This window comes from Chryseobacterium sp. UYP7 (assembly GCF_056279225.1).
Window position 1 is genome coordinate 1 of the sequence record NZ_JBWBQW010000007.1, and the last position, 115,343, is coordinate 115,343.

The 115,343-nt window shown below is 35.9% G+C and carries 103 protein-coding genes and 1 tRNA gene (1 of these 104 running past the window's edge); 52 read left to right on the forward strand and 52 right to left on the reverse strand.

Features of this window, described 5'->3' with window-relative positions; all coding sequences use genetic code 11:
- The coding region (gene tssD, locus ACZ9HT_RS13460; RefSeq protein ID WP_476041007.1) for a type VI secretion system tube protein TssD at positions 1–398 on the forward strand (398 nt) is incomplete at its 5' end.
- Positions 399–784: 386 nt separating this feature from the next.
- Here the strand turns inward: tssD and ACZ9HT_RS13465 are convergent.
- Positions 785–1,909, reverse strand: coding sequence for a PAS domain-containing sensor histidine kinase (locus ACZ9HT_RS13465; RefSeq protein WP_476041008.1), 1,125 nt, complete (start codon positions 1,907–1,909; stop codon positions 785–787).
- Entirely contained in the window at positions 1,906–2,697 is a 792-nt protein-coding gene (locus tag ACZ9HT_RS13470; protein WP_476041009.1) for an alpha/beta fold hydrolase, read from the reverse strand. Before ACZ9HT_RS13470 ends, ACZ9HT_RS13465 begins: the two co-directional genes overlap by 4 nt.
- 801 nt (positions 2,698–3,498) lie before the next feature.
- Between ACZ9HT_RS13470 and ACZ9HT_RS13475 the strand changes: the two genes are divergently transcribed.
- The 4 genes from ACZ9HT_RS13475 to ACZ9HT_RS13490 all read left to right on the forward strand — a co-directional run bounded on the left by ACZ9HT_RS13475 (position 3,499) and on the right by ACZ9HT_RS13490 (position 5,985).
- Positions 3,499–3,942, forward strand: coding sequence for a hypothetical protein (locus tag ACZ9HT_RS13475; RefSeq protein ID WP_476041010.1), 444 nt, complete (start codon positions 3,499–3,501; stop codon positions 3,940–3,942).
- 7 nt (positions 3,943–3,949) lie between these two features.
- Positions 3,950–4,585, forward strand: a complete 636-nt coding sequence (locus tag ACZ9HT_RS13480) for a hypothetical protein (protein WP_476041011.1) — start codon at positions 3,950–3,952, stop codon at positions 4,583–4,585.
- A 235-nt stretch (positions 4,586–4,820) separates the two neighbouring features.
- On the forward strand, positions 4,821–5,447 hold the full coding sequence (locus tag ACZ9HT_RS13485) for a hypothetical protein (protein ID WP_476041012.1): 627 nt from the start codon (positions 4,821–4,823) through the stop codon (positions 5,445–5,447).
- A 25-nt stretch (positions 5,448–5,472) separates the two neighbouring features.
- Entirely contained in the window at positions 5,473–5,985 is a 513-nt protein-coding gene (locus ACZ9HT_RS13490; protein ID WP_476041013.1) for a hypothetical protein, read from the forward strand.
- A gap of 397 nt (positions 5,986–6,382) precedes the next feature.
- On the opposite strand, the gene ACZ9HT_RS13495 is transcribed toward ACZ9HT_RS13490, so the two are convergent.
- On the reverse strand, positions 6,383–8,383 hold the full coding sequence (locus ACZ9HT_RS13495) for a BCCT family transporter (protein ID WP_476041014.1): 2,001 nt from the start codon (positions 8,381–8,383) through the stop codon (positions 6,383–6,385).
- Between the two features lie 491 nt (positions 8,384–8,874).
- Here ACZ9HT_RS13495 and ACZ9HT_RS13500 point away from each other — a divergent pair, with 491 nt between their 5' ends.
- The 3 genes from ACZ9HT_RS13500 to ACZ9HT_RS13510 all read left to right on the forward strand — a co-directional run bounded on the left by ACZ9HT_RS13500 (position 8,875) and on the right by ACZ9HT_RS13510 (position 11,109).
- On the forward strand, positions 8,875–9,177 hold the full coding sequence (locus ACZ9HT_RS13500; protein ID WP_476041015.1) for a hypothetical protein: 303 nt from the start codon (positions 8,875–8,877) through the stop codon (positions 9,175–9,177).
- Positions 9,178–9,289: 112 nt separating this feature from the next.
- Entirely contained in the window at positions 9,290–9,877 is a 588-nt protein-coding gene (locus ACZ9HT_RS13505; protein WP_476041016.1) for an SOUL family heme-binding protein, read from the forward strand.
- A 248-nt stretch (positions 9,878–10,125) separates the two neighbouring features.
- Positions 10,126–11,109: an aldo/keto reductase gene (locus ACZ9HT_RS13510; protein ID WP_476041017.1), complete on the forward strand. Its 984-nt coding sequence runs from the start codon at positions 10,126–10,128 to the stop codon at positions 11,107–11,109.
- A gap of 137 nt (positions 11,110–11,246) precedes the next feature.
- On the opposite strand, the gene ACZ9HT_RS13515 is transcribed toward ACZ9HT_RS13510, so the two are convergent.
- Positions 11,247–11,681 (reverse strand): cold-shock protein, encoded by a 435-nt coding sequence (locus ACZ9HT_RS13515; protein ID WP_476041018.1) that lies wholly within the window; start codon positions 11,679–11,681, stop codon positions 11,247–11,249.
- Positions 11,682–11,913: 232 nt separating this feature from the next.
- On the reverse strand, positions 11,914–12,981 hold the full coding sequence (locus tag ACZ9HT_RS13520; protein ID WP_476041019.1) for an App1 family protein: 1,068 nt from the start codon (positions 12,979–12,981) through the stop codon (positions 11,914–11,916).
- 30 nt (positions 12,982–13,011) lie between these two features.
- Here ACZ9HT_RS13520 and ACZ9HT_RS13525 point away from each other — a divergent pair, with 30 nt between their 5' ends.
- Entirely contained in the window at positions 13,012–13,902 is an 891-nt protein-coding gene (locus tag ACZ9HT_RS13525) for a diacylglycerol/lipid kinase family protein (RefSeq protein ID WP_476041020.1), read from the forward strand.
- A gap of 148 nt (positions 13,903–14,050) precedes the next feature.
- Here the strand turns inward: ACZ9HT_RS13525 and ACZ9HT_RS13530 are convergent, their stop codons facing one another.
- Complete coding sequence (locus tag ACZ9HT_RS13530; RefSeq protein ID WP_476041021.1) at positions 14,051–14,602, reverse strand: hypothetical protein; 552 nt, start codon at positions 14,600–14,602, stop codon at positions 14,051–14,053.
- 398 nt (positions 14,603–15,000) lie between these two features.
- Here ACZ9HT_RS13530 and ACZ9HT_RS13535 point away from each other — a divergent pair, with 398 nt between their 5' ends.
- The 8 genes from ACZ9HT_RS13535 to ACZ9HT_RS13570 all read left to right on the forward strand — a co-directional run bounded on the left by ACZ9HT_RS13535 (position 15,001) and on the right by ACZ9HT_RS13570 (position 24,316).
- A complete protein-coding gene (locus tag ACZ9HT_RS13535) occupies positions 15,001–15,516 on the forward strand; it encodes a pyridoxamine 5'-phosphate oxidase family protein (RefSeq protein WP_476041022.1) in 516 nt (171 codons plus the stop codon).
- A 97-nt stretch (positions 15,517–15,613) separates the two neighbouring features.
- Complete coding sequence (locus ACZ9HT_RS13540) at positions 15,614–16,873, forward strand: putative DNA modification/repair radical SAM protein (RefSeq protein ID WP_476041023.1); 1,260 nt, start codon at positions 15,614–15,616, stop codon at positions 16,871–16,873.
- Positions 16,873–17,637, forward strand: a complete 765-nt coding sequence (locus ACZ9HT_RS13545) for a TIGR03915 family putative DNA repair protein (RefSeq protein WP_476041024.1) — start codon at positions 16,873–16,875, stop codon at positions 17,635–17,637. Before ACZ9HT_RS13540 ends, ACZ9HT_RS13545 begins: the two co-directional genes overlap by 1 nt.
- 150 nt (positions 17,638–17,787) lie before the next feature.
- Positions 17,788–18,834 carry a ligase-associated DNA damage response exonuclease gene (locus ACZ9HT_RS13550; RefSeq protein WP_476041025.1) on the forward strand — a complete coding sequence of 349 codons (1,047 nt, stop codon included), beginning with the start codon at positions 17,788–17,790 and terminating at the stop codon, positions 18,832–18,834.
- 52 nt (positions 18,835–18,886) lie between these two features.
- On the forward strand, positions 18,887–20,467 hold the full coding sequence (locus ACZ9HT_RS13555) for an ATP-dependent DNA ligase (protein WP_476041026.1): 1,581 nt from the start codon (positions 18,887–18,889) through the stop codon (positions 20,465–20,467).
- 135 nt (positions 20,468–20,602) lie between these two features.
- Positions 20,603–23,077, forward strand: coding sequence for a ligase-associated DNA damage response DEXH box helicase (locus ACZ9HT_RS13560; RefSeq protein ID WP_476041027.1), 2,475 nt, complete (start codon positions 20,603–20,605; stop codon positions 23,075–23,077).
- A gap of 38 nt (positions 23,078–23,115) precedes the next feature.
- Positions 23,116–23,757: a ligase-associated DNA damage response endonuclease PdeM gene (gene pdeM, locus ACZ9HT_RS13565; protein WP_476041028.1), complete on the forward strand. Its 642-nt coding sequence runs from the start codon at positions 23,116–23,118 to the stop codon at positions 23,755–23,757.
- 19 nt (positions 23,758–23,776) lie between these two features.
- On the forward strand, positions 23,777–24,316 hold the full coding sequence (locus tag ACZ9HT_RS13570) for a lipocalin family protein (protein WP_476041029.1): 540 nt from the start codon (positions 23,777–23,779) through the stop codon (positions 24,314–24,316).
- 92 nt (positions 24,317–24,408) lie between these two features.
- Here the strand turns inward: ACZ9HT_RS13570 and ACZ9HT_RS13575 are convergent, their stop codons facing one another.
- From ACZ9HT_RS13575 to ku, 6 genes are all read right to left on the reverse strand, one after another.
- A complete protein-coding gene (locus tag ACZ9HT_RS13575; RefSeq protein ID WP_476041030.1) occupies positions 24,409–26,793 on the reverse strand; it encodes a TonB-dependent receptor in 2,385 nt (794 codons plus the stop codon).
- Between the two features lie 676 nt (positions 26,794–27,469).
- Positions 27,470–28,579 (reverse strand): DNA topoisomerase IB, encoded by a 1,110-nt coding sequence (locus ACZ9HT_RS13580; RefSeq protein ID WP_476041031.1) that lies wholly within the window; start codon positions 28,577–28,579, stop codon positions 27,470–27,472.
- A gap of 210 nt (positions 28,580–28,789) precedes the next feature.
- Entirely contained in the window at positions 28,790–28,957 is a 168-nt protein-coding gene (locus tag ACZ9HT_RS13585; protein WP_476041032.1) for a phosphatidate cytidylyltransferase, read from the reverse strand.
- 41 nt (positions 28,958–28,998) lie between these two features.
- Entirely contained in the window at positions 28,999–29,436 is a 438-nt protein-coding gene (locus ACZ9HT_RS13590) for a DUF6526 family protein (protein WP_476041033.1), read from the reverse strand.
- 77 nt (positions 29,437–29,513) lie between these two features.
- Complete coding sequence (gene ligD, locus ACZ9HT_RS13595; RefSeq protein ID WP_476041034.1) at positions 29,514–32,051, reverse strand: DNA ligase D; 2,538 nt, start codon at positions 32,049–32,051, stop codon at positions 29,514–29,516.
- A 58-nt stretch (positions 32,052–32,109) separates the two neighbouring features.
- Positions 32,110–32,889 carry a non-homologous end joining protein Ku gene (gene ku / locus ACZ9HT_RS13600; RefSeq protein WP_476041035.1) on the reverse strand — a complete coding sequence of 260 codons (780 nt, stop codon included), beginning with the start codon at positions 32,887–32,889 and terminating at the stop codon, positions 32,110–32,112.
- A 94-nt stretch (positions 32,890–32,983) separates the two neighbouring features.
- Here ku and xth point away from each other — a divergent pair, with 94 nt between their 5' ends.
- From xth to ACZ9HT_RS13635, 7 genes are all read left to right on the forward strand, one after another.
- Positions 32,984–33,757, forward strand: coding sequence for an exodeoxyribonuclease III (xth, locus tag ACZ9HT_RS13605; protein ID WP_476041036.1), 774 nt, complete (start codon positions 32,984–32,986; stop codon positions 33,755–33,757).
- 187 nt (positions 33,758–33,944) lie between these two features.
- A complete protein-coding gene (locus tag ACZ9HT_RS13610) occupies positions 33,945–34,391 on the forward strand; it encodes a DUF2147 domain-containing protein (protein ID WP_476041037.1) in 447 nt (148 codons plus the stop codon).
- Between the two features lie 17 nt (positions 34,392–34,408).
- On the forward strand, positions 34,409–34,753 hold the full coding sequence (locus ACZ9HT_RS13615; RefSeq protein ID WP_476041038.1) for a phage holin family protein: 345 nt from the start codon (positions 34,409–34,411) through the stop codon (positions 34,751–34,753).
- 113 nt (positions 34,754–34,866) lie between these two features.
- On the forward strand, positions 34,867–36,729 hold the full coding sequence (locus tag ACZ9HT_RS13620; protein WP_476041039.1) for a M1 family metallopeptidase: 1,863 nt from the start codon (positions 34,867–34,869) through the stop codon (positions 36,727–36,729).
- A gap of 143 nt (positions 36,730–36,872) precedes the next feature.
- Positions 36,873–38,870, forward strand: a complete 1,998-nt coding sequence (locus ACZ9HT_RS13625) for a S9 family peptidase (RefSeq protein WP_476041040.1) — start codon at positions 36,873–36,875, stop codon at positions 38,868–38,870.
- A 138-nt stretch (positions 38,871–39,008) separates the two neighbouring features.
- Positions 39,009–39,554: a hypothetical protein gene (locus tag ACZ9HT_RS13630; protein WP_476041041.1), complete on the forward strand. Its 546-nt coding sequence runs from the start codon at positions 39,009–39,011 to the stop codon at positions 39,552–39,554.
- Positions 39,554–40,042 (forward strand): DNA-deoxyinosine glycosylase, encoded by a 489-nt coding sequence (locus tag ACZ9HT_RS13635; RefSeq protein ID WP_476041042.1) that lies wholly within the window; start codon positions 39,554–39,556, stop codon positions 40,040–40,042. The genes ACZ9HT_RS13630 and ACZ9HT_RS13635 overlap by 1 nt, the downstream gene beginning before the upstream one ends.
- 97 nt (positions 40,043–40,139) lie before the next feature.
- Here the strand turns inward: ACZ9HT_RS13635 and ACZ9HT_RS13640 are convergent, their stop codons facing one another.
- Entirely contained in the window at positions 40,140–40,688 is a 549-nt protein-coding gene (locus ACZ9HT_RS13640; protein WP_476041043.1) for a hypothetical protein, read from the reverse strand.
- 171 nt (positions 40,689–40,859) lie between these two features.
- Here ACZ9HT_RS13640 and queA point away from each other — a divergent pair, with 171 nt between their 5' ends.
- The 5 genes from queA to ACZ9HT_RS13665 all read left to right on the forward strand — a co-directional run bounded on the left by queA (position 40,860) and on the right by ACZ9HT_RS13665 (position 45,850).
- Complete coding sequence (gene queA / locus ACZ9HT_RS13645) at positions 40,860–41,909, forward strand: tRNA preQ1(34) S-adenosylmethionine ribosyltransferase-isomerase QueA (protein WP_476041044.1); 1,050 nt, start codon at positions 40,860–40,862, stop codon at positions 41,907–41,909.
- Between the two features lie 89 nt (positions 41,910–41,998).
- Positions 41,999–43,033 carry a dual-specificity RNA methyltransferase RlmN gene (gene rlmN / locus ACZ9HT_RS13650; protein ID WP_476041045.1) on the forward strand — a complete coding sequence of 345 codons (1,035 nt, stop codon included), beginning with the start codon at positions 41,999–42,001 and terminating at the stop codon, positions 43,031–43,033.
- Positions 43,033–43,758 (forward strand): YoaK family protein, encoded by a 726-nt coding sequence (locus ACZ9HT_RS13655; protein ID WP_476041046.1) that lies wholly within the window; start codon positions 43,033–43,035, stop codon positions 43,756–43,758. The genes rlmN and ACZ9HT_RS13655 overlap by 1 nt, the downstream gene beginning before the upstream one ends.
- 141 nt (positions 43,759–43,899) lie before the next feature.
- Positions 43,900–44,784 (forward strand): hypothetical protein, encoded by an 885-nt coding sequence (locus ACZ9HT_RS13660; RefSeq protein WP_476041047.1) that lies wholly within the window; start codon positions 43,900–43,902, stop codon positions 44,782–44,784.
- 88 nt (positions 44,785–44,872) lie between these two features.
- Entirely contained in the window at positions 44,873–45,850 is a 978-nt protein-coding gene (locus tag ACZ9HT_RS13665; RefSeq protein WP_476041048.1) for a polyprenyl synthetase family protein, read from the forward strand.
- 4 nt (positions 45,851–45,854) lie between these two features.
- On the opposite strand, the gene ACZ9HT_RS13670 is transcribed toward ACZ9HT_RS13665, so the two are convergent.
- From ACZ9HT_RS13670 to ACZ9HT_RS13780, 23 genes are all read right to left on the reverse strand, one after another.
- On the reverse strand, positions 45,855–46,580 hold the full coding sequence (locus tag ACZ9HT_RS13670; protein WP_476041049.1) for a DUF72 domain-containing protein: 726 nt from the start codon (positions 46,578–46,580) through the stop codon (positions 45,855–45,857).
- Positions 46,570–47,175 carry a hypothetical protein gene (locus tag ACZ9HT_RS13675; RefSeq protein ID WP_476041050.1) on the reverse strand — a complete coding sequence of 202 codons (606 nt, stop codon included), beginning with the start codon at positions 47,173–47,175 and terminating at the stop codon, positions 46,570–46,572. The genes ACZ9HT_RS13670 and ACZ9HT_RS13675 overlap by 11 nt, the downstream gene beginning before the upstream one ends.
- Positions 47,176–47,187: 12 nt before the next feature.
- Positions 47,188–47,724 carry a type 1 glutamine amidotransferase domain-containing protein gene (locus ACZ9HT_RS13680; protein ID WP_476041051.1) on the reverse strand — a complete coding sequence of 179 codons (537 nt, stop codon included), beginning with the start codon at positions 47,722–47,724 and terminating at the stop codon, positions 47,188–47,190.
- 136 nt (positions 47,725–47,860) lie between these two features.
- On the reverse strand, positions 47,861–48,394 hold the full coding sequence (locus ACZ9HT_RS13685; protein WP_476041052.1) for a YciE/YciF ferroxidase family protein: 534 nt from the start codon (positions 48,392–48,394) through the stop codon (positions 47,861–47,863).
- Between the two features lie 265 nt (positions 48,395–48,659).
- Positions 48,660–49,058 (reverse strand): acyl-CoA thioesterase, encoded by a 399-nt coding sequence (locus tag ACZ9HT_RS13690; RefSeq protein WP_476041053.1) that lies wholly within the window; start codon positions 49,056–49,058, stop codon positions 48,660–48,662.
- A gap of 15 nt (positions 49,059–49,073) precedes the next feature.
- Positions 49,074–49,832 carry a peroxide stress protein YaaA gene (yaaA, locus tag ACZ9HT_RS13695; protein ID WP_476041054.1) on the reverse strand — a complete coding sequence of 253 codons (759 nt, stop codon included), beginning with the start codon at positions 49,830–49,832 and terminating at the stop codon, positions 49,074–49,076.
- A gap of 138 nt (positions 49,833–49,970) precedes the next feature.
- Positions 49,971–50,582 carry an L-threonylcarbamoyladenylate synthase gene (locus tag ACZ9HT_RS13700; protein WP_476041055.1) on the reverse strand — a complete coding sequence of 204 codons (612 nt, stop codon included), beginning with the start codon at positions 50,580–50,582 and terminating at the stop codon, positions 49,971–49,973.
- A 141-nt stretch (positions 50,583–50,723) separates the two neighbouring features.
- Positions 50,724–50,796, reverse strand: a tRNA-Met gene (locus ACZ9HT_RS13705).
- 184 nt (positions 50,797–50,980) lie between these two features.
- A complete protein-coding gene (locus tag ACZ9HT_RS13710; RefSeq protein WP_476041056.1) occupies positions 50,981–51,349 on the reverse strand; it encodes a glyoxalase in 369 nt (122 codons plus the stop codon).
- 450 nt (positions 51,350–51,799) lie between these two features.
- Positions 51,800–53,959: a prolyl oligopeptidase family serine peptidase gene (locus ACZ9HT_RS13715; protein ID WP_476041057.1), complete on the reverse strand. Its 2,160-nt coding sequence runs from the start codon at positions 53,957–53,959 to the stop codon at positions 51,800–51,802.
- Between the two features lie 215 nt (positions 53,960–54,174).
- Positions 54,175–54,624 carry a hypothetical protein gene (locus ACZ9HT_RS13720; protein ID WP_476041058.1) on the reverse strand — a complete coding sequence of 150 codons (450 nt, stop codon included), beginning with the start codon at positions 54,622–54,624 and terminating at the stop codon, positions 54,175–54,177.
- A gap of 238 nt (positions 54,625–54,862) precedes the next feature.
- Positions 54,863–56,425, reverse strand: coding sequence for a glycoside hydrolase family 10-like protein (locus tag ACZ9HT_RS13725; protein ID WP_476041059.1), 1,563 nt, complete (start codon positions 56,423–56,425; stop codon positions 54,863–54,865).
- A gap of 176 nt (positions 56,426–56,601) precedes the next feature.
- Positions 56,602–57,759: a peptidoglycan DD-metalloendopeptidase family protein gene (locus ACZ9HT_RS13730; RefSeq protein WP_476041060.1), complete on the reverse strand. Its 1,158-nt coding sequence runs from the start codon at positions 57,757–57,759 to the stop codon at positions 56,602–56,604.
- Positions 57,760–57,842: 83 nt separating this feature from the next.
- A complete protein-coding gene (locus ACZ9HT_RS13735; RefSeq protein ID WP_476041061.1) occupies positions 57,843–58,586 on the reverse strand; it encodes an ATPase in 744 nt (247 codons plus the stop codon).
- Positions 58,579–58,830 (reverse strand): hypothetical protein, encoded by a 252-nt coding sequence (locus ACZ9HT_RS13740; protein ID WP_476041062.1) that lies wholly within the window; start codon positions 58,828–58,830, stop codon positions 58,579–58,581. Before ACZ9HT_RS13740 ends, ACZ9HT_RS13735 begins: the two co-directional genes overlap by 8 nt.
- A 395-nt stretch (positions 58,831–59,225) precedes the next feature.
- Complete coding sequence (gene typA / locus ACZ9HT_RS13745) at positions 59,226–61,034, reverse strand: translational GTPase TypA (RefSeq protein WP_476041063.1); 1,809 nt, start codon at positions 61,032–61,034, stop codon at positions 59,226–59,228.
- Positions 61,035–61,377: 343 nt separating this feature from the next.
- Entirely contained in the window at positions 61,378–62,970 is a 1,593-nt protein-coding gene (locus ACZ9HT_RS13750) for an MFS transporter (protein WP_476041064.1), read from the reverse strand.
- Positions 62,971–63,000: 30 nt separating this feature from the next.
- Positions 63,001–64,164 (reverse strand): HlyD family secretion protein, encoded by a 1,164-nt coding sequence (locus ACZ9HT_RS13755; RefSeq protein ID WP_476041065.1) that lies wholly within the window; start codon positions 64,162–64,164, stop codon positions 63,001–63,003.
- Between the two features lie 31 nt (positions 64,165–64,195).
- Positions 64,196–65,503: a TolC family protein gene (locus ACZ9HT_RS13760; RefSeq protein WP_476041066.1), complete on the reverse strand. Its 1,308-nt coding sequence runs from the start codon at positions 65,501–65,503 to the stop codon at positions 64,196–64,198.
- Positions 65,504–65,592: 89 nt separating this feature from the next.
- The gene (locus tag ACZ9HT_RS13765) at positions 65,593–66,444 is read right to left on the reverse strand and encodes a helix-turn-helix domain-containing protein (protein ID WP_476041067.1); all 852 of its coding nucleotides are present in this window, start codon (positions 66,442–66,444) and stop codon (positions 65,593–65,595) included.
- Positions 66,445–66,616: 172 nt separating this feature from the next.
- Complete coding sequence (locus ACZ9HT_RS13770) at positions 66,617–66,850, reverse strand: HP1242/YdcH family protein (RefSeq protein WP_476041068.1); 234 nt, start codon at positions 66,848–66,850, stop codon at positions 66,617–66,619.
- 127 nt (positions 66,851–66,977) lie between these two features.
- Positions 66,978–68,783, reverse strand: a complete 1,806-nt coding sequence (locus ACZ9HT_RS13775) for a M56 family metallopeptidase (protein ID WP_476041069.1) — start codon at positions 68,781–68,783, stop codon at positions 66,978–66,980.
- The gene (locus ACZ9HT_RS13780) at positions 68,783–69,148 is read right to left on the reverse strand and encodes a BlaI/MecI/CopY family transcriptional regulator (protein ID WP_476041070.1); all 366 of its coding nucleotides are present in this window, start codon (positions 69,146–69,148) and stop codon (positions 68,783–68,785) included. The genes ACZ9HT_RS13775 and ACZ9HT_RS13780 overlap by 1 nt, the downstream gene beginning before the upstream one ends.
- A gap of 227 nt (positions 69,149–69,375) precedes the next feature.
- Between ACZ9HT_RS13780 and ACZ9HT_RS13785 the strand changes: the two genes are divergently transcribed.
- The 7 genes from ACZ9HT_RS13785 to ACZ9HT_RS13815 all read left to right on the forward strand — a co-directional run bounded on the left by ACZ9HT_RS13785 (position 69,376) and on the right by ACZ9HT_RS13815 (position 78,374).
- Entirely contained in the window at positions 69,376–69,927 is a 552-nt protein-coding gene (locus tag ACZ9HT_RS13785; RefSeq protein WP_476041071.1) for a ferritin, read from the forward strand.
- Positions 69,928–70,091: 164 nt separating this feature from the next.
- The gene (gene ychF, locus ACZ9HT_RS13790; protein WP_476041072.1) at positions 70,092–71,183 is read left to right on the forward strand and encodes a redox-regulated ATPase YchF; all 1,092 of its coding nucleotides are present in this window, start codon (positions 70,092–70,094) and stop codon (positions 71,181–71,183) included.
- Positions 71,184–71,306: 123 nt separating this feature from the next.
- Positions 71,307–71,861 (forward strand): NADPH-dependent FMN reductase, encoded by a 555-nt coding sequence (locus tag ACZ9HT_RS13795; RefSeq protein ID WP_476041073.1) that lies wholly within the window; start codon positions 71,307–71,309, stop codon positions 71,859–71,861.
- 126 nt (positions 71,862–71,987) lie between these two features.
- The gene (locus ACZ9HT_RS13800; RefSeq protein ID WP_476041074.1) at positions 71,988–73,871 is read left to right on the forward strand and encodes a DNA topoisomerase IV subunit B; all 1,884 of its coding nucleotides are present in this window, start codon (positions 71,988–71,990) and stop codon (positions 73,869–73,871) included.
- A gap of 35 nt (positions 73,872–73,906) precedes the next feature.
- Complete coding sequence (locus tag ACZ9HT_RS13805; protein ID WP_476041075.1) at positions 73,907–74,395, forward strand: hypothetical protein; 489 nt, start codon at positions 73,907–73,909, stop codon at positions 74,393–74,395.
- Complete coding sequence (locus ACZ9HT_RS13810; RefSeq protein WP_476041076.1) at positions 74,395–77,007, forward strand: DNA gyrase/topoisomerase IV subunit A; 2,613 nt, start codon at positions 74,395–74,397, stop codon at positions 77,005–77,007. Before ACZ9HT_RS13805 ends, ACZ9HT_RS13810 begins: the two co-directional genes overlap by 1 nt.
- 242 nt (positions 77,008–77,249) lie before the next feature.
- The gene (locus tag ACZ9HT_RS13815; RefSeq protein WP_476041077.1) at positions 77,250–78,374 is read left to right on the forward strand and encodes a prolyl oligopeptidase family serine peptidase; all 1,125 of its coding nucleotides are present in this window, start codon (positions 77,250–77,252) and stop codon (positions 78,372–78,374) included.
- A 139-nt stretch (positions 78,375–78,513) separates the two neighbouring features.
- On the opposite strand, the gene ACZ9HT_RS13820 is transcribed toward ACZ9HT_RS13815, so the two are convergent.
- From ACZ9HT_RS13820 to tamL, 3 genes are all read right to left on the reverse strand, one after another.
- Positions 78,514–80,586: a M20/M25/M40 family metallo-hydrolase gene (locus ACZ9HT_RS13820; RefSeq protein WP_476041078.1), complete on the reverse strand. Its 2,073-nt coding sequence runs from the start codon at positions 80,584–80,586 to the stop codon at positions 78,514–78,516.
- Between the two features lie 2 nt (positions 80,587–80,588).
- Positions 80,589–80,738 (reverse strand): hypothetical protein, encoded by a 150-nt coding sequence (locus tag ACZ9HT_RS13825; protein WP_476041079.1) that lies wholly within the window; start codon positions 80,736–80,738, stop codon positions 80,589–80,591.
- 68 nt (positions 80,739–80,806) lie between these two features.
- Positions 80,807–83,374, reverse strand: a complete 2,568-nt coding sequence (gene tamL, locus ACZ9HT_RS13830) for a translocation and assembly module lipoprotein TamL (RefSeq protein ID WP_476041080.1) — start codon at positions 83,372–83,374, stop codon at positions 80,807–80,809.
- On the opposite strand from tamL, the gene ACZ9HT_RS13835 reads away from it, so the two are divergent.
- Positions 83,360–84,088, forward strand: a complete 729-nt coding sequence (locus tag ACZ9HT_RS13835) for a TrmH family RNA methyltransferase (protein ID WP_476041081.1) — start codon at positions 83,360–83,362, stop codon at positions 84,086–84,088. The genes tamL and ACZ9HT_RS13835 overlap by 15 nt on opposite strands.
- Positions 84,089–84,122: 34 nt before the next feature.
- Here the strand turns inward: ACZ9HT_RS13835 and ACZ9HT_RS13840 are convergent, their stop codons facing one another.
- The 5 genes from ACZ9HT_RS13840 to porQ form a co-directional block, all read right to left on the reverse strand.
- The gene (locus tag ACZ9HT_RS13840) at positions 84,123–84,620 is read right to left on the reverse strand and encodes a phosphoribosyl-ATP pyrophosphatase (RefSeq protein ID WP_476041082.1); all 498 of its coding nucleotides are present in this window, start codon (positions 84,618–84,620) and stop codon (positions 84,123–84,125) included.
- 4 nt (positions 84,621–84,624) lie between these two features.
- The gene (locus tag ACZ9HT_RS13845) at positions 84,625–84,933 is read right to left on the reverse strand and encodes a phage holin family protein (RefSeq protein WP_476041083.1); all 309 of its coding nucleotides are present in this window, start codon (positions 84,931–84,933) and stop codon (positions 84,625–84,627) included.
- An 81-nt stretch (positions 84,934–85,014) separates the two neighbouring features.
- Positions 85,015–85,398 carry a YtxH domain-containing protein gene (locus tag ACZ9HT_RS13850; RefSeq protein WP_476041084.1) on the reverse strand — a complete coding sequence of 128 codons (384 nt, stop codon included), beginning with the start codon at positions 85,396–85,398 and terminating at the stop codon, positions 85,015–85,017.
- Between the two features lie 102 nt (positions 85,399–85,500).
- Positions 85,501–86,175: a (d)CMP kinase gene (cmk, locus tag ACZ9HT_RS13855; protein WP_476041085.1), complete on the reverse strand. Its 675-nt coding sequence runs from the start codon at positions 86,173–86,175 to the stop codon at positions 85,501–85,503.
- 262 nt (positions 86,176–86,437) lie between these two features.
- Positions 86,438–87,436: a type IX secretion system protein PorQ gene (porQ, locus tag ACZ9HT_RS13860; RefSeq protein ID WP_476041086.1), complete on the reverse strand. Its 999-nt coding sequence runs from the start codon at positions 87,434–87,436 to the stop codon at positions 86,438–86,440.
- A 135-nt stretch (positions 87,437–87,571) separates the two neighbouring features.
- Between porQ and pyrH the strand changes: the two genes are divergently transcribed.
- Both pyrH and frr read left to right on the forward strand, forming a co-directional pair.
- Complete coding sequence (gene pyrH, locus ACZ9HT_RS13865; RefSeq protein ID WP_476041087.1) at positions 87,572–88,279, forward strand: UMP kinase; 708 nt, start codon at positions 87,572–87,574, stop codon at positions 88,277–88,279.
- 60 nt (positions 88,280–88,339) lie between these two features.
- Positions 88,340–88,894 (forward strand): ribosome recycling factor, encoded by a 555-nt coding sequence (gene frr, locus ACZ9HT_RS13870; protein WP_476041088.1) that lies wholly within the window; start codon positions 88,340–88,342, stop codon positions 88,892–88,894.
- Between the two features lie 144 nt (positions 88,895–89,038).
- Here frr and ACZ9HT_RS13875 read toward each other — a convergent pair whose 3' ends face one another.
- Positions 89,039–89,695: an NAD(P)H-binding protein gene (locus ACZ9HT_RS13875; protein WP_476041089.1), complete on the reverse strand. Its 657-nt coding sequence runs from the start codon at positions 89,693–89,695 to the stop codon at positions 89,039–89,041.
- 90 nt (positions 89,696–89,785) lie between these two features.
- On the opposite strand from ACZ9HT_RS13875, the gene ACZ9HT_RS13880 reads away from it, so the two are divergent.
- Positions 89,786–90,139: an MmcQ/YjbR family DNA-binding protein gene (locus ACZ9HT_RS13880; RefSeq protein WP_476041200.1), complete on the forward strand. Its 354-nt coding sequence runs from the start codon at positions 89,786–89,788 to the stop codon at positions 90,137–90,139.
- Here ACZ9HT_RS13880 and ACZ9HT_RS13885 read toward each other — a convergent pair.
- The gene (locus ACZ9HT_RS13885) at positions 90,136–91,056 is read right to left on the reverse strand and encodes a bifunctional riboflavin kinase/FAD synthetase (RefSeq protein ID WP_476041090.1); all 921 of its coding nucleotides are present in this window, start codon (positions 91,054–91,056) and stop codon (positions 90,136–90,138) included. The two genes, ACZ9HT_RS13880 and ACZ9HT_RS13885, sit on opposite strands and share 4 nt — an antisense overlap.
- A gap of 101 nt (positions 91,057–91,157) precedes the next feature.
- Between ACZ9HT_RS13885 and atpD the strand changes: the two genes are divergently transcribed.
- From atpD to ACZ9HT_RS13910, 5 genes are all read left to right on the forward strand, one after another.
- Positions 91,158–92,666, forward strand: a complete 1,509-nt coding sequence (gene atpD / locus ACZ9HT_RS13890) for a F0F1 ATP synthase subunit beta (RefSeq protein WP_476041091.1) — start codon at positions 91,158–91,160, stop codon at positions 92,664–92,666.
- Between the two features lie 93 nt (positions 92,667–92,759).
- Positions 92,760–93,041 (forward strand): FoF1 ATP synthase subunit delta/epsilon, encoded by a 282-nt coding sequence (locus tag ACZ9HT_RS13895; protein WP_476041092.1) that lies wholly within the window; start codon positions 92,760–92,762, stop codon positions 93,039–93,041.
- A gap of 327 nt (positions 93,042–93,368) precedes the next feature.
- Complete coding sequence (locus ACZ9HT_RS13900; RefSeq protein WP_476041093.1) at positions 93,369–94,178, forward strand: glucose 1-dehydrogenase; 810 nt, start codon at positions 93,369–93,371, stop codon at positions 94,176–94,178.
- Positions 94,179–94,245: 67 nt separating this feature from the next.
- Positions 94,246–94,737: a transposase gene (locus tag ACZ9HT_RS13905; protein ID WP_476041094.1), complete on the forward strand. Its 492-nt coding sequence runs from the start codon at positions 94,246–94,248 to the stop codon at positions 94,735–94,737.
- Between the two features lie 45 nt (positions 94,738–94,782).
- A complete protein-coding gene (locus ACZ9HT_RS13910; RefSeq protein ID WP_476041095.1) occupies positions 94,783–97,431 on the forward strand; it encodes an MGH1-like glycoside hydrolase domain-containing protein in 2,649 nt (882 codons plus the stop codon).
- A gap of 6 nt (positions 97,432–97,437) precedes the next feature.
- Here ACZ9HT_RS13910 and ACZ9HT_RS13915 read toward each other — a convergent pair whose 3' ends face one another.
- The 5 genes from ACZ9HT_RS13915 to ACZ9HT_RS13935 form a co-directional block, all read right to left on the reverse strand.
- Positions 97,438–98,199 carry a COG4705 family protein gene (locus ACZ9HT_RS13915; protein ID WP_476041096.1) on the reverse strand — a complete coding sequence of 254 codons (762 nt, stop codon included), beginning with the start codon at positions 98,197–98,199 and terminating at the stop codon, positions 97,438–97,440.
- A gap of 58 nt (positions 98,200–98,257) precedes the next feature.
- On the reverse strand, positions 98,258–100,453 hold the full coding sequence (locus ACZ9HT_RS13920; RefSeq protein WP_476041097.1) for a B12-binding domain-containing radical SAM protein: 2,196 nt from the start codon (positions 100,451–100,453) through the stop codon (positions 98,258–98,260).
- A 167-nt stretch (positions 100,454–100,620) separates the two neighbouring features.
- Entirely contained in the window at positions 100,621–101,031 is a 411-nt protein-coding gene (rnk, locus tag ACZ9HT_RS13925; protein ID WP_476041098.1) for a nucleoside diphosphate kinase regulator, read from the reverse strand.
- 77 nt (positions 101,032–101,108) lie between these two features.
- A complete protein-coding gene (locus tag ACZ9HT_RS13930) occupies positions 101,109–102,383 on the reverse strand; it encodes an aminotransferase class I/II-fold pyridoxal phosphate-dependent enzyme (RefSeq protein WP_476041099.1) in 1,275 nt (424 codons plus the stop codon).
- Between the two features lie 110 nt (positions 102,384–102,493).
- Positions 102,494–103,531 carry a PLP-dependent cysteine synthase family protein gene (locus ACZ9HT_RS13935; protein ID WP_476041100.1) on the reverse strand — a complete coding sequence of 346 codons (1,038 nt, stop codon included), beginning with the start codon at positions 103,529–103,531 and terminating at the stop codon, positions 102,494–102,496.
- 221 nt (positions 103,532–103,752) lie between these two features.
- Between ACZ9HT_RS13935 and ACZ9HT_RS13940 the strand changes: the two genes are divergently transcribed.
- The 7 genes from ACZ9HT_RS13940 (at position 103,753) to ACZ9HT_RS13970 (ending at position 113,809) form a co-directional block, all read left to right on the forward strand.
- Positions 103,753–107,238, forward strand: coding sequence for a glycosyltransferase family 117 protein (locus ACZ9HT_RS13940; RefSeq protein ID WP_476041101.1), 3,486 nt, complete (start codon positions 103,753–103,755; stop codon positions 107,236–107,238).
- A gap of 21 nt (positions 107,239–107,259) precedes the next feature.
- Positions 107,260–108,249, forward strand: a complete 990-nt coding sequence (locus ACZ9HT_RS13945) for an adenosine deaminase (RefSeq protein WP_476041102.1) — start codon at positions 107,260–107,262, stop codon at positions 108,247–108,249.
- A gap of 4 nt (positions 108,250–108,253) precedes the next feature.
- Positions 108,254–108,781 carry a DUF1697 domain-containing protein gene (locus tag ACZ9HT_RS13950; RefSeq protein ID WP_476041103.1) on the forward strand — a complete coding sequence of 176 codons (528 nt, stop codon included), beginning with the start codon at positions 108,254–108,256 and terminating at the stop codon, positions 108,779–108,781.
- A 6-nt stretch (positions 108,782–108,787) separates the two neighbouring features.
- Positions 108,788–109,639, forward strand: coding sequence for a hypothetical protein (locus tag ACZ9HT_RS13955; RefSeq protein WP_476041104.1), 852 nt, complete (start codon positions 108,788–108,790; stop codon positions 109,637–109,639).
- A gap of 163 nt (positions 109,640–109,802) precedes the next feature.
- A complete protein-coding gene (gene kdsA, locus ACZ9HT_RS13960; RefSeq protein ID WP_476041105.1) occupies positions 109,803–110,612 on the forward strand; it encodes a 3-deoxy-8-phosphooctulonate synthase in 810 nt (269 codons plus the stop codon).
- 34 nt (positions 110,613–110,646) lie between these two features.
- Entirely contained in the window at positions 110,647–113,076 is a 2,430-nt protein-coding gene (locus ACZ9HT_RS13965) for a TonB-dependent receptor plug domain-containing protein (protein ID WP_476041106.1), read from the forward strand.
- Positions 113,077–113,269: 193 nt separating this feature from the next.
- Positions 113,270–113,809, forward strand: a complete 540-nt coding sequence (locus ACZ9HT_RS13970; protein WP_476041107.1) for a hypothetical protein — start codon at positions 113,270–113,272, stop codon at positions 113,807–113,809.
- A 58-nt stretch (positions 113,810–113,867) separates the two neighbouring features.
- Here ACZ9HT_RS13970 and ACZ9HT_RS13975 read toward each other — a convergent pair whose 3' ends face one another.
- Positions 113,868–115,343: the 3' portion of a nitrilase-related carbon-nitrogen hydrolase gene (locus tag ACZ9HT_RS13975; RefSeq protein WP_476041108.1), read on the reverse strand. It continues 42 nt past the right edge of the window; 1,476 of the gene's 1,518 nt are visible here — the last part of the coding sequence; its start codon lies beyond the right edge, outside the window; the stop codon is at positions 113,868–113,870.

Below are 115,343 nucleotides of genomic sequence, written 5' to 3' on the forward strand. Positions count from 1 at the left end.
ACAATTCAAGAGCAGTCTTAAAATTCAACAACGGCGAGGAATCCAAAGTATTAAAACTGAACTACAGCGTAGCGAGATCTACCGATGTTTCAGGAAGAGTAGCTTCTGATCCGAGCAACGCGATCATTAAAGTAACCATTGAAGCGACTGAAAAATCAGACATCATCGAATCTTTATTGAACGGAAAATACAAACCAACCGTTGGCGAAGTAACTTTCAATAAATCCCACGAAGAAGGAACTTTGATCAAACTGAACTGGGAAAACGGTTACGTAATTCAGCATGAAGTGGATTTTGATGCGATCGACAGCAACAGTATGCTCATCTCATTTGTTATCAGCGCTGAGAAGATCAACTATGGTGGCGGTGCTTACGAAGGTGTTTGGCCGGGAATGTAATTAAGACAGAATCAATTATTTTAAAAAGCCCTGAATATCAATCGATATTCAGGGCTTTTAATTTAAGAATTTGGAAAAAAACCGAAGAACAGTCACTAATTTTGTGCTGTTATTATTTAAACAATTAATTTCACACAGCTAAATACAGCTTATACACACCATAAAACGATTTTCGATTAGGGTGCTGAACAGGAATAAAAAATATTCACGAGAGTAAAGACAGCTTTACTCATTATATTTTTCAAGGACGAGATTCGGTATAAAATTTATATTTAAAAAATGTTGGGGCAATTTAAAACTGTACTTCTTTGTACAGTTAGACTCTCGTAAACAATCATCTCTACTGACTTTTAAATTTTATTTGGGCGTAATCCAATAACTAATTCCTATTTATTACACTCCATCACAAAAATAAATCGGGTCTCCCCTCTATTAGAAGTAAACGATAAGATCGCATCATGCGCCTTTGCAATTTGGTCCGCAATATAAAGCCCTAAACCTAGACCATTATTACTTGGACGGTCGCTCTCCCTTTTGAAAGGCGTAAATAGAATAGCCTGCAGCGATTCTGGGATAGGTTCTCCCTTATTGGCTACAGAAATTTTAAGTTTGTTGGATGTATTGCTTGCCGCAAAATAAACAGGAGATTGTGGATTACCGTGAGTCAATGCGTTTGCCAGAAGATTTGATACGAGTTGTGCAATGCGGTCAGCATCGCACAGGATTGGGTCTTTCAGAGAAAGATCGACAGCAATCTCCCGGTTTGGAAATAAGAATTTGAGTTCTTCCACCACGTGCTCAAGAACGGGTTTCAGATCAACCTCCCGAGGTGAGATCACGATTCCTTCTCCCAGACGCGTGCGTGCAAAATCCATTACATTCCCGATCAGCTCATTCATTCGGTAGCTGCTTCGCTTTAAAATTCCCACCAGATTTTTCTGCTGATCATCTTTAATGGAACGCTCCAAAAGACCGACGGTCATACTGATCGCACCAAGTGGATTCCGCAGGTCATGTCCCAAAACGGCAATTAGTTGCTCTCTTAAGATCACATTTTTTCGTTCGTCTTCCAATTCCTTTTCCGCCATGCTTTTTCCATGCTGCAAATTCTGCTCATATTGAATCCGGTCCGAAGCTTCTGTTAGCGTATAATAAATTAATTTTAATCCGTCTTCTCTTGGAGTTGATTCTTTCGCATTGATCAAAATCTTGCGTTTTTTACCCGCTACACCAATTAATTCGACAAGGATCTCCTCAAAGTAGCCCTGCATTTTTAGTAGGGGAGAAAGATGGGTTTCAAAGTAAATCTTACTACCAATGGAGAGAAGATCGGAAAACTTCTTTCCTTTTATTTCCTCAGATGAAAATCCTAACCAATCAGACACGCTTTTATTGTTGCGAATAATTTTATTCTTCTCATCAGTGATCAGGAAACCGGAGAATGATTCTTCAAAAAACTGATTGGCTTCCTGCTGTTGAATATCAATATTTTGATCTGGATTCGGGATCATGAGAGAAATGCTTTCATGGCTGCAATCGTTTCCTCGGGTGCACTGAGATTGGGGCAATGTCCGGTTGCTTCCATGAGCACCAGTTGACTGTTCTTAATTTTTTCATGCATATAAATGCCCACTTCTTCGGGTGCGATCACATCCTCCGAACACTGTAAAATCAGGGTAGGAATATTAACTTGAGGAAGAAGGTCTCTTTTGTCAGAATAGAAGGTGGTTCGTGCGAACTCTTTCGCAATATCGGGATTGCTACGGCAAAAACTAGTCGATAATTCTTCCGCAAGTTCTCCGCGTTCCGGGTTTGCCATGATTACCGAAGCCATCGTCATCGACCAGCCCAAATGATTATTATCCAGGGAATCCATTAACTCAGTGATCTGTTCCCGCGTAAATCCCCCCACATAATCACCATCGTTAATATAAGAAGGCGATGGACTAGCCATAATTAACGATTTAAAAAGATCTGGTGATTGTAAGGAGGCGATCATTCCCATAATGGAACTTACCGAATGGCCTACAAAAATGACGTCTGTCAACTTCAATTCTTCACAAATATTGACAATATCCGCGGCATATCCTTCCAGTTCTGAATATTTTTCCGACGAATAAGCCGACAGATCAGAATTTCCGGCGCCGACATGATCGAATAAAATAATTTTATAATCTTCCTCGAAAGCCGGGGTTACAAAACGCCACATGTTTTGATCACAGCCAAATCCATGCGCAAACAGCATCACTTGCGTTCCCTTTCCTTTGATGGTTACATTATTTCGTTGAATCACATTCATAATAGGTAATTGCTTCAGAAAATTAAATTTTAAAGACTGCAATATAATTAATTAATGGATAATAAATGATTTTTTTCCATGATCGCAATTAGAGAAGATTGCTCATAAAATTGAGCTAGATAAACTGCGTTTTGCAGAAGAAGTTCTTATATGGTATTGAATTACTGATCAATGATTTTTCAGAATTGTATTTTGAGAATTGGCTTGCTAAATTGTACTTCGGTGCTTGAACTGGAATTGAAGTCTGAAAACTTTCTTAAGCACACTATTAACAAACTTATAAATCAGTAAGTAAAATGATCATTGCAAATCAAAGTCGTAATGATGACATACGAAAATTGCTGTAATACGTCTTTCAATTTGAGTAAGCGGTGAATTGGAATTCTCACCAAACTGTCGGCGCATTGCTTAACAGATGCTTTGGGAAATTCGGGGAAGGTTTATAGAAAATTTCTGAAACATTAAATTTACTGGAATATATTTTCTAAGTTTTTATCAGAAGAAAATTTCTTTTTTAACTTCTAATTTATTTTATAATAGTTAAAAATGATTATTCTATTGAATATTCACTAAAAACAGTCATTTAAATAATTTATTTCGCATAAAAGACTACTAATTTTGCAATTATTTATTATATTTACAATTAGGTATCCCGGAAAATTTCTTGCTTACAGAAAATCCTAATAGGTAAGAATATATTAATTCAAGTTTATGATTCAAGATCAATTTCTAAAAATTATAAAAAACTCGTTTTCATTTTTTACTTGTTTCTCGTTTACTTTATTTGCTATTTATTTACAATTGTCACTTTCTTCCTGTGCAAAAAAAGAAGTACAGCCAGTTAAAATTTCTCCGGTTGAAAAAGTTGAAATTATTGATCAAGATAAAGTAAAACCAGACGAAAACCCTCCAGCTTCTTACGTAGAGGATCTCATAAAAACTTCCGAATATATTCTATTGGTAAATGTGACAGATGTTGATTCTGTTTTTCAAGCCGAGAAAGTTAATCATGCAGTCGTACTAAAATCCTTCAAAGGGAATTTAAAAAAACGTGTAAAAATATCCTACTTTTTGATGAGCGACATGCCTTACATTAAAAATCCGAATGACACTCTTTTAATTTTTCTTGATAAAAATAAAGAACCTTCCTTAGGACTTGCCGGCGAAAAAATATATTTTGGTGCGTCGGAAAATTCAAGTTTTAAGTATACGAAATTTATTGATTCTATACTAAACAAAAAATAAAAACATAGTGAACACTGCAAACAAAATCCTTTTAATTACTTCAACAGTTATTTTAACTATTACCACATCCTGTCAACCTACCGAGAAGAAAATCTCCGTTAAAAAAGAGGTTGCTGGGGAAAAACTATCTTATCCTCAATCCACAACTTTTGATAATACATATCTACAGTCAAATTTCTGGCGATTGTCTTACGATACTGCTGGTTCTGAATTAGCCTACAAAATTGTTTTGCCAAAAACGATGAAACCGACGAATTTAGATCCAACTCCCTTAAATGACTTGGGTCTAACATTAATCGGTCAATATCAGATGATCGACGAAAATATACCATATATGGAAATTGAGGTGGCGTATGAAAAAGCCTCTGATGAATATCCATCAATAAAAAATTGGTATGAAAGTAAATTGAAAAAATTAAAAGCTACGGCGATAGAATCTTCTCCAGTTAAAATAAAGGATGAAGAGGGATATGATATTCTTTTTACAAGAACTTTGCAAAGCGGAGAGCAGTACATAAGCAGATCCAGTATGTTAAAAAGTGGAGACAATTACGTAGTGGTAACGGTAATGTCTTCTAAGGCAGAGTATGAAAAAAACGCGGAAACTATTTATCATATTTTAACGAATTGGGAAATGCAGTAAAGTCTTCTAAAACATTTTATCAGACTTCTATTTATGTAGGTTTTTAAATCATTTATGTAATGGGCTAATTATCATTAAGAGAAAGTGCAAACTAAAAAAATCGGAGCAATTCCTCCAAATCTTAAATTTGATCGGTTATTTTTAGAATCATCTTCAAAAATTTTTTAGTTAATGATTAGTCAAACTAAATTAAATCGGATGAAATTGTTTTACTACTAAATTTTACAATTATTTTATGCACTATAAAGTCTATCTTATTTGCGCTTTTTTATTTCCACTTGGAGTGTTTTTCTTTATCGGTTCTCAGGTTTATGAAATTCAAAAAAATCTAGTTGAAATTTCCGGAACCATTTCGGTTTCTAAAAAAATCAGTCGAGGAGCACGCAGCGATACGAAGTACTACCAGAAAATGGACGATTACAAAGCTGCTTTTGTTAATGATTTTTTTGGATTAGGCAGAACAATAATCCCAAACAAATTAGCAAAAATATATCAGGATCCAGAAGTGGGCGAAATCCCTATTGTATACTGGTCAAATCCACGCCTGAAAGAAGCGGCTCAAAGAAGAGGTAGTCTCTTCATTTTTAAACACGATCTCCCAAATCTAAAAAAAGATACAGAATTAAATTATTTTTATGTTCGCTTAAACGGTGAAAAATTCTCCTTTTATACTTTTTACAATGGAATTCTGCAATATGTTATTAATGAGCAGATCGGGGCAGTTTTACTATTTTTACTAATTTTCATCAATCTCGGCCTTTTCATTTCCGCAGCACCTGGTTATGAGAAACCAGAAGATAAATGGGTGTTTAAATGGTGCCTGAGAATTACGGCTTTTTATGTTTTAATATTTCTTTATTAGATCTAATTTCAAAAATAATCAATTTATGCAAGATACAAATCCCGTCCTTCGTATTCGTCTCCCAATGTCTCAGGTAAAAGTATTGCTTGTCTGTTTCGGAGTTCTTTTAACCTATTTGATTATGGTTATCTTAAGCTTTGTTTTTCAGGAGGAAATCGATAATTTAATTGGTATTAATCCGGCCAAGGTTAATATTGCTAACTTGATGGTGGTAATATTCATTCCTTTCGGAATTTTCGCGTGGTGGTTATTCAAAAAGGGGAGTCGATATGGTCGGTTAACTTTAAAAAAAGATGCTCTTCTAATAAATTCCATTCCCGACCAAAAATTAATAAAACGTTATGATGCGAAAGATATAAAATTCGTGAAATTACAGCAGAACTCTTTCCATATCACCTTTAACGATGGGTATCGCTTTAATGTTCTTAATATTGGAATGGGTGATGGATTTATAGAGGAGATGGTTAATTTTATGCCGGTTTTCAAAATATTTTTGGAAGAAAATAAGATTGAAATAAAAGTGGGGAAAATATTATAGAAGATTTTAAAAGTAAAGAATATCTTAAAAAAATGTTTAGAAAACAGTCAAGAGAAGTAATCATTGGTTGGAAAAAAGAAATGAATTATAAAATAAATTTGACGAACGACTCTTTACCAAAAGAATTTAACCACTTTGAAATTGAAATTACTTAGGATTATTGCGATGAATTGTTTAAAATTTATGCGAAAAATCAAACAGGAATTCAGATGGTGAAAATTTTTCTACTCGAATATATTTCAACGGTGCTGTGAAATTTTTAACGAGTTTATAAACGCTGAAGTATTCAGCATATCATCTCTAAGTTTTTAGTAGGAAATAATCACCAAATTAATTTACAAGAAACCTCCAAAATTTAATGTTCTGGAGGTTTTTTTTAAGAAAATTTTTCTATTTGTTAGTTACTTTTATCGTGTGAATCGCTGCTGATAAACATTTCATTTCGTTCTTCAGACACGATATCTAAAAATCGATCGTAATGTTTCAGAACATCAGAGATCAATTCATTTTTGGTGAAATACTGAACATCGTAACTTTCCCGCGTATCTCCAAAATAAGCTTTTGGATAAAAGGCACCTTTTTCCTGAACTTCGGGTAAATTATCTTCATCCACCATAAAACCAGATACCTTTTTCGAAGTTGTTTCCACTCCATAAACGAAATTATTGATCATGTCATATTTGATCTCTATTTCAATTTTTGTGGGATTGGAATGGTTATTAATATTTGCTGAAATTCCATTCTCTGCAAATTCTGCCTGAAGTTCCGTAAAGGCTTCTTTCACGACAGTGTCGATAAAATGATCGATCGATTTCCGGTCTTTGGTTGCCACGATCTGTTTCAGTCGGTCTTTCCACAATCTTCCAGACCAGGGAACAGTTGCTTTCGAAAATGTACGGTCGTAATAAGCCTGGTCAATAGTCAGCGCTTTAATTAAACTAACAATAAACAGGATCAAAATTATAGAAAATGGCAAAGCGGTGATGAGGGTCATGCTTTGAAGGGCTTTTAAACCCCCAGCATTCAGCAGCAGTAAAGACAATCCTCCAAGTAAGGTTCCCCACAAAATGGTTTGCCATTTCGGAGATTTCACTGCATTTTTTGTGGCGATATTATTCATCACAAAAATGCCAGAATCCGCTGATGTCACAAAAAAGATAATCACAATAAGAATGGTCATGAAACTCGCTATGGTAGAGAAAGGCAAGTACTCTAAAAACCGAAACATCAACGCATCCGGATCTCCCGCAACTGCACTGAGAGCGCCATTGCCTACATTCTCATCAAACCATATCGCACTGTTTCCAAAAACTGTCATCCAGATAAAATTGAATAAAGATGGAATCAGCAACACTGCGACAATAAACTCTCTGATCGTTCTGCCTTTCGATATTTTTGCAATAAAAAGTCCAACATAAGGTGACCAGGAGATCCACCAGGCCCAGTATAGGATCGTCCAGTCATAAAACCAGGGCAACTGTTCTTTGTTGTACACGTGAGTACCGAAAGTCAGATTAAAAAAGTTGTTGATGTAATTACCCAAACCTTCAGTAAAACTACCAATAAGAAATACGGTAGGACCTAATATAAGAACGAACAAAAGCAGTGCAACAACCATCGTTACATTAATATTGCTTAATATTTTGATTCCTTTATCAACACCTGTGAGTGCGGAAATTACCGCCAGTGAAACTAAAACTCCGACAATCAGGATTTGATAAAAAAAGCTTGTGTCAGGAACAATATTTAAAAATTGTAATCCTGAATTAATTTGAACGACCCCAAAACCTAACGTCGTGGTAATACCAAAAAAGGTACTACAAAGTGCAAAAACATCGATCGCGTTTCCCCACTTTCCGTCTGTTTTGTTTTTTAATAATGGATAAAAGCAACTTCTAAGTGATAACGGCAGTTTAAGACGATAAGTGAAGTAGGAGAGGGACAAACCTACGAGTCCGTAAATGGCCCACGCATGAATTCCCCAGTGAAAAAAAGTATAGAGCTGCGCGTTTTTTTCTTTATTTACGTATTCCTGCAAGCCAAAAACTTCGGAAGTATAATGTTGCATCGGCTCGGCGACCCCAAAATACATCAATCCAATTCCCATTCCCGCAGAAAATAACATGGCGACCCAGGAAAAAAACGAGTGTTCCGGTCTGCTGTCGTTATCTCCCAGCCGAATATTTCCGTATTTGCTGAATAAAAGATAGAACAGGAAGATGACAAATATCGTTACAGACCAAACATAAACCCAGTTCAGGTTTACAAAAATGAAATTTTTAATGACGTTTAATATCGAATCGGTCATATCCGGATAGAGTACAGAAACGACAGAAACTAGTAATATAAAAATGATACTCGGCAAAAATATCCCTTTATTAAGCGTAGATTTAAACATAGGAAATGGTTTTTTTTTGTTTGAAATTGAGACTGGAAACCAGACTTATATTTCAAGTTTGTGAAAAGGATTTACTATTTATGATAATTATTTTAAATCTGAAACACCTTTGACATTAATAAAAGAAGCAGCGAAGTAATCTACAAATTTATCCCAATAAATTGCTAAAATAATGTGGTAACTTAAATTTTTTATTTTGAAGCTTTGTTTGATCTTCAATTGCGTAAATTAAAAGTGATCACCTGAATTATTAAAAGCAGCAGCATGTATATTCGCTTTTAGAAAAAATCGACAAAGGTTTGCTGTTTTAAAAGAAGAACTGATTACCAACATCTCAAAAAAAAATTTCTTTCAAGAAAGACTAGCGTACATTTTGCTTGAAAAAAAAAGAAAATCCGTTTTGATATTTTTTAGAAAATCACATGATAACAATTCAAAATAGGTTATTAATTCCAAATTAAAAACCACAAATTTATTTACCTTTAATCAAAATGGAAAATAATGCAATAATTTCAGTTTTAAATAAGCTTCAGCTTGAAGAGGGAAACTCCGTTGAAAAATCCAGTAAGGAGCAGTTCGAAATTTTGGTCAACTTTATTGATGATCTTATTCGAAATGATTTCAACCGTCTGCTCAGTATTCTTTATCGCGTCGATATTTCCGAAGATAAACTAAAAAAAAAGCTGGCAGAAAATAAAGATAGTAAGGCACGGTCCGCAGAAATGATCGCTCAACTTTTTATAGCGAGGGAAGAAGAGAAAATTTTATCCCGTGCAAAATACCGACAGGATTAAAGATTTGCGAGAACTGGTTTTAACATCACCATCAATTTCTCTTTAATTCTATTGAAAACCGATAAATCGCGTATTGATCGTTTAGAATTTAACAAGGTAAAAATTCTTCATCATGAAAATTGTTTTAGTATTAACCACAGTCGTAATCGTACTATTGATTATTAGTCAAATTTATTTTATCATGGCAAAAACTGAAACGCAACCTTATAAAGTCATCAAAAAAGAAAAAGATTTTGAGATTCGATTATATCCTGCCGCTACAATGGCAACCGTCTCTATGGATGCAAAATCCTACAAAGAATTATCTTCCACCGGATTTAAAAAATTAGCCTCTTTTATATTTGGCGGCAACGAGTCGAATAAGAGTATTGCCATGACTTCGCCGGTTCATATGGATATTAATAATGCCGAATCATCTATGAGTTTCGTGATGCCATCAGAATATTCCAGAGATAATTTGCCCAAACCGAACAATTCCGAAGTATATATTGAAACTACCGCGGAAGAGTACGTTGCAGCGATTGAATTCAGTGGCTTTGCGAATGACGAGCAGATTAAAAAATACGCAGCCCAACTGGAAAATGAACTAAAGCAAAATGGCATCGAATATTTCGGCAACTTTCGCTTTCTAGGTTATAATGCTCCTTATCAACTCGTAGATCGGAAGAATGAAATTATTGTCAGCGTGCGTTGGGAATAATATTTTCGGAAAAACTACAATTTTAATACTGCATCATTTGATCTCAAGAAAAATTTCATTTCCAATTATCAATTTTACCGAGAATTTATAATAAAGTGTAATCAGTAATTGGATGACATTATCTGAAAAATTTAATAGATTATTACTTTTCTTTAAATTGATAGTTATCGATCACTATCAAATTGCCTTGGTCAAATTATTGTTGGTCAAACCAGAAGAATAAATATCAATCTCACAAAAAATTAAAAATGGAATATAGAAAATTAGGGAACAGCGACTTAGAATTATCGGCCATCACTTTCGGAGCTTGGGCTGCCGGCGGCTGGATGTGGGGAAGTACCGACAGAAATGATGCGATTGAAGCCATAAAAACTTCCTACGATTTAGGCGTCACTTCTATAGACACAGCGCCAGTTTACGGTCAGGGAACCAGTGAAGAAATTGTGGGTGAAGCAATTAAAGGAATATCCAGAGATAAAGTACAGGTTTTGACTAAGTTTGGGATGCGTTGGGATTTAAATAAAGGAAGTCTTGCAATGCATTCAAAAGATAACGACGGAAAGAAAATCGACATTTATAAATATGCCGGAAAAGATAGCGTGATCTACGAATGTGAGCAAAGTTTAAAAAGATTGGAAACCGATTATATTGATCTGTACCAAATTCACTGGCCAGATGTTACTACGCCGATTGATGAAACTTTCGAAGCAGTTTCCAGATTAATTGAACAGGGAAAAGTCCGGTTTGCAGGAGTTTGTAATTATAGCGCAGAACAAATGGCAGAAACTGGAGAAACGATTGATCTGGTTTCGAACCAAATTCCCTTCAGTATGGTAACTAGAGAGATTGAAAAAGAAACAGTTCCATACTGCATCAAAAATAACAAGTCGATCTTGGCCTACAGTCCTATGGAAAGAGGTTTGTTAACTGGGAAAATTCATCCAGGATATGAATTTGAAGAAGGCGATCACCGCGCAGGTTTACCTCATTTTCAACCAGATTTTGTTAAAAAAACCAATGAACTTCTACATAAAATAAAACCCATCGCTGATGAACACAACGCAAGTTTAAGTCAACTCGTTTTAAGATGGACGATCGAGCGGGAAGGAATTACAATCGCATTAGCAGGTGCAAGAAATGCAAAACAGGCGACACAAAATGCAAAAGCTATCAATATTAAATTGAGTACAGAAGAGTTGAAAACAATTGACGATTACGTTAATAACTTCTAATAAAATCACCTCAAAACAGAAATAATTCTAACAGATCAATCTGGAAGAATTATTTTTGAGATCACTGTAAAATAGGATTTTAGCCGATAGTTAAATACATAAAAAAAGCTTCGAAAGAAGCTTTTTTTTTTAATAATCTATCTGACTACTTTAATGTCCATCGCAGAAAGTCCTTTTGCAGACTTTTCTATTTCAAAGGATACTTTATTGCCTTTCTTAATCATTTCTTCGCAATTATTGCTGTGGAAGAAAATATTTTCTTTTGATTTTTCCTCGGTAATAAAACCATAACCTTTTTCACTGAAAAAAGTAACAATCCCCGTTTTTACAACTTCTTCGGCTTCTCTTGGAGCGGCGCCCAGCTGAATACTATCCAGATCAATAACAGGTTTATCGCTTTTGTCTGGTTTTGTACTTGTAAACTGACCGTTGTGGTCAACATACATGATCATGTCATCCAGGCTTTTCCCTTTGTCATTGCTGTCTTTGCGCTCTTCACGACGCATCGCCTTTTCTTTTTGCTTTTGAAGTTTTTTCTTAAAATTTTCTTTTTTGGAGAAAGAATCCGCCATATATTTTGTTTGTTTTTAAATTATTTGATAAGGTACAAAATTATTCAATTCAATGCAATAAAAGAAGAGAATTTTGATTTTATTTTAGCCTAAATAAATGATAATCCTTTAATAGAAAAATATGAAGTATTCAAAGAAGTTCAGTTTTTAACATCAACTATTACATTATATATATTATTTTCGAGCTATTTTCTTAGAATTAAAAACGCTTTAACGATAATTTCTTAATTTTCTACACAAGAAGTCCAATTGATCTTGAATGCTCTTTTGCTTCATTCGTGTGCTTATACTGAAAAGTATAAATTGATTTGTGCCGCAACGATTCCAGGATCTGTTTTGTAAGATGCTCTTTCTTACTATTTATATTTCTGATGTAAATTGCGAAAATTTGATCAGGATATTTATCAGCGATCTGCTTGTAAATGTCCGGATCACTTTGCGAATTATCACCCAATAATACGAACTGCTGTTTCGGAAAAACTTGCAGAACTCTTTCAATTCTATTGAATTTTCCCTGGTGTTTCGTATTTCCAACTTTTAGTAATTGATGTAATTTTTTGATTTCATTCAGGAGAAAAGCCCCTTTTGGCAATTGATTAAATTTGAAAAATTCATTCAGGTAATCATACAGATTCCACTCACTGCTCGAAACATAAAAGAAAGGGTTCGGAATATTTGCTTCTGTATGAGCGGCACTTAATAGTTGATAGTAATTCACCACATCTGCAAAAGTTTTTCGACTCCGCGGATTTTTAGTCAGCATGGACCACAATTTTTTTCCTGTAGTTCCTGAATGGGAAATTAGCACGGTATCATCAATATCCGATATAAAACCATATTGTGTGCTGTGCGGGACGAATATTTTTCCTTCGCCACTTGCTGTAATTTTCTCTTCAGTATTCACCAGATCCACTTTTAAATCGTGCCATCCTGCCATCACTTCGTTCTTCGACTGCCATTCAAATTTATAAAAACCATCAGTTTCTGTCGTCGTGTAGAATGATTGATCTTGCCATTGAAGTTTAACCCGCGCTTCCGGAAGTGGCGTAATAAAAAAAAGCTTGATCAGGTTAAAGAAATTGACTATCGCATTGTTCGTATAATGACTTTGAGGAGAAAATTTCCCTTTCAAAACATGTCCATAAACGACCAGATTCTTAGTATGTCCGTATCCGTGATACACTTTAACAACCGCTTTCGGGTCTTTTATATTTTGGATCATAAATTTTTTGAAATTAAACTTCGTGAGTAATAATGCTTCAATATAATAATTAAAGTAAACATTCTTATCTTGGTGCATCAAAACTCAGTTTACAAATATACAATACCTATGGAATTGAAGGAACGTGATAAAATACTTTTTATAATAAATCCTGGCTCCGGTAATCACTCCATCAACTGGTCCGCCGAAATAAAAAATTTCTTTGCGCCTCTAAATTATTTGATCGAATTGTATTTTTTGGAACGGGAATGCAATATTCACCAGATCAAAGATAAGGTTGCACTGTTTAATCCCGATAGAGTAGTTGCGGTTGGCGGTGATGGCACCGTTGGTCTTGTGGCGCAATGTGTATTAAAGAAAAATATTCCATTTGGAATTTTACCCGCTGGTTCCGCAAACGGTATGGCCAAAGAGCTAAAGATCAGTGAATTTCCTGCCAATGCATTGCAAACAATTATTTCTGGCAACGTATTGACAATTCATGCAACGGTGGTTAATGAAAATTTGTGCATCCATTTGAGTGATATTGGCGTTAATGCAAAAATGATCAAACAGTTTCAGAAGGAAAACATTCGTGGTTTCTGGGGTTATTTTCTAGCCAATATTAATGTAGCCTGGAATACGTTATTTGTAAGTCCGAGATTTAAAGTTCAGTTGAATATCGACGGTAAAACGATCGAAAGAAATGCTGTAACCATCATTATAGCGAATGCGACAACTTACGGAAGTGGCGCGGTTATAAATCCAGTGGGCAGTTTAGAAGACGAATTGTTTGAAGTCATTATCATCAGAAAAATCTCTGTAATAGAAGTATTTAAAATGTTGATCAGCCACGATCCTTTCAATCCCCAAAAGACGGAAGTTTTTAGCACAAAATCGCTCCAAATTAAAACTTTAAGAAAAATTCATTTTCAGGTTGATGGCGAATATCTCGGAAAGGTTGATGAAATTGAGGCGCATTTAATTCCCGCTGCGTTGCAAATAATTGTACCCAAATAATGACAGACGAGTTTAAGAATATTTTACGATATTAATTAATTATTCGACTTTTTTACACCAGACTTTTCAATTTTACTATATGTAATTTAGTGTCAGAATTTTCTTCCTTACATCCCAATCTCTTCTAAAAATGAAAATATTTTATTTATTATTTTATCTTTTCGAAGAGATAAAGTTTGCCGCCAGAGAATGCATAATTCTGCATTAAATTACCTTCTAAAACCATCGTTTTACTGGTAACATCAATAATGGAAATATAGTTACTGGAATTGTATTTCAGATAATTTTCTTTATTTTTAGTCTGAGGATTTTTTCCGAAATCAAATTTATATTTGATCCAGTCTTCCTCTGCGTTCTGGCAATGTACAGGTTGAAATTTTCTTCTGTTTGATTTAAATTCGATGACCTCAAAGCCTTCAGCACATTCGCTTTTAAAGTTATTTTCTGGATTGCTGTCCTGTGCAAATTGCTCATAAGTCCCGTTGTAAACGCCCACGACTTTCCACGTGCCATCCAAACGGTCTTCATCAATTTTCCCTTCTGCTTTTTTCACCGCCCAGCTTACTCCTTTTACCGTTCCTTTAACTACAGAATAACCCAGTTTAGCGGTTGTTGTAACTATTTTTGCCGCTGTAGAAACGATGCAGGAAGTCAGTATAAAACTCATCAAGACAAAAAGGGCAATTTTAAAAATTTTCATAATTTGGATATTAATTTGAACTGCAATTTACGCTAAATTTCAGTGAGGAAAGAAGTTATGAATTCTAAATACCACAGAGAAATTAGAGAAAAAATTTTCTTCATATTATTTTGTTATAACGATTACCTGATTAACGCGTCAACCATTAAAAATAAATTTTATTTAAATCTCTAAAAAGGTCATTCTGTTCACGCAAAATTCTTATTCACTTTGATTTATCGTAGCCGATCGTAAAACGTAATTCTTCAAAATAAATAGTATTAAAATTTCATAAAAGCAAAAATTTAGTATGTTTTTGGACTAAAATTTGATATTAATTTTCAAGCTTTTTTACGATAGTATTGAGAAAAATCAAAAGTAAAATTGAACGATAACATTATTAATTAAACTTTAAAATTATGGGACAGGCACAATCACCACAGCAAGATTTAAGCGGCAAAGAAGCCGTAGAAACGATTAAAAAATTAACCGAAAAAGCCGGAGTTTGCTTTTTCGTAACGAACATTGGTAAAAATTCACACAGCATTCCAATGTCTCTACAGGAAGTTGACGAGAATGGAACTTTATGGTTCATCAGTTCTTCGGAAAGTACGCACAACCACAACTTAATGCAGGATTCAAGCGTTCAGCTTTATTTTCTGAACAATGGTTCTTACGAATATGTATTCCTGCAAGGTAAGGGAGAAATCTCTAAAGACAAAGCCTTGATCGACAAATATTACAGTCACTTCGCAGATGCCTGGTTCGATGGGAAAGACGATCCAAGAGTAACAGTCATCGGGGTAAAGCCAGATGATGGCTACTATTACGAAACCAAAGACAACAAAGTTTTCGCCATGGCAAAGATGGTTTTCGCAGCCGTAACCGGAGCTAAAACCGAAGATGGTGGAGTAGAAGGTGGACTAAAAGTTTAACAACAGGTATTTTAACTTTGCTACAAAAAAGAGCAACGATCGATCTGTTTTGATATAAATTAGAACTATTTTTGATCGTTGCTTTTTAACATAATATATGAATTTCGAAAGAATAAAAGAGAAATTAGAAATACTAGCAGATGCTGCGAAGTACGACGTTTCCTGCTCCTCGAGTGGTGGAAATCGTAAGAATAAAAATGGCGGTTTAGGCAATAGTCACGCTTCCGGAATCTGCCATTCCTACACGGAAGATGGCCGATGCGTTTCGCTTCTAAAAGTATTATTGACCAATCATTGCATTTATGACTGCGCTTATTGCGTATCGCGAAAATCAAATGATATTAAACGTGCCGCTTTTACAGTGGAGGAAGTCGTAGATCTAACCATCAACTTTTACCGCAGAAATTATATCGAAGGTCTTTTTCTTAGTTCCGGCATTTTTACAGACGCTGATACGACGATGGAACGTTTGGTCCGGGTTGCAAAAAAATTACGCACGGAACATAAGTTCAATGGTTACATTCATTTAAAATCGATTCCCGGTGCGAGTGATGAAATAATGAAAGAAGCAGGTTTATACGCCGACAGACTTTCTATTAATATTGAAATTCCAACCGAAAAAGGGTTGAAACTTTTAGCTCCCGAAAAATCGCACGATCAGATGATCAAGCCAATGGGTTTTATTAAAAATGAACTCATTCTTTATAAAGAGGAAAAAAAGATTTTTAAAAAAGTTCCAAAATTTGCGCCCGCCGGACAATCTACGCAGATGATCGTCGGCGCGACAGATGAAACCGATTTAAAGATCATTAAAGTTGCGGATCATTTTTACCAGAATTTTAATCTCAAAAGAGTTTACTATTCCGGTTACGTTCCGATGTTGGAAGACGCGCGATTGCCTTCCATCCATTCTCAGGTTCCTATGTTGCGCGAAAACCGGTTATATCAGGCAGATTGGCTGATGCGTTTTTATGGTTTTAAAGCCGATGAAATTGTAGAACGATCGAATCCTTTTCTTGATCTTGAAGTTGATCCAAAACTCGCCTGGGCTTTAAGAAATCGGGAAAGATTTCCGGTGAATATCAATACGGCGACCAAAGAAATGATCTTAAGAATTCCGGGAGTTGGCACAAAATCTACCCATAAAATTTTGATGGCAAGACGATTTCAAAATTTAAATTTGGACCATTTGAAGAAAATGGGTGTTGCAGTGAATCGTGCGAAATATTTCGTAGAATTCGAAACGCATAATATTTTTACAAGATATATTGATGATCAAAATTTCCGCAAAATCATTTTGACTGGAATGAAATCTAAATTTCAAAATCCATTTTCCGAACAACTCAGTTTATTTTGATGACGACCTTAATTTATGACGGTAGTTTTGATGGCTTACTGACTTCAATATTTGAAGTTTTTGAGTATAAATATGAGGCAGTTGAAATTATCAGTGAACAAAATTATCATCAGGAAAATATCTTTGCAGAACTTCATCAAGTCATTACCAATATAGAAAAGTCCGAAAGGGTTTTAACAAAGATCAAAGCGAATCTTGGCAGCGAGGGAATTTCAAGATTGCTCATGGTTTATTTCTCGGAGAAAGTAGAATTGGAGAAATTAATTTTAAGCGCTGTCCGCCATTCGGTAAAAAATCCTGATAAGAATATTTTACAGGATTTTGGAAACGATGATATTCTGGATATTGCAAAGATTTGTAAATCTGTAGGTCGGGAAATTCATCGCATGAATGCTTTCGTTCGTTTTGAGAAATTGCAGGATGATGTTTATTTTTCTAAAGTTGAGCCTGATTTTAATGTTCTTCCGCTCATTTTAAAACATTTCAAATATCGGTATCAGGATCAAAAATGGATGATCTTTGATCTGAAAAGGAATTACGGAATCTTTTATGATCTAAAAGAGGTTGATTTTTTTTATCCGGAAGAATCTCAAACTAAAGATCTCAGAAAGACGGAGAATCTCCTTCACGAAGAGGAAGTACGGTATCAAAAATTATGGCAGCGGTATTTTTTCAAAACCAATATTCCGGAACGGAAAAATTTAAAACTGCATCATAAATCGCTGCCAAAGAGATACTGGAAATATTTAACTGAAAAATATTGATGTAGAAAGTTATCCTGCATTTTCTAAATTATTTCTTATCGATCCCGCTAAATTTCAGCTGACTGGTATGGAAATGGTTGCAACCATTAAGCAAAATATTAACTAGCACTTATTAATTATTTTAAATTCTGACTTTAAAATTTATCTATTTTGAAACTCGTAAAATTTACCAACAAAGGCATTTATTGTATTCCCGGAAAATTCTATCTGGATCCTTGGCGACCCGTAGATCTGGCCATAATTTCTCACGGACATGGTGATCATGCGAAGTGGGGAATGAAGAAATATTTGTGTCATCATTTTACAAAACCAATTTTGAAGATCAGGATTGGCGCAGATATCGAGGTTCAAAGCTTAGGATATAATGAACCCATAATGATCAACGGTGTAAAAGTAAGCTTTCATCCCGCCGGTCATATTGTGGGGTCCTGTCAGATCCGCATGGAATATAAAGGATATGTTACCGTTTTTTCCGGCGACTATAAAGTTCAGGACGATGGGATTTCTACCCCTTTTGAAGTGGTGAAATGCAATGAATTTATTACTGAAAGTACTTTTGGACTACCTATCTATAATTGGTTAACGCCACAGCAATATTCCGATCAAATGAAAACCTGGGTTGAAAGCAATCGCGAACAGGGAAAAACTTCGGTTTTTATTGGATATTCCTTGGGAAAAGCACAGCGGATTATGAAGTCCGTCGAAGGAATGGGAAAAATATTTGTGCACAGTTCCATCGGCCGGTTAAATGAAGCCATCGAAAGTGTGGGTGTTGAATTACCGGATTATGAAACGGTTTTATTTAATGAGGATTTAAAAATGGTAAAAAATGAGATCGTTATTGTTCCGCCGGCTTTATTAGACAGCAATATGATCCGAAAAATCCCAAATCGTGCCACTGGATTATGTTCCGGCTGGATGCAGGTTCGCGGGTCCCGAAGATGGCGTTCTGCCGATGCAGGTTTCGCAATTTCCGACCACGCAGACTGGAATGGTTTGCTTGAAACGGTTAAAGCAACTGGTGCCGAACAGGTTCACGTCACGCATGGTCAAATCGCTGTTTTTTCTAAATATTTGAATGAGATCGGCATCAAATCTGATGAAGTTACCACCAAATTTGGAGACGAGGAAGAATCCTCCGAAGAGGAAAAAGTTATGGAAAACATAACACAAGATGACCTGGAAAGTAAAAATTAATAAACGCAATAATTAGAAACTCGAATCTCGAAACCCGAAACCCGCAATTCCAATGAAACATTTCGCCGAGCTCATATTATCTTTAGAAAGCAGTAATAAAACGACCGCTAAGGTTGATGCGATGGTTCACTATCTGAATACTGCAGATGAAAAAGATAAGCTTTGGTTCCTCGCGCTTTTCACCGGTAAACGACCGAAACGTCCTATCAACAGCAATTTTTTAAAGATGTGGGCCCTCGAAATTATTCAGCTTCCGGAATGGCTTTTTTTAGAAAGTTACAGTTCCGTCGGTGATCTGGGCGAAACATTATCACTCATTTTACCAGCGCCAGAAAATCTGATCGATAAGTCTTTAACGCAGTGGATCACAGAATTGATTGATTTAAAAGATAAGTCAGAAGAAGAAAAAAAAGCCTACGTTCTCGAAAGCTGGAACGGTTTGGATTATACCGAGCGTTTTATCTTTAATAAATTAATTGGTGGAAGTTTTCGTGTTGGAGTGTCGAAAAAATTATTGATCAACGCGCTTTCAAAATACTCCGGGATCGAAACCAGCCAGCTCATGCACAGCATTATGGGAAAATGGACGGTTGATGATGTTGATTTTGAAGATCTTATTCAGGGAACCAACATTAATCCCGATAATTCCAAACCATATCCTTTTTGCCTCGCTTATCCTTTAGAAAAAACGCCCGAAGATCTGGGCGATCATGAAGAGTGGCAGGTTGAATATAAATGGGATGGAATCCGCGGCCAGTTTATCAAAAGAAATGACGAAGTTTTTATCTGGTCACGTGGTGAAGAGTTGGTGAATGCGCAGTTTCCGGAATTGGTTGAAGCTTTCCAGAAAGTAGATGGAAATTTTGTTTTAGATGGCGAAATCTTAGCCGTAAAAGAAGGAGAAGTTCTCAATTTTAATGAACTGCAAAAACGACTGAATCGTAAAACCATTTCCGCAAAAATGATGAAAGATATTCCAATAAATACTTTCGTTTATGATATTTTAGAACTCGAAGGTGAAGATCTGCGGGAAAAACCTTTGGTCGAAAGACGTTTACTTTTGGAAGAGATCATTGAAAATTCCGACGTCGATAATATAAAGATCTCCGAAATAATCATTGCAAAATCCTGGGAAGAATTGGCGGAAGTTCGGGAGAAATCCAGGGAAAATAACTCCGAAGGTTTAATGTTGAAACAGAAAAATTCCCATTATCATTCCGGCAGAAAGAAAGGCGACTGGTGGAAATGGAAAGTCGATGCTTTAACCATTGATGCTGTTTTAATTTACGCCCAAAAGGGAAGTGGTCGAAGAAGTGGATTTTATACCGATTATACTTTTGCCGTAAAAAAAGAAGATCAACTGGTTACGATCGCAAAAGCCTATTCGGGCTTGACTGACAAAGAAATTATGGAAGTCAGTCGGTTTGTAACGAAAAATTCGCTGGAAAAATTTGGTCCTGTTCGAACGGTAAAAGCAGAACTGGTTTTTGAGATCGCCTTTGAAGGAATTGGATTTAGCAACCGTCATAAAAGTGGAGTAGCCTTACGTTTTCCGAGAATTTTGAGATGGAGAAGAGATAAAACCGTAAAAGATATTGATGATATTGAAGAAGTGAAAAAATTAATATCATAAAATAGAAGATTTAAAATTTGAATTAAATTTAGCTAAGTGAAAATCCTTCGTGTTCTTACTAATTTAATAAAAAAGAAAAACTTCGCGTCTTTGCGTGAAAAAAAGCATTATAATAAATAATTCAATAAAAATAATTTGGAAAATTTCCAGGAAACAGAAGGTTTAAAGATCATTAAAAATTGGATGGCGGAAAAAGATTTTGCGCCATTTAATTTTCAGCTGGAAACCTGGGAAAAATATTACAGAAATTATAGCGGAATGGTTGTCGCGCCCACAGGTTTTGGAAAGACCTATTCTGTTTTTTTAGCCGTTATCGTGGATTTTCTAAACTTTCCGGAGAAATACGGGGATGGATTAAAATTGCTTTGGATCACACCGCTTCGTGCCTTGGCAAAAGATATTGCAAAAGCAATGAAAGAAGCCATCGACGAAATTGGTCTCGACTGGACGGTTGGCGTTCGAAATGGCGACACTCCCGTTTCCGAACGCGCTTCTCAAACCAAAAAAATGCCCGACATTCTTCTCGTGACTCCTGAAAGCATGCATTTGCTTTTAGCTCAAAAAAATAATCAAAGATTTTTTAAAAATTTAAAATGTGTCGCGGTAGATGAGTGGCACGAACTGCTCGGCGGGAAACGCGGCGTCCTTACAGAACTGGCCTTATCCCGCTTGTCTTCCTACCAAAAGAAAATTCGTATCTGGGGAATTACCGCCACCATCGGAAATTTAGACGAAGCTTTGGAAGTTTTAATTCCTTCCAACATTAAAAAAACAAAGGTAGTAGCGAAGGAAAAAAAGAAGATCGATATTATTGCCGTTCTTCCCGATGAAGTCGAGATTCTTCCCTGGGCGGGGCATTTAGGAAATAAACTGGCCAATAAAGTAATTCCCATTATTTTAGAAAGCAAGACCACTTTAGTCTTTACAAATACCAGAAGTCAGGCAGAAATGTGGTACCAGATTCTGTTGCAGCAACATCCAGATTTTGCGGGACAGATCGCCATTCACCACAGTTCTATTGATAAGGATCTGCGGATCTGGATCGAAGAAAATTTAAGTTCCGGTTATTTAAAAGCGGTCGTTTCAACCTCTTCTCTGGATTTAGGGGTGGATTTTAAACCTGTTGATACCGTTATTCAGATCGGTTCTGCAAAAGGCGTAGCGCGATTTTTACAACGCGCCGGAAGAAGTGGACATTCTCCTTTCGAAACTTCCAAAATATATTTCGTTCCTACGCATTCTTTAGAACTCATTGAAGTTGCAGCCCTAAAAGAAGCAGTCAAACAAAAAGTGATCGAACCGCGCGTTCCAATGGTTATGACTTTTGACGTTTTGGTACAATATCTGATTTCGCTTGCAGTTGGAGAAGGTTTCAAAGCAGAAGAAACTTACAATCAAGTTAAAAATACTTTCGCTTTCCAGGAAATGACGCCCGAAGAATGGACTTCGATTTTGCAGTTCATTACCGTTGGAGGTGGCGCTTTTAAAAATTATGAAGAGTTTCATAAAGTTGTTATTGGAGAGGGAATTTATAAAGTAACGAGTCGTAGAATTGCAATGCTTCACCGCATGAATATTGGCGTGATCGTAAGCGATGCAATGCTGAAAGTAAAAGTTTTAGGTGGCGGATATGTTGGAATGATCGAGGAATATTTTATCACCCGAATGAAAAAAGAAGATAAATTTATTCTCGCCGGACGAGTTTTAGAAGTGGCGCATATTAAAGAGATGACGGTTTACGTCCGCAATTCAAAAGGAAAAGCCATGGTTCCGAGCTATTTGGGCGGTAGATTACCATTGAGCTCTTACCTGGGACAATTTCTTCGCATGAAACTCTCCGAGTCTCTGGATGCTAAATCCTCCGAAAAAGAATTGAAATTTTTACATCCGCTTCTGGCAAGTCAGGAAGGGATCTCCCACATTCCGAAAGAGGATGAATTTTTAGTAGAAGTTATTAAAACCCGAGATGGTTATCATCTTTTTATGTATCCTTTTGAAGGCCGATTGATCCATGAAGTCATGTCTGCATTAATTGCGTTCCGGATTTCTAAGATCACACCGATCTCTTTTTCGATGGCGATGAATGATTATGGTTTTGAACTTTTGAGTTCTCAGGAAATTCCCTTGAATGAAGATAATTTGAAGCAGATCCTTTCGCGAGAAAATTTAATTCAGGACGTTTTAAGCAGCATTAATGCAACAGAAATGGCAAGACGTAAGTTTCGGGATATTGCGGTGATTTCCGGATTGGTCATTCAAACTTATCCGGGACAACAGAAAAATAATAAAAGTTTGCAGTCTTCTGCAGGATTAATTTTTAATGTTTTAGAGGATTATGATTCTCAGAATATATTACTGAAACAGGCTTACACGGAGGTTTTTAATCAACAGATCGACGAAGCCAGACTCGTGGATGCATTTGACAGGATAGAAAAGTCGAAAATAATTCTGAAATTTGCGAACTCTTTTACACCATTAAGTTTCCCCATCAAAGTGGACAGTTTGCGCCAGTCTTTAAGCAGTGAAGATTTGGGTGAAAGAATTAAAAGAATGCAGGCGGAAGCGATGAAAAAAGGCAAAACTGTCGTGCAGATCGCCCGTGGAAAGTAAGATCGTGCTATGCGGTCATAAAAAATTTTAAAATATAAATGCTCAAAACTTTAGATAAGGAAATTCAAAACTTCAACTTAACATTTACAAATCAGCGTGCTTTGTTTTGGGAAGCGGAAAAAATCTTAATCGTTAGCGATCTGCACGTCGGTAAATCGGCGCACTTTCGCAAACACGGAATAGCAATCTCTTCCGAGGTTTTATTACACGATTTAGAAAAACTGGAATATCTGATCCATCATTTTCAGCCTGAAAAAATTATTGTTGTAGGAGATCTCTTTCACGCAGGTTACAATTCCGACTTAGAGCTGTTCAAGGAATGGCGCTTTCGGTTTCCGCAGGAATTTATTTTGATAAGAGGCAATCACGATAAAATGAAATGTGAGATCTACGATGATCTGGGGATTGAATGTATTGATGATTTTCTCGAGATTGGTCCCTTCACTTTTATTCATCACCCAGAAATTATAGCGGAAAACAAGTTTTATATTTCTGGTCATATTCATCCTGGATTTGTGCTTCAGGGCAAGAATGAACGTTTAAAATTACCGTGTTTTGCGTTTTCTCCAAGGCAGATCGTTCTCCCTGCTTTTAGTAGATTTACAGGTTTAGACACCAAAACTTTAAAGAAAGATTTTAAAAATATTGTTTTCACGGGAGGCACTATTTTTGAAGTCTAGATGTCACAAAAAATAGATAATGAAAAATTTAAAAAAGATAGCAATCCCAATTTCACTGGGAATTATTGGAGCTGTTTTCCTAAGTTCCTGTGCAGTCGGAATCCCGAAAGGAGCAACCGCAGTTCAAAACTTTAATTCTGATAAATATTTAGGGAAATGGTATGAAATTGCGCGTTTCGATTTCCGCTTTGAGAAAAACATGAATAACACAACGGCTGAATATTCCAATAAATCCAACGGAAATATTGAAGTGAAAAACCGCGGCTACGATTACGTTAAAAACAAATGGAAAGAATCGGTAGGTGAAGCAAAATTCGTAAATGAACCAACCGAAGCCAGATTAAAAGTTTCGTTCTTTAAACCAATTTGGGCAGGGTACAATGTGATCGATATCGATGAAGATTACAAATATGCTTTGGTCGCAGGAAATAACTTAGATTATCTCTGGATCCTTTCCCGCGAAAAAACAATCCCGGAAAGTTACAAACAAAGATTTCTGCAAAAAGCAAGATCTTTAGGTTATAAAACAGAAGATCTTATTTGGGTCGAGCAGGATTAAGTTGCTCCAAAATTTAGATTACACTCAAAAAATACCCAGTGAAAATTTCGTTGGGTATTTTTTATCTTGAGTTCGACCGGAATATATTTTCTTTAAAATTCAAAAATAAATCCAAAATAAGGAAGCGGCGTGTTATTATCATTTTCTCCCTTATCCAGTAAATAATATTGCTGATCCTGCGGAGCTGAAGGGTTTGCCACAATTCCATTGCCCTGTTCATCGCGCTGAAGGTTTACAACTGGCAAACCACTTGCACTTTTTGATCCGTATATATTAATGATATCTAAATATGCGGTAAACTGCCATTTTTTGAAGATCCATTTTTTTTCTGCCCGAAGATCTAATTGATGAGCCACATTTCCCCGCAAAGTATTCAGCTTCGAAAAATCCTGTATTGGTCCATTCGCAATATTCCAGATGTTAACAAGAGAACTACGGTTTAAGTCGTAAGGCGTTTCCGGTAAACCTGATTGAAGTCTAAATCTGGCGCCTAAATTCCAGTTTCTTTTAAAATATTTCCCGGTACTTAACGATACGATATGTCGGGAATCCCAGCTGGACGGAAGTAGATCACCTGCAGCATTGCTGAATTTGGAGTATCCAAAAGTGTAGGCTACAATACCGTAATAATTATTGACTGTTCTTTTCTGGGCTAAAAATTCTACGCCATATGTTTCACCAAAGCCTCTGGAGTCAACAGGTTCGCTCCCAACAACGCCGAAATCAGCCCCAATGTTGGCCAGTGAAATTTGGTTACGCAGAGAAAATGGATAGTTTTTATATTTCTTGTAATATCCTTCCATCGTAAAACGCAGATTATTCGCTCCGTTATATTCTAAACCACCAACGATCTGGGAATTACTCACATATTTTAATGTGCTTTTATTCAGTAAAACATCATTCAACTGATAACCTAAAGACGTGTAGGCCGGAAGTTGATAATAAATTCCCGTATTAAAATTGAACGCCCATCGTTCCGCAAATTTATAACTCAAAGAGAGTCTGGGAGAAAATTGATTCAAAGGATTATTCGTTAGATCGGAATAATTGCTGCCATCGATCCGTGCTCCAACTGATATATTCAAAACATTGTTAAAGAAATTCTTGGAAGACTGAACATAAAATCCATATTGCATTAAGTTAATTTGAGAAGAAACAACATCGAAATTAACCTCATTTTGATTGACTTGTTTGATGGTAGAATTGTTGGAATATTTTGCAAAATTAATATTGCTTCCTGCACTTAAACGATAATCCGAGATCTGAAAATTTCGGTCAATTCTGAATTTATTTTCAGCTTCGGTAGAATTGTAATCGTAAAGTAAATTTTCCGGAGTTTCCTGATTTCTGTAGTATTTGGTGGCTTGATTATCGAGCATATTTCTGCTGTAGGTAAAAAGCCAGTTGCCATTTTCGACCAAGTGTCGGTAACCTGTTCCAAACGTATAATTCCACTGCGGGGAAACAGGCAGTCGGTCGATCAGGGTTTGGTTAGAAAGGGTTTTCTTCGCATCTGCGTTAAATTTAAAATCATCCAGCGCGCCTAAACCGATAAAATAGAGTTCGTCTCCGGTCTTGAATTTTTTAGCAACTTTGAAGGTGGCATCGTAATAACTCGGCAAAAAAGGCAATCCAATGGCTTTGAACAGCAGCTGCAGATTTGATTTCCGAACAGAAAATAAACCGCTCCAGGATTGATCTTTAGACAGAGGACCATCTGCCATAATTTGCATATCATCTAAACCCAAAATGGCTTTGTATCCAATTTTATCTTTTCGGGCTTCTTTCAGATTAAATTCAAAAAGAGAAGATAAGATCCCGTTTCGCCGAGCCGGAAAAGCACCGCTATAAAAATCGACATCTTTAATAAAGTCTACCGTAATAATTCCTCGCGGCCCACCGGAAGCGCCTTGCGTTTGAAAATGGTTGATAATCGGAACTTCAATACCATCGATGTAAAATTTGTTTTCAGCCGAACTTCCACCCCGAATAAACAGATCGTTTCGAAAGGTTGCTGTACTTCCAACTCCGGGAAAACTGAGGATCGCACGGGAAACATCACGGTTGGTTCCTGCATTTTTCTGAATTTCTTCACTCGTAATATTTCGTAAAGACAAAGGGCTTTCTGCTGTTGTTTTGTACGCTTTTTTCGTAATGACCACTTCCTGAATATCTTTCACTTCAGATTTCTTTAAACCAATTGTGAAGGTCAGATTTTGATTTGGTAAAATATTGATATCGTTTAAATAACCGGTTTCATAACCTTCTGCAGAAATTTCGAAAGTATATGTTCCGGACGGAATCTCGGATAATTGAACGGATCCAATACCCAAATTACTGATCTCTGAGTTTTGAATTTTAGCAGTTGCTTCCAAAGGTTTCTTGAATTCATCAGCAACAGAAATATTAACAGATCCAACCTGCGATTTTAAAAAAAAAGAAAAGAGGAGTAGAAATAGAAAATAAAAGTTTTTCATGAAAATTTGGTTAAAGGAAACGAACAATCTTAATTGTCTTAAATTAAAATTTATTAATAAATTCTATACATTTATTATCGAAGTGTTTGCAAAGCTATTACATAATTATAAAAGCTGAAAGTATCATCTATAAAATAAGCTTAAAATTAGACATAAATCTTTAGGGCTAAAAAAGGAATACACCCCTATGAAAAGGTGTATTCCCAACACTAAAAACACTAAATTACTGTAGTAAAACCTTATCCAACCCGTGGATAATTCTCTTTGAACATTACATCTATTGCCGTAATGTTCGAAATTTTGTTATTGGCATCCATTAGCTTTCTTTGCACGACGAATCTAATTTTTGAGTTCCGCTTTGCCGTAGCTTGCATTAAAAATCAGGAAAACCAAAAATATGATCAAACGCCTCTTCAAAACTGGTCAAATTCAAATCACCAGAAATAAATTATTAAATTAAAACAGAATAACCTACTACCTTATTATCCCGGTTTAACTTTTCCAAAGACTTATTTTTAATCACCGTCAAAAGTAGTAAGAAATAATTCTAATATGGTTTATTTGGTATAGATTATTACTATTATACTAATCGATAAGCGTTTTAAAAATAAAATATTCATCGGTTAGGATAAATATTTTACTATTTTTTGATGATAAAAGTTTAAGAAAGTAATTGTTAAGTGCGCGGTTTCTCGTTTTCCAAAATCTTTATCACAACAGTTTCTTCTTTGGTAAGACCCGTTTTACCGTCGTTCACTTCAATTTCATCGAGTTCGTCTAAGTATTTTTTAATGGAGTTGTTTTCGTATAGATTAATTACTAAAGGATGCACGTAATATTTTCTACATACGGTTCCTGTATTTCCAAGGTGAGACGCGACCATGTCGAGCGCTTCTTTTACTTTAGATTTATACTCTCTGTCGCTTTCGGCATTTCCGATTTCTTTAAAGGCGATCAAAGCATTAACGGTTCCAGACCAGGTCCTGAAATCTTTGGCAGTAAAGTCGTCGCCGCTGATTTCTTTGATGTATTCGTTAACCATTCCAGATTCGATCGCGTGTCTTTTGCCATCGTGGTCGTAATATTGAAAAAGTTCTTTCCCCGGAATGTCTTTACAGTTCTTTACCGCTTTTGCCAGTTTCGTGTTTTTCAGATCAATGTCGTGATAAATCCCTTTCTTTCCTTTAAAGGAGAAGTGCATTTTCTCACCTGTAATATTAACATGTTTGTCTTTTAGAGTCGTTAAGCCAAAAGATCCGTACAATTTTTCGTAAACGTTATTTCCAATTCGAATGTTGGTTCTTTCCATTAAACTTACGACCACTGCAAGAACTTTTCGCTTATCTAAATCTTTAATGGCAAGATCCTTTTCGAGTTGAAGCCGGATTTTAGGCAAGACATAACCGAATTGCAGCATTCGGTAGAATTTAGTATGATTTCGGAGGGCATTCCAAAGCGTGTGATAGCGGTATTGCTTCCGTTTTTTCGCATCTAATCCGGTTGCCTGAAGATGTCCGTTTTCCAGGGAACAAATCCAAACACTTTCCCAGGCTGGGGGAATAGCTAATTTGTTGATGCGTTCAATTTGTTCTTTATCTTTGATTTTCTCATCTCCTATATAGTAGGCGAATTTTTTACCTGACTTTTTCCGAATGATCCCATCATATTCCTGATCGGTCGTGTAGATTAGTTTTACCGCTTTTGCAGATTTTACCGGATCCTTCATGATCTTAACGATTTTTGACGGAGTTAAAGAAGCGATCAGATCTGTTTCAGGATTTTTCATCTCAGTAAAAATTAGAGGTAATTATAAAAAAATAATAGATGGTAAAAAATTGGAGTAGGGAATTGGTGCAAATGTAATTTATGCTCTATTTCAATGTAGAAATGCTGGATTAGGCTTGAAAACAAAAGAAAGAAAAGAATCTTATTTTTAAAATCACTTTTCTTTCTTATCGTTCAGATTCTACAAATGTGCAGAAAACTAATTTACTGATTAATTACTTTTCCCGCGGGTAAATAACCAAACAACTAAAGCAATAACGGCTGCAACAAGGATGAATCCCCACCACATTCCGGCTTTAAATATGGTTCCTATCGCTTCGCAACTTGTTAAAGAAAGAAATGCAAATACGGCTAGACTTAATAAGGTGAACTTTTTCATAATAGTTATTTTTAAAGGTTTATATAATGTTATTTTTTAATTTATAAGCGATTATTATCTGGTCTCCAGGTTTTTATAGATTTTTTAATTTCATCTCCGGAAATATTTTCAGTAAGGGCCTTTTCTAAGAGAATTTTAAACTCATCATCATAAGCGAATCGCAGTCCGGCGATCTGATCGAAAGTCAGTTTTTCAACAACGTCATCGGATCGTTTACCGAAAATTTCAAAATACCGGTGCTGAAATTCCAAACGCACAATTCTATTTTGATTACCCAACGCATAATGTTGTCGAACCATAAAAGCCAGATAAAGAAGAAGAAAAATAACTACAGAAAATAAGATCCAGGTTAGTTGATTATTTTCATCCCGAAAAATTTTGACAATTCCAACGCCTAACAAAATAGCTAAAAGCGGTAAATAGATAAAGTGATGCGGTGCGTAGAACTTTTTATGATTGCTGTAATTTTGAGTTTTCATGTCTTTTCCTTATCAAAAACTCAACCAAATTACCCAATCAATGCACAAAAAAGATATTTTTTAAATAAATATTTTTCTTAGTTGGGCAGTAAAAGTTCAATGGATTTCAGCATGTCGATTCCTTTGCCAAGAACCGGTTTAAAGAGGTCACCTTTTTTCTTGATCCTTTCCAAAGCATTTTCGATATTGAAATCGGTAGGTTTTAAACCACTTTTTAATTCATCCCATTCAACAGGCATTGAAACTGGTGCGCCATTTTTGGGTCTCATGCTGTAAACGCTTGCCAGGGTTTGTCCGCGGCGGTTTTGTAAATAATCAAGATAGATCTTATTTTTGTCGCGTTTTTGAAGCGCTCTTTCCAGCGTTGTAATTTCCGGAAGTTCTTTTTGCACCATCTGCATTAAGATATGCCCGAAATTTTTAACCTGTTCGAACGTATATTTCGCCCCCATCGGAATATAAATATGAATACCCGTGCTTCCGGAAGTTTTGCAGTAACCCTCAATTTTCCCCTTATCCATAATTGTTTTGGCGACCTTTGCGGTTTCTATAACATCTTCAAAAGTGTTTTTCTCTGAGGGATCCAGATCCAAAACCAAGTAATCAGGAGAATCTAAAGATTGCACACGGCTTGTCCAAACATTAAATTCGATGCACCCCAGATTATTCATATAAGCCATTGTTGCCTTATTATTACACAAAATATAATTGATGAATTTATCGCTGGATTCGGAAAAAACTTTCTCCGTTTCGATCCAGGAAGGAATTTCTTCAGAAGCATCTTTCTGATAAAAACTCATCCCATCGATCCCATTTGGAAAGCGGTTCATCGACTGCGGACGGTCTTTAATGTGCGGTAAAATATATTTTGAAATGCTCTGATAAAAATCGATCATGTCTCCCTTAGTAACCTGATCTTTCGGGAAATAAATTTTATTTTGATTCGTAAGTTTTACTTCCTTATTATCAATCTTCTTAAGTTTTTCAGCATCTCTTTTCACAACTGATTTTTTTGGCGGGGAATTTTCTTCAATATCCTCCGTCTCCTTCTTCTTGAAATTTAAGTCCTCCGGATTGAGGTCTTCCCGCAATCTTAGAAAAACAGGATGACGGAAAATATGTTCTTCCGTTAGTTCTGTAAATTTAATTTCTGCAATAAGCTCCGGTTTTAGCCACGTTGCTTTATCGTTGGTTTTCGGTGTTTCGTTAAATACGGGTTTGGACGTTATTAGCGCTTCCATTTTCTCATAAAGTTCTACTAAAGTTTTATCACTGAAACCCGTTCCGGTATGTCCGCAAAAGATAATTTCCTCACCATCATAACGTCCTAAAATCAAAGATCCAAATTTTTTACGGCTTCCTTTTGGCGCTGTAAATCCGCAGATCAGCACTTCTTCTGTCTGCTGACTTTTAACTTTCAACCAGTCGTCGGTTCTGGAATCTTCATGATAAGTGCTGTCAATCTTTTTGGCGATCATTCCTTCCAGTTCCATATTTTCGATAAGGCGAAAAAAATCTTCTCCTTTCTCTAAGATATGGTCGTGATATTTTACAAATTCGGTTTCTTTCAAAGCATCTTTCAACAATTCTTTCCGTTGCAGAAAACTGAGGCCTTCCGTAGAATGGCCATTCAACCAGAGCAAATCAAAGACCTGGTAAACAACCGTAAGGTTTGGATTGTCGCCAATTCTCTGCAACCACTGAAAATTGGGCTTTCCTTTATCATCATAAGCCACAAGTTCACCATCGATGACCATTTCATGTTCCTGAAATTTGAGAGAATTCGCAACTTTTTTAAATTTTTCTAAATAGGAGAGTCCGTTGCGGGAATAAAGTTGAACGCCGTTCCGCAGATCAGCAACTGCACGATAACCATCCCATTTAATTTCGAACGCCCAGTCTACACTGCTAAAAGGTTTCGGCGCGATCGTCGCCAGCATTGGCGTAATAAATTTGGTGAGCTTTTTTTCTCCCGAAAGGGCAGGAGTATAATTTTTATAGGACTTTATATTGTCGGAAGATTTACTTTTTTTTTTGCCTTTCTTTTCGTCCAGGTATTCTGTAACCTTTGAGTCGGACGCTGTATTTTCTTCGGCATCGTAATGATCCGTTGCAAATTGATCTCGGTGCTTAATGAGCAACCAGGGATTGCCGTCGGTCGCATTTTTAATTTTAACGAGGGCAAATTCACCTTTTAACTTTTTGCCGTGAAGAATAAATTTTAAGGAGCCGGTTTGAAGCTCTTGTTGCATCGTCACATCGTCGGTTTTGTTCTTCACTTTTACCAAAGGTTCGTAGGTTCCTTCATCCCAGATTTCCACTTCGCCGGCGCCATAATTTCCTTTGGGAATGGAACCTTCAAAAGATCGGTACGCAAAAGGGTGATCCTCCACCATCATGGCTAAACGCTTATCGTCAGGATTTAAAGAAGGTCCTTTTGGAATTGCCCAACTTTTTAGAACGCCATCCATTTCTAACCGAAAATCATAATGAAGCCGACTTGCAGCATGCCGTTGAATGACGAATTTTAATTTTCCGCCACCGCTTTCGTTTTTTCCTTTCGGTTCGGCAGTCTGCTCAAAGTCCCGTTTTTTATTGTATTCCTCAAGTGGCATTTTCGTCTATTTATAATGAAAAAGAATGATTTCTAAATTTAAAGTTTATGTTTTTATCTTATCCAGCTTTTGCTTTTCCGCTTTCTAAACTCGCTTTCAACTGTGCCATTAGATCGGTCGCTTTTGCAGAAACTTCTTCCTTGGTCGCGACTTTTTTCTTTTTTCCTTTCGCTTTGGCCTTAATAATCTTCATTAAATCATCGTTGTAAGTATTAACGTATTTTGAAGGATCAAATTTTGTAGCCAGTTGTTTAATAAGTGATTCTGCCATCGCCATTTCTTCCTCTTTTGGCTTTTTTGAAGACGGAAGTTTCAACTCATCAAATTCACGGATCTCTTCCGGATATCTCATTCTGTTGACCATCAAAACTTTCCCTTCATACGGACGAACCAGACATAAAATCTCTTTTTCCCGCAGGATAAAAGTTCCAATTCCAGCCATTTTCGTTTTGATAAGGGATTTTAATAAAAGTTTATAGGCTTCCTCTCCATTTTTCTGAGGCTCGAGAAAATAGGAGGTTTCAAAATAAGCACGGTCGATTTCATTAATGTCAACAAACTGTTTGATGTTGAGAATTTTGGATTTCTCGGGACTAACTTCTCCGAAATCCTCCGCGGTAAGTACGATGTATCGGTCTTCTAATTTGTAACCTTTTACAATATTCGCCCATTTTACTTCTTTACCGGTTTTCGCATTTACTCTTTTGAAGTTGATATTTTCGAGATCATCTTTGTCGAGCATATCCAGATCGATATTGCTTTCTTCCGTCGCGGAGTATAATTTAATGGGAATATTTACCAAACCGAAACCTATTGCACCGTTCCAAATCGCTCTCATAATTTTCTGATTTATTTTCGAATTTACATCAAATATGCTTCCAAAAAAAGGAAGGTTTTAATAATCTTTTTAACTTTGGTTAAATTTTGAAACAATGAAAATTGCAACTTATAACGTAAATGGTGTGAATGGCAGATTGCCTGTTTTATTAAGATGGCTGAAAGAATCACAACCCGATATCGTTTGTCTGCAGGAATTGAAAGCGCCTCAAGAGAAATTTCCGGAAGCCGAAATCCTGGAAGCCGGCTATCATTCTGTATGGCTCGGACAAAAAAGCTGGAATGGCGTTGCCGTTTTATCAAAAATCGAAAAACCGGTGATTTCGCGGACCGATCTTCCGGGAGAAGACGAAGTTGAAGCAAGTCGTTATCTGGAAGTCAAAATTAAAGATCTGATTATCGCCTGCATTTATTTACCCAACGGAAATCCAACTCCAGGTCCAAAATTCGATTACAAGATGCGGTGGTTTCAAAGGTTAGATGCACATGCAGAAATGCTCATCACATCGGGAAAAAAAGTTTTGCTTATTGGTGATTTTAATGTGATACCCACAGAAAACGATACCTACAAACCGGAGAAATTTAAGAATGATGCTCTCTTTTTGCCTGAAGTTCGGGAAGCATTCCACAATCTGATCGGTCAGGGTTGGACAGATGCGATCCGACATTTATACCCGACGGAAACTATTTACACCTTTTTTGATTATTTCCGAAAAGCGTACGAAAGAAATGCAGGTTTAAGAATTGATCATTTTTTGCTCTCGCCGGAAGTTTTGCCACAACTCAAAAATGCAGAGGTTGATAAAGAAGTCCGCGGTTGGGAAAAATCCAGCGATCATTGTCCGGTTTGGATCGAGCTTGAAGATTGATAGTAATGAACTTTCTTATTTTTCCTGATCGGAATTTTCTACATCAATTTTAAAAGGAGAAATTATATTTGATTGATAGTGAGGTTCAAATTTTGAAAAATCATAAAAAAGAGGGAGCTAACAAATAGAATTTTGGCAAATTATTTAATTTGCTAATAATTGGCAAAAATCTTGCATAGCGTGTGCTATGCTTGCCAAAAACTTTATTTTTTTACTATATTTCTCTCTTTTTACAGTTAATGCACAATCCAAAGCAGATGATATTTTGGGAAACTGGATGTCTTCTGACAATCTTGTTGCCGTTAAAATATTCAAAACAAATAGTCAATATCGCGCAAATGTGATTTGGTTTGATGTTCATCAAGGCAACGGAAAGCCGATTAACACTCGCGTAGACAGTAATAATCCCGACCCGAACCTTCGGACCCGAAAAATTATCGGAATGGAAATTTTAGAAGGACTTCAATATAATTCTCAGCATCAAACATGGGAGAATGGCAAAATTTACGATGCAACAAGCGGCAGACACTGGGATTCGTCCGTAAGTTTAACCAACGAAGGAATTATGAAAGTAAGAGGTTACTGGAAATTTAAGTGGATCGGGAAAAGCATGTCTTTCAGAAAAATAAAATAAACTTAAAATTATAAACTATGAATTTTTTACTCAGACTTTTGGTCACCGCAGTGGTGGCGTACGCACTGGCGTACATTTTACCCGGAATCCATTTTCAGGGTTTTGGCGCGGCAATTATTTTCGCGATCGTTTTAGGAATTCTTAACCTGATCGTAACCCCTGTTTTAAAGATCTTGGGATTACCTCTAACGATCATTACTTTAGGACTTTTTTCCCTCGTGATCAATGCTTTGGTGATTTTAATGGCTGATTACTTTATCGACAGTATGAACGTTGATGGTTTTTTATGGGCCTTTATTTTCAGTATTGCTCTTTCCCTAGTTACGTCTTTACTAAGTGGAATATTCACTTCCAAAGATTAACAGACTTTTCTTATAAACATATTTCAAAACCAGCGTTAGAATTTCTAAGGTTGGTTTTTTTATTAAAGACCTCTTATTTTATTTCCTTAATTTTGACTATTAAAATCATCAAAATGAACAGAGTTTTCAGCTTACTATTATTGGTGGCAATCCCTTTATCCACCTGTGCTCAGGATTTATACATTCCACGAAACATCAAAAAATCTTACGAAAGTCAAACACGTTCGATGGAAGGTAAACCGGGTAAGAATTATTGGCAGAACGGTGGAAATTATACTATCGCGTTTACTGTAGATCCAACCTCAAAAACGGTTTCTGGCACGGAAACGATAAACTACTCCAACAATTCGCCAGACACTTTGAAAACTGCAGTCATTCGCTTTGTAAATAATGTTCACAAACCAACTTCGCCTCGCGGAAGTAAAGCATCTGAAGATTTTTTAAGCACGGGGTTGAAAATAAAATCCCTTTCCATTAATGGAGAAAATTACAAGATCAACAGTGATAGCTGGGAAACTCTTTACCAACTTAAATTAACAAAAGCTTTTCTGCCAAAATCTAAAAACCAAATCAATATCGTTTGGGAATATCCGTTATCAAAGGAAAGTGGGAGAGAAGGACAAATCGATGAGCATACTTTTTTCTGTGCTTACGCTTATCCCAGAATTTCGGTTTACGATGATTATAATGGTTGGGACAAATTACCGCACAACGGCAGAAATGAATTTTATAACGACTTCAATAATTACGATGTTTCCGTTGCAGTTCCAAAAAATTTCATCGTTTATGCAACTGGAGTTTTACAAAATGCACAGAAAGTTTTGCAACCAGACATCTACAATAAGTTTAACAAATCTCTGACGAGTGATGAAATTATTCATGTTGCTACTAAAGAAGAGATTCAAAATCAAAAAGTAACGCTTCAAAATGCCGTGAATACCTGGAAATTCAAAGCTTCAAATATTACTGATTTTACTTTTGGTGTAAGTTCCTCTTATATTTGGGATGCCTCGAGCGTTCAGTTAAAGACGAAGAAAGTGAGTATTCAGGCGACTTATAATGCAGGGACCGCAGATTTTGAAAAATATGTAGAATGGCAGAAATACTGCATCAAATGGTTTTCCGAGAACTGGCCTGGAATTGAATATCCTTTTCCAACGATGACGGCTTTCCAGGGATTTGCTGATATGGAATATCCAATGATGGTCAACGATACGGCGATTCCCGACAATTTAAAAGATTCGCGGCAAACCGTAGATCATGAAATTGCACACACTTATTTCCCCTTCTTTATGGGAATCAACGAGACGCGTTATGCTTTTATGGATGAAGGTTGGGCGACTGCTCTGGAATATTTAATTGGTGAAGGCGAAAATGGGAAGCATTTCAATGATAAAATGTTTACTGATTTCCGTGTGAAAAGATATATTAATGATCCTTCTACGGAAGAAGATCAGCCCGTAGTTTCACTGAGTACCCAAGTTTCCGGCTCTGGTTATGGCAATAATTCTTATGTTAAACCGGCACTTTCTTACCTCGCTTTAAAAGAAATGTTAGGCGATGAACTGTTCAAAAAATCGTTACATCATTACATGAACAGCTGGAGCGGAAAACATCCGATGCCCTGGGATTTTTTCTACAGCATGAATACGGGAAGCGGTCAGAATTTAAACTGGTTCTGGAACAATTGGTTTTTCTCTAATAACTACATCGATCTGAAGGTGAATTCCGCAAAGGTTTTCGGTAAAAATATACTGCTAAAAATCGATAATGTTGGCGGATTCGCAATTCCGTTTGATGTTGAAATTACTTCGACCGATGGAACATTTTCCAGAAAACATTTCACACCGGAAGTTTGGAAAAAAGGCTCGTCTTTTCAAACTCAGATTTCGGTGGATAAAAAAGTAAAATCGATTAAACTTGATGGTGGAATTTATCTCGATTACACGCCAAACGACAATTTGATCTCTCTTTAAAGGTCAAGAATTTTAGAATGCACACCTTCTAAGTTCAAAAAAAATGAACGAAATAATTTCAGGGAAGACTATTTAAGAACAGCTTTTAATTTCCTTTCCTACTGAATTTTCTATATTTGTTATCTTCTAAATTAAAAATTGCAATGAAAATAAAAAACACGCTTTTCGCTCTTGCAGCGCCTTTATTAATGAATGCACAAAATGTAATGACCGCCGAAACGTTATGGACTCTGAATAAAATCGGAGTTTCTGCGGTTTCTCCCGATCAAAGTTCCCTGATCTACAGCCTTGGTAAAACCGATCTGAAAACGGAAAAGAATAATAAGAAAAATTACTTTTTCAATATTAAAAATTCTGATGCTTCCACTTTAGATCTGGGTAAAAAATCTATCATTCAATGGGATAAGAATGGAGTTTACGCCCAGGAAGGTGACAAAATTTATCTCTCAAAAGACTTGGGGAAAACATGGAACGAATTTTACACTTCGGGGGAAGTTGATAATATTATTATTTCTCCAGACGGTAAAAAAATCGCTTTTAGCAAAGAAGTCTTGGTGGAAAAAGTGATGGGAAAGGAGAAATACTCCGATGTTCCTAAATCTACTGCTCACATTTACACCGACTTAAATCACCGGCACTGGGACTATTTTAATGAGGGAAAATATAATCACGTTTTTGTAGCTAATGTTTCAGAAAGTGTTGATAAAGCGAAAGATTTGCTTGCAGGAAAACCTTGGGATTCGCCACAAAGACCTTCTGGTGGAAGTGAAGATTTCATCTGGAGTCCGGATTCTTCTCAACTTTTATACGTGACAAAACCTTTGAGTGGCGCTGAATATGCCCAATCAACGAACACCGATATTTTCGCTTATGAAGTAAATTCCGGCAAAGTGAAAAATCTAACAGAAAGCAATAAAGGTTACGACGTTAACCCGAAATTTTCCCCGGACGGGAAATATTTATCCTGGCAATCCATGGAACGAGATGGTTTTGAGGCCGATAAAAACGACGTCAAAATCTTAGACTGGAAATCTGGTAAAATAACTAATCTTACCAAAGGTTGGGATGAAAGTGTTGCGGGTTCAGTTTTTTGGTCTCCGAATTCCCAAAACATCTATTTCACAACTGCGTGGAAAGGAACGATGCAGCTATTTTCCTTAGTTCCAAAAACTTCAAAAATTCAGCAGATTACAAAAGGTGATTTCGATGTTACCGATATTCATGCAGAAAACAGCAACTCTCTGTTAGTTTCCAGAACCGATATGAATCACAATGCAGATCTCTTTTCTGTTGATTTAAAAAACGGCGCGATGAAACAGGTTACAGAGGTTAACAAAGACACCTATGCGAAAATAACACCTTCGAAAACGGAACTTAAAATGGTGAAAACCAGCGACGGAAAAGAAATGGGCGTTTGGTTTATTTATCCGCCGAATTTCGATCCTGCTAAAAAATATCCAACTTTATTATATTGTCAGGGTGGGCCACAATCGGCACTAACACAATTTTTCAGCGTGAGATGGAATTTTGCTTTGATGGCTGCGAATGATTATATCGTTGTTGCACCAAACCGTCGCGGAATGCCGGGTTGGGGAACAAAATGGAACGAAGATATTTCTAAAGATTGGGGCGGTCAACCCATGCGTGATTATTTATCCGCCGCAGATTATGCGAAAACTCTACCTTATGTTGATGGTGACAGAATGGGTGCCGTTGGTGCAAGTTACGGTGGATACAGCGTTTACATGTTGGCAGGAATTCACGAGAACAGATTTAAAACGTTCATTGCACACGATGGACTTTTCGATATGAAATCCTGGTTTTTAACCACTGAAGAATTGTGGTTTGCAAAATGGGATTTAGGCGGTTCTCCGTACGATAATCCAACTCCGAAATCTTATACAGAATTTAATCCTTCAAACTATGTGAATAAATGGAATAAACCGATGATGGTTATTCAGGGTGGAATTGATTACAGAGTTCCTTACGAACAAGGTCAGGAAGCTTTTCAAGCCGCAAAATTAAAAGGTTTGAAAGCAAAATTCCTATACTTCCCGAATGAGAATCACTGGGTTTTACATGCTCAAAACGGTTTGGTTTGGCAGAGAGAATTCTTTGAATGGTTGAAAGAGACTTTATAGAAAATTTGAAAACCGTTTTCTATTAATTTGTTCATCAAAGAAAAAATCATTTGTTGGATCATCTTAAAGTGGAAATGAATAATTATATTGCAGTTGATTAATTTCAGCTGCATTTTTTTTACCTTTAAATAAACTGATATGAAGATATTTTTTAGCGCACTATTACTGGGAAGCCTTTTTAATGCGCAAGTTTCTAACATCGTAAAAAATCCTGAGTCTTATAAAAACTTTCCTTTTCAAGGCAGTAGAATTGTTCAGATCGATGAAGTTCATTCCCCTGAAAACGAGGAAAATGTCTTCATTTTTAGTAAAATTGAAAAAGGCGCAAAACCTGATAAAATGATCTTAGAAAGATTCGTGAAGATGAACGGTCAATTTGTGGTGAAATCTAAAAAAGAAATCGACTACGACGGGATCATAAGTTCCTGGGGACAGCGGAAAGCCTTCGCAGATTATGACAAAGACAAAAGTATCGATGCAATTTTCATCTATTCTCTAAATGATTACGACTTTAATCAGCAATCAGTTCACCTTATTTTTTCTAAAAACAATGCGTTTTATGAAATCTCTTCATCAGCAGAAAATGATTACGCAACGAACTCTTATTCTGACAATTTCTCAACCTTACCAGAAAATATTAAAAGTGAAATTTTAGAATACTGGAATAAACTGGATAAATATTAATGATGGTGAGAATATCTTCCTTTCCACCTATAATTTCCCAGACTTCGAGGATTCTAATTCTAGGTTCTGTTCCGGGAATTAAATCTCTAGAAATGCAGGAATATTATGCGCACCCTCAAAACAAATTCTGGAAAATCTTATTCGATCTTTTCGATACCGAATTCACGACTGATTATCCGGCAAAACTAAAATTTTTAGAACGAAATAAAATTGCAGTTTGGGATGTCATCGATTCCTGCGAAAGGGAAGGAAGTTTAGATACGAAGATCAAAATCGAAACTCACAACAATGTTGAGCAAATATTGATTGATTATCCCAATATAAAAGCCATTTTCTGTAATGGTCAAAAATCATTTAAAAATGTTCAGAAGAAAATGATTAGTAAAATGGAAATTCCTTTATTTGATCTGCCTTCGACAAGCCCGGCATACACGATTTCGTTCTCAAAAAAGTTAGAAGAATGGAAACAGATTAAAACGTTTTTATGAAACTTGATCAGCGACAAAAACATATTAACACTAAATAAAAAAAAGGAAATCTACCTATTGATAGATTTCCTTTTAGATTTTTAAAACTTCGACAAGATTATAACTGAACTTTAATTTTAAATCCCGAAATCATTTTCATCGTAAGTTGATCTGCAGTTACCTTACTCGACTGTATTTCAATAATTAAAGAATTCTGAGTCGTTCGGAAGTATTCCAAAATTTCATCATCGGTTGTTGTAAAAGTAATGGTATTAGGATTCGTATTGTTGTAAGCTGTTGCAATTAATCGATCTGCCTGATTAGGAGCTTTTACGTAAATTCTTGCATTTTTAATGACATCTAATTTATTGCCTAACTGGGAATTAACATAATCTAAACTCAAAGTATTCAACTTTACCGACTTCAGATTATTGATGGAAAACTTTGGATTATTTTCTTTGATCTTCGCATCCAAGTCAATATTCATTGGGATTTCTGGTGTTCTAGTGTAAGTGGTTGTACTGATGCTTGCAAAAGGAACATCTAGTGTGGCACTAAAAGGAACATTGAAAGCGGGAAGTACATCTAAGACTGAATTCACAACATCTCTGCAACTTGTCACAAAAAACAAAGCTAAAATTCCTGTGATCAACGATAACTTTTTCATAATTTAAATTTTAATATTTTTTGTACTTGCACGAATCATTCCAACTGAAATTTTCTTTTAATATTGCCCTAAAATTAAAAGGACTTGACTTTGCCTTTTCAATGTCGTATATTTGCACTCCGAAAATTTTTTGGTTTTCGGATCTAATTTTTAAACCGTAATTTAAAAACAATGAAAACATCTGATTTTAATTTCCACTTACCGGAAGAACTTTTAGCCGAATATCCAAGCGAACATAGAGACGAAGCGAAGCTGATGGTTTTAAACCGTGCTACACAAACCATAGAACACAAAAAATTTAAAGATGTTGTCGATTATTTCGATGAGCACGATCTTTTTATCTTTAATAATACCAAAGTATTTCCTGCAAGACTTTATGGAAATAAAGAAAAAACCGGTGCAAAAATTGAAGTTTTCCTTTTAAGAGAGCTTGATAAAGAAACCCGCGTTTGGGATGTTTTGGTTGATCCAGCCAGAAAAATAAGAATTGGTAACAAACTTTTTTTCACAGAAGATGAAGGTTTAGTTGCTGAAGTTATTGATAATACAACTTCCAGAGGAAGAACTTTAAGATTTTTATACGATGGTTCGTATGACGAATTCCGTACGAAACTGAAAGAACTGGGACAAACTCCACTTCCAAAATACTTTAAAAGAGAAGTTGAGCCGGAAGATGCAGAACGTTACCAAACGATCTATGCAAAACATGAAGGTGCTGTTGCAGCTCCAACTGCTGGTTTGCACTTTTCCCGTCATTTAATGAAAAGACTGGAGATTAAAGGAATCGATTTCGCAGAAGTGACGCTTCACGTTGGTTTAGGAACCTTCAATCCAATAGAAGTAGAAGATTTGTCGAAACATAAAATGGAATCTGAGGAAGCCATTATCGATCAGAAAAATGCCGATATCATTAACAAAGCGGTTGCAGAACAAAGAAGAGTTTGTGCAGTTGGAACAACGACGATGAGAGCAATTGAAACTTCCGTTTCATCTAACAGAAAAATCGGACCTTATCACGGCTGGACAAATAAATTTATTTTCCCTCCACATGATTTCGGTGTTGCAAACTGTATGATCACGAATTTCCACACGCCAAAATCAACATTAATGATGATGATTGCAGCATTTGCAGGGAAAGATTTTTTGATGCAAGCCTACGAAGAAGCCATCAAGAATGAATATAAATTCTATTCTTACGGTGACGCGATGTTGATCATCTAATTAATTATAAATGAAAGATTTTAAATTTTAGATTAAATTCATTTCGGTGCTTTTAATCTAAAATTTATCATTTAAAATCTAAAATTCTCTTGAAAGATATTAGGACTTTAACCCTCGAACAACTCACCGAATACTTTTTGTGTTTGGGAGAAAAACCTTTTCGTGCGAAACAGGTTTATGAATGGTTGTGGAGCAAAAATCTACATTCCATCGAGGAGATGACGAATCTTTCGAAAGAGCTTAGAGAAAAAATATCTCAGGAATATATTATCAATCCAATTTCGGTCGATGAACTTCAGAAATCCACAGACGGAACAATCAAGAACGGCGTTAAATTGCATGACGGACTTTTAGTAGAATCCGTTTTAATTCCGACAGAAACCAGAACAACAGCTTGTGTTTCTTCTCAGGTTGGCTGTTCTTTAAACTGTGAATTTTGTGCAACGGCGCGTTTGAAAAGAATGCGTAATCTTGAAGTTGCAGAAATCGTGGATCAAGTTGCTTTGATCGATAGACAAAGTAAGCTGTATTTCGACCGGCCACTTTCCAATATCGTATTTATGGGAATGGGCGAACCCATGATGAACTACAAAAATGTCGTAGAATCCATCAGGAAAATAACTGAACCGAAAGGTTTGGGAATGTCGCCACGAAGAATTACGGTTTCAACATCCGGAATTCCGAAGATGATCAAAATGTTGGCAGATGAAGGTTTACGCGTAAAACTAGCGCTTTCTTTACATTCAGCCATTGAGAAAAAGCGAAACGATATTATGCCTTTTTCGGATAAATTTCCATTAACCGATATCATGGATTCCCTCAAATATTGGTACGAAAAAACCGGGAATATCATCACTTTCGAATATTGCGTCTGGAAAGGAATTAATGATCAGGACGAAGACATCAAAGCTTTGATCCGTTATTGCAAACAAATTCCAAGCAAAGTAAATCTTATTCAATACAATCCGATCGGCGACGGAAAATACGATCAATGCAATAAAGAAGCAGAAGAAAATTACGTCCGACAATTAGAAAAAGCCGGAATTACCGTGTTGATCCGCAGAAGTCGCGGCGGCGATATTGATGCTGCTTGCGGACAACTCGCTAATAAAAGCAGTGAGTAATGTTCTCACACGTAGGCAAAACCCGCACTCCCAAACATAATCTCGGCATTGCGTCCTTACTTTCTTTCGTTGCGGGATTAGTTAATGTTGTTGGATTTTTCTCCGTTCAAAAACTGACTACAAATGTCACGGGACACTTCGCCTTTTTTATGGATGAAGTTTTCAAACTCAATTTCCAGAACGCTTTTCATATCGCGCTGTTTGTCTTTTATTTCTTTTTCGGTGCATTTTTTGCCAATTTCACAGTAGAGATCTATTCGCGGATCCGAGAAAATCAAACTTATATTTTTCCGATTCTTACTGAAGCTTTAATTCTTGGAATCATTGCTTTTACCGGAAATTATTTAATTAAAAATGATCCAGATTTTATAGCTTACAGTTTACTCTTCGCCATGGGAATGCAAAACTCTTTAGTAACGAGTATTTCAAAATCTATAGTCCGAACGACGCATTTAACAGGACTTTTCACCGATATGGGAATCGAATTTTCACAGCTCTTTTTTTATAAAGACAAAAGCCATAAAAGCAGATTAATTAAATCCATCAAACTGCGATTAACAATTATCTTTATGTTTTTTATTGGCGGAATTTCAGGCGGAATTGCATTTTCTTATTTTGGAATTAAATCGCTCATTTTAGGCTCGGTTATTTTATTGGGTGGATTATTTTATGATTTCGTAAAAATTAAATTTCTACTTTTGAAACGGAAAAGGGGAGTGTCGTGATATTTATTTGGGCAACTTTTTCCGCCTTCCATTCCCGCTATTTTTGGCCTACGCTAAATCCATTTCAAAAAATGAGCTACATTCAAGTCGGGTTGCAGGATTTCGCTTTTATACTAAATAATTGCTAAAAATTAATAGTAAATGAAAAATTATTTTATTCTGTTTTCAATGCTAATTTCTCTGAGTTTTTCTGCGCAGCGGGAAGATGGCTGGTTAAAGATGAACCGTTTCAGAACTGCCGTTTTAGATGATTCATTAAAAGAAAATTCTGGCCTGGATTTCTTTCAGAAGAGACTTTTGACGTTCAATGATAGCGGAAACACTTCGGATATTTTTGAGATCGATACAACTTCCGGGAAGATTAAAAAAGTTTTTAAAACAAATCTTAAAAATATCGACTGGGAATCAATCACGAGTGATTCTACACATATTTACATTGGAGATTTTGGAAATAATGTTGGCAGCAGAAAAGATCTGAAAATTTATAAAATCCCGTTTGATACTGCTGTTAGAGCTCCAAGCTCTAACAGTTCTCAAGAAATCCCCTTCTTTTACCCCGAACAAAAAGATTTCGAACCAAAAAATCTAAACAACAATTTCGACGGCGAAGCTATGATTTTCTTAAATGGAAAATTACATCTCTTCACAAAAGATTGGGTTTCAAAATCAACAACCCATTACATCGTCGATCTAGAAATTTCAGCAAATCAAGCTGCGCAAAAAACCGAAGAATTTTATACAGGATATGTCGTGACAGACGGTGCTTACTTTGATAAAAAACTTTATCTGATCGGCTACACGAAAAAAACCGAAGTATTTCTCTCTATTTTCAAGGAAACCAAACCCGGCATTTTCTTCGACCAAAAACCGAAAAAATATTATCTCGGAAGTGCTTTATCAATTGGCCAAATTGAAGGAATTGCTGCTGATGAAAACGGTATTTATATTTCGGGAGAAGAATTTGTAACGCCTTTAGGAAAAGCAAAAGCACGGTTATATTTTGTTCCGTACGATAAACTGAAATAAATCACGCTCCTTTTATACTTTTTCGGGACTAATGTGTATTAAATAATTATCTTTGCTTTTCCTTCCAATTTAAATAATTCATCCAGTTTTGGCGAACATCGTAGAAGAAATTAAAAAACCCATCCAGGACGAAATGAAACTTTTCGAGCAAAAGTTTTATGAATCCATGCACAGCAATGTTCCGCTTTTGGATAAGGTGACGCGATTTATCGTGACTACGAAAGGAAAACAGATGCGTCCGATGTTTGTTTTTCTTTGCGCAAAACTTTTAGGAGATGTCAACGAAAAAACATTTCGTGGCGCTTCGATGATTGAATTGATTCATACCGCGACTTTGGTTCATGATGATGTAGTTGATGAAAGTTTTAAAAGGCGAAACTTTTTCTCCATCAACGCTTTATGGAAAAATAAAATTGCTGTTTTAGTCGGCGATTATTTACTTTCAAAAGCAGTTTTGCTTTCAACGGATCACAAAGATTACGATCTGCTTTCGGTAATTTCTACAACCATTCGCGAAATGTCGGAAGGCGAACTTTTACAGTTAGAGAAAGCCCGGAAACTCGATATTACCGAAGATATTTATTTTGAAATCATCCGTCAGAAAACTGCGACATTAATTGCAGCCTGCTGTGAAATTGGAGTGCTATCAAATAATGCTAATGAAGATTTGGCTAAGAAAATGCGTGAATTCGGGACATTAACCGGAATGGCTTTTCAAATTAAAGATGACCTTTTTGATTTTTTAACTTCCAATATTATTGGGAAACCAGTCGGAATCGATATCAAAGAAAAAAAGATGACTTTGCCTTTGATCTACTCTTTAAAAATGGCTAGTGAAAAGGATAGAAAATATTATTTCAATACCATTAAACGTTACAATAATGATACGAAAAGAGTCAAGGAATTGATCCTTTTTGTAAAGAATTCTGGTGGTCTAGATTACGCGATCGGCGTGATGAAAGAATATCAGAAAAAAGCGAAAGATATTTTAAATGAATTCCCCGATCAGGAAGCGAAACATTCGTTGAATTTGATGTTGGATTTCGTTATCGAAAGAAAATATTAAATTTTTATTTCAAAATTTTCTGTATTTCTAAGGCATTTTTTATTCCCGCAATTCCCCAGGTATTATTAAAAAAGACATAGGAAGTTCCTTTAAATTGCTCAATTTTCTTCGAAATACTTGAGAGTTGATCTTCTGAATATTCAGATTTAAAAAGTACTGGGACACCATGAAGTCTATAATATAAGAACCCTTCGCTGTTGATGACCACTTCATCAGCAATATCTTTTGGAATATTCACTCCGCAAAATATGATCTTGTTTTCTTTAAGCTTATCAAAAACTTCTTCATTCCACCAGCTTTGATGTCTAAATTCTACCACATTCAAATAATTTCCGTTGACTGTTTGAATAAGCAGATCTAAATTCTCTTTCGAATAATGGTAAGATGGCGGTAGCTGAAATAGAAATCCAGCCAACTTCTCCTTTAAACCAGAAGAAATGTGATCGCAAAACAAATCAGTTTCCTCTTTGGTATCATTAAGCTTTTTCAGATGCGTAATCGATTTAGGAATTTTAATAAAGAATCTGAAATCGTCGCCAGTTAAATCGTACCATTTCTCAATGGTTTTTAAAGTTGGTCTTCGGTAGAAAGTAGAATTAATTTCTACCGCATTTAAGTGTTGCGAATAATACGTTAAATATTCTTTGCTAGGCAGATCTTCGGGGTAGAAAAATCCTTTCCAGTAACCTTGCGCAAAACCGGAGCAGCCGATGTAATGTTTACTTTTCATCTTTCTTTACTATTCCATCTGTGAAAGATTTCCATTGAATCTTGCTGCCGATCAAACTTGCTCCTTTCGCAACCACTGCATTTCGGCATTTCTCCAGAAGTTTTAAATCATCTGTATTTATAATTTCATTTCTGCCATGAACTTCTGCTGTTATAATATTTTCTTCCCTTTTGATTAAAAAATTGGAAGTCGCTTTTTCTTTAAAGAAATGAGCGATTTTACCATCTTTATTTCTCGGATTTTCACTTGAGCGAACTCTTAAATATAATTTTTCTGAATTCTCGTTTTCTTCCTTTTCAACATATTCAATCCGAACCCAATCGAAAGAATCACCAGTAGAATTGGGTAAAGCCGGGACTTTTATTCTAATGTAATATTCAAGTTTTGGTTCTTCTAAAACAAGTTCTCCATTTTCATCACACAAAGAAAAAATTCCTTTCTCTTCACCCGCAAAAAATTCCCAGGAGTTAATGTCGAGGAAACGTTTCTTTACGGTTTCAAAATGAAGAGCGGCTTCAGCAACCGTCTCAAATTTAATCGCTGAAACCGCGTCGCTGAAGCCGCCTTCTAATTGTTGTGGAATTTTTCTTTCCATTTTAAAATTCTTTTATTTTCCGAATTCTTGAATAATTCTTTTATTAAAAGCAGGCAAATCATCTGGATTTCTGCTGGTCGTCAAATTACCATCGGTAACAACTTCTTCATCTTTCCAGTGTGCACCGGCATTCTTCAAATCGGTAGAAATTGATTTATAAGAAGTCATCGTTTTTCCTTTTACCACATCTGCTTCAATCAAAGTTTGTGGACCGTGACAGATCGCAGCAACTGGTTTATTTGCTTCGAAAAAAGACTTAACAAATTTCACTGCTTGTTCGTCGCTTCTTAAAGCATCCGGATTGATCACACCGCCCGGTAATAAAAGGGCTGCATAATCTTCCACTTTCGCATCGGAAAGTGTTTTATCAACATTTACAGGATCGCTCCATTGGTGATCTTTCATGCTTTTGATTACTCCAGATTTTAGAGAAACGATCTCTGTAGTAAAACCAGCCTCTTTCAAAGCTTTCACCGGACTTTCTAATTCTGACTGTTCGTAACCATCGGTTGCTAATACTGCAATTTTTTTATTTTCTAAGGTACTCATAATTGTTATTTGAAAAGTTAAAAACAGAAATTGTGCCTTTCAACTTGATTTAAGATTTTATTAATAGTAATTATAAAGTTTTTAACGGAATGAATTTGCAAAGGCATAAAAAAAGCGGTGATTAGACCGCTTTGTATTATTTCGCTTTGATGTTAATCTCGGATTTTGCCAGTTTTGTCAAATCTTTATCACATGTTTTTTCTTCTTTCAAAGTTGCGAGCAACAGGTTTAAAACTTCTTTATGTCCGAGAAGTTTTGCATAAGTTGCGAGCGTACCGTAAGAGGCAATCTCGTAGTGTTCTACTTTTTGTGCTGCTGCGATAATTCCTGCATCTCTAACTGCGCCTGGTTCTGTTTCTTCCAGAATGCCTTCACCTTCTTTTAAGATTCCGGTCATTGCCTCACATTTTACTGCCTCAGGTTTTAATTTTAAGGCTTTAAATGCTTGTTCTAAACGGGTCACCTGTACTTTCGTTTCAGCCAAATGTCCGTTAACAGCATCTTTTAATTTTTTGGAAGTTGCGTTCTTCGCCATCTTCGGAAGACTTTTTACAAGAGCTTTTTCAGCCCAGTATAAATCTTTTAGACCATCGATCATAAAATCTTTTAATTGTTCTGCTGCATCCGCTTTCGGTGCTACTTTTCCTGCTTTTGTTTCTTTCTTTGCCATAATAATATTTTAGATTTTTTAAGCCAAAAATGTGCCATGTGCTTATAATTTCTCAACACAAAGCCGTTATGAATATATTAAATAAGATTCAAAAATTATCAAACTTCATTTTTATGATCCACTGTATCTGATCTTAAAGATTTAAAAATATTGAGATAGAACTGAAACTCAGAAGGCCAGTATCAATTATTATATTTATCAATTGGGAAATTCGTTGCGAAGATCTTGGATTTCAATAATGATACTCTTTAACAGATTTATGATTTTACTGCTCTTGATCTTTCAAGCGGTTTGCAACGAATTCGATTTGCGTTTTACCGTGTTTCGTCGGTTTACCTTCTTCATCAACGCCCACAAAAACAATTTTATCAATGTTGAGTATGGTTTGATGCGTCATCTTATTTCGCACTTTACAAGTAAGGGTTATCGAAGTAGATCCAAAAGCAATGGCTTCAATTCCAATTTCGATGATATCACCCTGTTTTGCGGAACTTATGAAATTAATTTCAGAAATAAATTTAGTAACACATCTTGGAGTTTCTAACTGAATGATGGCATACAAAGCTGATTCTTCGTCAATCCACTGCAAAAGTCGTCCACCGAATAAAGTTTGATTAGGATTGAGATCTTCGGGTTTGATCCATTTTCTGGTGTGATAGTTCATTTTTTTTCTTTTAAGTTATCTCGTAAAAACCAATCTGGTTTCTTCGGAAAGTTTTTCGTCAATGCGGTAATTCTCGAGATTAAAACCTTTTACTTCATCTAAAGTTTTCACCTCATTTTCCGCACAATATCGCGCGACCAGACCTCTTGCATGTTTTGAATAGACAACGATCGTTTTGAGTTTTCCTTCTTTATAATCGTAGAAATCGAAATCGATCACGGGTGCTTTAATTTGTTTTCGGTCAATTACTTTAAAGTATTCTTTGCTTGCAAGATTAAGAACGAGGTCTTTGGATTTCAATTCGCTGTTCAGCTCATCGGTTACTTTCTCCGTCCAGAATTCATAAAGGTTGTGGTATTCATCAAATTTAAATTTTCGGCCCATTTCTAAACGGTAAAGCATGATTCGATCGGATGGTTTTAGCAAACCATATAATCCCGAAAGCATACGGTAATTTTTTTGCAGGTATTTGATAGCTTTCTCGTCAAGTGATTTTGCATCCAAAGCTCGGTAAACTTCTCCATAAAAAGCCATTAAAGCCGGTGCAGATTCTTTTGTGGAAGGTTTTGATTTCCAGTTTTGATTTCGTGCCCAGTTTTCATCGGCCAGTTTGGAAGAAATATCCATGAGTTCGGAAAGGTACTTCGGCGACTTCGTTTTTAGTGTTTTATGGATTTGCTCAGCTTGCTCAATAAAATGAGGTTGTGTCGTTTTCAAAAAAGGATTTGAATGCTCAACATTCATAAGTTTTGCTGGCGACGTAAGTATTTTCATTGCTGAAGAAGATTGTAAGTTGTTTTAATACCGATTTTTGATCAAGAGCGAAACTCGCGTCCCGGCTTGAACGGATCCCGATGTAAAATCGGGAGGGAGTGGAACACGGATCCAGACGCCCAAAGAAATACTAAAAAATTAAATTTCTCCTTTTCCCTGACGTAAAATTTCAGGTTCACCGCTGGTTAAATCTACAATTGTCGAGGCTACATTATCGCCGTAGCCGGAATCGATGACGATATCAACTAAGCTGTCATATTTTTCGGCAATTAATTCGGGATCGGTGGAGTATTCGATGACTTCATCGTCATCTTTGATGGAAGTAGAGGCGATGGGATGCCCCAATTTTTCGACGATCATCTGTGGAATCGAATGATCAGGAACCCGAATCCCAACGGTTTTTTTTCCTTTGTAAGCGAGCGGCAAACTTTTGCTGGCTTCTAAAATAAAGGTGAAAGGTCCGGGAATATTATTTTTCAAATACCTGAAAACACTCGTGTCAATTGGTTTCGTAAATTGGGATAGATGGCTTAAATCATTACAAATAATCGAAAAATGAGCTTTATCTAATTTGATTTTTTTAATCTGCGCGAGTTTTTCCATCGCACGAATATCAAAAATATTACATCCCAACGCGTAAACCGTGTCGGAGGGATAAATAATTAATCCACCGTTTTTAAGGGTGCGAACAACCTCGTCGAGGAGGTTTTCCTGGGGATTGTCGGGATAAATTTTAAGAATCTTTGCCATACACAAATTTAAGAAAAAATAGCCGAAAAAATTATTTTTGAAGGAATGATGATTATTGATAAATCGCATAAAATAATCCCCCAAAACCTTTATCAACACCTACAAAAAAAGAGAATCAAATTAATGATTCTCTTTACTTAGTAGCGGAGACACGACTCGAACGTGCGACCTCCGGGTTATGAGCCCGACGAGCTACCTACTGCTCTACCCCGCGTTATTGTGGTGCAAATATACAACAATTATGATAAGTTCCAAATTTTGTAGAAAAATAATTTAATAATTCTTAGATAACGTTTCGAAATATTGTGGAACAATTTAAAAATCAAACACTTGCCCAGAGAGGTTTCCCATTGTTTTGGGTAAATATTTTTTTGGGCGCATAGATTGTAGTTCGTTTATTAAGTCATTTGGCTCTTAATTCTTTCAATGATCATTGTAATGATCCTTCTATTGTAATCTTTACTTTCAGAATTATAGGTTTCTAATTCTTCAGCAGTGAACATTCCGATCGTTATTCCAATAAAGATATTTTTCAACATCATATCTTTTTGAAGGCTTTGCGCCATAAAAATTGATTTTTTATGAACGGACAACGTATTGAAGTCTGCTCGTTGTTTTAATGCATAAGTTGAAAAGAGGGTCAAATAAAGGTCATTCTGCAATTTTAAGATAGGACGTAAGGTTTGGTTTTGAAAGCTTTCCGCTGAATTGCTGGTCTCTAATATCGGAATATCTAATAATGGTCTTAATTCTAATTTGGTGGTCATATTGATTTTTGGTTGATTTTTGAAGTTAGGTTATTGCTAATATTTAATCCAAAAGTAGTTAAAAAATGAACTATTTAATTGATATATATTTTTGTAAGATGCAGATGTTATTTTCTCTCAGGAGCTCCAAATTCAAAATAGAGCTTTCTAAGATTGGAAAATTTATGTACGACTATTTTTAATTTTCAGTTCGTATTGGGACGCTTTAAAAGCTATCCATTTCCTTAGATATTAAAAATAATGTTGGAAAATCTGTTTGAGACAATACCTTTTATAATCAACAACTTTTCCTATAATTTCTTTATGATTTTACCAATAATATCTAAAATTTGAAAGATTAACGAATTGCAACTCTTAAATTTGAACAGCAAAATTCATCATCTAATTTCCAAAAAAAACTAAGAAGTATCCTCCTTAGTTTTTTTATTTAATTTTTCAAACTTATACTGCCTACTTTTTATATTTCACCTGAAAGTCCGGATGACCGCATTGCCACATCATAAATGCGTATTGGTCGGCAAAGTTGGCGTAGGTCACTTCCTTATCTTCTGTAAAATGTCCGTTATCGTAATTTACTTTCATTAAAACTGGTTTTCCAGATGTTGAGGCGTTTTGCAAGGCGGCGATAAATTTTCCGGTCTGCCAGGCGATTACGCGAGGATCATTCCAGCCCGCAACACCCATAACAGCAGGATATTTTACACCATCTTTTACATGCTGCATTCCGTCCATTTCAAAAAGTGCCTTAGCTTCTGTTTCATCTGTTACCGTTCCAAATTCAGGAATATTTACAGGGCCATTTGAACTAAATTCTGCACGCATTGCGTTTGCAACACCCACATTACAAACTGCTGCTGCAAATAAATCCGGTCGTTCTGTGATTGCTCTGCTTATTAAAATTCCGCCGGCACTTGTGCCTGTTCCCGCCAAGCGATCTGCTTTAGTAAAACCTTTGTCAATTAAATATTCCGCACAGGAAATAAAATCTTTCCAGGTATTGGGTTTTGTAGTTTTGAAACCTGCTTTGTACCATTCCTGCCCTTTTTCACTGCCACCTCTCACGTGAGGAATTGCGATTACAACGCCTTTCACAGCTAAAGAATATAATCGGGTCGCAAAACCTGGCGTCATGCTGATTCCATAAGCGCCGTAACTTTCCATGAAGCCGACATTGGAGCTATCTTTCTTAAGACCTTTTTTATAAATAATGGAAAGCGGAATCATTATGCCGTCGTGGCCTTTTACATTAACTTCCTCAACATCCAGATTTTTGTATTCTTCAGGATATTCTGAAGGCTTATTAAAGGGACTTTTAACAAATTGATCTGTCTCTGCATTATAAAGAAATTCCGTGAAAGGATTATTCCAGGAGGTCATTCCAATTACATAGTCATTTGATAATGTTGCCAACCGCTGAACATTCACTGTTCCTTCGTAAGGTAATTTTATAGGTGTTGTTTTTTTGGTCTTGGGATCGTATTTAAACAGAAAATTATGCAGTCCGTCGCTGTAACTTAAGATCATATAATCTTTGGAACGTGTAAAACTTTCCAGCGTCATGTCTTTTTCTGGTCCGATGATTTCTGCATTATTCCAGTCGGGATTTTCTAAATTCGTGGATACAAGCTGAAAATTTTTAGCGTTTTTATAAGTAATCGCGTAAATCCGATCTCCAAATACTTCCATTCCGCGAACGATCTTATCTTCAGCGGTTATTAATTTTTTCCAGGGAATATTTTTAGAATCAAACTGATCCATGGGTGCATAGTAAACAACATATTCCGGCTGAACGGAACCTTCGCCAGAAAAAATATAGTTCAGATTATCTTTGGACAGTGAAATATATGGATAGATTTTGGCATCAATCTTTAAAGCAGGATAACTCGTATTGCTGAAAAAATCTTGATCTTTGATACTGTTCATTCCCAGTTTATGCAGTTTCATTTTTGGATTTAAACGTGCTGTGGGATCAGCATTATCTGCAGATTTGATCCACATATAAAAAAATCCAGAATCATCTAAAGCCCAATCTCCGGCACCCGCTGTATTTGGAATGCTATCAATTAGAAATTTTTTCGACTTCACATCCAAAACTCTTATGGTAGAAACTTCTGCGCCAGCTTCAGAATAGGCGATCAAAAGTTTAGTGCCATCGTTGCTGGGATTAATGGATTGTACCGACAGTGTTTTTCCGGGAATAAAAGTTTGGGGATCAAACAATAGCTGATCTGGTCCATCTAATTTTTCCCGATAATAAACCTTACTTACTTTTTCTCCGGGATTTCTTTTTTGAAAGAAATATCTGCCTTTTGCTTCCACTTCAGAAAAAACGACAGCAGGTTGTAAAAGCGCTAATTTTCGCCATTCCTGTATGAGTTCGTCCCGACCGGAAATGGTATTCATTACAGAGTTGGTTAAGTCGGCTTCCTGTTTAAACCAGGAAATAACCTTTGGATCTTTCATGTTCTCGAGCCAGCGGTAATTGTCATTGTAATCTGTTCCCCAAAGATTCTCGGTGACCAGAATTTTGGGAGTTGCGGGGTAGTTTAACTGTGCGCTAAAATTGGCACCGTAAAATGCCAAAGAAGCGAGTAGAATTAGTTTTTTCATCGTGTTATTTGTTTTTAATGAGTAAAAATATAGTTCTTAATTTGTTGCTTAATTTCAAATTTACCTTGAGTTAAAGATTTACAATACATTATAAACACTGCTTTTTAAGCCTTAGAAATCATTTTTATCCATCCTTTTTTGCAGATTCACGAGATTGAATACTATGAAATTTCTATTTTCAACTTCAGTATTTTGTCAAAATAAATTTTAGCAGACTATCTTTCAATCGCTTTTATTTCCAAAAATAAATGCGAAAAAATTCCTACTTGACCAAGTTCAAATAGTTTTAAGGTTTCTTCGAAGGTTAATATTTTCTGATTTAAAGAGCATACATAATCCGGAGTGAACAACTTTCCACTCTCCCGAATCTTTATAAAAATTTTCTCAATTGCATCGATAGCTGATTCTTGAGAGACGTTTTGCGTGAATATTAAAACTTCTAAATTTAAGTTGAAGGGATTTTTGTGAGAAGGAGAATCATTGGTAAACCGAGGTTGAATTTTTGACTGACGATCTTCTGAAAAATTGAAAAGCGTTAGTTTGAGAATTGGCTGTTGGTTTTCTTCAGATTCTTGCTGAGCAGAAAAACCGCTGAGTTGAATCTGAAAATCTGGAATTTCTGGGGCAAGAAAATCCCGTAAAGCATTAAGAATTAAAGTGATCATAGTCGTAATTCTTTGTTTAATAAAGATATAACTATTTTTCTTTCAATTATTAAAAAATATTTTCAGGTAAAAATTTAATTTTTTTTCTAACTATTTAGGTAGAAAATCAAATTAATTTCCAATGTAGAGTTCTGCACATTTACGGAATTAACACGATGATATTGGAATAAATAATTTATTTGAGAAGGATTTTATTCTGTTTATTGTTATGAAATTTAAATAATTATTGAGGTGAAGTTTACAACTTCTTGCCTTCGTAATCACTTTCATTTCCTAAGCGATCTACAGATTTTACTGCAACGGTATTTAGTTTTTTACCATTTTTTGTGGAAGGTATATTTCTGGAAATAACATCTTTCTCTACAATATCAGTTTCCCAGGAATCCCCATATTTTACAAATAAAATCCACTGAAAGACGTTTTGATTATCCAGTGCGTTCCATTTCATTTTAACTTCGTTACCGGTTTTTTCTAGGAAAAGAATTGGCTTTTGCAAAGATGTTGTCTTGATCCACGGCGTTGTTGGAACCAAAGCTTTTGTTTGATAAGAATTTTTAACGGCGTTGTACATTGCAAGATTTTTAGATAAACCATCAACACTGTAATGAATTGCTCCCGCACCGCTCTTAAGCAAGCTTCGCGTCGTATTAATCTGACTCACAATTTCGGCAGGACGATCGGAAACTCCATTCATGCCGACTGTATTTAAGCCTGGATAAAGGTGGCGTTTCTGCGTATTTTCACTTTCCCACCATTTGAGCAAAGCCGGAAAACTTTGCGGACCTTCGTTTTTCCAGTAAAGTTGAGGGGAAAAATAATCGATCCAACCTTGATTTAACCATAATTTGGCATCTGCGTACAATTCATCATATTGGGATGAACCTTTAATTCCTTCCGGAAAACCGGGTTTCCAAATTCCAAACGGACTGATCCCGAACTGTACATTACTTTTCTCCGCTTTTATCTCATCGTGAATTCTTTTGATGAATTTATTCACATTTCCGCGGCGCCAATCTGCTTTCGATAAATTTCCACCGGAGCGTTGATAAAAACTCCACGTTTTATTGTCGGGAAAGTCTTTACCCCCATTATACTCGCGGTACGGATAAAAATAATCATCAATATGAATCGCATCAATATCATATCTTTTTACCAGATCTTTAATCACTGCAGAAGCATGATCCTGCGTTTTTTGATCAGAAGGATCCATCCAGTACATTCCATTTTTAAGTTTGATGATCTGTTCCGGCATCCTTTTAACGATTGATTGGTCGTTGATCGGTCCGCCTGTCGTGTGATGTGCACGATACGGATTTAGCCAAACATGAAGTTCCATCCCGCGTTTGTGAGCCTCTGTGATCCAGAAATCCAGAGGATCGTAAAATGGAGTAGGAGCTTTACCAATTTCTCCCGTTAAGAAATAAGACCAGGGTTCTAAGTCACTTTTGTACATGGCATCGGCAGAAGGTCTCGCCTGAAAAATAACTGCATTGAAATTTGCATCCTTTAACAAATCAAGAATTCGAATTGCTTCCTCTTTCTGCTGCTGCGTTGACAGATTATTTCTGGAAGGCCAGTTGATATTTGCAACTGTTGCGATCCAGGCCGCGCGAAATTCACGATTGACTTCCGGCAGGTTTAATTTTACGGCTTCCACAATTGGAGGAATAACCTTCGGAGGTGCAGGTTTTGTTGTAATAGCCGGCTTTTTCTTTATCACCGGTTTTTTTGCAGAACAGGAATAGAGCAGTAAGGAAAGGATTGAAAATATAAAAATATATCTGGCGAATCTATGGTTCATAAACGATAATTAAAATGAGATGATTTTGAATTCTTAGCAGTCGCAAATATAAAAAATGAATACTAAGAATTTACCTTAAATTACAAAAAAAGCTCTAAAACAAAGTGCTTTACAATTTTAAAAATTTATTGGAATTTTTTTTTAAAGATTACTGTTTTTCTAAATGTTTTTAAAATTTATTTCAATCTTCTCAGATTCACAAAACCTTCCATTCCATTTTGCGTCTTAATGTGAAACCATTCTCCATCACTGGTCAATATTGCAACTGGTATTTCTTTGGGATAAGTATCAATAATATCATATTGAATTCCTGGTCCGTTGCGAAGATTAGATCCCGCTTTCAAAAACCGAAAGATCGGAATAATTACTTTCAGATCTTTAGGGATATCACGTTTTCGAATGAAAGGATAAGCATCAACAGCACGTCCAGTAGAATAAATTCCGAAATGAAGATGGGTCGCGCTACCTTTGGCATTGCCCGTATTTCCCAGTAAACCTAGAGTATCGCCAACTTTTACTTTTGTTCCACTTTCTATCATAATGCTGTCTAGATGTGCATAATAAAGAGCATTACCAAAATTTTCATCGCGCAACCAAACTTGCTTTCCACCTAAGCCCTGATTACCGGTTCGCGTTATGTAACCGTCGATTGCAGCTACAACTGGAGTTCCACGACCGGCAAAAATATCAACCCCTTCATGAGTTCTGTCGCCACCATCGCGACTTGCTCCCCAAAAACTTTGGGCATCGCGGTTTCCTTTTCCGGAGACAGGAAAGTCAAAAGAAGGTTGGGTATAAATCTTCAAAGAAAAATTTTCGCGATAATCAATTTCGGGCTGAATGATGACTTTATACGAGCCGTCATTTTCAATAAATCTCGAAAAAATCCCATTTTTGATGATCTCATTTTTCCCGGATTCAATACCTGATAACTGGTCGAAAACATCAACAAAAATTTTTGCTTTTGAATTGACAATAGAATTTTCGATAATGAGACGGTCGCCTTTTTTCAAGTCGATCAAATAACCCAAAGCATAAGATTTTTGATCAGCCATTGAAACGATAACGGAATAATTGTCTGTAATTTTAAGTTGATTTTTGGAGGCCGCAGAAAAGTCTTCTTTCCAGGTGCTCATCAAACTGTCATTTCCCGAAAATTGGCGTTCGTATTTTGCGCGCTCGGAAGTTTCAAATAAAGTTGTAGGAATTTTGAAGCCGTCACAGGATTGCAGTACAAAAACAAACAGGGTAAAAACTAATGGGATTTTCAATCGGATCATGGGAATTTTTATGCAAAATGATATATTTTCCTTTGCTTCAAAATTAACTTTCATCCTTTCACTACTTTTAAACAATACCTCTTTTTTTTGCCTTGGATTTTCTGATATAAAAAATTAATATCAATAAAATTAAAATATTAAAAATAATCATTTAACACGTTTTCTGTAAACCAATTTGGCATTTCTTCAGGGTGTACGACTAAGAATAATTGATTATTTGATATTTTAGCAATTAATTTGAATTCTAGACTAGAATTGTCAAATAGGTAGCATTTATCAATATTTTCAATTATATTTTTTAAATTTTTCAGAGCTTTCGAATAGCGACTGGAGATCTTACCAGGTGGAACGGTATGTCCTCCTTTCATCACTCGATTCTCAACTCTTGAAATATTGACTTCGGGATCATCCGTACAAATAAAATAGAGATAAGTTTTGTACCCTTGCGCCTTAGCTTCTTTAATCTCCTCAATTTTGGAAGGATGACTCATCACAGTTTCGAACGAGAAGTCTAATTCCTTTTTCTGCAGATGATGCCTGAGAAACAAACTAATCAGAGCGCCTTCATAACTATGAGTTTCTTTCTCAATATCCACTATAATATTTTCCCGTAATGAGAGATCAATTTTATAGTTATCATGTAAAGATTTGCTAATAAGGGAAGTGGCTCTATCGGTTTTAAGGAATTTATCGAGATCATCTTGGGTTAGATTTAAGTGGAATTCGTTTAAATCAATATATCCTTTCGTTGCAAGTTCATTTTCTAATAAGTCAGCGTTTAAAAAGATACCGGCATCATACCGCTTCGAAAAAGAATCAAATAAAGTGCTTTTTCCAGATCCATTAGGCCCCGCAAATATCCTTAATCTTGGTTTAAACATCTAATTTTTTCTCTAAAACCATCCCTTTTTTTAAACCTAAAATATCAATTTTCGATTTTACAATCGTGCGTAAAACCTGTACCGATTGATCAGGTTTAATCGCAATAATTTTGTTATTCTTAATAATTTTGATTGTAATACCTAAAGCCGTTGAAGACCGGACGGCTTTCGAAGAAGCTGCTTTTGCAGACTCAAATAAAACCGAATCTTCACTGGAGGAAGTAAAAAAACGTCTTCTAATCATTCGATTTTTAAAAAATTTTCTTTTCGTTTTCATAATGTCAATGTTATTCAAATGTACAAAATTCGAAACTAGGTTAATTAGTAATTTTTACCATTTATTCGAACCATGTTTCCTTTTCGATTTTCATTTCTTCTTCAGAAATATTTTCATCACTATTAGATTCTTAGATTCTAGTTTCTGATTTTTCAATAATAATTAATCTTTCAATAACTTCGTCGATTCTAATTTCATCAAGATCGGTCCAATCTGTTTAAGTAAATTCTCTGATGTTATTATCATGACCTCAATTTTTATTATGCTAAACTAGAAAATAAAAAACAAAAAAAGTCCCAAATAAATTTGGAACTCTTTTATCAATTTAGCAAAAGCTAATTTATTTTATAGATCTCGAAGGATTAACCTTTCGCGCCTCTTTCTATTCTTTTTCTTTCGTCTTCTGAAAGTACTTTTTTACGCATTCTGATGAAGTTTGGAGTAACCTCGATCGCTTCATCGCCCTGGATATATTCCATACATTCTTCTAATGAGAATAATTGTTTTGGAGCGATGCTGCCATCTTTATCTTTCCCGGATGCACGCATGTTATTCAGCTGTTTTGCCTCTACAATATTTACAACCATATCAACTGGTTTGTTTTGCTCACCAATAATCATCCCTGCATAGATCTCCTCGCCCGGATCAACGAAAAACTTACCTCGATCCTGTAATTTTGCAATGGAATATTCTGTTGCCGGACCTTGAGTTTTGCTGATCAATACTCCAACTAATCTACCTGGAATGGCACCTTTGAAAGGTTTGTACTCTGTAAAACGGTGTGCCATAATTGCTTCACCTGCAGTTGCTGTCAACATTTGAGAACGCAATCCGATCAATCCTCTGGAAGGAATTTCGAATTCCATATGCTGCATTTCACCTTTAGTTTCCATAATGTGAAGATCACCTTTTCTCTGAGTCGCCAAATCGATCACTTTAGAAGAAAATTCTTCCGGTACATCAACAACCATAGATTCATAAGGTTCACATTTAACACCATCGATTTCTTTGATGATAACCTGTGGCTGACCAATGGTCATTTCATAACCTTCTCTTCTCATTGTTTCGATCAAAACAGAAAGGTGAAGAATACCTCTACCGAACACTAAAAATGTATTAGCATCTTCTGTAGGTTCAACTCTTAACGCTAAATTTTTCTCTAACTCCTTAGTCAGCCTTTCTTTCAGGTGATTTGAAGTTACATATTTACCATCTTTTCCGAAGAAAGGAGAGTTGTTGATTGAGAATGTCATATTCAAAGTCGGTTCATCGATCGCTGTTCTTGGCAATGGATCCGGGTTTTCCAGATCTACGAATGAATCTCCGATCTGGAATTTGTCAAATCCTACGATCGCACAAATATCTCCAGCCTTAACTTCCTGAACTCTTTTTTTACCAAGACCTTCAAAAACGTATAATTCTTTAACTTTTCCTTTTACAATTTTACCATCTTCCTGTGCTAAACCGATCCATTCTGATTCTTTTACAGAACCCTGCATGATCTTACCAATTGCAATTCTTCCTAAAAACGAAGAGAAATCTAAGGATACGATCTGCATTCTTAGTGGACCTTCTTTCGCTTCCGGAGCTGGAACATATTGTAAAATACCATCTAATAATGGGAAGATATTTTCAGTTTGTTCCAATGAAGTGTTGAACCAACCTTGTTTAGAAGAACCATAGAACGTTGGGAAATCCAATTGTTCTTCAGTTGCATCTAAGTTAAAGAACAGATCAAAAACTTTATCATGAACCTCATCTGGACGACAGTTTGGTTTATCAACTTTATTGATAACCACAACAGGTCTTAAACCTAAATCTAAAGCTTTTTGAAGTACGAAACGTGTTTGTGGCATTGGTCCTTCAAATGCATCTACTAAAAGTAAAACCCCATCGGCCATTTTCAAAACTCTTTCTACTTCGCCACCGAAATCGGCGTGACCAGGAGTATCAATTACATTAATTTTTGTGCCTTTGTACATTACCGAGATATTCTTAGATAAAATGGTAATTCCTCTTTCACGTTCCAAGTCATTGTTATCCATGATCAGATCACCTGAATCTGCTGCATTCTCACGGAAAACACTTGTAGCGTGGATAATTTTGTCAACCAAAGTTGTTTTACCGTGATCAACGTGCGCAATAATTGCGATATTTCTAATGTTTTGCATAATCGTTTTTTGACCGTGCAAAAGTAATCTTTTTTCGTGGAAAACGAACGTAAGTATTAGAATTTAATAAAATTTTATGCTAAAAATTACAGAAAGTTGAATCCGATGTACATTCTCATTTAAAATTAAAGTCCCAAAATAGAATTGTTTAGCAGATATCGATCAAAATCGAGCAGTTATTTGCTGCTGATTATTTTATCTCCTGCTGATTTTATATTATTCAAAATATGACTTTTCATCTGAATTATTACTGATAATCCTTTTAAGGAACATTTCAAAACAAAGAGAAAGTCCAGCAATCAATCGACAGCTGGACTTTCAAAAACAGAAAATAAGAATCTTTCTAGATTACAGCACCGGCTGCATCTTCAATTTCTTGTAGCTGCGTTCTTTTATATTGCGCTTTGTGTCTTCTTCTTTCATTAGTAACTTTGATTCCTCGGTAGAATTTGTGGCGGTCTACACCGAAATGATACGCTAAAACGTACATCAATATTCCAATTCCAGCGATACAAACGTAACCCAGCAGTCTTTTATTGGCAGCTAAAATTGCGTTAAACTGAATGGCTTTCATGTTTCCCATGACGTCTTTGTAACTGATAGAATTTCCATCCATATAAATAGCCAGATTACCAATTGCTTCGATTTGAAACTGATATTGCAACCAGGAAAAAAGAGCTGAAAATATCGCCACGGAAAAAAAGGTACGCCAAACTAAAACCAAACCAGCTCCCGCCATCATCTGATTCATATCGAGTTTATCTAAAGTATAATACCAAACCGCGATGAACAAAGCGCCCATTCCGAAACCTTTCAAAAACATAGGAAGAATCCATCGTTCCATATCAAATTGTAAAGCCATGGAAAAATACATGATGACGGTATATCCCAACATTGCAGCAAAACCTAAGAAAATAAACATTTTCAAACCCCGACCCTGGCGAAACCAGTACGCCATGTAAACTCCGGAAATTACAATTCCCGGAATCATCAATAAATTTAAACTTGAATTCACGACAGGATCGTAACCTAAAATTCCAACGGTGAAAATATTTTGAATGGCTCCCGTACTTAAATACATTCCCGTCATCAAAAGCATAATTAATCCATGAACCACGTTATTTCGACGGAAAATTTTAAAGGAAAGGTAAGGTCGTTTCAAAGTATACTGGCGAACTACCAATAATATTAAAGTTACAAATGACGCAATACTCGCTTTGATAATATTTGGGGAATGAATCCAGTATTGCTGTTTTCCAAAAGCCAGAACATAAGCTCCAAACATGAAAAGTGCGACGAAAAGAAGAATACTGATCCAGTCGATATAATGAAGCGGCATTTTGAAGCCAAAATATTTATCGTGCATGAAAATCCAGGCGACAAAAGCTAAGGCCAGGCAAACTGCTGCCGTGATCATATGGACATATTCCCAATTGTGATCAAAAGCCAAGATCGTTAAAAAGTAACCTGCAATTTGAGAAGTGATGATGGAAAAAGGGTAGAAGACGGAATAAAACTTCCCGCGGTTGCCTTCCGGACTGATCATCATCATAATTGGAATAATAAATTCCAGCAGAATGATTATTTTCAAATAGCCGATCATTACGGAGTTAGCGACGATGAGAAGTGGTCGATCGGTCGTTCCGTTCACATAACTTAAAATGGCAATCAAAATAAATATTAAAGTTACTTTGTCACGAATTTTAAAACGGTATTTCATTCGTAAGATCAAAGGCATTGCGGCACCCATTCCAATTACTCCGGCGTAGTTTGCCCACACGAAATATTCGGTTTGTATCCCTGTGCTTCCGGTCATGTAAGAAACATTTCCTACGTAAACACCGTTCAAAGGAACAATTACGATGGTGAAAATTAAGATGAGCAATAGCTGAACAAGCTTCGGAACCCAACTTCTAAATAATCCCTGGTTATACATTTGTATTTATTTTAAAGGCAATCTCGAGGATTACTTAGATTTGGAATTTGGTTGATCAATGGTCACATCCATATTCATTCCTGCACGAAGTTTTGCGATATCTTCTTTTTTATTGTTTTGGGTAAATTCAATTCTTACCGGAATTCTCTGCTGTACTTTCACGAAATTCCCAGTGGAATTATCCGTTGCAACATTTGAATATTGAGATCCAGTTGCGGCAGAAATAGCAGTAACCGTTCCTTCGAACTGTTTTCCTCCCAAAGCATCCGCTTTCATTAAGATCTTTTTGCCTATTGCGATTTCCGGCATTTGACTTTCAAGAAAATTGGCAGTAACCCATTTCTCTCCATCTAAAACAATGGTTCCGACTTGTTGTCCGGATTGAATGAGTTGTCCATCAGAAATCATTCTTCTTCCCATAATTCCGTCATAAGGCGCAGTGATCACCGTATAACTCACATTGATTCTCGCCATATCCAAAGCAGCTTTGGCTCTTTTAATTTCGGCATCATTAACACCGATCCTGCTTTTCGCTTCGGAAGTTGAAAGACTCGCAGAATTTCTTTGATTGAGCAAAGTTTGATAAGAAGCCCGCTGCGCATCAAATTCAGTTTTGATCTGATCATATTGCTGTCTTGTTACTGCTTCCGCTTTCAGTAGATTTTTATAACGATTTAAATTTTGCTCCGCATTCCACAATCTTGCTTTTTGTCCTGCAATATTACTTTCGAGAACCGAAATATTACTTGAAACCGTATTGACAGAAGAACCTGCAACTTTTCTCTGTGCCAAAGCATTTTGATAGGCGGCTTCAGCTTGGGCCAGTTGCGTATTTAATTCACTTCGGTCTAAAATCAAAAGCGTATCGCCTTTTTTTACGGCCTGATGTTCAGTGAATTTAATTTCTTTAATGTAAGCCGAAACTCGGGAATTGACAGGATTAATAAACTCCTGCACCTGAGCAGATTCTGTATAATTCGTTTTTCCAACGTTAAAATATTCTTTGATCAACCAGTAAAAACCGAAGGCCACAACCGCAAAAACAAGAATGTTCGCAATAGTGTTTCTGATCTTATTGGTTTTATTTTTGCTGACTTTCGCCGCAGTTGCAGGATTGGCAACCTTTGTCGGTGCGACCGGCTGTGGAGCTTGTACTTCCTGAATTTCTGCTTCTATATTTTCCTTATTTTCCATTTTGTTATTTTCTTTATCGTTACGTGTTTTTTTATAATGTTCCTGTTGATTTCAATAAGCTGTAATATTGGTATAGCAAATCGATCTCTGCATTTACATAATCAAGTTCGGCTTGAATTTTTTGGTTCTGCGCATCAGTAATTTCTGCTTGTACTGCTAATTGATTCAGGTATTTTGCTTCTGTAATTTTATAGTTTTCATCTGCCAGTTTTTGAGCTTCTTTTAAAATGACCAGGTTTTCTATGGCATTTTGATATTTAATATAAGAAGCATTCACATCCATTTTAATGTTCTGCTCGATCAAATTCAAAGTTTCTTCTGCCTGATCTTTTTGAAGTTTTCCAACTTGCAAACGTTTCTTTGTTTTAAAGAGATTATCAATATCATAGTTCAGTGAAACTCCAACTTGCAAACCACCGGAATACCTATCAATTACCGGGGAGCTGCTCGTAATCGGTCTGTTTAAACCATAACCTCCAAATCCTGCGATGGATGGCATTTTGTCGGTATTAATAATCTCAATATTTTTCTGAGCGATGTCGATATTTCTTTGATAATATTTTTCTTGAGGATTTTGAGTGTGCGCCAAGTCCATGTAGTAGTTCAAATCATGAAGTTGCTGTTCCTGTTCAATATTTTCGATGGGTACAATCTCTGTGTTTTCAGGTAATCCTAAGGCATTATTTAAATTGTAGTTCAGGATTCTACGATTGTTATTTAAAACCAAAAGTCCCTGATCAATATTCATGATTGAAAGTTCACCTCTAATAATTTCATTTCTCGTCACCATTCCCTGTTGATAGAACTTCTTCACATTATCTAACCGAATTTCCGCCAGTTTTCTATTATTCACATAAACTTCTTTTTGATTGATGATTTTAGAAATATCCAGGTAATTAGACATCACCAAAAACTTTACATCTTGCTGATCTTTCTGGTAATCAAGTTCCGACAACTGTTCCTGCAACGCTGAGATTTCAATTGATTTGTTGATCAAACCTCCTTTGAAAATAAGCTGGCTCGCCTGTAAAGCATACGAACTTCCGTAATGTGGTAATTGAACGTTAATTGAATTAGAGAAATCCTTGTCGATGATAACCGAATTCCCCAAATAAAACTGACTTGTAGCCGCGGTGATTGTGGGTAATTTCTGAAGTTTTGCGACTTCCGTATTTTGTTTTGAGATTTCTATTTTTTTTGCAGACACCGCCAATTTAGGATGATGTTGTAAAGCCAATTCTGTCGCTTCTTTAATCGTCAATTCTTTTACTTCCTGACTTTGATAACATTGCGAAAAGAAGAAAATTATCAAAAGACTTGCTATCTTAAACTTTTTCATCTGTACTTATTTTTATGCAAAATTATTATAAAAGCGTACGCGTAACAATGATTGAATGAACTGTTAAAATGTTCAAAAGTGGGATTTCCCTAACTCGATTGCGTTTGAAATTGCTTCGGACTTATTCCTTCATGTTTTTTAAAGAAATGAGAGAAAGAGTACGGATCAGAAAATTGCAATTTTTCCGCAATATCCTGAACCGCTGCATTTTTTGTGTTTAGTAAGATCTTCGCTTCATTCATTACAAACTCCGAAATAATTTGATTGGCGCTTTTCTGGGTCACACTTTTTACAACCGAGCTCAGATGTCTGATTGTGAGATTTTGCTCGTCTGCATAAAACTGTAGGGACTTTTCCTGTTTAAAATTTTCGAAAACATTTTTTACAAATTCGAAGGTGATCTCTTCCTGTCGGGTCATGGTATTTTTCTCCAGAATTTCCTGAGATAACAAAGAACCTGAAACCGAATAGATAAAAGCAGAGAAAAGATGTTCGATAATATCATCGTTGTAATTCAGCGAGATATTCTTGTCAAGCATTGACGTCATTAATTCCAACTGAATCCAAAATAATTTTAACTCCGCATCAGAAACATGTGCAATCATGTTGATGTGTGTTCTGAAATGTTTGAAGACTTTAAGTTTATTTAATTTCAGCCCTAGCTTTTCTATAAAATCATTGGTATAAGTTAGCACCCGAATTTCGAAATCATCGGAAAGAGAATGAATTTTAAGCGTTGAATCTTTTTCGAAGAGAACAATAGAATTGGCAACAAGATCAATTTGCTTGATCTGAATACTCAGCTTTGCGTTTCCATTTTTGACAAATAGAATAGAGGGACGATTTAGTTGATACAATTTCTCCAGCTTCATTTCAGAAAAAATGAAGTCTTCATTAAAAATATTGATCGGCTTTTTGTCCGTTTCTAAAATATCATTCATCTTCTAATACAGATTAAATTAGGAGCTATTGTAAAATTAAATAAACTTTTAATCAAAACCATTAAAAGTGAAAAATTTAAACAGATTATTTTAAAGAATCAGTAATTCAAATTAAGCAAAAAAAAAGCGACTTTTCAGCCGCTCTAACAATTAAATTCGAAATAGCAGTAAACTACGCCGTCAAATAGGAATAGAGGTTATCTTTTAAGTGAACTCTTTTTTTACGCAGATCCGTTAAATGCTCATCGGTCGTGTGGTTTTGTTCGCCTGCTTCATAATGCTGAATGAGCGCGTTAACTTCTTCATAATTAACATACATTTTTTTGAAGCCTTCATCATTTAATTTAAAATCCTTGATTTTTTCTTCCAGCTCAGGGAATTCGTGAGTAAGATTGTGATTTTCCATGACGATTTTATTTTGGTTTTTCGATAGACTAAAGTTACGGAAAAATTAAATTTATATGAATATGAAAATTGTCACCTTAAAAATGGACATAATAAAAGCTATAATTTAGTGTTGCATCTTTTACAAATTACTTTTTCAATTTAATATAAACTTCGCCCTTTTTCTTTCCATTAAATCCTTTTTTATAAACATTTACCGATTCAATTGTTTTTGGATCTAATTTTTGCATTTCTTCATTGGTAGAAGGTTTTCCATCTATGAAAATATCCGGCTTCTCATTTTCTTGAAATTTAATGTTAGTATTTAGCGCAACATCAGATGTCTTTCCGGTAAATTTCATCTTTAATAATGGCGGAGTAATTGTGCTGTTAAATTGTTTTGCAGTTTGTTCAGCATCTTTGATTCTCTGTTTGAACTCTGGAGTATTAACCATTTTAACAGCTTCATCTGCTCTTTTTTCAGCATCTTTCAACTGCTTTTTAAACTTCGGAGAATTAATCTTTTTCTCCGCAGCTTTTGCTTGATTTTCTGCATCTTTAATTTGCTTCTTAAATTCAGCAGAATTCAGACGAAGTTCAGTTTCTTTTGCAATGTCTTCCTGTTGTTTTATTTTCAATTTAAAGTCTTCGGAATTATAATATTGATCGAGTTTAGCATATAACTGATCAAGTTCACCGTAATTTTTATCCTGCAATTTCATTTGATTTTCAAATTCTCTGCTGTTAAATATTTTGTCAATTTGATTTCCAAGATCCTCTAAATCTTTCTCCAAAACTTTAAATTTCGGACTGTCATTTTTTTGAAGTTGAGAAAGTTTCTGCATTTCGTCACTTTTTACTTTCATTTTCTCCGTCAACTTTCTGGCTTCTTCATTTTGTAGATGAAAATTTTCTTGCAGTGGTTGCAGTTCCGCTTGTTTCTGGTCTATCTGTTTTTGAATATCTTCCAGATTATTTTGCGGGTTTTGAGCATTTGATGTTGTTGCCAAATCTCCGTTTTTATGTGGAGCAATAGTATCGGATTTTAAATGGGAAACTAAATTTTCTATTTCCAGATTCGTACTTTTTATCTCCTTATTTTTTGCATTCACCATATAAATAAAGGCGAGTGTAAATAGGATTGGCAAGGCCAAGATCCGACGTGCATAACTGAATTTTGTTTTTGATTTTTTAAGCATTGTTAGTCTTTTTTTAAGGTTAGAACTTAGGAACGGACTTGTTGCAGGTAACATTTTTCCGGAAAAGTGACTTGTTAAAAGCATTTGCGCAAATGCTTTGGTGTCCGAGTTTTTTACCGCCTTTTTATCGGCCAAATATTCGTGAATTAAATTAATTTCTTTTTTAATGAAGTAGAAAATTGGATTGAACCAAAATAGGGAAGTGGCGATCTCGATAAATATTTTATCCCAGGAATGTCTTTGCTCGATGTGAACCATCTCGTGTTTCAAGATCTGGCGGCCAAGATCCGACTGAAGTTCGATTGAATCTTTCCAGAATAAATTTCGGAAAAAGGAAAAAGGTGCATTTTCTAAATTGGTTTGATAGAAACTTATTCCCTGAAAGTTTTCTTTTTTAAACTTCTTTTTTAAAAGCTCAATTTTAATAATTCCAAAAAGAAGTCTTGTCAGAAAAAAGACAGATACCAGTCCAAAAGTAAAAGCAACAATTCTAAAATAAAAGAGATCATTTTTTAAAATTTTAGCAGCATTAAAGTGCTGTAATTTATTAATCAATAAGTAAATATCGCTGTTTATTTCAAGTGTAAAATAACTTACTTTAATAAGTGGCAACAATAAACTGATCATCATTGCGACCAGTAAGTAAAACCGATTATAATGGTGAAAGGTCTTATCTTTTAGAAACAACCGATAGTAGAGAAACATTACACCGGAGCCTATAATAACTTTTCCAAAGTATAAAAAGAGCGTTTCCATTAGTCTTTATTTTTGAGTTCATTCAGCAGCATTTCTAAGTCCTCGACACTGATTTCATTTTTTTCTACGAGAAAAGAAACCGCGTTCGTATAAGAACCTTCGAAGTAATTTTTCACCAGACTTTTCATGGATTTTCCACTGTATTTTTCTTTAGAGATCAAAGGGAAATATTCATGTTGTCTGCCGAAAACATTGTAATCCACAAAGTCTTTATCCTTTAGAACTTTTAAAATAGTAGATACTGTATTCGTGTGAGGTTTCGGCTCCGGAAACACCTCCAAAATATCTTTGAGAAAAGCCTTCTTCAGATCCCAGAGATATTGCATCACCTGTTCTTCCGCTTTTGTTAACTGAGAAATTTGCATATCACTAATTGTTTAGTGATACAAATGTAGATATTAATTTTAACTATACAACTATTTTTGTAGTGATAAAACAAAAAATCATTTACATAACTGACAATCAAATTATAAATCTGCTAAAATTCAGAAAAAGTAGAATTGCATTATAAATTTTAAAAATAAATCTTCATAAAATATACAAAGGAATTATTCTTGCTACCATTTGTGAAATCATTAAAAAAATAATCAAAATGGATACTAAAAGAATATCTACGACGCTGGAAGAAGCTTTGAGCACACAAATGAATGTAGAATTATTTCAATCTCACACTTATTTATCTTACGGAATCTGGGCAGACGATAAAGGATACAGCGGAATCGCAAACTTTTTGATGCGTCACTCCCAGGAGGAGCGCGAACATGCGATCAAATTTATGCAGTATGTTTTAAACCGCGGCGGTAAACCAACGGTTACGGGCCAAAGTACTACGCCAAAAGATCCTCAAAATATGACTGAATGTTTTAACCTGGTTTTTAAACATGAAGTAGAAAACACAGAGAAAATTTACAGACTGGTCGATATGGCATTCGAAGAAAAAGACTGGGCAACCTGGAATTTTTTACAATGGTTTGTTAAAGAACAGATCGAGGAAGAAACACTTGCAATGGATCTGATCGACAAATTGAAAATTTCTGGCGGCGACCGCGCAACCGATGAATCATTATTCAACCTGGATAAAACCTTGGGAGAAACCCCGGATGAAGGCGAATTAGCAAGAAATGCAACTTCAGAAAATCCTTAAGATCAATTAAATTTTATGTAAAAATCCACTTCTTTCGAGGTGGATTTTTTTGTGCGTCAAAAACCGTTCAAAATTTTTATCTTTGCAGACCTCTAAATTTTATCATTCTTCTTTTTAATTAAGAATTGATGAACTTTTAATGTTAACCTTTTTGAACTAAAAATATGAAATGTGGAATCGTAGGTTTACCCAACGTAGGTAAATCAACCCTTTTTAATTGTTTAAGCAACGCCAAAGCGCAGTCTGCAAATTATCCGTTCTGTACGATCGAACCGAATATAGGAACGGTTTCTGTTCCGGATGAGCGACTTTTTCAACTTGAGAAGTTAGTAAATCCAGAAAGAGTTTTACCCGCCGTCGTAGAGATCGTAGATATCGCGGGTTTGGTGAAAGGTGCCAGTAAAGGGGAAGGTTTAGGAAATAAATTTCTGGCAAATATCCGCGAATGTGAAGCAATCATTCATGTTTTAAGATGTTTCGAAGATGGCAATATTATTCACGTTGAAGGAACTGTTGATCCTATTCGTGATAAAGAAATTATCGACATTGAACTTCAGTTAAAAGATATTGAAACGTTAGCGAAATCGGTTGAGAAAGCGAAGAAATTCATTAAATCCGGAAAAAAGGATGATGTAATGACTTACGAAACGCTGCTTAACCTGCAGAAATTCGTGGAAGAAGGTCAAAATGCCCGCGAATTCCCAACGAATGATTTTTCTGCTCCGATCATTTCCGAAGTGCAGCTGTTGACCAACAAACCTGTTCTTTATGTTTGCAATGTTGACGAAAATTCCATTAAAAATGGAAATGAATGGATCGCAAAAATCGAAGAAATGGCGAAAAAAGAAAACGCAGAAGTTGTTGTTTTAGCCGCACAGATCGAAGCTGATATTAATGAGCTGGAAACTTTCGAAGAACGCGAAATGTTTTTAGAAGAATTGGGTTTAACAGAACCTGGCGTTAATCGATTGATCCGTAAAGCCTACGATCTATTGCACTTGCAGACTTATTTCACGGCAGGAGTTAAAGAAGTTCGCGCCTGGACAATTGGGAAAGGATGGACCGCGCCACAAGCAGCCGGCGTAATTCACACCGATTTTGAAAAAGGATTTATTCGTGCAGAAGTTATTAAGTATGAAGATTTTGTAAATTTCGGTTCCGAGGCTAAAGTAAAAGAAGCCGGAAAGCTTTCTGTAGAAGGAAAAGAGTATATTGTTCAAGATGGTGACATGATGAATTTTAGATTTAATGTGTAAATGATTTTGAACTTTTTTTAAATATAAAGCGGACTTCGGTTCGCTTTTTTTAGGTTAAAAATTAAATTGTTTAACGTTATTATTTTTGATATTTTTTCCGTAAATTGGGTTCCAAATTTAATTATGGAAAAGAAAAAAGTAGCAGTTTTAGTAGGGAGTTTACGCAAAGAATCTTTCAACAGAAAAATTGCAAAGGAAATGATTCGTCTGGCTCCTGAAAATTTAGAATTAAAGATCGTCGAAATTAAAGATCTCGGCTTTTTCAATGAAGATATAGAAAAGTCGCCTCCACAGGAGTGGATCGATTTTAAGAATGAAATTAAAAATTCAGATGCCGTACTTTTTGTTTCTCCGGAATACAACAGAACCATGCCCGGAGTTTTAAAAAATGCCATGGAAATTGGCTCTCGTCCACCAAAAGAAAATTCCTGGAAAGGAAAACCTGGTGCCGTGATGACGGTTTCTCCCGGTGCTATTGGTGGTTTAGGAGCACATAATAATATTCGCGAAGCCTTAACTTCTCTGGATATTCCTACGATGCAGCAACCTGCAGCTTATATCGGCGGCGTTAAAGACCGTTTGTTAGAAGATGGCGTAACGGTAAACGAAGCCACTGAAAAGTTTATTAAAACCTATCTGGAAGCTTTCGAAAAATGGATCATGCTCTTAACCCAATAATATCCTTTCAGAAATTGATCTGAACTGTAGCAACAATTCAAAATTATCTCCCAAAATTTTAAATATCGACTTCCTTTCGCTATTTTTGTGAGTTACTGAATTTAGGCAGTAGATTCCCTTAAAAACATGACCGAAAACACCACCGTTACATATTCCGAAGACAATATTAGAACCCTCGACTGGCAAGAACATATTCGGATCCGTCCGGGAATGTACATTGGTAAATTGGGCGACGGTTCTTCTGCAGACGACGGGATTTATATTTTACTTAAAGAGATCATCGACAATTCTGTAGATGAATTTGTAATGAAATCCGGTAAACGCATCGAAATAAAAATCGACGAAGGTAAAGCAACCATTCGGGATTACGGTCGTGGAATCCCTTTAGGCAAAGTAGTTGACGCAGTTTCGAAAATGAATACAGGTGGAAAATACGATTCCAAAGCCTTTAAAAAATCAGTCGGTTTAAATGGAGTAGGATCAAAAGCCGTTAATGCACTGTCCGAATTTTTTAAAGTGAAATCCGTAAGAGAGGGCAAAATGAAGATCGCCGAATTTTCTAAAGGAATTATTACGGAAGATTTTAAGGAAACTGATTCAACCGACCGCAACGGAACAGAAATCACTTTTATTCCCGACAGCACCATTTTTACGCATTTCAAATTTAGGAAGGAGTATATAGAAAAGATGCTCAAAAACTATTGTTACCTGAATCCGGGTTTAAAAATAGTTTTTAACGGGGAAACCTTTTTCTCTGAAAATGGTTTGAAAGATTTGCTTCAAGATGAAATTGAAGATGAAATTTTGTATCCAATCATTCATTTAAAAGATGAAGATATTGAAGTTGCGATCACCCATTCTGATAAGTCGCAGTCTGAAACCTATTTTTCTTTTGTTAATGGACAAAATACAACGCAGGGTGGAACGCATTTAAATGCTTTCCGCGAGGCTTATGTAAAAACAATCCGCGAATATTTTAATAAAAATTTCGAAGCTGCAGATATCCGGAAATCAATTATAGCGGCGGTTGCCATTAAAGTAATCGAACCTGTTTTCGAATCTCAGACCAAAACAAAACTCGGTTCCAACGAAATGGAACCCGGAAAAGAGACGGTTAGATCCTTCATCACCAATTTCTTGAAGAGTAAACTCGATAATTTCCTGCATCAAAATCAGGATATTGCCGAAGCTATTCACCGGAAAATAATTATTTCGGAAAGAGAACGAAAAGAACTTTCGGGAATTCAGAAATTAGCGCGTGAAAGAGCGAAAAAAGTTTCCCTTCATAATAAGAAACTTCGTGATTGCCGACAGCATTACAACGATCAGAAAGCGCTTCGAAAAGGGGATTCCATGATTTTCATTACTGAGGGAGATTCTGCTTCTGGATCCATCACAAAATCACGGGATGTAGAAACGCAGGCTGTTTTTTCTTTAAAAGGAAAACCGCTGAATTGTTACGGTCTTACGAAAAGAGTGGTGTATGAAAATGAGGAATTTAACTTACTTCAGGCTGCTTTAAATATCGAAGAATCGCTGCAGGATTTACGCTACAATCACGTTATTATCGCTACTGATGCCGATGTTGATGGAATGCATATCCGTTTGTTAATGATCACTTTTTTCCTTCAGTTTTTCCCCGATCTGATCAGAAACGGACATCTTTATATTTTGCAGACACCCCTTTTCAGAGTTAGAAATAAAAAAGAAACGCGGTATTGCTATTCTCAGGCAGAACGGATTAAAGCTTTAAATGAACTGGGCAAAAACCCGGAAATCACCCGATTCAAAGGTCTTGGAGAAATTTCTCCTGATGAATTCAAACATTTTATTGGTAAAGACATTCGCCTGGAGCCCGTAGTTTTAGGAAAAGATCAAACCATTGAGCAAATCCTGGAGTTTTACATGGGTAAAAATACGCCGGATCGACAAACTTTTATCTTAGAAAATCTGGTTGTAGAGGATCCTGATATTGATAAAAAAGAAATTCTGAGTGATACAGAAGCATAAATAAAAATCACAAAACACAAAAAACACACGACCTGATGAGATTAAATAACCGTAATAAAGTAGGTTTATTTCACTTTATGAGCACCTTGGTTCTAATGAGTTTTGTAGGTGGGATCCTGGCTTTTCTTTTAGAACGATATAAATTTCATTATTTGGGATGGATCTCGATTTTATTTTTGATTATTCCGGTAATTCTCGCGCTTATTTTTTATTTTAGAGGAAGACAGATCTTTGAGTACGACAGCGACGGTGAAGCATTAAATTTTAAGAACAGGAATGTTTTTCTATACCTGGATAAACCTTTAAGCGATGAATTTCCGAAATATAAACTGGTCAGCTATGAAATTCTGAATGCCATTATTCTAAAAAGATTATATATTACGATTACCAGCAAAAAAAGCCACGCGATCGTTCTGAGATACGATGTATCTTATCTGACAAAAAAGGAACTGAACGATTTAAAATTTTCCTTAAGCAAAGTCATCAAAAAAAATAAAGAATTAAAGAGAGAGAATAACAGTTGATGGAAGAACAAGAAAATCACCACGAAGAATCACTAAAAAAAGTTTCCGGTTTATATAAAGACTGGTTTTTGGATTATGCTTCTTACGTAATTTTAGACCGCGCGATTCCTTCAATTTTTGATGGATTTAAACCCGTTCAGCGAAGAATCATGCATTCTATGCGCGAACTGGAAGATGGGCGTTACAACAAAGTCGCCAACATTGTAGGAAATACAATGAAATATCACCCACACGGCGATGCATCGATTACAGACGCGATGGTTCAAATTGGACAGAAAGAATTGCTGATCGATGCGCAGGGAAACTGGGGAAATATTTACACCGGAGATTCCGCCGCAGCCGCAAGATATATTGAAGCGCGATTGACACCTTTTGCTCTAGAAGTTGTTTTTAACCCGAAAACGACAGAGTGGTCCAAGTCGTACGATGGCCGAAATAACGAACCGATCGATCTGCCCGTAAAATTTCCGCTGCTTTTGGCATCGGGCGTTGAAGGAATTGGCGTTGGACTTTCGACGAAGATCATGCCTCATAATTTTAATGAACTCATCAACGCATCGGTGGCTCATTTAAAAGGAAAGAAATTCGAACTTTTTCCGGACTTTCTAACGGGTGGAATGCTCGATGTTTCCAACTATAATGATGGTGAACGAGGCGGAAGAATTCGTGCAAGAGCCAGAATCGTTCATAAAGATAAAAATACGCTTTGCATTAATGAGCTTCCGTTCGGAAAAAATACGGGAGATCTTATTGATTCAATTATCCGCGCCAATGAAAAAGGCAAGATCAAGATCAAGAAAATTGAAGACAATACTTCAGATAAAGTCGAGATCAATATTCATCTCAACAATGATGTTTCGCCGGATAAAACTATTGATGCTTTATATGCTTTCACGGATTGTGAAATTCCCATTTCTCCAAATGCCTGTGTGATTGTAGGCAACAAACCGGAGTTTTTAAACGTTTCAGAGATCTTACGGAGAAACACCGATCATACGGTTTCTTTGCTCAAAAAAGAACTGGAGATCGAACTTCACGAATTACAGGAAAACTGGCATTTTGCTTCTTTGGAAAGAATATTTATCGAGAACAGAATTTACCATGATATTGAAGAAGTCAAATCCTGGGAAGATGTAATTACGACGATCGCTGAAGGTTTAAAACCGCACACCAAACATTTATTGCGAGCGGTAACGGAAGAAGATATTTTGAGATTAACGGAAATCCGTATCAAAAGAATTTCGCGTTTTGATCTGGATAAATTCAAAGAAAATATTATAACGCTGGAAGGAAAAATAGAGCAGGTAAAGCATCATTTGCTTCACCTTATTCCTTACGCAATCGATTACTACATCAACATTCAGAAAAAATATGGCAAAGGAAAAGAACGGAAAACAGAACTTCGGATCTTCGATACGATTGATGCAACAAAAGTAGCATTGACGAATGAAAAATTCTATGCAAATTTCGAGGAAGGTTTTATTGGAACGTCTTTAAAGAAAGACCAATTTCTTTTCGACTGTTCAGATATTGATGATATTATTACTTTTCAGAAAGACGGTACGATGAAAGTGGTAAAAGTAGAAGCCAAAACATTCATCGGAAAAAATATTGTTCACGTTGCCATCTGGAAGAAGAACGACAAACGCACGGTTTATAACTCTATTTATCGGGAAGGAAGAGACGGACCTTATTACATGAAGCGTTTTTCTGTAACCGGCGTTACGCGAAATACAGATTACAAATTAGCTTCTGATCAAAAAGGCTCAGAAATGCTCTATTTCTCGGCAAATCCAAATGGTGAAGCGGAATCTGTAACCGTTTTACTAAAATCCAATGCACGCGTTCGTAAAAATAAAATTGAGATCGACTTCTCGGAACTGGCCATTAAAGGTCGGGATTCTAAAGGAAATCTGGTTACAAAATATACGGTGAAAAAAGTAGATCTTCGGGAAGAAGGGCATTCTACTTTGGCGCCCAGAAAAATTTGGTTTGATGATACCGTTCGCCGCTTAAATGCCGATACGAGAGGAACTTTGCTCGGAAGTTTTAAAGGAGATGATAAAATTTTAACGATAAATTCTCAAGGTGAAGCAAAATTGATCACGTTCGATCTAATGAATCGCTTTGATGATGAATATTTAGTTTTAGAAAAGTGGAAACCCGAACAGGCGATCACTGCCATTTATTTTGATGGCGAAAAACAAATCTATTTTATCAAACGGTTTTTATTAGAAAATACGACAAATGTTCAGGTGTTTATGCCGTCTGAACATCCTAAAAGTTTTATCGAAAATGTGATTGTTAATGACAATTCTACGATCGAGATTATTTTTGTGAAAGATAAGGATAAGCAGAAAGATCCTGAAACGATCATTATTGATGAATTTATAGGGATAAAAGGAATTAAAGCCATCGGTAATCAATTAACGAAGAGTAAGGTTAAGACACTGAATGTTACGATTCCGGAGTCTACTGAAGAGATCAATGAAGGTTTCGATGTGGTAGAAACGACAGAAGGACACATCAGCTTTATTGATGTAGATGTGAAGGATGAGGATTTTCCGGAAGAAGGAACGATTGGAGATTTGTTTGAATTTCCGGAAGAGTAAATCACCGCTCAGATTTATTATTAAGATTAAAGACGCTTTTAACAGGCGTCTTTTTTTTGCGAATAATTGAAGAATCAAGGAATGTTTCGAACGACTTCTTTGAATGACATTATAAGAAAAAATTATATATTAGTATACTTAATAAATCTAAGACTGCTAAGACCTTTCCACACAAGATTTTCTTCGGGACTTATGGAACAGGATTTACAAGTAAGCCATCTACCATTTTAAAAAAAATCAATATGAAAAAGCTTCTGACAGTAATTTTTACATTCATTCTAGCCAACCTATTTTTTGCCCAATCTCTTGAACAACAAATATCTGATGCTGAACAATATATTAAAAGTAAAGAATATTGTAAAGCATTTGAAATCTTCAAAGTCGTTTTAAATGAAGGTAGTGAAGCAGGCAAATACGATTATTTTTACGGAGCGGTATCTGCTGCAAACTGCGGTAATGATGCAAGTGCTTTAAACTGGCTCGTAGAATCTCAAAAAAGAGGATTAGGATTATCAGAGGGAGAAATTGATTATTTAAAGAAGGAGCCAAATTTTATCAGTTTACAAAAAACTGAGCAGTGGTCTTCCCTTTTAGATAAAATGGAGCAAAGTTTTACTGAGAAAAAAAGATTGAATGAAGCAAGATCTAAAGAATGGGTTTTAAAAATCAGTGATAATGCAATCGCACCAAAAAAATCTAAATATAATATTGCAAACTCAGGATTTGCGCTCTATTATTCTAAGGTAGATAGTATTAATGTTCCCTATTTAGTTTACGTCCCAAAAAATTATGATGTTCTAAAACCGACAAAAACTATAATATACCTACATGGTGGAGTAAAAAATACAGAAAAATTCAATTTTGATCAACCAGAATTGATCCAGGAGCCTATTTTTAATGTTGGTGAAAAATTGAATTCTATTATCATTTATCCTTTCGGGAAAAAAGATTTTGGATGGGTTAATCAGAAAAAAGCGTTTGAAAATATTTACAACATGGTAAAACAAGTGCATAATACCTATAACGTAGACAAGAAAAAGATATATTTAGGTGGAATGTCAAATGGCGGGACTGCAACATTCTGGTTTGCTTCTCAGCGGCCAAGTGTATTTTCAGGATTTTATGCGATCGCAGCAAATCCAAAATTAGAAATTGGCCAAATTGATTTTAAATTTGACAAACCTTTTTATGAAATTCACGCAAAAGACGACCAGGTTTTCAATTTTACAGAGGTCGAGGAAATTTACAAAAACAACAAGTCAAAAAACTGGCATTTCGAATCGGTAGAAACCGGTGATCACGGCTTCATATACCAAGAAGGCGGAACTCAAATTCTTGAAAAATTTATAAATGAATTAGTAAAATAAAAAAGTAAGCTGCTCTAAGTATATAGACTTAGAGCGTAATAGTTCTGATAATTAGAGGAAACTTTTCGTGCAGTTATAAAAATCAACCTTGTCAAGATTCTGAACCTTGACAAGATTTTCAATAACAACAAATAATTTTTTAAAACTTAACCTTCATCGTCATTTCCTTATCTGCGCGTAAAATAGAAACTGGAAGTTCATCTCCCGAATTAATTTTCGCCAGACAATCCATATAACTGTAAACTTCTTTCACCACGCACTTTCCAATTCTGAGCAGAATATCTCCAGACTCAATTCCAGCATTAAAAGCCGGGCGGTTTTCTGTAACGCCATCAATATGAAGTCCATCTTTTGTATCGGCGTAACTCGGCATAATTCCAAGCGTAACTTTATATTTCGGAACCGCTTTGCTGGCAGAGATCTTCGTTTTGGTGAAAGGAATATCTCGTTCAGCTGCTAAACCAGTGGCAAGATTAAAAACGAAACTCGTAATATTTTTTAAACCGGTGAAATTAATTTTATCGGTGTCATCGGTCGGTTTGTGATAATCACTGTGAGTTCCTGTAAATAAAAACAAAACTGGAATATCTTTGAGATAAAAACTGGTGTGATCAGAGGGTCCAATTCCGGAACTGTCGACTGCCAGATTAAATCCCGCGGGCTTATACTTTTTAATGATTTCTCCGAAAATAGGAGAGGTTCCAACGCCGCCAACGGTAAGATCTTTGTCTTTATCGAGTCTTCCAACCATATCCAGATTGATCATTGCCACAACAGTTGGATATTTTGTTTTGATGTTTTCAGCAAAAACTTTCGAACCCATTAAACCATCTTCCTCCCCCGAAAATAACGCGAAAATGTAGTTGGTTTTTTCTTTTGATTTATTTTGAGAAAATATCCTCGCCAGTTCAAGAACGGCAGAAACTCCGGAAGCATTATCATCGGCGCCATTATGAATTTGCCCCTCAGAATTCATCAAAGTAGAGTTGTGGTGTTCGTTCAAACCCAGATGATCGTAATGCGCTCCAATTACAATGGTTTTCGGCGCTTTATTATCTAAAAAACCAATCACGTTTCTTGCATTTACTTGTACAGAAGAATTGTCTTCATGAGGATTGAGTTTCACATCATAAGAAAAATTCTGGGTGTAATTTTTTCCATCTAATGTTTTCAATTTCAAATTTTTAAATTCTTCTGAAATAAATTCTGAGGCTTTCTTTTCGCCTTCACTTCCTGCCAACCTGCCTTTTAATTCGTCAGAAGCTAAGTACGTTAAATTCTTGAGTAGATTGTTTTCAGAGACCAGTTCTTCAGGATCACTTTCGACCCAATTTGCTATGAATACATTTGTTTCGTGGGGCTTTTTAGCTTGTCGGTTGCTGGCGAAAACGAATTTTTTTCCATCGGGCGAAAACATGGGAAAAGCGTTGAATTCACTTTCATACGTAATTTGATGAAGATTTTTTCCATCAAGATCAATAGAATAGATCTGAAAATCATAACCTCTCGTGGAATGATGATTGGACGAAAATACAATACTTTTATCGGAAGGGTGAAAGTAGGGCGACCAGTTGGCTTTACCCAATTGCGTAATTTGTTTTAGGTCAGAACCATCAATATTCATGGTGTAAATCTCCATATCGGTTGGTGCGACCAGATTTTCTGCGAGTAGTTCTTTGTAATCTTTAATGGCTTCCGGACTTTTAGGACGGGAAGATCTAAAAACTAATTTCTTAGAGTCGTGGGAGAAAAATGCGCCACCATCATATCCTAATCCGGAAGTGAGCTGTTTTAAATCCTTCCCATCAATATCCATTCGCCACAGTTCCAGATCGCCACTTCTCGAAGAGGTAAAAACAATATATTTTCCATCTGGAGAAACAACGGCTTCTGCATCGTAGCCGGGAGAATCGGTTAACTTCTTTGTAATCTTTCCGTTGAGATCCGCGATGTAAATATCAAACTCTGCGTAAACCGGCCATAAATATTTTCCATCGGTTCTAGGTTTTGGTTTTGCAGGACATTCCTTACTGGATTCAAAAGTGGAGGCGTAGAGAATATGTTTGCCGTCGGGCATGAAAAAGGAACACGTTGTTCTGCCTTTGCCATTTGAGATCCGTTGCAGATCTTTGGTTCCAATATTTTTTTTATTGAGGTCTAAAAGATAAATCTGATCGCAGTGCGCACCAATTAAAGGATTGCTTACCTGCATGGTCAATTCTTGCTGTCCGGCGAAAAATAAGCTTCCGCATTATCACCACCGAAAGTGAGCTTTTGAATATTTTTGAGATTGACTTCCTGTGAAAAAATAAAAGGTGAAATTGTTAGAAAAGCAATTTTCAGAATAGATTTTGACCAAATCATCGGTAAATATTTTTTGATTCTAGTAAAGATAAGCAAATAAAAAATCGCAGAAAGTCTGCGATTTAATTTTAGAAAGGATATCCAAATGCAAAGTTCAGTACCGGTTTTAAAGGTTGCCATTTATTGATGACCCATCTTTCACCTGTTGGTTTGTTAGGATCATAAACTTTGTAAGCAGCATCTAAACGCAAAGTAATGTAGGCCACATTTATTCTTAAACCAACACCGGTTCCAACTCCCATTTGGGACAAGAATTTATTGAATTTAAATTCATCGCCCAAACCATTGTCTTTTAAACTCCAGATATTTCCGGCATCTACAAACGCGGCACCTTCAAACATTGGCGTGAATGGCATTCTGTATTCAATATTGGTCGTGAGTTTAAAATTATCCATAATATAAGACCGCACTTTTTCATCGAGTTGAGAATCTGCAGGACCTAAACCTCCAAAAACGCGCCAGGCTCTAATATCATTGGATCCTCCATTAAAATAAGACCGCACGAATGGCATTGTGGTAGAGTTCCCGTAAGGAATCCCGACTCCAATAAACTGTCGCAAAGCCAGCGTGTGTTTGTTACTGAATAAACTGAAATATTTTCGTACATCAAAATCGAATTTTACGAACTGGGAATAAGGAATATTAAAAATAGTTTTCGAGGTTCCGGAAACAACTCCATCTGCAGTTTCTTTACTGTTGAAAATACTAAAAACGTTTCCGGCAGTTTCTACTTTAGCATTTAAATAAAAAGGATTCGGACGGTCTTTTTTACCGATCTCATTATAAACAAAATTGTAAATCATTGATGAGATCAGAACGTCTTGCGTCTGCCGATCCTTATTGACCAACGTTTGTAGAAACGTATTGTACAAGCCAAGCTGATCACCAGATAGAGACCCTATAAAGTTGGCGTCATTAACAATTAAAGCGGACAAATCATCGGAACTGATCTTATTGTCGATAAAATCCTGATATAGATTTGGCGAGTACGTCTGAAAAACTGCATTCCGAACATCACCATCATTCGGAAAAAAATCGTAATATCTTTCTTTGTTTCTGGTTAAACTCAGTTGCGTGTTGAAAAGTGAAAGTCGGTGCGAAACGATATCGTTTACATTTGCGAAATAATTTAAACTTCCGTTAAAATTTATTCTTCCCAGACCAATATTATCCTGAACTGAAGTTCCCAAAATAATTGATGAATTTGGCGAATATCTTTTCGGGATTAATTTCCAGGTTTTAAAAGGCAACAATAGACGCGGAAAATTTAAGGAAGCCTGTGCCGAGATCTCATAGGCTAAGCTTCTTTTATTAATATCTTTTGTATTAACAACAGAACCAAAAACACCGGAAACACTCGTACTTAAATTTTCTGCCCCGCCAAAAATATTTCGTGTCGTCAGATCAACGGAAGGCGAAATACCGAAATTCAAAATTTGAGAGTAATTTATATCTGTAGAAATTTTTAAATCATATTTAGGCAATGGCGCCAGGTAATAACTTACATCTAAAATACTGTCGTTTCCTTTTCGGAGATTTTCATCATATTTAATAATGCTGAAATTATTCATTGATGAAATATTCCGTTTGGTAAGATCCAGATTTTTTTGATCGTAAACGACTCCTTTTTTCAAAATAATGGGTCTCCATAAAGACATGACCTTAAACTGATTATCTAACTTATAAAAATTAATTCCAAAGAGTGAATCTCTCTTTGTGTTCGCCGTGTCTGCAAGCTTTTCTAAGAGGTGAACTTTTATGTCGCCTATGGTTGTAATGCGGTACGGTGAATCTGCAGAATCTTTATGAATATCCATGGTCAGTGGAACTTGCTTTCTGCTTTGCAAGGTATCTGCGGTGAAATAAATTTCTTCGTTGGAACTGTTGAACTTATAATATCCGCGATCTTTCATTAGGCCATTAATCCTTTTTACTTCATCTTCCAAAACGCTCTGGTCGAGAATTTCGCGGCCTTTAACCAAACTCTTACTAAGATCTTCTTCGTAAATTCCTTTTATGGAAGGATCGGGGATATTATAATAGTAATCGCTGATGTTCGTGGGATCTTTATGCGTAATTAAATAATTGACCTGAGCTTTCTTTCCTGCAGAATCCAAATCCTGGTTAAATTTAACATCAGTATCCCAATATCCCCGAAAAACCATAAATTTCCGAATAGAGTTGGCACTTGTTTCTGTTTTCCCCTGATCCAGGATCACTGGAGGCTGACCAATATTATGAATGAATCTTTCGAAAAATAAACTTTTACCGGAATATTCGGGATGATCATATTTAATAAAAAGAGAATCACGAAGTTTTTGATCCCTCATATCAGAAGGATACGTCATGTACTCATTAAGAATGGAGTCGTATTTCGGCTTGGTAGCATTATAAAACCAAAGACCAACCGGCAAAATGAAAAGTTGCTTTTTATTGGGCTTTTGACTTACATAACTCGAAACTTCGTCTTCGTGAACTTTACCATCTTCAAATTTGAAAGTGTTTTTTGTTAAAAGAAATTCTCCCTCCGGAACCTTTTTAGTCGTGCTGCAGGCATACAGAAAAAGTACAGTAATTGCAGATGAAAAAAATAAGTAATACTTTTGAGAATATTTTGAAAAATGCTTACGGCTCATAAAATAAAAATTTTACAGTCTTTAGACCAGAAGAAGTTCAGACAAAAATACAATTTGTTTTTGGTTGAAGGCAATAAAACGATCAAAGAAATACCATTTTCTGACTATAAAATCACAGAAATTTTTTCTATAAATCCAATTGCTCTGCCCATTGAACGTACAACTGTAACAGAAATCTCGGCGAACGAACTAAAGAAAATCAGTTTTCTGCAACATCCAAAAGATTCTGTTGCAGTTTGTGAATTAAAAGAGGAAAAAATTCGCGGAAATGAGGGAATTCAATTAATTTTAGATGGAATTCAGGATCCCGGGAATCTGGGCACCCTGATTCGGCTTGCAGACTGGTTCGGAATTTCTCAGATCATCTGTAGCGCAGATACGGTCGATTATTACAATCCGAAAGTCATTCAGGCAAGTATGGGTTCGTTTACGCGGGTAAATATTGTGTATCAGAATTTAGAAGTTTTCCTGAATGATTCAGAAATTCCATTGATTGGAACAGATATGGACGGAGCAAATTTTTATAAATTTCCCTTTCCGGAGAAATTCAATCTCGTTTTGGGAAATGAAGGAAATGGGATTCGGCCAGAAATTGAAAATTTATTAAATGACAAAATCACCATTCCGCGTTTTGGAAAATCAAAAGCCACAGAAAGTTTAAATGTTTCCATGGCAGCCGGAATTATTTTGGGACAAATTTTCAATAATAAATAAAAAAAACCGTCTCAATTTAAAGAGACGGTTTTGCTTATATCAATTGTTCCATACTGGAAGTTGTTCTGTTCTTCTGATAATTCTCCAATTTTTGGCGGATGAATCTCAAAGCGATTGGAGCTAAATAAATCAGCGCCAGACCAATTATTTTTTTCTTCCAACTCGAGTTGAGGATACTTTTTCGTGCATAATTACCAATGAAGGTTACGGCGCCAATTTTAAGCGTATTCTCAAGAATATTTACACCGGCATCGCTTTTCGCGAATCCTAAAACTGCTGATTTATTAAGCACAGAGTCTTTCACGGAGTTAGAAACTTCCTGAATAATTTCCTGCGTTTTTAGGGAAACTTTCATCTCACCATCTGGCTGCAATTCTTCTGTCAGAAATTTATCGGTAAACCCATGAGTTAAAGCACTTAGACTTTCTTTTGTATTATCGAAAGTCAAAAGGTCTTCCATATCTGAAATATCTTTTTTTAATAAAGCCTTTTTTCTTTTAAGTTCTTCCAGGCTTTGGAATTTGTATGCCATAATATTAATCGTCTAAAGATTCAAGAATTTTATTCGCAACTTTTACTTTTATTTTTTTTCTCATCATTAAAACCAGAATTAGGACCAGAAGAAATAATCCTGCAACAATGAGTAATCCAAAGCCGTAATTATGAATATAATGTCCTATCAGGAAACCTATACCGAAGAGAAAAAGAAGTAAAAAAAACAAAACAGAAAATACGGCCAGGATAATATAGACCACTGTTCCCAAAAGCGATACCGACTTTTCGGTAGCTTCCAGTTTAAGTAAATCCATTCTTTTGCCTGCGTACTCTTTGATAAGATCCAACATTTCATTAATTTTTTTAAAGTTACAAAAAAAGGAACTTATGATTTAAGTTCCTTTTATTTTATTGATAAACGGAATTTTCAATTATGATTTCAAACCGTCTAACTCGTTTTCAACATCCTGTACAACTCCAGCTGTTTTGCTGATTGCCTGATCTTTATATCTGTCATATCCTTCTTTTACGGAAGAAACAACTTTGTCAGCAGTTTCTTTAACTTGAGAAGAAATGTTACCGTATTGGTCTTTTACTTTACTAGAAACATCCTGATACTGCTCTTTCGCTTTTTCAGAAACTTTACCATATTCATCAACTGCCTGATCTTTAAGATCGCAAGCTTTGTCTTTGATTTTTTTTCTTGTTTCTTTACCTTCTTCCGGAGCGTAAAGCATTCCTAATACTACACCTGCTGCTGCACCTGCCAATAGTCCTGCTAAGACTGCTGCTGCGTTATTTCCTTTTTTAGCCATTTTTAGTTATTTTTAATAGTTAATAATAATGATTGATGATTTACATCTCCTATAAAGTTACAATTAATATACCAATCAAATTTATAGGAATCTTAAAATATGTTAAATGTGACTTATATAAGATAAAATCAGCGCAATAGTTTCTATTTTCGACAAATTGGTGTTATCGATCAAAATAGCATCTTCGGCTTTTCGAAGTGGCGCAACTTCTCTTTCACTGTCTATTTTGTCACGTGTGGTCAAATTATGGCGCACTTCTTCTTCGGTAGTATCAATTCCCAAAGATTGCAATTCCTTAAATCTTCTACGTGTGCGCTCTTCCACACTTGCTGTGAGAAAAAATTTATAATCTGCATTTGGTAAAACAACGGTTCCAATATCGCGACCGTCTAAAATAACACCACCATTTTTAGCGATTTCCCTTTGAGTTTGTAACAAGAAGTCTCGAACTTCCTTTTGACAGGAGATTAAACTTACCTGCGCTGCTACTTCATTACTTCTTATCTCTTTTGAAATATCTTTACCATTGAGGAAAATAACGAGTTCCTGATCGATGGGTTTAAATTCGAGCTGAATGGTATGTAATCTGCCGAATAGTTTCTGCAAATTAATTTCGCTCTTTTCATCCATACAATTTGTAATAGCAAAATAAGTAATTCCACGATAGAGTGCACCAGTATCCATATGAACAATGCTGAGTTTTTGCGCAATTATTTTAGAAATTGAACTTTTTCCGGTGGATGAATAGCCGTCGAGAGCGATTACGGGTTTTCTCATAAAGCGAATTTCATGATTTTTTTTGGAGGAAACAAATAAATTAAAATTTGAGATAGATTTTTACATTCAGTTCACTAATCTTCTATTATTCATTTGCCTTCAAAACACCTAAAGAATGTCTCCTAAAGTTTTATTGACCTCTTTTTTAATACCCAATTTTAAATGGATGTTTTTAAGAAAAGATAGAAAGTTGGAAAATCCTCTTAAATAATTGAAAGATATTTATATCTTATTGTATAGATGAGAAATTCGCTAAAATTTTTTAACGTCGATTCCCGCTTACTTCAATCAAATCTAAAGTAAGTCCAAACATATTAACATTTGAAGAGTTGTGATATCTCACATGGGAATAATCGAAGCGGAAAGAAGAGATCTTAATTCCAAAACCGGCAGAAAGTCCCGAAAAACTTCGTTGATCAAGAACTGCTAGTTCATTACCGCGTTTTACATTATATCCAAAACGGATATTGAAGGCTTGCTGTGGGAAAAGTTCTGCACCAAAAGAAAGGTGATCTGCAACTTTTCTGGACCAACCAATTTCCTGACCATTATTATCGAAATCCTGAGAAATATTTAATTTTTGCAGATCGTGTGCGGTAACCGTTAAAGCAACCGGAAATTCGTCCAGAATCTTTGTGTAACCAAGATCTACCCGAAACGCCACATTTTCCCGCACGCCATTAAACGATTTGAACTGGTAGCCAAAATTTCGAAAAACCAGAGCCAAAGTTTCATTCGTCTTTTCTTTATGATAGGTAACACCCGCGCTTCCAACTACGGCCATTGAGGTGTAAGAGTCTATTTTTGAAGTGATGAAATTGGCGCTTCCACCAACAGTCCAGTTCTCATCAAACTGATAGGCATAACCCATTCCAACAGAAGCATCCATTGCACCAAATTCCCCGTCGATGTTTGCGCTTTCATCTGTCCTTGGCATCCTTCCATATTCCATGTATCTCACGTTGAAACCAATTAAATGGGCTTCTCCTAAATCTTTCACCACACTAATGGTTCCATACTTAGAGTCGGCTAAATATGAGACGTAATTTAAAGAGATCATTTGATCCTGCTCCAGATTCATTAATCCCGGATTTACCCCTGCAAAACTTACATCGTAATCTCTGATTGATACAGCATCGGCACCTAAAGCAGCTTGTCTCGCAGAAACGGGAATATTAAGAAAGGTGTAAACATTGGTTCCTTCTTGCGCAGACAAGAGGGTAGCTAAAAACAGAAAAAAGGGGAGGGTTGTTTTTTTCAAATGGCTAATTGTGAGGGCAAAAATAATTCTTTTAAATAATTTTCGAAAATATTTCTCTGTAAATATAAATCTATTAACGAAATTATTTGTGTTTCCTTATATTTGCACTTCGAAAAATGGCAATAAAATAAAAAAATGAAGTACAAACGAATTCTACTTAAACTGAGCGGCGAAGCTTTAATGGGAAACCGATCTTACGGAATCGATAATGACCGGTTAAAAGAATATGCTGCCGAAATTAGAAAAGTGGTAGATTTCGGTTGCGAAGTTGCCATTGTAATTGGCGGTGGAAATATCTTTCGCGGTTTGGCAGGAGCTGCTAAAGGAATGGATAGAGTTCAGGGCGATTACATGGGAATGTTAGCAACGGTGATCAATGGAATGGCCTTGCAGGGAGCTTTGGAAGATGCCGGAATTCATACCAGACTTCAGTCTGCAATTGAAATGGATAAAGTGGCAGAACCTTTCATTAAAAGAAAAGCAACGCGACATTTAGAAAAAGGTAGAGTCGTAATTTTTGGCGCCGGAACTGGAAATCCTTATTTCACCACCGATACTGCTGCAACGTTAAGAGCCATAGAAATTGGTGCCGATGTCATTTTAAAAGGGACCAGAGTCGATGGAATATACGATTCTGATCCAGAAAAAAATGCAGACGCCGTAAAATATAATTCTTTAACTTTCGACGAGGTTTTTGAGAAAGGTTTAAAAGTGATGGACATGACCGCATTTACTTTAAGCCATGAAAATAAATTGCCTATTATTGTGTTCGATATGAATAAAGAAGGCAATCTGCTGAAGATCGTTGAAGGTGAAAATATTGGTACTTTAGTAAATATTTAAGACTCAGATTTAGAAATTAGATAAAAAAGGAGGTAAACCTTAACTAGAAATAAAAAATTTATGGAAGATTTAGAAATGATCACAGATATGGTAAAGCAGGAAATGGATGCTGCCATTAAACATTTGGATCACGCTTTTCAAAAAATTAGAGCGGGACGTGCTTCTACAACAATGGTTCAAGACGTAATGGTTGAATATTACGGGTCGCCAACTCCTTTGAGTCAGGTTGCAAACGTAATGGTTCCGGATGCGATGACGATTTCCATTCAACCGTGGGATAAAACTGCGATCGGAGCGATTGAAAAAGCCATCATTAATTCAAATCTAGGATTCGCACCGATGAATAACGGCGAAAATATTATTTTGAATGTTCCGCCATTAACCGAAGAAAGACGTCGTGAATTAGCGAGAAACGCCAAGGTTGAATCGGATAGTACCAAAATTACCATCAGAAATGCAAGACAGGAAGGAATTAAAGATTTGCGTAAACTTGAAGGTGTTTCCGAAGATCTAATTAAAGATCAGGAAGCCAATATTCAGCTTATAACCGATCAATATACCAAACAGTGTGATGATCATTTGAAAACGAAGGAAGCAGAAATTATGAAAGTTTAATTTCATAAATTGACATATTTTAAAGCCGTTCAATTTTTTGAAACGGCTTTTAATTTTTGTGAACTTTATAATAGAAAAATAGGTCTAAAACTTAAAAAAAACTTTTGTGCCTTTGTGCTTAGAAATCAGTTCAATACTATATTGTCACAGCTTTCCTTTTTCCGCAAAACTGAAAATACTGCCCAGTTTTATTTTCGAATATCCATTCGATTTTATTTTGGAAGAATTGATCATCGCCTTGGCTAAAATTTCTGTTGGTAATGGTTTCTGACTTTCGAATATTCCTAGTTTATTAGCAAATTTAATAATCTTTCCGCCCAAAACTTCGCCTGTTCTTTCGGTGTCTTTTCGTTCTAGCATTCCGGGTTGAAAAATAGTGATTTTATTAAAATGCAAATCTTTAACGCTTTGCTCCAGATCGCCTTTCATTTTAGAATAGAAAATTTTGGATTTCGGATCGGCGCCATAAGAGGAGACAAGAATATAATCTTCAACCTTATTTTCCTTTGCTGTTTTTGCGAAATTATATTGATAATCGTAATCCACTCTTCGCTGAGCCTCTTTACTTCCGGCACTTTTCAAAGTGGTGCCAAGACAGGAAAAAGCCACGTCGCCACTCACTAAATTTTTCCATTCCTGAGGTTTTTCAAAATCTACAATATGATTTTTTAATTTTGGATTATCAATATTTAAAGGCTTTCTTACGAAAACATCAACTTCTTTATAATCCGGATCATTTAATAATTGATTGACCAAATCTTTTCCCGTTGCGCCAGTTGCGCCAATGACAAGTGCTTTCATAATTTTTCGATTAGTAATAAGTAATTAGCAATGGGCAATTACTTTTACTGCATAAAATTACTAAATTTGTCGGAGAATGAAAGATTTAATATGGATGCCAACGAAATCTTAGATCACTGTCTCGCTAAGAAAGGAGTTAAAGAAACATTCCCTTTCAATCCTGATACCTTGGTCTTGAAAGTGGGTGGAAAAATGTTTTTATTGATGCCCTTGGAAAAACAACCCTTAAGCATCGCGGTTAAAACAGATCCGGAGTGGAGTGCAGAACTTCGGGAAAAACACTATCAAATTACAGGGGCGTATCATATGAATAAAACGCACTGGAATTCTGTTCTTTGCGAAGGTTTAAAAAAAGATTTAATTTTAAAAATGATCGATCAGTCTTACGAATTAGTACTAAATTCTTTACCAAAAAAATTGCGGGAAGAAGTTTTGAATTCTTAGAAATTAAAGTTTTCTGTAAGGATTTTATCCTCATTCAATCTTTCAATCAATTTTTCCAGACTTTCGAATTTGATCTCATCGTGCAAAAATTCCCGAAAGTTTACAGAAATTTCTTGATCATAAATATCCTCATCAAAATCTAAAATATAAACTTCAACAGAAAGTTTATCGCCGGAAACTGTAGGATTTGTTCCGATGCTCAACATTCCTTTCAGATGCTGATTTTTTACAAAAACATCAACAATGTAAGCTCCTTTTTTTGGTAAAAGTTTCAAGGAGTTAACTTCAATATTAGCCGTTGGATAACCAATCGTTCTTCCGATCTTTTTTCCATGGATAACCGTTCCGGAAACCGAATAAACGTAACCTAACATTTCATCCGCTTCTTTTACATTCCCGCCCGACAGTGCATTTCTAATCTGGGTAGAACTGATATGCTTGTCATGAAAATCAACGGCTTCAACCTGCTCAACTTCAAAACCAAATTCGGGCGCCATTTTTTCTAATAATTGAAAGTCGCCGCTTTTATCTTTTCCGAAAGTATGATCGTGTCCGATGATCAAATGTTTCACGTTTAATTTGCTAACAAGAATCTGTTTTACAAATTCTTCACCTGTAAGGTTGCGAAAAGGGGCATCAAATTCCTTTAAAAATAAATGTTTAACGCTATGTTTTTGCAAAAAATAGGTTTTTTCTTCAATCGTATTCAATAATTGAAGGTCATCATTTGGACTGAAGATTGTTCTTGGATGGGGCCAGAAAGTGAGAATGGCAGATTCCAGATTCTTTTCTTTTGCAACGCTATTTAGTTGATTGATAATAGATTGGTGACCAAGATGAACCCCATCAAACATTCCAATAGAAAGTGCCAAAGGAGTTTTGTCGTGGTAATCTGAGAAATTTTTGATGATTTTCAAAAGAAGAAATTTTGCTCCTGCAAATATGATAAAAATCTTCTTTTGAACCAATTGCAGATTAGGGAACTTTCATTATATTTGCACACACGAAAAAATTAGCAATGGCAAACCAAATTAAAGGAAAAATTTCGCAAATTATCGGTCCTGTAATCGATGTACATTTTGCAGATGCGGCAGAACTTCCGAACATCTATGATGCATTGGAAATTACAAAACAAGACGGCAATAAAGTAATACTCGAAGTTGAACAGCATATCGGCGAAGATTCTGTAAGATGTATCGCAATGGATGCTACAGACGGTCTACAAAGAGGGCAGGAAGTAATTTCTCAAGGGAAACAAATTACAATGCCCGTTGGTGACGAAGTTTACGGACGTTTGTTTAATGTTGTAGGTGACGCGATTGATGGAATTCAGCAAGTTTCGAAAGAAAACGGTTTACCGATTCACAGAGAAGCACCTAAATTTGATCAGTTAACCACATCAGCCGAAGTTCTTTTTACAGGAATTAAAGTAATCGATTTAGTAGAACCTTATTCTAAAGGGGGAAAAATTGGTTTGTTCGGTGGTGCAGGTGTTGGTAAAACAGTATTGATCCAGGAATTAATTAATAATATTGCAAAAGGTCACGGTGGACTTTCTGTTTTTGCCGGTGTAGGTGAAAGAACCAGAGAAGGAAACGATCTTTTGAGAGAGATGCTGGAATCAGGCATTATTAAATACGGTGATGAATTTATGCACTCTATGGAAAATGGAGGCTGGGATTTATCTAAAATTGATTTGGAAGTAATGAAAGAGTCTAAAGCTACTTTCGTTTTCGGACAAATGAATGAGCCACCAGGAGCAAGAGCACGTGTTGCTTTGTCTGGTTTAACAATTGCAGAAAGTTTTAGAGATGGTGACGGATCAGGTCAAGGTAGAGATATCTTGTTCTTCGTTGATAATATCTTCCGTTTCACACAGGCAGGTTCTGAGGTATCTGCACTATTAGGAAGAATGCCATCTGCAGTAGGTTACCAGCCAACTTTGGCTTCAGAAATGGGTGCGATGCAGGAGAGAATTACTTCTACAAAAAATGGTTCAATTACTTCAGTTCAGGCGATTTACGTTCCTGCAGATGATTTAACGGATCCAGCTCCAGCTACAACCTTTGCTCACTTAGATGCAACAACAGTATTGGATAGAAAAATTGCTTCTTTAGGAATTTATCCGGCAGTAGATCCATTGGCTTCAACGTCAAGAATCTTAACGCCAGAAATCTTAGGAGATGCTCATTATGATTGTGCTCAAAGAGTAAAAGAAATTCTTCAAAAATATAAAGCATTACAGGATATCATCGCGATTCTTGGGATGGAAGAACTTTCAGAAGAAGATAAATTATCTGTTTACAGAGCTCGTAAAGTACAGCGTTTCTTATCTCAACCTTTCCACGTTGCAGAACAGTTTACAGGTTTGAAAGGAGTTTTAGTTGATATTAAAGATACCATCAAAGGATTTAACATGATCATTGATGGTGAATTGGATCACCTACCAGAATCTGCTTTCAACTTGAAAGGAACGATTGAACAGGCGATTGAAGCAGGTGAAAAATTGTTAGCGGAAAACGCATAAATAAGACGATAGACGGTTAGATGATAGACAAAGAGACCTTTTAAAAAGTCAAATCTATTATCTTTTCCTCTATTATCCATTATCTATAAAGAAATGAATATAAAGATTTTAACCCCGGAATTTGTAGTTTTTGAAGGAGAAGTGAGCTCTGTGTTACTTCCCGGAAAGAATGGCGACTTCCATATCATGAAAGATCACGCTGCAATTGTAGCTTCATTAGTTGGTGGTAAAGTAAGAGTTTTTACAAACCAGATCGATGAAAACTTCGAGAAGCATTTCACGAAAGAAAACGAGAAAGAAAGCGTTTTTTCATTTACAGTGAAGAGTGGTGTAATCGAATTCAACAATAATAAAGGAATTATTCTAGCTGAGTAATGATCCTGTGAATTTTTATAAAATCCCGTCTATTTTTATAGACGGGATTTTTATTTTCCGGACGATAATTCTATTCATTAATCTTTCTAATATACACAGGATGAAAACTAATTTTTAAAAATTTTATCGCCACCAAAAAAATATTTAACTGCAAACATTAAAGCAAAAAATTTCGACATCACTGGATATTATATTTTTTTTAACTAAAACGTTTATGTTAAAACTTTTGATTTCCCTAAATTTGATAGTAGTTGTTAAGATCTCAGAGCTTAGAATAATCTGAAGTTCACCACAACATCAAATTTCAAAAACATCAAAAATTTCAGAATGGAAGTTTCTTTAAAAAATCAGGTCGCCGTTATCACAGGATCTTCGAGCGGAATCGGAGCCGGAATCGCAAAATCAATGTCAGAATCAGGAGCTACGGTTGTTATAAATTATCCGTTTCCCGGCGCGCTGGATCAGGCGAATGCTGTTCTAAAAGAAATTACAGACGGTGGTGGAAAAGGAATAGTTTACCAATGCGATGTTTCTAAAGAAGACGAAGTGATCAAGATGTTTCAGGATGTAGTTGCACAGTTGGGAACCGTCGATATTTTGGTTAACAACGCTGGAATTCAAAAAGACTCAATATTTACAGAAATGACTTTGGATCAGTGGAACGCCGTGATTGGCGTAAATCTTACGGGACAATTTCTCTGTGCCCGCGAGGCGATCAAGGAATTTTTACGCCGTGGAATTGAACCTTCAAAATCAGTTGCTTGTGGGAAAATCATTCATATTTCTTCCGTACACGAGATTATTCCGTGGTCTAAACATGCCAATTATGCTTCCAGTAAAGGAGCGATCCGAATGTTGATGCAGACTTTGGCGCAGGAATATGGCTCCGAAAAAATTCGCGTAAATTCAATTTGTCCGGGCGCCATTCAAACTCCCATCAACAAAGATGCGTGGAGCACCGAAGATTCTCTAAAATCTTTGTTGACATTAATACCTTACAACAGAATTGGTCAACCGGCAGATATCGGTAATCTCGCCGTTTTTCTCGCCAGCGACATGTCCGATTATATTACAGGAGCAAGTATTTTTATCGATGGCGGAATGACGACGTTTGAAAGTTTTTCAACGGGCGGTTAAAATTCCCCCCGTAGGAATGCGCTTCCAGCGCGTTCATTTTCTATTTAAATAATTAAAAATCCAGAAAATGTCGTTCAAATTTGAGAAACAATATCGTTTGCCAGAATTTGATTATTCCTCGAATAATTCCTATTTCATTACGGTGGTTACAAAAAATAGAAGACATTTTTTCGGAGAAATTAGGAATGGAGAATTTATTCCGACAGAAATTGGTTTATTTGTAGAAGAAAATTTTAAGGTCGTAAATCAAAAAGTTAATCATCTTAAAATTATCGAATATATCATAATGCCGGATCATTTACATTTTCTCGCAGTTATTAATCACGGAGAAGAAAGAGAATATCAGTTCGCAAAAGGGTTACAACCTCTCATTAAAAAATCGATCTCCTCTTTTACCAATCATTTAAAAGGAACGATTACAAAATGGTGCAGAAAAAATAACTTCACCGATTTCGAATGGCAGTCTAGATTTCATGATAGGGTAATTAGAAATTCTAATGAATATAATAATGTTCGAAAATATATTCAAAACAACATCGAAAATTGGAAAAAAGATTAATATTGTAGAACGTGCCAAAGGCACCTTCCGACAGAATACAAAATTATGAGCGCAGAAAAAAACAGAATTCCAGATCTAGCCTGGAAAAAATGGGGACCTTATGTGAGCAATCGGGAATGGGGTTTAGTTCGAGAAGATTACAGCGCAAACGGCGACGCCTGGAATTATACCAGTCACGACACTGCAGAAGCAAGAACTTACCGATGGGGTGAAGAAGGGATCTGCGGAATTTGTGATGATAAACAGCTCATGGTTTTTTCTCTTGGTCTCTGGAATAAGAAAGATAAAATGGTGAAAGAACGGTTTTTTGGCTTAACCAACGGACAGGGAAATCACGGCGAAGATGTAAAAGAGTATTTCTACTATTTAGATAATACTCCGACGCATTCCTACATGAAAATGCTTTATAAATATCCTCAGAATGAATTTCCTTACGATGATTTAATTCAGAAAAATGCAGCCAGAAACAGACAGGAAGCAGAGTATGAATTAATTGATACCGGCATTTTCGATGACAACGAATATTTCGATGTTTTTATTGAATATGCGAAAACTTCACCGAGCGATATATTGGTCAAGATCACCGTTACAAATAAATCAAAAAAGGAAGCGCCTTTGGTTCTCTTGCCTACAATTTGGTTTAGAAATACCTGGAATTGGGGTTACGACGATTACAAACCCAATTTAAGTTCCAGCAAAGCAGACCACATTCAAATTGACAGGAAAGAACTTAATATTAAAAATTTATATGCAAAAAAATCTTTAAAAACCCTGTTCTGCGATAATGAAACCAACGACGTAAAGTTGTATCACTCGCCAAATATTACGCCTTTCACAAAAGATGGCATCAACGATTTTGTGAGGAACGGAAACACTGAATCTATTAATAAAGAAAATGTCGGAACAAAGGCAGCATTTCTTTTAGATGAAATGATTCCTGCAGAAAGCACTCAAATCTTTGAATTTCGGCTTAGTGATCAGGATTTAGCACAACCTTTTGAAGATTTTGAGGAATTATTTACCAATAGAAAAAAGGAGGCAGATGAATTTTATGCCGATATTCAAAAAGGCATTAAAAGTGAAGATGAAAAAGACGTTCAACGCCAGGCATTCGCGGGAATGTTATGGAATAAAATGTTTTATCATTATAATGTTGATAAATGGTTGGAAGGTGATCCTGCAGAAATAAAACCACCCGAATCCCGGAAAAAGATCAGAAATTATGACTGGAAACATTTGAATAATTTCGATATTATTTCTATGCCCGACAAATGGGAATATCCCTGGTATGCGACTTGGGACCTCGCTTTTCACACCCTGAGTTTTTCTTTGATCGACCCAGATTTTGCGAAACAGCAGATCAAACTTTTTACTATGGATTGGTACATGCATCCAAACGGACAACTTCCGGCGTATGAATGGAATTTTTCCGATGTTAATCCACCCGTTCACGCCTGGGCACTTTTCCGCATCTTTAAAATTGATGAGACCTTAAAAGGTAAACCGGATCTGGAATTTCTGGAAACTGTTTTTCAAAAATTATTAATGAATTTTACATGGTGGGTCAACAAAAAAGATAGCAACGGTAATAATATTTTCGAAGGCGGATTTTTAGGCCTTGATAATGTTGGAATCTTTGACCGAAGCGACACTTTGCCGAACGGACAGCAACTGGAACAAGCAGACGGAACAAGTTGGATGGCCATGTTTGCTTTAAATATGATGCGGATCTCTATAGAATTGGCGCAGTACAATCATATTTATGAAGAAATGGCCACGAAATTCTTTGAGCATTTTCTTTATATCGCCAGTGCATTAGACAATATGGGCGAAAATGATTTCTCTCTATGGGACGAACAGGATGAGTTTTTCTACGATGCCATATCAACAAGTACAGGCGAAAGAATGTTTTTAAGACTCAGAACCATTGTTGGTCTGATTCCGATGTTTGCGGTGGAAGTGATCGAGGATGAGATGCTGCAAAAACTTCCTTTATTTAAAGCACGAATGGATTGGATCATGAAAAACAAACCTGAACTGGCCTCTTTGGTTTCTCATTGGGAAGTGAAAGGACAGGATTCTAAACACTTATTGAGTTTGCTCCGGGGTCATCGTTTGAAACGATTGTTAGCCAGAATGTTAGATGAAAAGGAGTTTTTCAGTGAATATGGCATTCGGTCACTTTCTAAAATTTATGATGAAAATCCCTTCGAAATGAAATTAAACGGATGCGATTATGTAATTAAATATACGCCTGCAGAAAGCGATAGTGGAATGTTTGGAGGGAACAGCAATTGGCGTGGTCCGATCTGGTTTCCGATTAATTTCTTGATCATCGAAAGTCTGCAACGTTTCTTTTTTTATTACAGTCCGGATTTTAAAGTAGAATGTCCGAGTGGAAGTGGAAACTTTGATAATTTAGATGAGATCGCAGAAGAATTAGGAAGCCGTCTTTCTAAAATATTTCTGAAAGATGAAAATGGTAAACGCGCTTTCAATGGACAATATCCAAGATTTCAGGAAGATGAAAACTTTAAAGATTACATTTTATTTTACGAATATTTTCACGGCGACAATGGGCGAGGAGTTGGCGCTTCTCACCAAACGGGTTGGACAGGATTAATTTCAAAAATTCTGCAACCTCGACTAAGCAGAATCGAAATGGCTAAAGATGAAACAGAAACTCCAAACTAGATCTTCTTAGTTCAGACTTTCTTCCTTTTTCAGTTGTTGATGAGAAACAAAAATGAGCACCGCCATAATCGTGATGGAAATTAAGGACGCGTTTAAGGTTCCCAGATCCAGACCGCCTTTCGCCAGCGGTTTGGTTAAAAAATCCCCAAATGTTGCTCCAAATGGACGTGTAAAAATAAAGGCGATCCAAAATAAAACGATATGATTAATCTTGGTAAAATAGTGCAGCGCAACAACAATAACGATAATAAATCCAGTGATCATGGCACCTATCAGATAACTTAATCCTAAATTATCATTCAGAAAATCTCCGAAAGCCGTTCCTAAACTGTTAGAAAATAATACCGCTATCCAGAAGTAAAGTTCTTTTGACCGTTCAAAAATGGGATAAACTTCTAGGTTTTTGAATTTTTTATACCACAGATACAGCGTTCCAAAAAGAAGAGAAACCAATATTAAACTTCCCCAAACATATCCTAGATGAAGGCTACGGTCGATAAAATCTGAAATTTCCGTTCCTAAAGTTGTGGTTCCAATGATGACAAGCCAGTAAAAAATCGGTGTATATTTTTTTGCATTCAACTGAATTACTAGAACAGTGATAAAAAATAAAGCCGTAATTCCGATTCCAAGTAAGTAACCCAGATCTAGAGTTTGTGCAATAAAATCTCCCAAGGTTTCGCCTAACGTGGTCGCTACAATTTTCATGAACCAAAAAAGAAGAGTAATGCTGGCAACTTTATTAAAAGTAAATTCTTCGGTTTTCATGTATCTTTATTATAGCTTGACGATTATTGATTAGTGAAGTGTAAATATAGATTTAAGATTACAAACTTAAAATTACGCCATTTTCTTTTAATTGCTGAATCGGTTTTGAAAACCAAAATAATTCAAAATCTTCAAAATTTTCTTCAAACTGATTTTTCATGAGTTGAAGTGTTAGTTTTTTAGGATTTTTCGTAGAATTTTCTGTAAAGATTTTCATGAGCCATTCCGCTTGATCTCTCTCTAATTCGAGCTTTAAAATATTTGTCTTGAGATGAAAAGTAAGCCGGGTCAAATCGAAAATCTTTCCTTTTTTTGATTTCACGAAGTTTTCGACTTGTGCATTTTTATCCAGAAAAATTAGTTTCGAATTTCCTTTGAAAGCAAAACTTTCTTCCTCCAACAGACAATCTTGAATATAATCCGGATGAATCGTCGTTTTTGGAATTTTAAAGTCGAACCAGTCTTTGAGCGGAATATCAAAATTGATTCCGTGCATATAATTGAGAAGCGATTTTTTTAGACCAAAACTAAATTTGCTGTGATCGATCCCGGTTTCATCGGTAAAATCGATGTCATTATGCGCGAATAAAATCTCTTTTGTAATGGGTTGAACACCAAATTCTGCAGGATTTTTGCCGATCGGTGAATGTGCCGTCATTGAAAACTGGTGCCAAAAGGCACTATGCAAAATTCCCATTTCAAAAAGCTGACGAACCATCTCTAAAGAATCAACCGTTTCCTGGATCGTCTGTGTTGGAAATCCGTACATTAAATAGGAGTGAACCATGATTCCGGCTTCTGTAAAATTTCGCGTCACTTTCGCAACCTGTTCCACAGAAACTCCTTTATCAATTAACTTCAAAAGTCGATCGCTCGCCACTTCCAGGCCGCCCGAAACTGCGACACAGCCTGAAATCTTCAATAAAAAACAAAGATCTTTACTGAAACTTTTTTCAAACCGAATATTCGTCCACCAGGTTACGACCAGATTCCGGCGTAAAATTTCCAGCGCAACTTCCCGCATTAAAGCTGGTGGCGCCGCTTCATCTACAAAATGAAAACCTGATTCGCCCGTTTGAGCGATGAGTTCTTCCATTCGGTCCACTAAAATTTTAGCAGAAATGGGCTCGTAAATTTTAATATAATCTAAAGAAATATCGCAGAAAGTACATTTGCCCCAATAGCAACCGTGCGCCATGGTAAGTTTATTCCAGCGGCCATCGCTCCATAAACTGTGCATCGGATTTGCAATTTCGATGACTGAAATGTATAGATGCAACAATAGATCGGTATAATCCGGTGTTCCTACAAAAGCCTGTTTGTAATCGAATTTTGAAGTATTATTTTTATAAACAACTTCTTGATCTTCTAAAATGAAAGTTCTTTTGAATTCAGAATCAGAAATATTGTTGCCCAAAATAACATTTTCAAAAACCAATTCTATCGGCAATTCACCATCATCTAAAGTAATGAAATCGAAAAATTCGAATACTCTTCTATCCTTCAATTCGCGTAATTCTGTGTTCGGAAAACCACCGCCCATTGCAATTTTAATTTGCGGATAATTTTCTTTAATAAATTGTGCCGACCGAAAAGCGGCATATAAATTTCCGGGAAATGGAACAGAAAAACAAACCAATTTGGGTTGAACCAATTCTAATTTTTCTTCTAAAATCTTTAAAGTAAATTGATCGATAAAAGTCTGATCATCTTGAAGCTTTGAATATAATTCATCGAAAGAATTCGCGCTTTGACCGATTCTTTCTGCGTAACGGCTAAAGCCAAAATCAGCATCGATATTTTCTACAATATAATCCGAAATATCTTCCAGATATAATGTAGCAAGATGTTTTGCCTTATCCTGCAAACCCATATTTCCGAAGGCAAATTCCAGATCATCAAGCTGATTAAAACGCGATGCTTCTGGCAGAAAATTCATGCTGCAGATCTGTCTTGCTAACGTTGGATTTTGATTTTGTAGAAAAAGAATAACCTGACCGATCGTTTTGATATATTCTTCGCGTAAAGCAAAAATTCGCTGGGAATTTTCTGACGTATTTTGTAAATCGATTTTTTCTGCAAACACATTTTGAATTCCAGTCTTTGAAAATAACTCCAAAATAACTTCGATCCCCAGATCAATTTGATAACTGTAAATATTTTTGGTGTTCAAAAAACCTTTAATATAAGCCGTTGCGGGATAAGGAGTATTGAGCTGCGTAAATGGTGGAGTGATGAGAAGAAGATCTTTCAAATGAATTCTTTTTGCAAATTTATTGTAAATAACTTAACCAAAAAAGTCACAAAAGTAAGGTGCATTATTTCTTAAAAGGGAACAAATGTGTGCTACCACAAACTTTTTATCGTTTTTTTTTGAATTTTTACTACAAAAAGCTTTTGTTGACTTTTATAGTTCAGAGCCTACAGATCGAAATCACCCGCAGCTTCCGGCTGATAAATAATTTCATCAATTACAATTTTAGTCATGCCCGAAGGAACTAACCAATCGATCTCATCATTCACACGGTAACCAATTAAAGCAGAACCTACGGAAGAAAAAATGGAAATTTTATTTTCCTTCATATTGGCCAAATGCGGGTAAACGATCTGAAACTGAACCGTATTTTTATTGTTCTGAAAATGGATCTTCACAATAGAATTCATGGTCACCACATCTTTCGGAATTTCCTCGGAAGGAACAATTTTAGCGCTGTGCAACTCTGCAAGCAATTTATCAGCATCTTCTTTTTTGATTCCGTTATTTAGTTTGGCGTCGCGAATTGCATTGTGAATTCTCGTGCTGTCTTGTTTTGATATGATAATTTGTTCCATTGTTTAAATAATAAGGGTACTAAAAAACCGTCTGAATTTTTCAAACGGTTTATAAAAAATAAATGTTTTTGAAAATTCTATGTATTTTTAAAACTTAACCTTTGTTCTTCCATTAATTTTTGCTCCTCGTCTTTATAAAAGCCAGAAACTAATTTTTCGTGGATCGCTTCAAATGCAGCCAGCGTTTCGTCGATTTCAGCATCGGTATGAGACGCAGTTGGAATTAATCTTAATAAAATCATTCCTTTTGGAATCACCGGATAAATTACAACTGATGTAAAAATTCCAAAGTTTTCTCTTAAATCACGAGAAAGTAGAGTAGCCTCAACTGTTGTACCCTGCATCATTACTGGAGTAACGCAAGTATTTGAACCTCCGATATTGAAACCTCTTTCTTTCAGTCCGTTTTGTAGTTTATTTACGTTTTCCCATAATTTCGCTTTGATCTCTGGTTTAGATCTCAAAAGATCTAATCGTTTTAAACCTCCAATTACCATTGGCATTGTTAAAGATTTTGCAAAAACCTGGGAACGAAGATTGTATTTTAAAATTCGGATAATATCTGCATCACCTGCGATAAATGCTCCGAAGCCTGCCATTGATTTTGCGAAAGTTGAAAAGTAAACGTCGATCTGATCCTGACAACCCTGTTCTTCTCCGGCTCCGGCTCCTTTTTCACCTAAAGTTCCGAATCCATGAGCATCATCAACCAAAAGTCTAAAATTGAATTTAGATTTTAAATCGCAGATCTCTTTAATTTTTCCCTGCATGCCGCGCATTCCGAAAACTCCTTCAGTAACGACTAAAATTCCGCCTCCATTTTCTTCAGCTACTTTCGTGGCACGAACTAAATTTTTCTCTAAACTCTCGATATCGTTGTGTTTGTAGGTAAAGCTTTTGCCCATGTGCAAACGTACTCCATCAACAATACAAGCGTGAGAATCCGCATCGTAAACGATCACGTCATGTCTTCCCACTAAGGCATCGATGGTAGAAACCATTCCCTGGTAACCGAAATTTAAAAGATAAGCTGCTTCTTTATCAACAAATTCTGCCAATTCTCTTTCTAACTGCTGGTGCTGTTCTGTTTCTCCAGACATCGCCCGGGCGCCCATTGGATAAAACAAGCCATATTCTGCAGCAGCTTTTGCGTCAGCTTCTAAAACCTCGGGGTGGTTGCAAAGTCCCAAATAATCATTGGCACTCCAAAAAATAACTTCTTTACCTTGAAATATCATTCGGGGACCAATAGGTCCTTCTAATTTTGGAAAAACAAAATATCCCTCTGCATAATCAGCAAACTGTCCCAATGGACCTGGATTTTGTCTTAGACGATCAAAAATATCTGTCATTATTTTATCTTGTTATTTTGTAAATTTTAATAATCAAATTTAATTAAATAATACTAAAAAAAAACCTTTCGCTAAGTACAAAAAGGTTTTTTATCAATTCTTTCTATTTTTTATTTTATGACTTCAGTTTTAAAAACCTGGTCATAGTTATGAACACAATTATTGACGAATCCCTGTTCTTCCATCCATTGATCACTGTATACTTTCGTAATGTAACGCGAACCGTGGTCCGGGAAAATAAGAACGACGACATCATCTTTCGAAAATTCGTGAGAAGCGGCGTACTGAATTAATCCCTGCGTTACAGCTCCTGTTGTGTAACCACCCATAATGGCTTCTTTTAGAGCGATTTCTCTGGTTCTGTATGCAGACATTTCATCGTTAACCCTAACAAATTCGTCGATCTTATCGAAAAGTAAAGCAGCCGGAATTAAATTCTTGCCCATTCCTTCAATTTGATAAGGATGAATTTCATCTTTATTAATTTTTCCTGTATCGTGAAAACCTTTTAATATCGAACCCGATGCATCAACACCGATAATCTTGATATTTGGATTTTTCTCTTTTAAAAATTTTGCAGAACCTGATAAAGTTCCGCCCGTTCCTGTGCATGCGATCAAGTGCGTTATCTTACCTTGTGTCTGTTCCCAAATTTCTGGTCCGGTAGATTTGTAATGCGCATCAATATTCAGTTCATTAAAATACTGATTAATATAAATCGAATCGGGAGTTTCCTGTGCAATTCTTTTTGCAACCTCGTAATAAGATCTCGGATCATCTGCAGCAACATTGGCCGGACAAATATAAACAGTTGCTCCCAATGCTTTTAGATACGCAATTTTTTCAGCTTTGGTTTTATCGCTTACTGCAAGAATACATTTGTAGCCTTTTATAATTGAAACCATCGCAATAGAAAAACCAGTGTTACCCGAAGTAGTTTCTACAATTGTAGAACCTGGACCCAGAAGCCCTTTTTTTTCTGCTGCTTCTATAATATGTAACGCGATTCTGTCTTTCGTAGAATGTCCGGGATTACAGGATTCTAATTTGGCATAAACCGTCGCAGGAATATCTTTGGTAACTGTATTCAATCTCACCAAAGGAGTATGACCAATTAAGCCAAGAATGTTATCGTAAACATTAATCATTTTTCTTCATTTTCTCTATAAAACCGACTGCAAAAATACTAAAAAATAAATAATTCAACAATGTATCTGTTATTTTATAATTCGTTCAATTCTAAATTAAGATATATTTGAATTCCCACCTTTTCGAAAGTACTAAAAATCGTGCAGTTGAGTTTAAATTTTGTTAAAATCGGTGGTTAGTAAATGAAAATCCTTATTTTCGCAACATTGAAATTTTATCTATGAAAAATTGGTCTTTTAAACAGTGGAATACCCTTTTGGGATGGGTTGTTTTCGCTATTGCTTTTGTCACCTACTTATCCACCATTGAGCCGAATTTTAGCTTTTGGGATACTGGAGAATACATTTCTTCCGCCGTAAAACTCGAAGTAACGCATGCTCCTGGAGCGGCACTTTTTCAATTGGTTGGAGCAGTTGCCGCAATGTTTGCTTTTGGTAACGGCGAAAATTACTCGGTGGTGATCAACTCTATGTCTGCACTTTTTAGTGCTTTGACCATTCTGTTCCTCTTCTGGACGATCACCCATTTGGTGAGAAGACTTCTAAATAAAGATTTTGTTGAGATCACGAAACATCAGGAGATTTCTATCCTTTTTGCCGGAGTGATCGGCGCTTTATGTTTTACTTTTTCTGATACTTTTTGGTTCTCTGCTGTTGAAGGCGAAGTTTACTCAATGACAAGTATGTTTATCGCACTTCTGGTTTGGCTGATCACAAAGTGGGAAAATGAATTTCACGACTTGGATAATGAAAGATGGATCATCTTAATATTTTTTGTAACTGGCCTTTCTGTTGGTGTTCACATGATGTGTATGTTGGCAATTCCGGCAGTGTGTTTAATGTATTACGCCAGAAATTACGAATTTACGTGGAAGAGTTTCCTTTGGGCAAATGCTTTAACACTCCTGATTTTAGGTATTGTATTTAAAGGAATTTTCCCTTTGATCATGACTCTTTTTGGTAAAATGGAAATTTTCGCTGTGAACGGAATTGGTCTTCCTTTTCACTCCGGAACGATCATCGCCTTTATCATCTTAGTAGCACTGTGTTATTTTGCTCTGAAATATTCCAGAAAACTGAAGAAAAACATCTATCAAACTATTGTTCTTTCTGTAGTGTATATGATGATCGGTTTTTCTTGCTGGATGGTAATTCCAATTCGTGCAAATGCGAATCCACCAATGAACCTAAACAATCCAGACAATGCTATTGGAATGTTAGATTATTACAACCGGGAACAATACGGTGACTGGCCAACTTCTTACGGTCAAAATTATACTGCTTATTTAGATGCAAACGGAATTCAGAAAAATGATGACGGCAGTTTCAAAACTCAGAAAACAGGTGATGTTTACGAAAAAGATGAAAAAGCTGGAACTTATAGAAGAGTAGGCGATCGCTTTAATTACATCTTTAGTCAGGATCAGGTTAGCTTTATGCCAAGAATGTTTAGTGAAGATAAAGACGTAATGTCCAATTATATTTCAATGTATGGCGCACCGGATTTCTCCTTCAATTATGCGAATGAAGAAGTTGCCGACAGTCCCGAAGCGAAACAGGTCTTTAACGAACTTCGTAAAAAATATGAAGATGAAACCATTAAAGCAGACGATTATCTAAAAGTAAAATCGTATAATTTAATTAATGTTCAGCGACCCTCTTTAGCGCAAAATTTAGATTATTTCTTCACATTTCAAAACGGATATTATTTCGTTCGATATCTTATGTGGAATTATGTCGGCCGACAAAATGACCTGGAAGGACACATGGAAAATAATAAAGGAAACTGGATATCAGGAATTCCTTTCCTCGATAATGCAATGTATGGTGATCAAAGTAAGATGCCTGCAAAATTCAAAAATGAAAGTACAGTTGCCTTCTTCTTTTTACCCTTGTTACTCGGAATTATTGGTTTCTTCTTCCAGTTAAAAAAAGATTTCGGACGGTTTTACGCAATTCTCTCTTTATTTGTATTAACAAGTTTCGGAATCGTTTTTTATACCGGTGTAAAACCCTTCGAAGTTCGGGAGAGAGATTACGCAATGGTCGGATCTTTCTACGCTTTCGCCATTTGGATCGGACTGGGAGCCGGAGCTTTGCTTTGGTATCTTCAGACTAAAGTTAAATCAGATACCCTTAATATTGTTGCAGGCGTTGTTCTGTTAGGAATTCCGTTGATGATGGGTTTCCAGAATTATAATGTACACGATCGAAGCAACAGATACGCAGCTTATGATTACGCGTATTCTACTTTAAAATCTTTACCGAAAAACGATATCCTCTTCGTTTACGGCGATAATGATACGTATCCGATCTGGGGAATGCAGGAAACCTCGGGGCTTCGAGATGATGTGAAAGTGGTAAATTTCACTCTGCTTTCTACCCCGTGGAATATTGATCAGGTAAAACGCAGAACGTATAATTCTATTGGCGTTCCATCAATGATGACTCATGAAGATTACCGCGATGGAACCAACGACCAGATTTATTTGATGAAAAAGGATGACTGGGCAAATGTCTTTGCGAATCTTAAACAACAAGGCGCTCCAGACACTACTTTCGCCGAATTCCGTAAATTTGCGACCCAGGATTCTATGACTTTAAAAGAAGCCATGAATTTTATTAAAACAAAATCCGAAGATAAAGACGAAATTTTGAAAATGCTTTTCGGAAATGAAAAGTATGAAAAATTTAATTTCCTTCCCGTTTCTAAATTCATTTTGCCTGTAAATAAAGCAAATGCAGTAAAATCCGGAACAATTGAAGCGAAGGATTTAGCGCAGACGGTTGATCAGATCACCATCGATTACAAGAGCAACAGCATGTTCAAAAATAATTTGTTGATGCTGGATATGTTGGCGAATTTCGACTGGAAACGCCCCATCAATTTCTCTTCCGGTGGAATTTATGATCCTGAAAATATTTTCTATTTAGGTGATTATCTTCAGTTCGATGGTTTCAGCTATCGTTTGGTGCCGATCAATACGCCAGAACGTGCAGACGGGGAAATGGGTAGAGTAGATGCCAATTCTTTGTACCAAATCGTGAAAAATTTTAAATGGGGTAATTTCAAAGATTTAAACGTTCATTTTGATGAGACCTGCACTCAAAATATTGTAAGTTACAGAGGTTCAGCGAGCCGTGCTGCAGAAGCACTTTCACTCTCCGGGCAGAAAGCTAAAGCTCTTGAGATACTGGATTTGGCTTCCAAAGAAATCCCTGTAAAAAAATACGATGATGCACGATCGCTAAGTTCTATCGTTTACGGATACATTGTTTCCGGACAGGAACAAAAAGGTTTGAAACTGGCAGAAGAACTTAAAAAAGGCATCTTTACAGAATATGATTATTACCGCACGCTTTCCCCAGAGGAACAACGCTTTGTTTCGCGCCAGATGCGGACAAAACCAATGGAATATTCGTTGATCGTTGGAGCGGTTTCTGATGCCTACAACAAGATCGGACAAAAGGAAAAAGGATATGCATATTTGGTAAAATCCATTGAACCAATCGACAAACGTTTCAACTCATTTGTTAAAGATCTGCAGGCAATGGGTAAAGAAAAAGCCTTTAAACAATCAGAAAATGTGCAGAAAATTACACCGTTCTATACATATTTATTCGATGTAATGGAGCCTTATGATTCCACTTACTCCAAAGAAAAAGAGGATCAGATCACGAATGCAATTATGAAAGCGACGCAATAAAACAAACTCCAATTTCAGAAAATGACTGTATCAGAATATATAAAAAAAGTTCCCAAAGCTGAGCTTCATCTCCACATAGAGGGAACTTTCGAACCCGAATTAATGTTCGAGATCGCACGCAGAAATGGCATCGAGATTCCGTATGCGAATATTGAAGCGGTAAAAAAAGCGTATCAGTTCAGCAACTTGCAGGATTTTCTGAATATTTATTATGCCGGAGCGAATGTTCTGATCCACGAGCAGGATTTTTACGATCTTACAATGGCTTACTTTCAACATTGTCAGGAAGAAAATATTGTGCACGCCGAAATTATGTTCGATCCGCAAACGCATACAAAAAGAGGAATCGAGTTTTCTACAGTAATGAATGGAATTCAGCGCGCAAGAGCAGACGCTGAAAAGCAATTTGGTATTTCCTCTTTATTGATCATGAGTTATTTGCGGCATTTATCAGAAGAAGATGCTTTCGAAACATTGCAACAATCGCTTCCTTACAAGCATTTAATTAAAATGGTTGGTTTAGATTCGTCTGAAAAAGGAAATCCGCCTTCCAAATTTCAGAAAGTATTTGAAGCTTCAGTGAGGGAAGGATATATTCCTGTCGCACACGCGGGCGAAGAAGGTCCTGCAGAATATATTTGGGAAGCCTTAGATCTGTTGAAAGTTGCAAGAATTGATCATGGAAATAATTGTTTATCTGATCCAAAATTAGTTAAAAGATTGGTCGAAGAAAATATGGCTTTGACGGTGTGTCCACTTTCGAATACGGCTTTAAGAAATGTTGCTGATATTAAAAGTCATCCGTTGAAGCAAATGTTGGACTTAGGTTTGAAAGTCACCGTAAACTCCGATGATCCTGCGTATTTTGGCGGTTATTTGACTCAGAATTATTTGAGTTGTATTGAAGCCTTGGACTTAAGTTTAATGGAGGTGAAACAATTGGTTCACAATTCTTTCGAATATTCTTTCTTACCAGTAGAAATAAAACAAAAATTCATCGCTCAACTTTAAAAAATTGAAATATTGCGCTTTTCTTCGCGGCGTTAATGTAAATGGAACTATCATGAAAATGGCAGAAGTGTGTAAAGTATTTACGGACGCCGGAATGCAAGACGTTTCCTCGGTTTTGGCGACAGGTAATATCTTGTTTTGTTCCGACAAGGATTCCTCTGAATTAAAAAAACTCTTAGAAAAATCGCTTTCGGAATATTTTAATTATGAAGCTTTTTTATTTATCAAAACTGAAAGAGAAGTTACTGAGCTCTTTAATAAAAATCCTTTTACAAAATCTGTTGATCTGCATATTTATACTTTCGTCGGAATTGAAGAAATTGCAGAAACTCTCTTAAAAGAATTTGATAATTCTATAAAATCTGACAACGAAAAGGGTGAAATCGTAAATAAAAATTTTTACTGGCAAGTTGCGAAAGGAAATACGTTAGATTCAACCTTTGGAAAAGTTTTAGGTAAAAAATCTTTAAAAGAAAAAATGACATCCAGGAATTTGAATACGATTGAGAAAATCATCTTAAAATTTAATTAAACTTTTATGAAGAAAATTTACACTTTTTTAACTTTATTATCATTTATAATTGCTTATTCTCAACTTGAGATTCCAAAAGAAATAGCCTTCAACACTGCGCTTGCAAATGCCGAAAATAAGTTAATTATATTACCCTTAAAAGAGGCGGACAAAGATTTTACAGTTGGCGTTCCCTATTTCGACGAGCAAGCCGGATATTCTTTTAAACTTGTCGGAAGTCTAATTCCCCAAAATAAATCATTTGTATTTAAGCCGTCCGAATCTAATATAATTGCAAGATGGCAAAATGTAAAATTGCTCGTCGCTGTAATTCCTAAAGACAAAATCGCGGAATGGAAACTCCCTGATCCTTCTGATTTTCTTAAAAATTATAAATTTTCACGTCCCGAAAATGAAGTTCTTATTGATAAATACAGTTTTTTGAATGGTGTTGGCTCTTCTGACATTGCTTTGAAAGGTCTCGAAATTTTGGAAGGGAAAAATTACAAATCAGAGAAGCTTTACTTCGAATTGGCTTATGCTTACAATGCTTTAGGGAAATTTAGTGAAGCAGAAAGAGCAGTTACGGATGCAAATTTAAATGGTTTTTCCAGTGAGCTTTTAATTAAAGAAAAGCATTATGCGATGATTCAGCAAAAAAGATTAACAGAAGCCGCTGTCTACTTAGAAAATAATTTCAAAAACTTTAAAAGTAATATTTATAAAAGTGAAAGTATCGTTAATCAGATTTCTAACTTTTATAATGCATCAGATTTTGAGAACGCGAGAAAATGGATCAATTTATATAAAAAAGAAATTGGTAAAGATCAATATATATCGAATGTTGAACGTATCGAAAATGCATTGATTCAACAGTAAATAAATAATTAGTCTGTCTCTATTTTTAGATTAAAAATTACCGGAATAATAACCGGTTTTTTTTTGTTTAAAATCAAATGATTAAATATAAAGTTTCTAAAAAATTCCTTATAAATAATTACTATTTTTGTCATTAAACCGTTCAACATTAAATAACTCATTCATGATTCAATACTTAGAAAATATTCACCACAAAAATTCAAAAAATTTTTTTCTCATTGCCGGACCTTGCATCATCGAAGGCGAGGAAATGGCTTTAAACATTGCCGAAAAAATTGTAGAAATGACCAATAAATATGAGATCCCCTATATTTTTAAAGGAAGTTTTAAAAAAGCAAATCGCAGCAGAGTCGATTCTTTTACGACAATTGGCGAGGAAAAATCTTTAGAAATTCTAAGAAAAGTAGGAGAGACTTTTAATATTCCAACAACGACCGATATTCATGAAAACGAACATGCAGCATTAGCCGCGCAATACGTTGATGTTTTACAAATTCCGGCATTTTTGGTTCGTCAAACCGATCTTTTAATCGCGGCTGCAAAAACGGGAAAATGTGTCAGTTTGAAAAAAGGACAATTTCTTTCTCCCGAATCCATGCAGTTTGCTGTGCAAAAAGTAAATGATTCCGGAAATCCAAAAACAGCCATTATCGAACGTGGAAATTCTTTTGGATATACCGATCTAGTCGTTGATTTCCGGGGAATTCCGACGATGAGAAATTACGCTCCTGTCATTTTAGATGTGACGCATTCTTTACAACAACCCAATCAAAGTTCCGGCGTAACCGGTGGAAGACCGGAATTGATTGAAACGATTGCAAAAGCGGGAATCGCAGTTGGCGCAGATGGACTTTTTATAGAAACTCATCCTGATCCAAGTTCTGCACTTTCTGATGGTGCAAATATGCTGAGACTCGACAAACTCGAAGATCTGCTTCAAAAATTAACACGTGTGAGAGAAGCGATTCTCTAATTTTTTGTTATCTTTAAAAACTAAATTCGCTGCATTGAAAAAACTACTTCTACTACTGGCGTTGATGCCATTTTTCGCATTTTCGCAAATCAATCTAAAAGTTTTAGATAAAGATGGAAATCCTGTTTCGCAGGCCAATGTTTCTTACAACAATCAAAATTTTACGACAGATGATAAAGGTTTTGTAAAGATCCCAATTGCGGAATCGGTTCAAATGTTATCGGTAGAAAAAGAAAATTTCAGGGGTTTTAGTAAGAACATTAAAACAAATCCGAGAGTTCAAAATGTAAATGTTTTGTTTGCCAATCTGGAGCGCGAAACGAAAATCGAAGAAGTTGTTTTTCAGAAAAAGGGAAAACCGAAAGTTACCGATCTTACCTCCATTGAGATCTCTGCGAAAGAAGCACAACAGGTCGCCTCGCTTTCCGGTGGTGTCGAAGGTCTTTTAAAAACTTTACCTTCAGTAAACTCAAATGCAGAATTATCTTCCCAGTATATGGTTCGTGGTGGAAACTACGATGAAAATCTCATCTACATTAATGATATCGAAATTTACCGTCCGTTTTTAATTCGGAACTCTTTACAGGAAGGACTAAGTATTATAAATCCAGATCTTGTTCAGGCGATCAATTTTTCTGCCGGCGGTTTTGAAGCAAAATATGGCGATAAAATGTCTTCTGCATTAAATATTTATTACAGACAACCTACCAAATTTGAACTTTCCGGAGAGGCGAGTTTAATTGGAGGAAGACTTACTACAGGATTTGCATCCAAAAATAAAAAACTGACGGGTATCATTTCCGGCAGATATAGAAATACGAATTTAGTCTTAAACACTTTGAATGAAGACACCGATTTTAATCCGCAATACGTGGATTTTCAATCTTATCTGAATTATAAGATCAACGAAAAGTGGGACGTTTCTTTCATCGGTTACTGGAGTAAGAACGATTACGAAATGATTCCGAAAGTAAAAGAAGTGGAATTTGGAACTTTGCAAAGTCCCTTAAAACTGAGTGTTTTTTATGACGGTAAAGAAAATGATCAATATAAAAATATGATGGGAACGGCTACGATCAATTTTAAGCCGACCGAGAAATGGAAATTTACCTTAGATAGTTTTGCCTATCAAAACCGCGAAAAAGAATATTACACCATCGCTTCTGCATACCAATTACAAACTTTCGATCCAATTACGGGCGCACCAATTACTTCTTATGACGTTGGTGGACAAATTGATCACGCCAGAAATGACTTGATGGTAAAAACGTATGGAGCGCAATTCAAAACCAGATTTTCTCCAGATGTAAATACTGATTTTGAAGTGGGCTTAAAATTCGAAAAAGAAAATTTACAGGACAATACGAATGAGTGGCAACTCGTGGATTCTTTGGGTTACAGCACGCCGAGAGATTTCGTGCTTCCGGGATCTTTGGATCCGTCGCAGCTTCGTTTGCGTTTTAGTATTGCGGGTGCAAACCACATAGAACCGACACGTGTTTCAGGTTATGCGCAATATTCTAAAAAATTCTTCTGGGGCGACAACCGCGTCTTTGTAAATGCGGGAATTAGAGCTTCTCATTGGGATTTTAACGATGAAACAATTATTTCTCCAAGAGCACAATTCGCGATCAAACCGGATTGGGATATGGATATGTTATTCAAGATCTCCGGGGGAATCTATTATCAGGCACCGTTTTATAAAGAGATCAAGGATCTGGACGGAAACTTTAATCCAGACATCAAATCGCAACGGTCGATGCAGATTATTGTTGCCAATGATTTCGAATTTAAAATGGTAGACCGCCCTTTTAAACTGACGACAGAAGTTTACTATAAAAAGATGGATAATTTGATTCCTTATTATCTGGATAATGTAAGAATCCGTTATAATGGAAAAAATAATTCGGAAGGTTATGCCTACGGAATTGATACCAGATTATTTGGGAAATTTGTTCCTGGAGTTGATTCCTGGATTTCTGCAAGTTATGCGCGCGTAAAAGAAAATATCGATGGACGAGGTTATATTTCCAGACCCACCGATCCTCGTTTTAGATTTGCTTTATTTTATCAGGATTTCATGCCGAAATTTCCATCGATGCGTGTAAATTTAACTTTGAATTACGCAAACGGTTTACCAACTGGAACGCCAATTTCACTTGATGAGAACGGGAAACCTGATTTTAACGCGCCATATCAATATCAAAGAAAGTTGCCATCTTACAAACGCGTAGATATCGGCTTATCAAAAATATTCATTGATGAAAAAGACAACAAAGCAACCGGACCAGTTTGGAGTAAATTTAAAGAATTGACTTTAGGCGTTCAGATATTTAACGCTTTCAATATTAGCAATACGGTGGCAAATCAATTTGTGAACGATGTTTCTTCCGGTTACAGCTATCCGGTTCCTGTAAGATTGACGGGTCGGTTTTTTAATGTAAAACTGGAGTTTAAACTTTAAAAAAGAAGAGAAAAGGAAAAAATTATAGCTTATAAACACTTTTAATTTAACGAAATATTTGAATCCCAAAACTGTAACGTTTTGGGATTTTTTCTTTGAATTTATAGAAAATCTAAAAACACTGTACCTTTTTATTTATCTTTATAAAAATCAATTGCTATCGGTCCTTTTAAGCCTGGAAAATATTTAGAGCATGTTGGAACTATTATTAAATTTTATGCATATACAAAACTTATATTCACTCGTCGGACAATTTCCAACAACATCTTTTTTTATAATTGATTCTTTTAGAAATGATGACGATTTTTTAGTTTCTCTACTCGTTTTTGGCGCACTATTTTTCATCGTTGCCGCAATTGCATGTACAGTTTTGATTTTAATTTTTACAGTAATTATTTTTCTTCTGGTAAGTGGTGGTGTAATTTCGACCTCTATTTTGATAGGATTTCAGCAAAAATCTGCCAGCACAGCATTTAAAACTTTTTTTATACTGATATGCAGTTTGGGAACAACGGCAGTTTCTATGTTAGCTTTTTTTCTTATTAATTCTGTAAAAGAGTGGTGGTCTAATGAGGCCGCTATTTTTGCAGGTTTAATATTTGGCATTTTTACCGGCTGGATTTTGGGCGTAATGGTATTTTTCGCATTCCAGAAAATCACCATATTTTTTAGACAAAAATTTAAGGAAAAATTACAAAATGCAAATACCAAAATTTTTCAAAATAAGAACTGATACGAAAAGCCAGAAATTCTAAAAAAATCCCGAAACTTAAAAAGTTTCAGGATTATTTTTATTCTGTTTCGGCGTTGTAATTGACCGTATCGTACAAATCTTTCCGCCTGTCGCTCATCGTACGAACTGCGCCGTAATGGTGAAGTTCTTTCAATAAATTAAGATCGACATCTACAATTAAAGTCGTCTCTGTATTCGGTGTTGCTTCTCCTTTTACAGCATTCGAAGGGAACGCAAAGTCTGAGGGCGTGAAAACAGCGGCTTGTCCGTACTGAATATCCATATTATTTACACCTGGTAAGTTCCCTACACATCCTGCAATTGCAACATAACATTCGTTTTCAATCGCTCTAGCTGCAGCACAATGACGAACGCGCATGTACGCATTTTGAGTGTCGGTAAGATAGGGGACAAATAAGATCTTCATTCCTTGATCTGCTAAAATCCTGGGTAATTCCGGGAATTCAACATCATAACAAATTACCAAACCAACTTTTCCGCAATCGGTGTCGATGACTTTAATTTCATTTCCACCTTTCATACCGTAGAATTTCTTCTCGTTTGGTGTGATATGAATTTTTCGGTGTTCATCGATTTTTCCGTCGCGATGAAGAAGATAACTGATGTTATAAAGGTCTTCATTTTCGATGAACGGCATACTTCCACCAATGATATTAATATTATAACTGATGGCTAACTGGGAAAGTCTGATTTTAATTTCCTCCGTCATTTCTGCCAGTTTAAACATACTTTCCCGCTCGCTTAAATGATTGAAAGGAGCCAGTAGTGGTGTATTGAAAAATTCCGGGAACATAATGAAATCCGATTTATAATCTGCCATTACGTTTACAAAGAATTCAACCTGTTCAAAAAAAGCATCAATATCTTTAAAATGTCGCATTTGCCATTGAACTAAACCTAAACGAATTACAGAATCCTGCATCGTATTGGGTTTCTTGCTGTAATAAATATTATTCCACTGCAGTAAAACGGCGTTTTCTTCGGAATGAGAATCTTCCGGAAGGTAGCTTTTCAGCACGCGTACCGGCAGAAAATTATTAGCCAGCTGAAAACTTAAAACAGGATCATAAACTTCTTTCTTGCGAACTTGCTGAATGTATTCTCTAGGCGAAAGTTCGTGACTGTGTAAATGATAATTTGGAATTCTGCCCCCAACGATAATTGATTTTAAATTCAGCTTTTCGCACAGTTCTTTTCTTGCGTCATATAATCTTCTCGCCAAACGCAATTCGCGAAATTCGGGATCTACAAAAATTTCAATTCCGTACAAAACATTTCCAGTGTCGGAATGCGTGTTGAAAGTGTAATTTCCCGTGATTTCTTTGTAAGTATGGTCATCACCATATAATTCGTATTGCACGATCAACGAAAGACAGACCGCCGCAATTTTATCATCAACGGTTATACATATTTGTCCGTCGGCAAATAATTTAATGAGTTTCTGAATACTTTTCTTTGACCAAATGTTTTCAGACATTGCTGGATATGCTTTCTGCATCGTTTCCTTAAGCTC

What these genes read in the sequence shown, in the direction of transcription:
- ACZ9HT_RS13465 (WP_476041008.1), bottom strand. Translation starts at nt 1,909, where the DNA reads ATGATCCCGAATCCAGATCAAAATATTGATATTCAACAGCAGGAAGCC.
- ACZ9HT_RS13470 (WP_476041009.1), bottom strand. Translation starts at nt 2,697, where the DNA reads ATGAATGTGATTCAACGAAATAATGTAACCATCAAAGGAAAGGGAACG.
- ACZ9HT_RS13485 (WP_476041012.1), top strand. Translation starts at nt 4,821, where the DNA reads ATGCACTATAAAGTCTATCTTATTTGCGCTTTTTTATTTCCACTTGGA.
- ACZ9HT_RS13490 (WP_476041013.1), top strand. Translation starts at nt 5,473, where the DNA reads ATGCAAGATACAAATCCCGTCCTTCGTATTCGTCTCCCAATGTCTCAG.
- ACZ9HT_RS13495 (WP_476041014.1), bottom strand. Translation starts at nt 8,383, where the DNA reads ATGTTTAAATCTACGCTTAATAAAGGGATATTTTTGCCGAGTATCATT.
- ACZ9HT_RS13500 (WP_476041015.1), top strand. Translation starts at nt 8,875, where the DNA reads ATGGAAAATAATGCAATAATTTCAGTTTTAAATAAGCTTCAGCTTGAA.
- ACZ9HT_RS13505 (WP_476041016.1), top strand. Translation starts at nt 9,290, where the DNA reads ATGAAAATTGTTTTAGTATTAACCACAGTCGTAATCGTACTATTGATT.
- ACZ9HT_RS13510 (WP_476041017.1), top strand. Translation starts at nt 10,126, where the DNA reads ATGGAATATAGAAAATTAGGGAACAGCGACTTAGAATTATCGGCCATC.
- ACZ9HT_RS13515 (WP_476041018.1), bottom strand. Translation starts at nt 11,681, where the DNA reads ATGGCGGATTCTTTCTCCAAAAAAGAAAATTTTAAGAAAAAACTTCAA.
- ACZ9HT_RS13520 (WP_476041019.1), bottom strand. Translation starts at nt 12,981, where the DNA reads ATGCACCAAGATAAGAATGTTTACTTTAATTATTATATTGAAGCATTA.
- ACZ9HT_RS13525 (WP_476041020.1), top strand. Translation starts at nt 13,012, where the DNA reads ATGGAATTGAAGGAACGTGATAAAATACTTTTTATAATAAATCCTGGC.
- ACZ9HT_RS13530 (WP_476041021.1), bottom strand. Translation starts at nt 14,602, where the DNA reads ATGAAAATTTTTAAAATTGCCCTTTTTGTCTTGATGAGTTTTATACTG.
- ACZ9HT_RS13535 (WP_476041022.1), top strand. Translation starts at nt 15,001, where the DNA reads ATGGGACAGGCACAATCACCACAGCAAGATTTAAGCGGCAAAGAAGCC.
- ACZ9HT_RS13540 (WP_476041023.1), top strand. Translation starts at nt 15,614, where the DNA reads ATGAATTTCGAAAGAATAAAAGAGAAATTAGAAATACTAGCAGATGCT.
- ACZ9HT_RS13545 (WP_476041024.1), top strand. Translation starts at nt 16,873, where the DNA reads ATGACGACCTTAATTTATGACGGTAGTTTTGATGGCTTACTGACTTCA.
- ACZ9HT_RS13555 (WP_476041026.1), top strand. Translation starts at nt 18,887, where the DNA reads ATGAAACATTTCGCCGAGCTCATATTATCTTTAGAAAGCAGTAATAAA.
- pdeM (WP_476041028.1), top strand. Translation starts at nt 23,116, where the DNA reads ATGCTCAAAACTTTAGATAAGGAAATTCAAAACTTCAACTTAACATTT.
- ACZ9HT_RS13570 (WP_476041029.1), top strand. Translation starts at nt 23,777, where the DNA reads ATGAAAAATTTAAAAAAGATAGCAATCCCAATTTCACTGGGAATTATT.
- ACZ9HT_RS13575 (WP_476041030.1), bottom strand. Translation starts at nt 26,793, where the DNA reads ATGAAAAACTTTTATTTTCTATTTCTACTCCTCTTTTCTTTTTTTTTA.
- ACZ9HT_RS13580 (WP_476041031.1), bottom strand. Translation starts at nt 28,579, where the DNA reads ATGAAAAATCCTGAAACAGATCTGATCGCTTCTTTAACTCCGTCAAAA.
- ACZ9HT_RS13585 (WP_476041032.1), bottom strand. Translation starts at nt 28,957, where the DNA reads ATGAAAAAGTTCACCTTATTAAGTCTAGCCGTATTTGCATTTCTTTCT.
- ACZ9HT_RS13590 (WP_476041033.1), bottom strand. Translation starts at nt 29,436, where the DNA reads ATGAAAACTCAAAATTACAGCAATCATAAAAAGTTCTACGCACCGCAT.
- ligD (WP_476041034.1), bottom strand. Translation starts at nt 32,051, where the DNA reads ATGCCACTTGAGGAATACAATAAAAAACGGGACTTTGAGCAGACTGCC.
- ku (WP_476041035.1), bottom strand. Translation starts at nt 32,889, where the DNA reads ATGAGAGCGATTTGGAACGGTGCAATAGGTTTCGGTTTGGTAAATATT.
- xth (WP_476041036.1), top strand. Translation starts at nt 32,984, where the DNA reads ATGAAAATTGCAACTTATAACGTAAATGGTGTGAATGGCAGATTGCCT.
- ACZ9HT_RS13610 (WP_476041037.1), top strand. Translation starts at nt 33,945, where the DNA reads ATGCTTGCCAAAAACTTTATTTTTTTACTATATTTCTCTCTTTTTACA.
- ACZ9HT_RS13615 (WP_476041038.1), top strand. Translation starts at nt 34,409, where the DNA reads ATGAATTTTTTACTCAGACTTTTGGTCACCGCAGTGGTGGCGTACGCA.
- ACZ9HT_RS13620 (WP_476041039.1), top strand. Translation starts at nt 34,867, where the DNA reads ATGAACAGAGTTTTCAGCTTACTATTATTGGTGGCAATCCCTTTATCC.
- ACZ9HT_RS13625 (WP_476041040.1), top strand. Translation starts at nt 36,873, where the DNA reads ATGAAAATAAAAAACACGCTTTTCGCTCTTGCAGCGCCTTTATTAATG.
- ACZ9HT_RS13630 (WP_476041041.1), top strand. Translation starts at nt 39,009, where the DNA reads ATGAAGATATTTTTTAGCGCACTATTACTGGGAAGCCTTTTTAATGCG.
- ACZ9HT_RS13635 (WP_476041042.1), top strand. Translation starts at nt 39,554, where the DNA reads ATGATGGTGAGAATATCTTCCTTTCCACCTATAATTTCCCAGACTTCG.
- ACZ9HT_RS13640 (WP_476041043.1), bottom strand. Translation starts at nt 40,688, where the DNA reads ATGAAAAAGTTATCGTTGATCACAGGAATTTTAGCTTTGTTTTTTGTG.
- queA (WP_476041044.1), top strand. Translation starts at nt 40,860, where the DNA reads ATGAAAACATCTGATTTTAATTTCCACTTACCGGAAGAACTTTTAGCC.
- ACZ9HT_RS13655 (WP_476041046.1), top strand. Translation starts at nt 43,033, where the DNA reads ATGTTCTCACACGTAGGCAAAACCCGCACTCCCAAACATAATCTCGGC.
- ACZ9HT_RS13660 (WP_476041047.1), top strand. Translation starts at nt 43,900, where the DNA reads ATGAAAAATTATTTTATTCTGTTTTCAATGCTAATTTCTCTGAGTTTT.
- ACZ9HT_RS13670 (WP_476041049.1), bottom strand. Translation starts at nt 46,580, where the DNA reads ATGAAAAGTAAACATTACATCGGCTGCTCCGGTTTTGCGCAAGGTTAC.
- ACZ9HT_RS13675 (WP_476041050.1), bottom strand. Translation starts at nt 47,175, where the DNA reads ATGGAAAGAAAAATTCCACAACAATTAGAAGGCGGCTTCAGCGACGCG.
- ACZ9HT_RS13680 (WP_476041051.1), bottom strand. Translation starts at nt 47,724, where the DNA reads ATGAGTACCTTAGAAAATAAAAAAATTGCAGTATTAGCAACCGATGGT.
- ACZ9HT_RS13685 (WP_476041052.1), bottom strand. Translation starts at nt 48,394, where the DNA reads ATGGCAAAGAAAGAAACAAAAGCAGGAAAAGTAGCACCGAAAGCGGAT.
- ACZ9HT_RS13690 (WP_476041053.1), bottom strand. Translation starts at nt 49,058, where the DNA reads ATGAACTATCACACCAGAAAATGGATCAAACCCGAAGATCTCAATCCT.
- yaaA (WP_476041054.1), bottom strand. Translation starts at nt 49,832, where the DNA reads ATGAAAATACTTACGTCGCCAGCAAAACTTATGAATGTTGAGCATTCA.
- ACZ9HT_RS13700 (WP_476041055.1), bottom strand. Translation starts at nt 50,582, where the DNA reads ATGGCAAAGATTCTTAAAATTTATCCCGACAATCCCCAGGAAAACCTC.
- ACZ9HT_RS13710 (WP_476041056.1), bottom strand. Translation starts at nt 51,349, where the DNA reads ATGACCACCAAATTAGAATTAAGACCATTATTAGATATTCCGATATTA.
- ACZ9HT_RS13715 (WP_476041057.1), bottom strand. Translation starts at nt 53,959, where the DNA reads ATGAAAAAACTAATTCTACTCGCTTCTTTGGCATTTTACGGTGCCAAT.
- ACZ9HT_RS13720 (WP_476041058.1), bottom strand. Translation starts at nt 54,624, where the DNA reads ATGATCACTTTAATTCTTAATGCTTTACGGGATTTTCTTGCCCCAGAA.
- ACZ9HT_RS13725 (WP_476041059.1), bottom strand. Translation starts at nt 56,425, where the DNA reads ATGAACCATAGATTCGCCAGATATATTTTTATATTTTCAATCCTTTCC.
- ACZ9HT_RS13730 (WP_476041060.1), bottom strand. Translation starts at nt 57,759, where the DNA reads ATGAAAGTTAATTTTGAAGCAAAGGAAAATATATCATTTTGCATAAAA.
- ACZ9HT_RS13735 (WP_476041061.1), bottom strand. Translation starts at nt 58,586, where the DNA reads ATGTTTAAACCAAGATTAAGGATATTTGCGGGGCCTAATGGATCTGGA.
- ACZ9HT_RS13740 (WP_476041062.1), bottom strand. Translation starts at nt 58,830, where the DNA reads ATGATTAGAAGACGTTTTTTTACTTCCTCCAGTGAAGATTCGGTTTTA.
- typA (WP_476041063.1), bottom strand. Translation starts at nt 61,034, where the DNA reads ATGCAAAACATTAGAAATATCGCAATTATTGCGCACGTTGATCACGGT.
- ACZ9HT_RS13750 (WP_476041064.1), bottom strand. Translation starts at nt 62,970, where the DNA reads ATGTATAACCAGGGATTATTTAGAAGTTGGGTTCCGAAGCTTGTTCAG.
- ACZ9HT_RS13755 (WP_476041065.1), bottom strand. Translation starts at nt 64,164, where the DNA reads ATGGAAAATAAGGAAAATATAGAAGCAGAAATTCAGGAAGTACAAGCT.
- ACZ9HT_RS13760 (WP_476041066.1), bottom strand. Translation starts at nt 65,503, where the DNA reads ATGAAAAAGTTTAAGATAGCAAGTCTTTTGATAATTTTCTTCTTTTCG.
- ACZ9HT_RS13765 (WP_476041067.1), bottom strand. Translation starts at nt 66,444, where the DNA reads ATGAATGATATTTTAGAAACGGACAAAAAGCCGATCAATATTTTTAAT.
- ACZ9HT_RS13770 (WP_476041068.1), bottom strand. Translation starts at nt 66,850, where the DNA reads ATGGAAAATCACAATCTTACTCACGAATTCCCTGAGCTGGAAGAAAAA.
- ACZ9HT_RS13775 (WP_476041069.1), bottom strand. Translation starts at nt 68,783, where the DNA reads ATGGAAACGCTCTTTTTATACTTTGGAAAAGTTATTATAGGCTCCGGT.
- ACZ9HT_RS13780 (WP_476041070.1), bottom strand. Translation starts at nt 69,148, where the DNA reads ATGCAAATTTCTCAGTTAACAAAAGCGGAAGAACAGGTGATGCAATAT.
- ACZ9HT_RS13785 (WP_476041071.1), top strand. Translation starts at nt 69,376, where the DNA reads ATGGATACTAAAAGAATATCTACGACGCTGGAAGAAGCTTTGAGCACA.
- ychF (WP_476041072.1), top strand. Translation starts at nt 70,092, where the DNA reads ATGAAATGTGGAATCGTAGGTTTACCCAACGTAGGTAAATCAACCCTT.
- ACZ9HT_RS13795 (WP_476041073.1), top strand. Translation starts at nt 71,307, where the DNA reads ATGGAAAAGAAAAAAGTAGCAGTTTTAGTAGGGAGTTTACGCAAAGAA.
- ACZ9HT_RS13800 (WP_476041074.1), top strand. Translation starts at nt 71,988, where the DNA reads ATGACCGAAAACACCACCGTTACATATTCCGAAGACAATATTAGAACC.
- ACZ9HT_RS13805 (WP_476041075.1), top strand. Translation starts at nt 73,907, where the DNA reads ATGAGATTAAATAACCGTAATAAAGTAGGTTTATTTCACTTTATGAGC.
- ACZ9HT_RS13810 (WP_476041076.1), top strand. Translation starts at nt 74,395, where the DNA reads ATGGAAGAACAAGAAAATCACCACGAAGAATCACTAAAAAAAGTTTCC.
- ACZ9HT_RS13815 (WP_476041077.1), top strand. Translation starts at nt 77,250, where the DNA reads ATGAAAAAGCTTCTGACAGTAATTTTTACATTCATTCTAGCCAACCTA.
- ACZ9HT_RS13820 (WP_476041078.1), bottom strand. Translation starts at nt 80,586, where the DNA reads ATGCAGGTAAGCAATCCTTTAATTGGTGCGCACTGCGATCAGATTTAT.
- ACZ9HT_RS13825 (WP_476041079.1), bottom strand. Translation starts at nt 80,738, where the DNA reads ATGATTTGGTCAAAATCTATTCTGAAAATTGCTTTTCTAACAATTTCA.
- ACZ9HT_RS13835 (WP_476041081.1), top strand. Translation starts at nt 83,360, where the DNA reads ATGCTTACGGCTCATAAAATAAAAATTTTACAGTCTTTAGACCAGAAG.
- tamL (WP_476041080.1), bottom strand. Translation starts at nt 83,374, where the DNA reads ATGAGCCGTAAGCATTTTTCAAAATATTCTCAAAAGTATTACTTATTT.
- ACZ9HT_RS13840 (WP_476041082.1), bottom strand. Translation starts at nt 84,620, where the DNA reads ATGGCATACAAATTCCAAAGCCTGGAAGAACTTAAAAGAAAAAAGGCT.
- ACZ9HT_RS13845 (WP_476041083.1), bottom strand. Translation starts at nt 84,933, where the DNA reads ATGTTGGATCTTATCAAAGAGTACGCAGGCAAAAGAATGGATTTACTT.
- ACZ9HT_RS13850 (WP_476041084.1), bottom strand. Translation starts at nt 85,398, where the DNA reads ATGGCTAAAAAAGGAAATAACGCAGCAGCAGTCTTAGCAGGACTATTG.
- cmk (WP_476041085.1), bottom strand. Translation starts at nt 86,175, where the DNA reads ATGAGAAAACCCGTAATCGCTCTCGACGGCTATTCATCCACCGGAAAA.
- pyrH (WP_476041087.1), top strand. Translation starts at nt 87,572, where the DNA reads ATGAAGTACAAACGAATTCTACTTAAACTGAGCGGCGAAGCTTTAATG.
- frr (WP_476041088.1), top strand. Translation starts at nt 88,340, where the DNA reads ATGGAAGATTTAGAAATGATCACAGATATGGTAAAGCAGGAAATGGAT.
- ACZ9HT_RS13875 (WP_476041089.1), bottom strand. Translation starts at nt 89,695, where the DNA reads ATGAAAGCACTTGTCATTGGCGCAACTGGCGCAACGGGAAAAGATTTG.
- ACZ9HT_RS13880 (WP_476041200.1), top strand. Translation starts at nt 89,786, where the DNA reads ATGGATGCCAACGAAATCTTAGATCACTGTCTCGCTAAGAAAGGAGTT.
- atpD (WP_476041091.1), top strand. Translation starts at nt 91,158, where the DNA reads ATGGCAAACCAAATTAAAGGAAAAATTTCGCAAATTATCGGTCCTGTA.
- ACZ9HT_RS13895 (WP_476041092.1), top strand. Translation starts at nt 92,760, where the DNA reads ATGAATATAAAGATTTTAACCCCGGAATTTGTAGTTTTTGAAGGAGAA.
- ACZ9HT_RS13900 (WP_476041093.1), top strand. Translation starts at nt 93,369, where the DNA reads ATGGAAGTTTCTTTAAAAAATCAGGTCGCCGTTATCACAGGATCTTCG.
- ACZ9HT_RS13905 (WP_476041094.1), top strand. Translation starts at nt 94,246, where the DNA reads ATGTCGTTCAAATTTGAGAAACAATATCGTTTGCCAGAATTTGATTAT.
- ACZ9HT_RS13910 (WP_476041095.1), top strand. Translation starts at nt 94,783, where the DNA reads ATGAGCGCAGAAAAAAACAGAATTCCAGATCTAGCCTGGAAAAAATGG.
- ACZ9HT_RS13915 (WP_476041096.1), bottom strand. Translation starts at nt 98,199, where the DNA reads ATGAAAACCGAAGAATTTACTTTTAATAAAGTTGCCAGCATTACTCTT.
- rnk (WP_476041098.1), bottom strand. Translation starts at nt 101,031, where the DNA reads ATGGAACAAATTATCATATCAAAACAAGACAGCACGAGAATTCACAAT.
- ACZ9HT_RS13930 (WP_476041099.1), bottom strand. Translation starts at nt 102,383, where the DNA reads ATGACAGATATTTTTGATCGTCTAAGACAAAATCCAGGTCCATTGGGA.
- ACZ9HT_RS13935 (WP_476041100.1), bottom strand. Translation starts at nt 103,531, where the DNA reads ATGATTAATGTTTACGATAACATTCTTGGCTTAATTGGTCATACTCCT.
- ACZ9HT_RS13940 (WP_476041101.1), top strand. Translation starts at nt 103,753, where the DNA reads ATGAAAAATTGGTCTTTTAAACAGTGGAATACCCTTTTGGGATGGGTT.
- ACZ9HT_RS13945 (WP_476041102.1), top strand. Translation starts at nt 107,260, where the DNA reads ATGACTGTATCAGAATATATAAAAAAAGTTCCCAAAGCTGAGCTTCAT.
- ACZ9HT_RS13955 (WP_476041104.1), top strand. Translation starts at nt 108,788, where the DNA reads ATGAAGAAAATTTACACTTTTTTAACTTTATTATCATTTATAATTGCT.
- kdsA (WP_476041105.1), top strand. Translation starts at nt 109,803, where the DNA reads ATGATTCAATACTTAGAAAATATTCACCACAAAAATTCAAAAAATTTT.
- ACZ9HT_RS13970 (WP_476041107.1), top strand. Translation starts at nt 113,270, where the DNA reads ATGTTGGAACTATTATTAAATTTTATGCATATACAAAACTTATATTCA.